This is a genomic window from Thermoflavimicrobium daqui, assembly GCF_003313465.1.
Classification (GTDB): domain Bacteria; phylum Bacillota; class Bacilli; order Thermoactinomycetales; family Thermoactinomycetaceae; genus Thermoflavimicrobium; species Thermoflavimicrobium daqui.
Map to the genome: position 1 here is coordinate 1 of NZ_KZ845672.1, position 110,573 is coordinate 110,573.

A 110,573-nucleotide genomic window follows, 5' to 3' on the forward strand; every position below is an offset into this window, starting at 1 on the left:
TCACCAACAAGCTAATGCGCCGCGGGCCCATCCCTAAGTGGTCGAAACCTTTTACGATTCGCTCATGCGAGCGAAAAGATTATCTGGTATTAGCCCCGGTTTCCCGGAGTTATCCCAGTCTTAGGGGCAAGTTGCCCACGTGTTACTCACCCGTTCGCCGCTAGGAGTTTTCCCGAAGGAAAACTCCCCGCTCGACTTGCATGTATTAGGCACGCCGCCAGCGTTCATCCTGAGCCAGGATCAAACTCTCAAAGAAGTTCTTAGCGATAGCTTAGTACTTCTTGTCCCGGAATCCATGATTCTGGGGCTACCGCTAGTAGTTTGATTGCTCATCAGAATTAACGAGTCATGTTCACTCTTTAGTTTTCAAGGAACACTTTCATTTATCGAGCTCATCTCTCGAGCAGCGACATCATCTATTATATCATAACTACTAAGAGGTGTCAACAATTTTTTTCTCAATCAAATTTTATGTTGTCTTAGCAACGAAATTCAATATACCATATCATTATATCAATGTCAACCTACTTTTATCAATTAACTAACATAGTAATTGTTTACGATTTAAATATACCCAAGGTTGCCTTCTAAATTAGCCAAGCATCGCTTCCCCGTCCACTCCTTTGGTCTTAAACTTCTTAGAAATTCTTGTCTCTAGAGCAGAAGAGTTAATCGTACAACAAAGTGTTTCGCTCCGAATCTAGGAATGATTTAACCATTTCTTACTTAACTCCTCTACTGATATCCCCCAAACATGATCTATTCCTTTTCTAGTTCGCCAATTGGTCGTCTTGATTTTTTCACTACTTTCACAGTCAAGCTTAGGAAACTTACCTAAAAAAGTGAAGAAACGTCTCATCTGCTTTTCTCCATACTCTTGTACCATAAAATCAAACAAATGATAGCATGACTGATAATAAAGATGTGCTTGATGCATCGGTAACTTCTCTAAACGTATCTTTTCTAGTCTGTCCAAACCAATCAATGGAGTTCTTATAATCTTCCCAGACATCGGCTTAGACAAAAGATTTTTTTCATAATAAGTTGCTGCTCCTTCTTGTAACCAATAAGATGCATTATCATTGGTTATTTCACTTACCATTTGATGAACTAACTCATGTATAAGCCCGAAAGCTAACTCTTTTTTATCCATACCTTCAGCGACAAACTTAATAGCTTGATCAGCTTCATGCCATCCAATAGCCCATTTAGGCAAAGAAGGTTTAACAGACTGGCGAAAGATCTCTGGATGATGATACAATTTCACTTCGATTCGCTTTGGTCTCCAATGATATTTACTACTCAATAAAAAAATAGCCTTTTTCAATGTATCTAATGCAAGCTTTCCTTGTTCTTTTAACTTCGAATCTGAGAAGCGTACAACAATTGAATCACTTTGGATCTGATGAAAAGCAAGATCAGCATCTTTAAAACCTAGGTGTGTTTTTACAAAACGAAGAGGATATTTGATTGTAAATAACTTTCCATTCCTTTTATATGATTGCTGAACCCATACATCAATTTGTTGATCGGATTGAGATATCACAGACAACAGATTGATCTGATAAGAACCTGGATCAATATATTGAATGGTATCAAAAAACCAACGCTTCTGTTCTTGGATATAATAGGGATGATCAGGGTGTAATATCGAAACATAACGGGACCAATCATGCTGATTTACAGCTTGTTCTTTCTGTTTAATCAGAGAGGATAGGATATTTACTGGCGAAGATGCCTCTACAGTTAAACCCATACTATTTAAATGAAGCAATATGACTAATAAACAAATTAGCAAACGAAAAATATACATAAATACCTCCTTTCAACACTAGTGTAAGAAAGATCATCAAATTTATACAAAAAGAGCCTTTCTTCAAAGAAAAGGCTCTTAATAATTCGTGCAAGATGGCTTTCACTTCTAGAGTACTTGTTCATATAGCTCCCAGATAAATAAATCGTAAAATAAAAGCGACACCTAATACATAGATAATCGGGTGTACACTTCTCCACTCACCCGAGAATAATTTCACAATGGGATATAATACAAATCCAACAGCAATCCCTGTTGCAATACTAAAAGAAAGTGGCATCATAATGATGGTTAGAAAGGCTGGAACTGCTTCAGAGAAGAAATCCCACTCAATCTCTTTCATACTCCCCGCCATTAATACTCCAACAATAATAAGTGCTGGTGAAGTAATTGCAGCAACAGAAGCAAACGTTTCAATCAATGGAAAGAAAAATAAAGAGAATGCGAAACAGATGGATGTTGTTACCGCAGTCATCCCCGTTCTCCCACCTGATGCAACACCGGCCGTTGACTCGACAAATGAGGTTACTGTTGACGTCCCGAGCAGTGCTCCACTCATCGTTGCTATGGAGTCTGTTGTTAATGCTTTGCCCGCGCGAGGTAATTGATTATCACGTAACAAACCTGCTTGATTGGCGACTGCAACCAATGTACCTGCATTGTCAAATAAGTCAACAAACAAGAAAGCAAAGACAATCGTCACTAGACCCATATCTAACGCACCCAAGATATCTAATTGAAACAAAGTAGGAGAAATACTGGGTGGTAATGCAAAGATCTTTGTGGGTACTTTCACTAATCCTGTTATCATCCCAACAATAGCCGTACTAATCATTCCTATAAAAATAGCACCTTTTACTTTACGAACCATCAAAATAACAGTGAAAATAAGTCCAAATAAAGTTAAAAGAATTTCAGGCTTATGCGTTAAATTAGGATTAAGCGTCACAAAAGTAGACTCTGATGAAATCACAATTTGTGAGTTTTTTAAACCGATAAATGCGATAAACAGACCAATTCCAGCTGATACAGCATACTTTAGCCCTCGTGGAATGGAATTAATAATCAATTCACGGACTTTGGTAATCGTTAAAATAAAGAAAATAACGCCTGAAATAAAGACAGCACCTAGAGCTTTAGGCCATGGAACTTTCATACCCAAGACGACGACATACGTAAAATAAGCGATTAAGCCTAGCCCTGGTGCTAAAGCAATCGGATAATTTGCAATGACTCCCATTAAGAAAGTTCCTAGGGCTGCAGCAATTGCTGTCGCCACAAATACAGCCCCAAAGTCCATTCCTGCTTGTTTTCCCAACATAAATGGACTGACAAGCAGGATATATGCCATGGTAAAAAAAGTGGTAACACCAGCTAAAAGCTCTGTTTTTAGGTTCGTTCCATATTTTTCGAAGCCAAAGTAGCTAGAAATTCCAGAACGTAACTTGTTCATCCAAAGCCACCTCGCTTATTCCCATTCAATCGTAGATGGCGGTTTGGATGTAATATCATAAACGACACGATTGACATCTGCAACTTCATTAACAATACGGGTAGAAATTCTCTCCAATAGATCATAGGGAATACGAGCCCAATCCGCTGTCATTCCATCAATAGAGGTAACTGCCCGAATTCCTACTGTATAGGCATAAGTTCGTACATCTCCCATAACTCCAACGCTACGGAAATCAGGTAAGGCGGTAAAGTATTGCCATATTTCGCGATCCAATCCTGCATTCTTAATCTCTTCACGTAAAATCGCATCCGATTCACGAACAATATCTAATTTATGTTCAGTCACTTCACCAATCACTCGAATCGCGAGTCCCGGCCCTGGGAATGGCTGACGCCAAACAATCTCATCTGGAAGTCCCAGTTCTTCCCCTACTTTTCGCACCTCATCTTTAAATAAGGTATTTAAGGGTTCAATTAGCTCCATTTTCATATCTTCAGGAAGTCCACCCACATTATGATGGGATTTGATCGTATGTGCTGTATCAGTCCCTGATTCAATAATATCTGTGTATAAAGTTCCTTGCCCTAAGAATCGATGATCACCAAATTTAGCTGATTCCTCTTCAAAAACACGGATAAATTCATTTCCGATAATTTTCCGTTTTTGCTCTGGATCAGATACACCCTTCAATTTTTGTAAAAAGCGATCACGAGCGTCAATTTTCACCAAGTTCATATGAAAATGCTCACCGAAGGTTTGGACGACTCCTTCTGCTTCCCCTTTACGTAAGAGCCCATGATCTACAAACATACAAGTCAACTGATCACCAATAGCTCGGTGGATCAATGCAGCAACCACTGAAGAATCAACGCCTCCACTTAAAGCACAAAGCACCTTTTCTTCACCGACACGCTGACGGATATCTTGGATGGCATCTTCAATAAATGTCTCCATACTCCAGTTGCCTTCGCACTGACAAATATCATAAAGAAAATGAGAAATCAGCTGATTTCCATTCACACTATGCCGGACTTCTGGATGAAACTGCACCGTATATATTTTTCTTTCTGGGTTACTCATGGATGCCACAGGAGCCGAATGAGTTTTTCCATCGATTTGAAATCCTTCAGGAGGTGCTACCACTACATCCGTATGGCTCATCCATACAGTCTGCTTCCGATCCATCTCTTTATAGAGAACAGAGTCAGAAATCACTTCCAGATCCGCTTTTCCATACTCCCTCTTTTCTGCTCGATCTACTTTCGCTCCAAAGTGAGCAGCAATTAACTGCATACCGTAGCAAATCCCGAGAATAGGTATATCCAGTTCAAAGATGCTTGGGTCACACTTGGGGGACTTTTCATCATATACACTATTGGGTCCTCCTGAGAATACAATCCCTTTCGGAGCCATCTTTTTAAGTTCTTCGGCAGTGATATTATGGGGTAATAATTCACTAAAAACACCTAAGTCACGAATTCGTCTAGCAATCAACTGATTATACTGCCCACCAAAATCAAGTACAACAACTCGTTCCATGGGTTTTTCCACTATCAATCCCTCATTTCTACTCCATTGGGGTATTACATATGATTGTTGTTTGAATGTTGTTTCATCCGCTTTTTTTCTAGATGTCCACCTAGAATCGTGCTTGATTGACAACAAACTCGCTTCTAAAAAAACCGGGTACTATATCGCAAATAAAGCGATATAGATCCCGGTCCCTTTTTCTTCATTTCGTCCATCCTTTTTACTATCTATGAAGAAAAACATGAGAACTCCAGAAAATCCATCGCTCGTAGTCTGACTATTTACGGTAGTCGGGTAGAAACGTTTAGGCCCTATTCCTAAACATATACGTGCTATAGATCTGTCGGAATTTATCATACCAAAGCCAGAAAGAGCAGGTCAAGCTGTATATATCCATACCCTAATCAGGGTACTTTTATTTATCAAAATGGGAAGTCGATATGATAATGATCTAATCATTCAATCATATCACCGTGACTTCACTTGCCTAAAAGTTTCCTTATGTAGTTGGTTTGTCATGAGTAGTTTCTAGACATACTTCAAATAATGAATAAATAACAACAAAAATCAAAATAGAACTCTATGCTATTTCTTTATACATCACACTTTGGTAAGATTATACAACGATTAAGTATTTAGCTGATCTCCCTATGATATAACTCGCTCTACTCCCTTCATTTTCGTTTTTTGCAATGAATCAATTGTCCAAAAAAGATCGATAAAAGAATGGAGGTACTGCGATGTGGAGACCAAACATTTTAGAAGAAGCATGTCGAAGATTTACTGGAAAAACCACCCCGCTCCAGTCTCTAAGTGGAATTTATAAAAATATGTATGAATATACACATAATGGACATCCTCATATTTTAAAACTGATTCCAATCGCTGCACGTGGTGCTGAACTTCTAGACACTGAGCTTCAGTGGGTCAATTATTTAAAGGAAAACGGGATCTCTACACCTCATTTTATTCAATCGAAAGAAATGCGTTATGTTGAAGTCATTCATAAGCTACCATTTCCTTGTTGTGTGATCTCTTTTAAAAAATTAAAGGGGAAACAGGTAAAACACCATCAAAATGAATGGAACGAGCAACTATTTCGTTCTTGGGGAAAAGCAATGGGAAAAATGCATATGCTATCCAAAAAAGACTGGTCGAAGCAACCGCTACATTTTTCCCAATGGAATGAAGGAGAGATCTATTATCGTGATCTTTCTTTTGCTGGTGAAAAAATCCTTAGAAAATGGGAAAAGTCGATCAAAACGATTTGTGACTTGAAACAAACCAAACAAAATTATGGACTCATTCACAACCATTTAACTCCAGAATCCTTCTTGGTCGCGAATGACGGTAAACCTTTGATCTTTGACTTTTCGCATTGTAAGTTTCATTTTTTCGCCTATGATATTTCTGTTGCATTATATGATGCATGTATGGTCATGAAGCCTGCTGAACGAGGCTTATTTAAAAATATTTTTCTCAACGCTTTTATAGATGGATATCAGTCCGAAAATGAACTAGATTCCAACTGGAAGGAATGGGTAGACTTTTTCATTGAATTCCGGTTTCTCTTTCTATACTTTTCGAGTTACCTTAATCCCACAGGACTATCCCCCACCCAAAAAGAAAAACTTTATCAAATGCGTCTCAAAATAGAACGCGGAACCCCTGCTTTTAGTGCATAAATTAAAACTCCTACGAGAATCGAGTTCCCGTAGGAGTGTTTATTAAAAAGAAATAGCATCCTATCTTTATATCCTTTGATAAACAAAGATTTTCTATTTATAAGAATATAAAATAGAAATGACAACTCAAAAATCTGCTTTTCAAAGGAAACTGCCAATAACATAAAACTCATGTCAATACAAATATTTTTTATATTTTAAGTGAAAAATGAAGTATGGTTCTTTATCAGTGAACTATTAACCTTTACCAAATGCAGATGTATTATATTAACATTTCTTTTATTTATTAAAACACACTACGCACTAATCCCCCATCTATTCGTAATGCGGAACCATTAATAGCCGAGGAAAGGGGACTACTTAAGAAGTTAACAAGATGTGCAATTTCTTCTGGTCGAATAAGCCTTTGAATAATAGAAGTTGGTCGATTCTCTTTCATAAATCGCTTTTCAGCTTCTTCCATTGTCAATTTTTCATTAGGATAAAGGCTATTTAACATCGTTTCTACTCCCTCTGTTAAAGTGGAACCTGGCATAACAGTATTGACAGTCACATTTGTTCCTTTAGTTAGCTCAGCTAAACTGCGGGAAAGCGAGAGCTGCATCGTTTTGGTCGCACTATAATGAGCCATTTCTTGAGATGGCATAATCGCTGCTTCGCTAGCGATAAAGATGACTCTGCCTTCTTTTTTCTGAATCATTTGTTTTAGATAATGGCGAGTAAGTCGAACACCACTCATGATGTTGGTCTCAAACAGCTTAAACCAATCTTCATCAGGGATATCAAAATATTCAACAGGCTCAAAAATTCCCAGGTTGTTAATAAGGATATCTACTTCAGGGTACTTCTCAATAACCTTTTGGCATCCTTGTTCTGTTCCTAAATCAGCTACTACTGACTGAAGGATAGCTTCAGGATACTTTGCTTTAATTTCTTTTATCGTTTGATTAACTTTTTCTTCACGACGTCCATTAATAAGTACAGTGGCACCTTCCGCCACTAATGACATGGCGATTGCTTTTCCAATTCCTGATGTAGACCCAGTAACTAGTGCCATTTTTCCTTTTAAATGCAATTGCATTCAGATCCCTCCCAGATTCATGTTTTAGATCATTAACCTATATAGAAATGAATATTTACGTTTAATAGTATGGATCACTCCTCTTACTTTAAACATCAGAAATAAGAGGAGCTACTCTTTACTCAAAGACCAAAAAATGCGACTATATCTTTCTGCGTCTTATTAAAAGTCAAAATTGTCCGGATCCGGTCCTACTCGATAATTCTGATTCAAGTCATCAATGATTTGCATTTCCTCTTTCGTCAATTCAAAATCAAACACATTCGCATTTTCAACAATTCGATGTTCTTTTGTTGATTTCGGAATTATAACAACCCCGTGTTGCAAGTGCCAACGCAAAATAATTTGGGCGACAGATTTATTATGCTTGTCCGCAATTTCCTGTAAAACTTCATTAGATAGCAATTGACCTTGCATTAATGGCGACCATGCTTCAAGTTGAATATCGTTGTTTTGACAAAATGATTGCAGCTCTTTTTGAGTTAGTCGAGGGTGGCGCTCTACTTGATTGACCATTGGTTTAATTTCAGCATCCTTCATTAATTCTTCCAAATGATGAATTTGAAAATTACTTACACCAATTGCTTTTACTCGCCCTTCTTTATAAAGAGTTTCCAATGCTCTCCAAGCATCTTTATATTTGCCTTCAACTGGCCAATGAATCAAATATAAATCTAAATACTCTAAGCCAAGTTTCTTTAAACTTGTTTCATATGCAGCAATTGTTGATTCATACCTTAAATCTGCGTTCCAAACCTTAGAAGTAACAAATAGCTCTTCTCTTGAAATACCCGCTTCTTCTAAGCCTTCTTGGATTCCTTTTCCAACACCTTCTTCATTCTCATAAATCGCTGCAGTATCTACGCTACGGTATCCATGTTTAATAGCTGCTTTTACTGCGTTTACTAATACAGGACCCTCTTCGACTTTAAAAACTCCAATTCCAAGCCAAGGCATTTTCACACCATTATGCAAAGTTGTTGTATCTTGTAATTTTTTTACCATCATCTTTAAAACCTCCAAAATTTTATATTTTACTTATTTGATATTTTCGTTCCAAAGCTCTACTAAATCCAGTTAAGACTGCAGCCACTAAAACCATAAGTGCTCCAATCCAAGACGTATGGATAAGTCCTATCGAGTCTGTAATAAGACCGCCTAAATAGGAGCCAATTGCAATCCCTGCATTGAATGCAGCAATATTTATTGCTGATGCCACATCAACCGCACTCGGAACAAAGCGTTCAGCCAGCATCACAACATATACTTGTAAGCCTGGCACATTCATAAATGCTAACAGCCCCATCAAAAGAATTGTTATTAATCCAGCAATTTTAAATGGTGCAGTAAACATCAAAATAAATAAGACAACAGCCTGTACAATAAACATATAGAACAATGCACGAATTGGATTTTGATTCGATAACTTACCTCCAATCATATTGCCAATCGCAATTGCGATTCCATAAGCTAATAAAATAACAGCTACAGTTTCTTCTTTAAACCCGGTAATATCTTGAAGCAATGGGGATAAGAAAGTGAAAACAACAAATGTTCCGCCATATCCTAATGCCGTAATGATGAATAAAAGCAATAATCGGCCATTTGTCACAAGCTTAAGCTGATCACGAAAAGAAGTTTTTACTCCTTTTCGTAAATTAGATGGAACCAAAATGCTATTTGCAATTAAGGCAATGACACCAATAATAACAATGGTAATAAAGGCCGTTCTCCAACCTAGTTGCTGCCCAATAAAGGTGCCAAATGGAACGCCAGTTACCGTAGCTACTGTAAGACCCGTAAACATAAATGAAATCGCACTGGCTCTGCGATTTTCTGGAACTAAATCGGCAGCTATTGTTGATCCTATTGACATGAAGACCCCATGTGAAAATGCTGAGATCACACGTGCTACTAGCAATAACCCAATTGTCGTAGAGATTGCAGCAAGAGTATTGCCAATAATAAAGACAAGCATAATCCAAAGTAACAATGTCTTACGTGACATTCTCGATGTCAATGATGTCAAAATAGGAGCTCCAAATGTTACCCCTAAGGCATATAAAGAAACCGTTAACCCAGCAGTGGTCACCGGAATACTTAAATCAGTTGCAATAAGAGGTAGCAATCCGACGCTGATAAATTCAGTCGTTCCGATTGCAAAAGCACTAACTGCTAAAGCGAGTAATGCTAACGTGCTTTGTTTTTTACTTAAAGCCATATTATCTCCTCCTTTCTTCTGTTATATAAATGGAAACTTTCTTTTCAGCGAATAATAAATTTCGAAAGAAAGTATAGTATGAATCGGCCTGCAAATGTTATTATGAGATATATCAATTATAAAAAAAAGTACGCACTTTAAAGTTATATAGTAACCTAAAAGTAATATAGGTACTTTTTAGTGCCTATAAGGAGGACAAGCATGCAAAAAAAGAAATACAATATTTCTGTTGAAGCGACATTAGAAGTCATCGGTGGAAAGTGGAAATGTGTGATTCTCTGCCATCTAACTCACGGAAAAAAAAGAACAAGCGAACTAAAGCGCCTCATGCCAAATATCACACAAAAAATGCTCACCCAACAGCTGCGCGAGCTAGAAAAGGATGGTGTCATCAATCGAATCGTGTACAATCAAGTTCCACCAAAAGTAGAATACGAACTCAGTGAATATGGACAAAGCTTAGAAGGTATCTTAAATTCACTATGTATATGGGGAGAAAAACATATTACCAAAGTATATGGTGATAAATTTGCTGTATTAGAGAATAGCGTTTTAAATGATAACTTGAAGTAACATTTTCATTGAATAGATTAGACTATCTAATACGAAAATATACAGGATTTTACTTATTGAGTACGTAAAAACCCAAAAATTCAACTCCAATGTAGTGGAGTTGAATTTTTTGTTAATTAACAAATTACACATTCTACGACTCTAAAGCCTATAATTCATCTAATATACTGCCTGTTTGTTTAAATTTATTTGCATATATTAAAATCTACAACATTACAAAAGGCATAAAAAAAGAAGCTTCCCAAAAGTTCAAAGAACTAATGGAAAGCCCCTTATGATCAAGGTTCATGCTACTTTAATATGACCCGAATGGGGCATTAAAGAACAGAGTCCTTATCTAGCAAGAGCTTGGGGGAATGATTACATCATGCCGCCCATTCCGCCCATGCCACCCATTCCTGCCATGTCTGGAGCTCCGCCACCTTTGTTTTCTTCAGGCTTATCAGCAACAACGGCTTCGGTGGTAAGGATCATACCAGCTACTGAAGCAGCATTTTGTAATGCAGAACGGGTTACTTTCGCTGGGTCAACAACACCTGCTTTGATCATATCGACCCATTCACCGGTTAGAGCGTTGAAACCAGTACCTAATTCTTCATTTTTCAAGCGCTCAACGATGACAGAACCTTCATAGCCAGCGTTTTGTGCGATTAAGCGAACTGGCTCTTCGAGTGCACGTTTAATAATGCTTACACCGGTTTTTTCGTCGCCTTCAGTGGTTTCTTCAAGAGCTTCTACCGCTTTAATTGCGTTAACGAGTGATGTACCACCACCAGCTACGATACCTTCTTCAACACCTGCACGAGTAGCGTTGAGGGCATCTTCGATACGCAATTTTTTCTCTTTTAATTCGGTTTCAGTAGCAGCACCTACTTTGATTACCGCTACACCACCAGCGAGTTTCGCTAAGCGCTCTTGTAATTTTTCTTTGTCAAACTCAGAAGTAGTTTCTTCGAGTTGTTGACGGATTTGTCCGATGCGGCTTTGGATATCAGCTGGCTCACCAAATCCATCGACTACAATCGTATTGTCTTTGCTTACACGTACTTGACGTGCACGACCAAGAGATTCGATTCCTGTGGATTTGAGTTCAAGACCTAACTTTTCAGTGATGAGCTGACCACCAGTAAGTGCAGCAATGTCTTGTAACATGGCTTCACGACGGTCACCAAAGCCAGGTGCTTTAACTGCTACAGCAGTAAAGGTACCACGTAATTTATTCACAACGAGAGTTGCAAGAGCTTCCCCTTCAACATCCTCAGCAATGATCAAGAGTTGTTTTCCTTGTTGAACTACTCTTTCTAAGACTGGAAGGATATCTTGGATGCTACCAATTTTCTTATCAGTGATTAAGATATATGGCTCATCAAGTACCGCTTCCATTTTGTCAGTATCGGTAACCATGTATGGGGAGATATAACCACGATCAAATTGCATACCTTCTACAACTTCAAGCTCGGTATTAAATCCTTTGGATTCTTCAACCGTGATCACACCATCTTTACCTACTTTTTCCATCGCTTCTGCAATCAAGCTTCCTACTTCATCGTCATTAGCAGAGATTGCAGCTACTTGAGCAATAGCTTCTTTACTTTCGATTGGTTTAGCAATGCTTTTAATTTCAGCTACAGCAGCATTTACTGCTTTTTCGATCCCTTTACGAAGGATCATTGGGTTTGCACCTGCTACAACGTTGGTCAAACCTTCTCGCACCATGACTTGTGCAAGAACAGTAGCGGTTGTGGTTCCATCTCCAGCTACATCATTGGTTTTGGTTGCAACTTCTTTAACCAATTGTGCACCCATGTTTTCAAATGGATCTTCTAATTCGATTTCTTTCGCAATGGAAACTCCGTCATTGGTAATGAGAGGAGAACCAAATTTTCTTTCTAATACAACGTTACGACCTTTTGGGCCAAGAGTTACTTTTACAGCATCAGCCAAAGCATCTACACCACGTAACATTGCACGACGTGCTTCTTCACTAAATTTAATCATTTTAGCCATGTTCGTGTATCCCCTTTCCTTATGTAGGGTCTTTCATTTTATCCTCAAAAATCCAAACTATTCAACGATCGCTAATACGTCGCTTTCGCGAAGGATTAAGTATTCTTTATTATCGTATTTAACTTCGGTACCTGCATATTTGGAGAAAATCACACGATCTCCAACTTTTACTTCTAAAGCTACACGGCTCCCTTTTTCATCAATACGTCCAGAGCCAACAGCTACCACACGTCCTTCTTGTGGTTTTTCTTTAGCGGTTTCAGGCAGTACGATACCGCTAGCAGTCTTTTCTTCCTTTTCAATTGCTTCTAATACAATGCGATCACCCAATGGTTTGATCATGATATGCCCTCCTTTATTAAGGTGGTCTTTTCTTTTTGTTAGCACTCGATCGGTTCGAGTGCTAACACCCAATTACTATGATATTCATCTAAGCACCTTTTTGCAAGTCCTTAAAAGAAGAAAATATCAAAACGAAAAAATAGCCATGAAGATCGCTTATTCCTCATCCGATGCGTTATATGTTAAACCGTATTTACTACGGTCATCATAAAGGCGAGTTACACTTTCTTCAATCATGGGATCTATTTTTCCATCCATTGCATTCGGTAATGAAGTGGCATTTTGTTTCTCGCTATTTTTATTCTTCCACTTATCCATTGACTGTTTAATACGCTTACTCCCACTTTTTATCCATTTACTATCTATTTTTCGAGTGAATAAAGCATATAACAGAAATAGAAGAGTAGCTATCGCGATTAGCCAACCTATTTTCTGTGATTTGGAAAACGGATAACTTTTTCTCATGACCATTCCTCCTAAGTACTTATGTCCTTATTATCCATTGTTTCCAAATCAATAGGGTCTATGTAGTAATCCAAGGTAGAAAAAAAAGAAGGCTTACTCGCCTTCTAATCCATCTTCTTCAAGTGGAATCTGTTGTTCTTCTCTTTCCATTCGTTTCGTTAGCCAATAGGAAAGCAAAATACTAATCTCATATAATAAAATGAGCGGAATCGTGACAATGACACAAGAGATCACATCGGGCGGTGTAATCACTGCTGATACAACCACTAACGCTAAATAGGCAAAACGTCTTATTTTCCCTAAAAATTGTGGTGTGATCAAACGGATTCGAGTCAAAAATAATGTGATCACAGGTAACTCAAAAAAGAATCCCAAAGGTAAAATAATATTTAACATAAAACTAAAATAGTCATAGACACCATATACTTCTGGAATTCCAAGCTGTTGATTTAATTCCTGCAAAAAGTGAATTAGATATGGAAATAAAACAAAGTATCCAAATAAAAGCCCACCTAAAAATAAAAGAATGGCTACGGGAATATAAACTAAAGCAGCTCGCTGTTCACTTTTTCTTAGTCCTGGACGTACAAACTGCCAAAGATGATATAAAATCACAGGCAAAGTTGTCACAATTGAACAGATGAATCCGATTTGCATCCAGACTCGAAGAGATTGACCAGGTGCGAAGGTATGAAGTTGTACACCTTTCATCGAATCTTGGCGAATCCACTCAAAAATATCCTTAGCATAAATCACGCTGACAATAAAAGTGATCAAGAAGAAAAGGACAATCCATAAAATACGATTACGTAGCTCACGTATATGTTCGGTCAGTGGTTGGACTTGCTCTTGATCGACATGCATAATCATACTCCTTATCGACTGTTTTCAAGCTTACTCTTCATTTATGTCTTCATCAGCAGGGAAGTTTTTTAAGAAGTAAATGAGTGTCTGAAGCTCTGAAGTTAAATCAATATGATGGATGCGCACATGTGTAGGTGTATTTAATCGAGCTGGAGTAAAGTTTAAAATACCACGAATACCCGAGTCAATGAGAAAATCTGTAGTAGCTTGAGCTACATTAACGGGTACAGTTAAAATAGCTACTTCAACATGATGTAACTCCGTTACTTCCTGAAAACGATCCATTGAATAAACAGGAATTCCATCAATATCTGTTCCTACTTTGGCAGGATCTTTATCAAAACCTGCTACAATTTTCGTACTATGACTCCGATAAAAATTATAACGTAAAAGTGCTGTTCCTAAATTCCCTACGCCTACCAAAACGACATTGGTTACTTCATCTTGCTTCAAAAAGTCACGTAAAAACTGCAATAAATACGTTACATTATATCCATATCCCTTTTTTCCTAATTCGCCCAAATAAGAAAAATCTCGTCGAATCGTTGCAGGGTCGATTTGCAATGCATCACTTAAATCCGCTGAAGAAACACGCTGTTTACCTATTGCATGTAACTTTTCTAAATATCTGTAATAAAGTGGTAATCGTTTGGCTGTCACCTGTGGGATTTTTTGTTCACCCATAATAAACCCCCATATGAATAGATTCAAGCTACCTTTAAATATATCACAAACTTAGGCTTCAATCCCGTTATTATGATTAAAATATACCATGTTCAAACTCTTCCCAAACGGTCAAACATTGAATATTTGTTGAGGAGTCACAATCAAATGCATCGGTTGATCATGACTTTCAGGATAAACGGTTGCAACTATTTGCTCAGGATACGCAACACCTACTCGAATACAGCTTGTATACTTACTAAAAAATCGATCATAATAACCGCCTCCATAACCTAAACGAAACCCTAACGGATCAAAGGCTACTCCAGGAACAATCACAAGCGGAATCGTGCCCGGATCTATTTCTTTGGTTGGATCACTCGGCGGCTCTACGATACCATAAGAGCCTAATTCCAATTCTGAAAATGAATCGATTCGATAACAATTCATGGTACGCTCTTTGGGATTTACTTTCGGTAAAGCAATTTGTTTCCCTAATTGCCATGCTGACTTCATCGCTGCTCGAAGATCGACTTCACTACGAATAGCCATATAAAATAAAATGACATCTGCATCTATAAAAAAAGATGATTGTACTAGTTTCTCACTAATTTGCTGTGAGGATTGTGTAATATATTGGGGAGATAACTGTTTTCTTACTAAAATCATTTCGGCTCTTAATTTCTTTTTTGTAATCATGTTTTTCCAGATCCTTTCTATTTGCTCAGTAGTGTTGATTATCCAAAAAGTGGATTTGAAGAGGATTATTTTTCGGCTAAGAGTCTTTTAGATGTCCTACTTAGCGGAAAAGGTCGGAATCAGATGTGCTTTTAGGGCAACCTCCTTCTTTGTGTTGCTTCCATTTCGGCTTTGCCCGTTACATCTGATAGAGATCTTTGGAGCGGACAGTTCAGCTTCGTTGTAGGACATCTGTAGAAACGTGACGAAAATATGACCTCTCCTATTTCCTCTATTTGGTAAATCAACACTACTACTATTTGCTAGGTTCTATATTCTTTTATAGACTTATAAGCAATGAGGTGAACATCATGTTAATCTTACAAACCAAAAATATTTATAAATCATATGGTAGCACAGAAGTCTTAAATCAAATTAACTTACAAGTTCGTGAGAATGAGCGGGTAGGTTTAGTTGGAGCAAATGGAGCTGGAAAAACAACTTTACTTAAAATTATAACAGGTGAAATACAACCCGACGACGGTGAGATCATCTTAAGTAAAAAGGCTCGTATAGGCTACTTAGCTCAAAATAGTAAACTCGACTCTAGTAAAACGATTTGGGATGAACTAAATCAAGTCTTTTCCGATTTAAAGCAGATGGAGGCTGATTTACGACAGCTGGAAAATAAAATGGGACAAGAACATATTTTTTCCAATGAAAAACTTTACCAGAAAACACTCGAAAAATATGCATCTCTTCAGGAAGCCTATGAAGAAAAAGGCGGTTATAGCTATGAAGCAAGAATTCGTGGTACTTTACATGGATTAGGAATAGGACATTTAGATCCGCACACCACGAGAATCCATGAGCTTAGCGGTGGACAAAAAACACGTGTTGCTTTGGCCAAAATGCTACTCGAAGAGCCTGGATTACTTATTTTGGACGAACCAACTAACTATCTGGATATCGCCGCTACTGAGTGGCTAGAACACACGCTAAGTAATTATAAAGGAGCTGTCTTACTTGTCTCTCATGATCGCTATTTTTTAGATCGACTTGTTTCAGTCATCTATGAGATCGAACAGCACCAAGCGACTCGTTATGTCGGTAATTATACAGACTATATGGTACAAAAAGAAGAGCGGATTCATGCGCAACTTAAAGCTTATGAAGAACAACAAGTTGAAATTAAAAAAATGGAAGACTTTATTCAAAAAAATATTGCTCGTGCTTCTACCACTAAACGTGCACAAAGCCGCCGAAAAACACTCGAAAAAATGGAACGTTTAGAAAAGCCTCTTATCCAAAATAAGCAAGCTGCTATTCGCTTTGATACTGCTGTTAGTAGCGGAAAACAGGTATTAGAGGTAAAAGATTTAAGTGTAGGTTATGAGAAGCCTCTTCTTAAAAATTTGTCCTTTCGTCTAGAGCGCGGTGAACACGTAGCGATTATCGGTCCCAATGGTATCGGAAAGTCTACCTTACTAAAAACCTTAGTTGGACACCTGCCTTCTCTTGATGGTGAGATGAAGTGGGGTGTACAAGTTCAAATGGATTATTATGATCAAGAGCAAAAAGAGCTAAACCCAGAAAAACAAGTGATTGATGAAATATGGGATTACCATCCACATCTAGATCAAACGACCATCCGCTCCTATTTGGGACAGTTTCTTTTTAGTGGCGAAGATGTGTTTAAGAAAGTATCTGATCTAAGTGGTGGGGAAAAAGCACGCCTTTCTTTACTGAAGCGACTCTTAAATCAAGCTAATTTTCTCTTAATGGATGAGCCGACTAACCATTTGGATATGTTTAGTAAAGAGCGTTTGGAGCAAGCACTTGAAAACTTTCCAGGTACATTATTGTTTATTTCCCATGACCGTTATTTTATCAATCGGCTTGCAAATCGCGTCTGGGAAATTTCTTCAGAAGGAATTAAGGATTATCCAGGTAGCTACGAGTGGTATCTGGAGAAAAAAGCCTTGGAAAAGCTAGAAGAAACAACTGGAGTCCCAGAGGAAGAAGCTACTCATTCATCAGCTCAAACCTATCGTCAGCAAGAAAAAGAATTAAGACGTCAACAAAAAAAGCAGCAGCAAAAAATCATGGAGCTGGAAAAAGACATTATCGAAATAGAAGAGCGGATCGCAGAAATTCATGAGCTGCTTTGTAATCCCAATCTATTTTCTGATCCCCTAAAAAGCTCTGAGCTAAAGCAAGAATTGGAACAACTCGAAAATAAACTCACCTTAAAAACAGATGAATGGGCAGAACTAGCAGATACGTAGACAAAGAGTGACTTTATCAGTGCGACAAAAATAGTCGCTCTTTTTTTATGCATAAATATGGATAGTCTTGTGCCACAATAAAAAGGAAAAATCTTGTAAGTCGACGAGGTGTAATCAAGTTGAGTTTTCTCAAATGGTTTAGTGGAATACTTGGTAAAGAAAATAAGAAGGAACCTGACCAAGCAAAGCCCATTTCAAAAAGGTTAACCCAAAACTTAAATACGCTAAAGGAGCACTTTTCATTAGCCCCTGATCTTACCGTCCGTCAATTTCAAATCCATGATGGGACGCAAGTTGCTCTAGCCTATCTAGAAGATTTAGTGGATAAAGTGGCGATCAATGATCAAGTATTGCGCCCGATCATGCTTGAATCGAAAACAATCCAAGATATTCTGAACTACCTCCTTCCCATCGGAAAGATGGAAACAGCTCAAAATTGGGAGGAGATCGATTCTTCCCTTTTAGCTGGAAAAAGTATTCTTTTTATCAACGGAAACGCTCATGTATTTATATTATATACACAAGGCTGGCCTCAACGCGCGATCGAAGAATCTCCTGTGGAGACGACCATTAAAGGAAGTCATCAAGGTTTTGTAGAGAAGGCATCGACAAATATTGCACTCATCCGGCGCTATATTCCAAACCGCGAGCTAAAAATCAAGAAGCTCTCTGTTGGTGAGCGTAGTAAAACGACTATTTTCTTATTGTATATGCAGGATATCGCAAAACCGGAGATTGTCTGGGAGTTAGAAAAGCGAATCAAAAAAGCTCGCATCGATGCCATTATAAACGCTGGGGAACTTGAGGAACTCATTGAGGATCATCCTTATAGCATCTTCCCACAATTCGAAACTTCAGAAAGACCTGATCATACTTCCATGCAACTTTTACAAGGGAGAATTGCCGTCCTTGTTGATCATTCACCTCGGGTAATCATAGCTCCTATGAATTTCACTTCTTATTTTCAAAGTGTTGATGATTTTAGTTTTCGATGGGCGATTGCTTCATTTACTCGTTTTTTACGACTCTCTGCTATTTTTATTGCCACAGTCTTTCCAGCTACCTATATTGCGATTATTTCTTTTCATTATGAAGTGATACCGATGGACTTAATGCTTTCCATTGCTAGTTCCCGTGCCAGAGTTCCCTTTCCTCCTATCATCGAAGCACTCTTGATGGAACTTGCGATTGAAATGCTAAGAGAAGCAGGACTTCGCCTACCCAAATCAATTGGACAAACGATCGGTGTCGTAGGAGGGATTGTGATCGGCGAGGCAGCAGTTCAGGCGGGTATTGTTAGTAACATTATGGTGATTGTTGTAGCGGTAACAGCTATTTCTTCTTATATCATTCCGAACTTCGATATGGCTTCATCTATCCGTTTATCTCGTTTTCCTATTATGATCCTAGCTTCGATTTTAGGCATGGTGGGAATTATCATTGGCGTCACCATTATTATCATTCATTTAACTTCGATGGAATCGCTAGGCGTTCCCTATACCAGTCCGCTTGCCCCCATGCGTTTTTCCGACTGGAAAGATACATGGATTCGTATTCCTTTGCGTAAAATGATTAATCGTCCTCTCTCTGTTCATCCTACCCAATTGAAGAGACAAGGACATAAGAAAGAGTGAAACCAAATGCCCAAAGAAAATCAAGTCACCCTTTCAACAACACAGTTTACTTTTACGATCTATAAAACACAAATCGGCATCGCTATCCTAACCATTCCACGTGAATTAGTGGAGATTAGTGGATGGGATGCCATTATTTCGATGACTTTTGGATGGTTGGTTGCACTTATAATTGGTTTCTTGGTTATCCATGTGATGAAAAATAATCCGAATGAAACTATATATGAAATCCTCCCCAAATACTTTGGGAAATGGATTGGAAAGAGTTTGTGCGTGATTTGGATCTTATACTCCTTTCTTATTGCTACAGTTATTCTTCTCACTACAGTGGATATTATTTGTCTCTGGATTTTACCTAACACTCCTACTTTCTTAATTATGCTCTCTTTTATCATCCCTATTTATATGCTGATACAACGAGGTCTCCAAGCCATTGGAAGATTTGCGGAAATTGCTTACCTCATCACCATCTGGATGCCCCTTATTCTTTTGGTGTCCTTAAAAAATGGTCAATGGCTGAACCTATTACCTGTAATCAAAGAGGGCTGGCTACCCATTTTTCAGTTTATTAAACTAACGGCTCCCGCTTTTTTGGGATTTGAAATCATTTTTGTTCTCTATCCCTTTTTAGAGAAGAAAAAAGAAGCTGCGAAAGGATTTTTCATCGCCAATACTTTAACACTTGTCATTTATCTATTTGCTCTACTTATTTGCTATATTCGTTTCAGTCAAGCTGAAATTCGAGCATTTATCTGGCCTACGTTAAACTTACTTAAACTGATTCAATTTCCTTTCTTAGAACGACTAGAGATTATCTTTCTATCTTTTTATATCATCATTCTATTAATGTCAGTTGTTCCCTATTTTTATATGAGCCTAATGGGAGTTAATCGCCTATTTCATAAAAAAAAGCATATCCCACTATTACCAATGGTTTGTTTCATTTGGCTAATTATCCCCTTTATTAAATCGCCGAGTTATTTTGATGTTATTGTCATTGGGAATGTAACAAGAACTATAACCAACATCGTGACTCTCTTGATGACCACGATTCTCTACTTATATAGCTACTTTTATCGTTGGCTAAAAAAGGAGCGAGTTCCATGAAGAAAGTCAGAGGCATCTTATTATCTTTGATGCTTGTTGGCTTATCGACAGGCTGTGGTGACCAGATTTACTTGGAAGAGGCTGAAGTGATCTTAGGGATTGGGATTGATCTAAATGAAAATGATCAACTGCAGATCACCAACTCTGTTCCTATTATCAGTGAGCAGACTGCTATTGCATCTCAAATGGTAACAACTTCATCAAGGAATTTACGACAGGCAAAAGATAAACTTGATTTGTCAGTGCCTGGGAAATCAGCACTCGGGAAAATCCAAAATATTTTAATTGGAAGGCGGCTTCTCGAAAAAAAGAATCTCCTTCCTTATCTCGATGTTTTTTTCCGCAATCCCAAAAGTGAGATTAATGCTAGAGTCATCGCTGTGAAAGGTACAATCCAAGAGGTGGATCATGCCGAATTTCAAGGACGGGTTCCGGGCATTTTTATAAAAGATTTAATCGATAAATCTTATGAAAGCCGTAATTCTGTACTAACCAATTTACAACAAGTTCATCGGCAATTGCTTAATCCAGAGTCAACACCCTATTTATCCGAAATTAGCGTGGTAAATAAAAAGGTATTGATTTCTGGAACGGCTTTACTAAATCGTAATGGATTATATACTACTTCTCTAAATAAAGAAGAAACTTCCACCTTTCTCGTTTTGCTAGAAGATACAGAAAGTCCTATTCCTCTTAATTTTCCATATCGCACTGGTGAAATGAGCATTTTAGTCGAGGAAGCAAAAAATGAGATCCAAACAAAGTATGAAAATGGTCGTTTTCAATTCGATATAAAGCCAAAATTAAAAGTAGTCATCATGGAGGCAATAGGCGAAATCGACTTCCCCAAACAAAGAGATGTCCTTGAGCAGTTTATCCAAAAGGTAATAAAGAAGCGCTATGAAGATTTAATCTGTAAATTTCAACAACACCAGATTGATCCAATTGGATATGGTTTATATGTTAAAGCTTTTCATTATTCTTATTGGAAAAAGATCAAGGATCATTGGTCTGAAGAGTTTGCCAAAGCTAAAGTAACAGTTACTCCCTCTATCGAAATATCTAATTTTGGAATCAAATTGTATTCCAATAAAAGTATGGCGGATATAGGCTACAGTCGATATTTTCACGCTCCTCTTCCGGTAAGTACAACATTAGCTTATGTAAAAAATAACAACTCTCCGGGAAATGATGTTCCAAAAAGCGTAATGATAAGCTATTGATAACCTTATTATCTTTATATTGGTGTACTACTTTAGAAACAAGCTGAGTAAATGCACTTACATCCCGAATAATTTGGTGGACAAATTTGACTTGGGCAGGAAATAAAGGTCTTGTAAACCGCATATAGCCAGCAAACTGTTTGTTTTTGAGCTGATAGTATCGGAATTTCAAAACCACTTTTCTCACTTGATCCATTAATTCTTCTTCAGTGCTATCCAATCCATGAATTAAAAGTAAGGCATGACCTTCTTGGTCAAATAACCATAAGTCGAGAAAACGCTCGAAAGGAAGTAGAGGAGGATTCTGACCATGTAGGTAATATTCAAGTAAGCGAAGATACTCTGCATTTTCATCCAAAGTACCATTAAAGTAAGTGGGAGGTAGGTTAAACTGAATTTGATTGTAAATCCGTAGATGTTGGATTCTACCTTCATAATGATAATATTTACATGCAATCGGATAAATCTGATTGGCCAGCAGAATCATTTCCGCTGAAGAAACTGGAGCATTCTTTGGGAGTTGTTTCAGATGTTTTCGCAACCAAGTAAACTGATCAATATATGCTTTTGCCATCTGTGTCCAATATTTTTCTTTGGGAGAAAGATAATCATAAACAAAATAAGCATGATCTCGTAAAATCCGTAACCAAAACTCATGTTCCTCCCACGGGGTGAATCTTCTATTCATCTTCTTTTCACTCCACTCTTTATTTTATTCTTTATTTCATATATATTCACCTCATTTTTTGATAACACAAACCACCTAAAAAGAATATTTTTTACAAAAACATCTATACAAAAAGGAGGATTTTCCGATTCGAAAAGCCTCCCATCCATTTCAACTTGAGACAAAATTTCTTTTTATGGCATTTTTCTTTTTATGTTTCTCTGGCGCTGGGTAAAAAGAGACAAAATCATTTAGTTAAAAAAGGTTAGACGAGTGATAAGGTTGTCTCCAAGTTTATCAGTATTCAATTTGTGCTGCACTAGCTTCCTCCACACCCAGTTGGGCTAAGCGCTCACAAACCTCATTTAACTTATGAACATCCTCCAAATAAGTGATGATCTCAACTACTTTCGTATTTTTTACATGAAGAGTATAGGTCCCTTGATTTGCATATTCCTTTCCATCGGATGTCATCGCTTGATCTTGCCAGCGAATGATTACTTTGCAGTCGTTTACGGGGCCATCAACTTCAATATCTTCAATCTTATATGTTAAATTAGGTAATAGTTTAAATAAACGGTTAAACCAGTCTTCCAAACCTTTTACACTATTCCTTGTTCCCCCCAAAGCATGCTGTCCGGGAAAGGTATGTACAACATTCGTCGCACACATTTTTAATAAAGGATGATAATCACCTCGATTTAAAGCATCAAAAGTTTTCTTCACCATATTTTTTATAATCATATTAAACATTTATGTACCTTCTTTCTAATGGATGTTATGAAATCCTTAGACTACCTACTGTCCTTATCTTTAGCATTTATTTATCAGTTCTAATAAAAGCATGAATGAACAATGATGTCAACGGATAGAATAAATATTTTAAATTTATAAACAAAACTGTGACGAATATCTGATGTATCACCGAATATTCCCTAAAATATGAATCAAACTCTTTATATTATTGAGCGAAAAATGATGAGAACTAAACTTTGTAACAATCGCCGAATTAAAAAAAGGATTTCTCTTTTCCGCTTATCACTACGCTTCCAGAGAAATCCATGTTTTTATCTTATAGCAACGATCAATTAATTAAAGATAAATTGGGATCTGCATTTAAGGATAAGTTTGCAAATTTTCCTTCATAAAATAGATAAGTTCCTGCTGCTGCAATCATTGCTGCATTATCTGTACATAGCTCTAATGGAGGAATTCTTAGATCTATTCTCTCTTGTTCACATCTGTTGGCTAACTGTACTCTCAATCCACTGTTTGCTGATACCCCTCCAGCTAGAAGTAACTGTTTCACACCTGCTTTTTTTACTGCCCGAATCGATTTTTCTACCAAAACATCCAGCACAGCTTGTTGGAAACTTGCAGCAAGATCCGCTTCATTTATCTTTTCATTACGCCCCTCAGCTTTTTGTATGAGTTGCATAACTGATGATTTAAGTCCGCTAAAACTAAAATCGAGTGAATCTGACTCTAACCAAGCACGAGGTAAATCATAGCTAGGAGAACCTTGTGTCGCTAATCGATCAATCTGTGGACCTCCAGGATAAGGAAGCCCCATTAACCGAGCTACTTTATCAAAAGCTTCACCGGCAGCATCATCTCTCGTTCTACCTAAATGCACAAAGTGATTATGCTTTTCCATATAAATTAATTCAGTGTGCCCACCAGAGACAACTAATGCAACCAATGGAAATTGAAGCGGTTTAACCAAATGATTAGCATAAATATGACCAGCTATATGATGTACGCCAATCAAAGGGATACTTGTCGCAAAGGATAGAGCTTTTGCAGCAGCTACACCAATCAATAATGCCCCTACTAAACCTGGTCCTTGTGTAACAGCAATCGCATCTAACTCAGACAGATCTACATTTGCTTTGGTTAGTGCTTCTTCAATAATCAACGTCATTCTTTCAACATGTCGCCGTGAAGCAACCTCTGGAACAACGCCACCGAACCGACGATGTACATCCATTTGCGAAGAGATTATATTGGATAAAACATCTGTTCCATTTAAGACAACTGCTGCAGAGGTTTCGTCACAACTTGTTTCAATCCCGAGTACTAGACTTTGCTTTTTTTTCATTAAATGTCACCCACATAATTAAGGCATCTTCTTGATTATCTGAATAATATTTTGGGCGTATGCCCGATGGGACAAAACCCATCTTTTTATATAACGATTGAGCAATATGATTGGAAACTCTTACTTCCAAAGTCATTTTGTTCGCCCCAAGCATTTTAGCCGTTTCCATTACATACATTAATGTAGCTTCTCCGAGTCCCTTCCCACGATAATTTGGGTGGATAGCAATATTGGTTATATGAGCTTCATCCAAAATAATCCAGAGTCCACAGTAACCAATCACTTTATCATTTATGGTTACTACTGTATAATGAGCAAATTGGTTTCGCACTAGCTCATTGTAAAAAGCTTGTTTAGGCCATGGGGCACTAAATGAATTGACCTCCACATCGAGAATAGAGGAGAGATCAGATACTTCCATCGGACGAAACGCGATTTTCTCATTTTGGTAGCTCATGCTCTCTCTCCATTTCTCTGCTTTTGTAACCACTTCGCTTCCGCTTCTGTCATTTGCAGATAATCTGGAGCAAACATTTGACCTTCTGGTTGCTCTCCACGCTTAAGCTTCTGATATGCGATCCAACCTAATTGACTTGGACGTGGGATATTTTCAGCCGGATTTCCAAAGATAGCCTGTTCACTTAGCTTTAGGATGATTGGCTCATGAAAACGCGCTACATCATCACCTAAAAATAAAACAGGTTCTGCTAGAGCCTTTATTTGGTCTAACCATCCATCTAGAGAAGCCACTTGTGGTTGTATCACTTCGATTAACTGTTCTCCCTTTCGTCGGTATACACCTGAATAAGCTCGTTGTCTTTTGGCATCAAATAACGGGACAATGAGCCCTTCAAAACGGTACCCATTCATGGCGAGTACAGTTAAACTCGATTCACTATATAGTGGGATTTTCCTCGCCCAAGCAATGGTCTTAGCAGTCGTTACTCCTATCCGTATTCCTGTATATGAACCGGGGCCATTAGTGACAGCAATCGCTTCAATCTCACTAAGTGGAATATCCAAATCTTGGAGCAGACGATCGATCGTTGGCATCAATCGAACGGAGTGATTTTTTAGCAGATTAGTTGTCACTTCACCTAGCACTTTTTCATTTTCAAGTACGGCTACTCCCATTACCAAGGTAGTCGTATCCATCGCTAGTATTTTCATATCAAAGCCCCCCCTTGCATAGCTGCTTCGCTCGTATATGTGTAGAGCGAATTTCAATCTTACGGGAGTCATCAGGTTGTACAGTGATAGAAAGATAAATCGTTTCCTCTGGTAGGATAGAGGCAATCCGAGAAGCCCACTCTACTAAACAGATCCCTTCGCCGTAAAAATATTCATCAAGTCCTAATTCTGCCTCGGCAGTTTCCAAGCGGTAGACATCCATGTGATAAAAGGGATATACACCCAAATATTCCTTAATAATCGTGAAGGTAGGGCTGTCTACATGTCTTGTAATACCTAATCCTTCTGCCAGACCTTTTGCAAAAGTGGTTTTACCAGCTCCAAGATCTCCTTCAAGAGCCAACACATCACCTGGTTTTAATTGCTTAGCAAGTCTTCGTGCTAAATCTTTCGTTTCTGCTTCAGAACGTGTAAAAAACTGACAAGTCATTCCTAATCACCTATCTGCAAAATGATTATATCCACCTTGTGGGAGAGTCATACAAGTTCCTCCCAAGTTGACTTTCACAGTTGGCTCTCCTGTTTCAATATGACCGATCCTCGTAAGACAAAATCCTAATTCTTTAGCCATTTGTTTTAATTTTACCCAGTTTTCTTGACTTACTGTACCTATAAGCTGATAATCTTCGCCACCAAACCAAACCCATTCATATGGATCTTTTTGCACTTTTTTAGCAAACTGTACCATTGAATGTGATAAAGGAATTTTATCCTTATCTAATACAATTGCTACCTGACTCGCTCTTGCAATTTCCCAAGCTTCTTGAGCCAGTCCATCACTAATATCATCACAAGTCAAACGAAACCCGGTTTCAACAAGCTTCCGACCTATTTCGATCTGTGGTTGAGGCCTACAATGTGCAGCTACGAGTTTAGGGAAATGCTCAGTTTTTGTTGGATGATTTAATAATAAATGAAGTCCTGCTGCTGAGTCTCCCAGAACTCCCGACACAAATACAATATCTCCGGGCTTAGCTGAGGAACGTAAAAGAGCTTGACCATGCTCGATTTCTCCAAGCAATGTAATTGTCAGTGTCAGATCACTTGGAGCTTTCACAGTATCCCCACCCATGATCGTAACCTGGTACTGGTTAGCCAAGGTATATATTCCATGATAAATCTCTTCAATTTCAGCTAACGCCCAAGAAGGAGGAACTGCAACTGAAACTAATGCATATGTAGGAACTCCTCCCATTGCCGCGATATCACTTAGATTGGAGGCAAGGAGCTTCCATCCAATATCAAAAGGCTGCATGGTTTCACGAAGAAAGTGAATTGTTTCTACCATAGTATCACAAGTCATTACCAATGAGCGATTTGGATGTGGTACGACTACAGCTGCATCATCCCCCACATCTACTTCAATACGATTAGTTTGTATTTGACGATGGGCAAGTAAGGAATGAATGAAAGAAAATTCACCATTCACTATGATTTCCTCTTTTCTTTTCTACAAGTGGTAAATAAAATAAAGAGCCGCAGCTAACGCCGCGACTCAAGTTTGTATGGAGCGGGTGAAGGGAATCGAACCCTCGCATTCGGCTTGGAAGGCCGATGTTCTACCACTGAACTACACCCGCATATTTAATTCATCAACACTTATTCGGGATGGTCGGGGTGACAGGATTTGAACCTGCGACCTCCTCGTCCCGAACGAGGCGCTCTACCAAGCTGAGCCACACCCCGTAATATTATTCATATGAAATATTACTCTTGGTAGTGCAAGCTGCCTTTATATGAATTGGTGCGGTCGGCGAGACTCGAACTCGCACGGTCATAGACCACTACCCCCTCAAGATAGCGTGTCTGCCGGTTCCACCACGACCGCAAACTATATGATTTTAAATTGGTGCGGGTGGAGGGACTTGAACCCCCACGCCATAGGCGCTAGAACCTAAATCTAGTGCGTCTGCCAATTCCGCCACACCCGCATATGGTGAGCCATGAAGGACTCGAACCTTCGACCCTCTGATTAAAAGTCAGATGCTCTACCAACTGAGCTAATGGCTCATAAATTTTTGGCTGGGAAGGTAGGGATCGAACCTACGCATCACGGAGTCAAAGTCCGTTGCCTTACCACTTGGCTACTTCCCAACTATAAAGTGGGGCGACTAGTGGGAATCGAACCCACGAATGCCGGAGCCACAATCCGGTGCGTTAACCACTTCGCCATAGCCGCCATAAGTGGCGGAGCTGACGGGATTCGAACCCGCGATCTCCTGCGTGACAGGCAGGCATGTTAGGCCTCTACACCACAGCTCCGCAAGTGGTGGACGGTGACGGGATCGAACCGCCGACCCCCTGCTTGTAAGGCAGGTGCTCTCCCAGCTGAGCTAACCGTCCATGGGGTAGGCTAGATATGTCTAACCTACTTTATAAAATGGTGACCCGTAGGGGATTCGAACCCCTGCATGCCAGCGTGAAAGGCTGGTGTGTTGACCGCTTCACCAACGGGCCAGAATGAATGGCGGAGAGAGAGGGATTCGAACCCTCGCGGGGCTAGTAGCCCCCTAACGGTTTAGCAAACCGTCCTCTTCGGCCTCTTGAGTATCTCTCCAAAATGGCTCCCCAGGCAGGACTCGAACCTGCAACCTACCGGTTAACAGCCGGGCGCTCTACCATTGAGCTACTGAGGAATGCTTTAAATTTATATCCGCTATCAACAGCGGCGAGATTAATTATAGCTCATTTTCCATTACTTTGCAAGAGGCTTTTTTATCTTTTTCGCTTTGCTTATTATCTCGAAGCGACTCTTATAATTTATCATGGCCTTTTAGTTTCGTCAAGGGTTTTTTATAAAAAACTATTATTTTATTTTTTATCCTCTTATAATCACTATTTATAGGATATAAGACACAAAAAGCCCCTGCTAAAAAGCAGGAGCTTTAAATCTCAATCAGTCATCACTACCTAAAATATAGATCAGATTTTTGAAAATCGCTAAAAAGTCAATATAGAGCATCAATGCACCAAAAATCGCAAATTTAGTCGCAGTCTCTTCGTCCATTGCCTGATCTCCGATCGCTTTGATCGATTGAATATCATAAGCGGTAATAAAGCAAAAGAGACCAACAATAATATAAGAAAGAATTAAGGTAAACATACTGCTTTTTAAGAAGAAGAGATTGATCAAAGTCGCAAGGATAATCCCAATGAGCGCCATGAATATAATACTACCGAACTTACTTAGATCTCGCTTCGTCACAAATCCAATCAATGCAGAAATTCCAAACATCCCTGCCGCAATAAAAAAGGCTGCACCAATCGTACCGATATTAAAGTAGGCTAAAATGACGGTGAAAGTAACCCCATTTAATGCAGCATAAAAAAAGAAAGCTAACGTCGCAAAAAAGGAAGAAATGCGATTAAGTAGAAACGATAGCCCTATTACAGTAATCAGCTCTAAAGCGATAATTCCATAAAACATAGCTTTATTCTGTACTAACATTTGAGGAACATTTGGATTCATACTTAAGGCAATCGCCACAATAGCTGTAAGTGATAATCCAACAAACATCCATGAAAAAACACGTTGCATTAGACGCTGTTGCGTTTTAGCTGAAGTGGAAGTATGCATTCTTGGAAAATTGGGTTCCATAAAAATTCTCCCCCTATTAATTCATTTCACTTACTAGTATAAAGTGAAGTATATAGAAGATCAAGCGATCCACGAACGAAGGTTCGATTATGCTAGATCCTCTTTTTATGTTTATCTATATGATCATTCCAGACTCTTTCATTCTTGTTTTTGTTTCTTCAGTTCCCAATCGATAAATCATTCGGTAAACCTCTTCCAATCGATCATCATAATTATGTTCTGCCTGTCTTTCTTTATTTTTATATGGTAAATGCGCTTGTATAAATGTATCTAAGTCTTCTTCAGCTATCTCAGAAAATAAATGCTCAAGCTCTTTAATTTCTTGAGGAGTTGCTTTGATTTCAAAATCATAAACGGCATCAAAATCATGTGCTTGTTCATGAATTTCACCAGCATTAGGACCTAAGTCAACTGCTATATAATAGGTTTTTTTCTCCATTTTTCTTAACTCCTTTAAGGTTAAAGTATCACCCAAATGCTCTTTATTCTAAAAAAATGATCTTATCTTTATCTCTTTCCTATCTTTTCTATATACATACCTAACAAAATTCTTTTCCCTTTGATGCGTTATCATGAGAAAATAATATAGAAGCTTTTCTCTAAGGGAGAGATCGATATGACCATCGACACGAAACGTTATTCTAGACAAATTTTATTTCCGCCCATAGGTAAAAACGGGCAAGAACGACTGATGCAAGCTAAGATTGCCATTGTAGGAATGGGAGCCCTCGGTACCGCTCTGGCTAATCATATGGCACGTGCTGGAATAGGGTATATACGTGTAATCGATCGTGACTTTGTCGAAGAAAGCAATTTACAACGACAAATGCTTTTTGATGAAAAAGATGCCCATGAGCAAATACCAAAAGCAATCGCAGCAAAGCAGAAACTCGAAATGATTAATTCACATATTCAGATTGAAGCTGAAGTGACAGACCTTAATTGGCGAAACGCTGAAACACTTTTATCAAATGTCGATTTAATTTTAGATGGAACTGATAATTTTTTAGTTCGCTACTTAGTAAATGATGTTAGTTTAAAGCACCATATTCCATGGATTTATGGGGGAGCAGTCAGTGCACGTGGAATGACTTTTACCATTCGCCCTGGAATCACTGCATGTTTACGTTGTCTTTTCCCCAGTCCACCTACACCGGGAAGTGCTGAGACTTGTGATACAGCAGGAGTAATTGGTCCTATTATCCATATGGTTACTTCATTCCAAGCTACGGAAGCGTTGAAATTATTGATAAACGATACGGAGTCACTCGATACGCGATTACGTCATATAGAGCTATGGAAAAATCATCATACTACCATGGATGTAAGGAAAAACCCTGAATGTCCAGCCTGTCAGAAACATCAATATGAATTTTTACAGCCACAACAGCATGAAGAACTTGCTGTGTCGCTTTGCGGACGACAAACGATCCAAATTTCCCCAACTCGTTCGACACAGTTGAATTTAAATCATCTTGCTTCACAATTACAATCTGTAGGGAAAACTGAGTTAAATCCTTTTCTACTTCGGGTAACCATAGATCCCTATCGATTAGTAGTATTTCCCGATGGGCGCGTTCTTGTACAAGGAACCGATGAAATTTCAATTGCAAAAACATTAGTCGCAAAGTATATTGGTATGTAATTAAAATAAAAATGTTTATTCTGATAAAAATGGGTTTCTCTAGAAATTTAGAGAAACCCATTTCAATTTACCTATAAAATCCTCTTATAGAATAGAGCATGTTGCATTATTTAATCAAAAACCTAAACGATTCCTAAACTTTGTAACGTAGCTATAGAGAAAATAGCGATTAGAATGGATCCTATTATTTTTCAGGTGTGATCTTAATCTGTGCTAGCTGTTCCATGACACGAATCAGAGCATGAGTCCCATCCTCATCTCCACCCATTGCCTGTACAGAACGTAATAGTTGTTGAACCATTGATGTACCAAGCATAGGAATTTCCATCCGCTCAGCCTCTTGTAAGGCAATACGGAGATCTTTTTGCTGGAAGCGAACCGAAAAGCCAGGATCTAAATCTCCCTTGACTACTCGTGGTCCTAGATTGGACAGAGCCCATGATCCACCAGCACCTTGGGTTGTAACCTCTAACATTTTTTCTAAATCTACTCCAGCTTTTTTAGCAAAAGTGAATGCTTCTACCATTGCTAATAAATGAACGCCACATAAAATTTGATTACAAGCTTTTACAGTTTGTCCTGCACCAATCGGTCCACAATGGACAATGGACTTGGCCATCGGTTCCAAGATCGGACGAGCTTTTTCTAGAACTTCTGCTTCTCCTCCCACCATAATCGATAAAGTTCCTTCTCTTGCCCCGATGTCACCACCACTTACAGGGGCATCAAGCATATAAACGTTTTTGGCAGCCGCATGTTTCGCTATTTCTCGTGTCGCATTGGGAGAAATCGTGCTCATATCGATCAAAATAGTCCCTGGGCGTGCTCCAGACAAAATCCCGTTCTCGCCTTCGACTACTTCACGCACATCGGGCGTATCACCCACCATGGTAATCACTATATCACTTACTTTTGCCACCTCTTTAGGAGAACCTGCAACCTTTGCCCCTAACTTCATGGCTTCCTCCATTTTTACAGGAGTTCGATTCCAAACTGTGACAGGGAAACCAGCTTGGTAAATATGTCGCCACATCGATTTCCCCATAATTCCTAAGCCGATAAATCCTACATGGATTGTTTGAGTCATTTTTATTGCTCCTTCCTTTAAAAAGTAGCTAATAGTTTTCCAATGATACTCGATTTTACAAAGTCCCAAATCGTAGTGTCATTAGAAATACGCTCCCGAAAAGTTTGAATCATCTCTTTTTGTTTTTCGGCAAAAGTAGGATCATCTTGAGGTGGAAGTGCTTTCCTCATTTCAGTGACCATCTGTTGTACTTCTGGCGCTCGAGGCCCCCATACAGCTCTTTCCTGTCCTTGCTCATCGATCAGAATAAAAATAGGGATCGAACGCGATGTTCCATTGGTTAGATATTGGTCCATTAGCTCTAAATTTTCATCTCGAATTAAAAACCGCATATCGATTTCAAGAACTTCCGTGATCCGCTTCATAATCGGAACACATAGCATAGCGTCACCACACCAGTCCGCTGTTAGGGAAATCATACGCCATCCTTTTTTCTGATTAGCCTCTAAAAGAGATTGTTCTTCTACTGTTAGTGCTACATTTTCATAAATATGAAGCATTTCTTGCTGATTTGTATTCATACCTTCTACATATGCTTGGAAAGTTTGTCCTTTGTCAAACCAGTCATTTAAATTCATCATGTTTCCCTCATTTACATATAAAATTTGTCTCAAACAAACACGAACAACTTTATTATCTCATAAACTGAAAAATAGAGTGATACAAAAAGGGGGCGTTTTTTTTGCCCAGATGGCTAATTAAACAACTGAAACAAGCATTTTACAACCGAGATCGCAGACAGATTCGTTTCCTAAATCAGTGTTGGTTCTCCTTTTATGAAAAAGAATACACCCGTAAGAAAAAACAGTCTGCTTCCTTCTGACCTAAAAGGGCAATGGGTATCCAAAGTTCTTATATTTGTAGTGCTGTTCATCATTCGATTAAAAGTTTGGATTAATCCTTATTAAAACCCATCTTAAAACAAAAACATGACATCAATCATTCATTGATATCATGTTTTTGTTTTATATGTAAATATTACTTTTTCTCCAACTCTTCATATGGAATCATACTTAAACCAACGCGCTCCCGTTCTTCATCTACTGTCATCACCCATACATCGACAATATCGCCAACGGTTACTATATCCATCGGGTTTTTTACAAATCGCTTGCTCAACTTGGAGATATGGACTAATCCATCATGTTTTAACCCGATATCAACAAAAGCACCAAAATCCACAACATTACGGACTGTTCCTGTTAGCTTCATTCCTATATGTAGGTCTTTGATTTCCAATACATCTGAGCGTAATAAAGGTGCAGGCAGTTCTTCACGAGGGTCTCGTCCCGGACGAAGTAAAGCTTCAATAATATCGCGTAAGGTAGGCACTCCACAGCCAAGTTGCGATGCGGTTGTTTCAATATCGAGTTCTCGCAATCGATCATTACAATCTATGCTGCCAATTTGCTCTGGATGGATTTCAATCAACCCGAGTAACTTTTCAACCACTGTATAGGACTCTGGGTGGATTGGAGTTTTATCAAGCGGATTTTCTCCATCCATAATTCGCAAGAACCCGACACACTGTTCGTATGTTTTAGCTCCTAAACGTGGGACCTCTTTTAGTTGATTGCGATGACTAAATCTACCTATCTCTTCTCGCTTCTTTACAATATTTTTGGCTACATTTGCGCTAATTCCTGAGACATACTGAAGTAGTGCTGATGAAGCTGTATTCACATTGACACCGACATAGTTTACAGCTGATTCTACAACGGTGGTTAGGCTCTCACTAAGCCTCTTTTGTGATACATCATGCTGATATTGTCCTACACCAATTGACTTTGGATCAATCTTGACAAGCTCAGCAAGAGGATCTTGTAAGCGACGGGCAATAGAGATGGCACTTCGCTGTGCTACATCTAAGTCAGGAAACTCTTCTTTTGCCAGTTTGGATGCAGAATACACACTTGCACCAGCTTCATTAACAATCACATAGTATACTGGACGACCTACCTCTTTAATAAGGCTTGCGACAAAGCTTTCTGTCTCACGGGAAGCTGTTCCATTTCCGATGGCAATGACATCAATTGGATATTTTTCTAATAATCCTTGTACGATTTCTTTTGCCTGATCCAGCTGATTATGTGGTGGAGTCGGGTAAATCACCCCTACTTCCCAGAGTTTTCCTGTATCATCCACCACTGCCCACTTACAGCCGGTACGATAAGCTGGATCAATACCAAGAACCGTTTTCCCTTGGATGGGTGGCTGTAAGAGCAGATGACGCAGATTTTCGGAAAAAATATGTATAGCTTGCTCCTCCGCTTTCTCTGTCATCATTGAATGTACTTCCCTTTCAATCGAAGGGGCGATGAGGCGTTTATAGCTATCCTGAATCACTTGTTCTAGATAACTATAGAGGGATTGCGGAAACCACTCTTTTAAACGAGTAAAGATCGCCTCTTCCTCTACCTCGATTTTTACCTTTAAAAACTCTTCTCTCTCCCCACGATTAACAGCAAGTACACGGTGTGAAGGAATGGTACGAACTGGCTCTTTATAATCATAATACATTTCATAAACTGAGCGCTTTTCGGTATCTTTTGCTTTCGAAACGAGCATTCCAGTTGTCCAAGTATACTCTCGTACCCATTTACGGATTTCTGCATCTTCAGAGAGTTCTTCTGCCAAAATATCCATGGCTCCCCTAATAGCATCTTCCACCGTCTCTATGCCTAACTCCGCATTAATGAATTCAACCGCTTTTGCATCAACACTAGCTTGATCATTGGCAACAAGCATCCCTTTCGCTAACGGCTCCAGTCCTTTCTCTTTCGCCATGGATGCACGTGTTTTTCGCTTAGGACGATAAGGCAAATAAAGGTCCTCTAATTCTTGTAGCTTGGTTGCCTTTTCGATTTTTACACGTAATTCATCCGTAAGCTTACCCTGCTCGTCAATCAAACGAAGGACTTCTTCACGACGCTGATTTAGCTGTGTAAGATAATGGAAGCGCTCCTCAATTGCTCGTAATTTCTCTTCATCCAACTCTCCTGTTTGTTCTTTTCGGTAGCGAGCAATGAAAGGAATTGTATTACCTTCTTGCATCAAATCGACACTTCGTTTTACTTGTTGAAATCGAATACCCAGCTCTTCGGAAATCATTTGATACATTTGTTCTAAGTTCAAATAGCTTCACCCCTATATCTCAATCAAAGGATCTATCTTAGTCAGATTAAAAAAAAGATCTATATCATTAAATTTCATTTTTTCCTATTTATTGTATCACTTTGTATCTGAAAAAGTTGTTTCTCTTTTTCTACAAAACTCATTTTTCGAGGATTGGATAAACCATCATAGAGTTCTACTTTTCTCAATTGCTATCCAATTTCTATACTATACAATTTATAATAAGTTTGTCCTTGATCTCAGCTATTCATCGCTTTTGTAATTTACATCATGATAAGATAAGGAGCCTCCATTCATGACTCAACCTGAAATGTCACGTCGAACGTTTTTGAAAAAAGCCGCTATAAAATGGTCTAGCCTTAGTATTCTAGGGTTTTCCGGAGTTTATGCCTTTGGAATAGAACCTCATTGGATAGACATTACCCATGAGACCATATCACTATCTACATTACCCAAGTCGTTTATAGGCACACGTATCGTACATATCAGTGACCTTCATCTAGGATTTTATATGGATACCGATGATTTAATCGAACTAGTCCTACAGATTCAACAACTTCAACCTGACCTATTGTGCTTTACAGGTGATCTTGTAGATCATGACCCAGCTATTAGTTTAGCAGCAATCCCTTATCTAAAAAAATTACAAGCTCCACTAGGAAAGTTTGCTGTACTAGGAAACCATGATTATCAAAGAAATGCAGCAGTAGTTACGCAATCCCTTACAAAAGGTGGCTTTCAAGTTTTAAATAACTCACATCGAATTCTACGAAAACATACAGATCAAATTGCCATCATTGGTGTTGAAGATCAATTAATGGGTCAGCCAAATCTGGCTAAGGCTTGCGAAGGACTCTCTAAAACTTGTTCTATCTTACTTTCTCACTGTCCAGATTTCGCTGAGGAGATCACATCATTTCCCATTGGACTACAACTATCGGGTCATAGCCACGGAGGACAGGTTCGTCTCCCGTTCGTTGGGCATCTAATGACTCCTACCTACGCAAAAAAGTATGTTGAGGGTCTATATCAAATGGAAGAAAATGAGCTTCAGGTATATGTAAATCGTGGTATAGGTACGACAATTTTACCTGTTCGCTTCTTCTGTCGTCCACAGATTAGTGTAATTGAACTAAAAAAAGCGAAGCCATGACTTGACCCTATTAAATAAACAACCAACGTCCCAAATCATTTAAAGAGGATGTTGGTCGTTTATTTTGCATTTAAGTTAAATATAGCATTGAATATTCTGTCACTTATATTGTAAAATACTAGATAATATTGAAAATTAAAGGAGGATCACTTTATGAAAGATCACGAATTGGAGGAAGCGATGCAATTACTGGAAGGATTTCGTACTGATCTTGATCCGCTACTCCCACATCAACCTAGTGAAAAACCCGAAAGCAAATTAAGAATCAATCATCATTCTCTCAAAAAAATAAGTGCAACTGTTCTAGTTACTTTCTTGCTTTCAGGTGGAGTTTTTGCTACAATAATGAATTCATCAACTTCGATTTTCTCCCGACTATTACCCAGCTCATTACAATTCGGTGGACAAGCTCCTATGGTTACCCAAACAAAACCATCTCAATCCAACGATAAGCCTATGAAAAATTTAGCAAAAAATCCATTTACACCAGATGATCAATCCGATCTTAAAGCACAAAAAGAGAAGCCATCCATTTCGATACATAAAGAAAAAGAAAAATCATCCTCCTATGAAGAGCAACAAGTATCTATCCCTCAAGCCAACTTATATCGTTCCAATCGATCCAATGCAAAATCTAAAAGAGAACCCAAACAGGAAAAGCACAAAGAACTAAATCGGTCCATTTACAAGAAAAACATAGATATGCCCAAGCTAAATCGTTCTTATCTAGACAAGAAATTTGAAACAAGGACTAACTATCTCAAGGATCAAAACCAATCATTGATTAAAGTAATCCATCATGGTACCCATCATAAGCTCCAACATTCGCAGTATCTAAAAAACGTTACTTTCTTAAAGCCACGCAAACACCAAGAATTTCCACAGGTTAATTTGACAGATAATAAAAACTTATCTAAGAGTTATAAAGATAAATCTCTTCCTTTTACTTTTTACCTAAACCAGCATTTAAAATGCACTTTAATGATTAGCAATTCTCACAAACATACATATCCATTTCAATTAATCATTGAAAGTAGGAAGAATGGGAAAAAAGAACAAATTAGGATGGAAGGCGAATTCCGCATTCGAAAAGCCAAAAAAAGAACGATCCCTACAAAACATTTATCTCCTAACCGTCATTCTGTATAAATAGTCACGTGCGAAAATATACTGCGGTAAAAACATTTTTATGCAAAAAAGTGTATCTAGCAACTAGTCTGCTAGATACACTTTTTCTATCCCATGATCTCGGCCAATTCCATCCGGATCGCTTGACGAAGCTTTTTTAATGCTCTGCGCTGTAAACGCGAAACATGCATTTGTGATATTCCTAATTGTTCTCCTACTTGTTTTTGACTTAAATGATCAAAAAAAGTCATCTGTAAAATTTCTCGCTCTCGTTCAGTCAAGACATGAAAAACTTTTTCAAGTAACAATTTTCGATCAATCTGATCATAACCCCTGTCTTCTGTTCCAACCAAGTCTAGCAAAGTCACTTGACTACCATCACTACTCGCTTCAATTGGGCTATCAATCGAAGCAGCCTGATAGCTACGACCCATCTCCATCGTTTCTAATACTTCTTCTTGTGTTACATCTAGATACTCTGCAATTTCCTTAATTTGTGGAGATCGCTGGAGTTTGGTAGTAAGTTCTTCTGCCGCACTTTTAATTCGCGGACCTAGCTCCTTGATCCGCCTTGGAACATGTACACTCCATGTTTTATCACGTATATGCCTTTTAATTTCTCCTACAATCGTTGGAACAGCAAACCCTTCGAAATTTCGTCCAAAGGAAGGATCGTATCTTCGAATCGAAGCAAGAAGTCCAATCATTCCTACCTGAATTAGATCTTCATATGGCTCAGAGCCACGTGCAAATTTATAAGCAAGCGTTTCTACCAAGTCTCGATAATATGATACAAGCCACTCTTGCGCTTCAACATCGCCATCCTTTTGGTACCGCCCAATCATCTCTAAAACCAGCTTTTCATCTGTAGGGGTAAGATGCGGGCGACTTGACATGCAGCTCCACCTCATTTTTTCGAAGATGCTTTGTTAACTTTACAATAACACCGTTATCTCCCTTAATTTCTACATCATCCATCAGTGTTTTCATTAGATAGATTCCGAGCCCTCTTTCACGTAGTGCATTCATTGAAGGCTCAAAACCAATCGGACCTGTACGTTGTTCTACTTCATTTACATCAAAGCTATGCCCACGATCAATGACATTAATCTCTAAGCGATCTCCAAAGAGATTACAATTCACTTCGATATCACCATCTCCACCACTATAAGCATGATCTACTGCATTTGTACATGCTTCAGAAACAGCTAATTTAAGGTCCTCAATGTCATCATAGGAGAAACCCATACGATTCGCAATACCAGAAACTAATAAGCGTACAATTCCCACAAAATCCGGCTTAGCAGGAATTGTTAAGTCTATAGAGTCTAAGGGCTGATCCTTCATACTTTTCCATCCTCCTGCTTCCGATCTTCAATCTCGATCACTTCATGCAATCCTGTAATGCGTAAAAGGCGATAGATACGAGCGTTAACTCCTTTTAACACGAGTCTTCCAGCAGTTGCACGTTGTGCTTTATATGCTCCGATTAGTACACCTAAACCTGTACTATCTATATAGTCCACTTTAGATAAGTCTACATACACAGTCTTTCCATTTTGACATAAAGGGAGCAGTTTTTCTCTTAATTGCGGAGCTGTGTAAACATCTACTTCACCTTCTACAAAAATGGTTACTCCATTTTTGTTATCTGTCTTTTCTTCTATTAACACATTCACCGTCTTTCGCCCTCCAACTTTTTCTTTCTACAAGTTGATGTACTAATGATTAGCGATTCGTTATTCTGGAAGTAATTCGAACTCGTTTTCCAATGAATAACGAATCGCTGCTCGAATAAAGTACTACAAACTTTTTAAGAAAGGGATTCAACTCTTTTTATAATCATGATGGTTTGGTCGTCTTTCATACTGTACTTAGTCATCTCGAATAGCCTTTGATAAATAGCTTCAACAGCTTGTTGAGCTGGCAACTCCAGATACTCACATATAATTTGTTTGAGCTGTTCTCTCTGTAGAAACTTTCCATCTACTTTACATTCTGTTACCCCATCGGAAAACAAAATAATCGCATCCCCTAAGGATAACTCAATCGTATACTCTGGATAATCTACATCTTTAGCTACTCCCAAGACCAAACCTTGCGTCTCTAAATCATGAAACTCACCATCACTTGCTTTATAAACCAGCCCTGGCTCATGACCTGCTGTAGCATAGCGAAAATGGTGATTCAACGAATCATATACCCCATATACCATGGTAATAAACATACTTGAATCGACATTTCTTTCCACAACTGTATTAAGTCCCCTTAAAACCTCTGAAGGCGAAAGAGGTTGATCATCGAATCGATCCATCGAATATTTAATCATAGACATACATAATGCAGCTGGAATTCCTTTACCAATAATATCCGAAATAGCAATCCCCAGTGAACCCTGACCATGGTCTACAAAGTTATAATAATCTCCACTCATCCGGTTCGCTGCTACACTTAGAACACCTATATCAACTCCTTCGAGTGGTGGAGGACTTTTAGGTAACAGAGTCTGTTGCATGCGAACTGCTACTTCAATTTCATCTTCTAATTCACGCTGCCGATTTACTAAATGATCACGATCTTGATAAGCCACTCCATAACCAATCATTACTTCAATCAAAAAATCAAATGAAATTTTCACTTCATTGGGTAAGTCTGGTAATAAATTCTTAATCGTAGCAATATGGATACTAACCACTTCTTCAGGTGGAACACGTTGTTGTAAAATCCATTTGCTTAGTTGCTGGGCACCATATAAATGATCTTCTCTTGTATCTTGAATATAGGAAGTTAGTAACTTCTCATATTGTTTTTGCAAATCAATGTTCATGTAAAAATCCCCTTGGATCCGATATCTTCGGTCAAACGCCAATGTTCAGCATCTTTCCATTACTCAGCTTCAATACAAAGACGACAATCACCAAGTATATTTCAAAGCGAGGTTGCCCTCTAAACCAGCCACTCATCGTTTTTTAGTTTACAATAGTCTTGATCCATCCATAGAACTTTTAACAGCAATGCTCTTAAAGGATACGATATATCGATCCTATAGCTTTAAGGTTAGATGAGATGATATATTGACTTTTGGCTGCTTAAAATAATATCGTTATATATCTTTATCGTTCGTATTTAAAATAACACAGAACGGACCATGATGAAATAAGGGAAGACAATTTGTAAATAAAAAAAGAGAGCGAATCGCTCCCATTCTCCAGTATCTGCCAATTTTTCAAAAATCAATTAAACCCAAGCTAATTTGCAGTGCTTCATTAACTCGACTCATCATTTCTTCATCTAAGTGGGTAATTTTATCAGTTAATCTTTGCTTATCAATGGTTCGGATTTGCTCTAATAAGATGACAGAATCACGATCAAATCCATAAGTTTTGGCATCGATCTCAACATGTGTAGGAAGTTTAGCCTTTTGGATTTGGGCAGTAATCGCGGCGACGATCACAGTGGGGCTAAATCGATTACCAATATCATTTTGAATTACAAGTACAGGCCGTACCCCACCCTGCTCGGATCCGACCACAGGGGAAAGATCTGCAAAATAGACATCGCCACGTTTAACAATCAAATTACTTACACCCCACTAACTAAGCGCTCTAAAGTATGATCTGCTTCTTCCTCTGCTTCAAACGCTTCTGAGGCAATATTTAAGTTTATTTTCGCCATTTCCATATAACCACGTTGCATCGCTTCACGAATTCGGCGTTTTTTACGCTCTTGTAAATATAATTTCATCGCTTGGCGAATAAATTCACTGCGATTGGAATTATCCTTTTGAACCATACCATCTACTTCTTGTAACAAATTTGTTGGCAGACTGATCATAATTCTCTTGGTACCTGACAAATTCGTGCACCCCCAACCAATCATCACCATTAGCGATTTTCCCTTATCAATACTACCATTATGATGAATTAAATGCAAAAATATACTTAAAATGAATTCCTACAAATAGATAAAATGACACATACTAAAATTTATTCGTGCCAACCTCTCAAATTCCTTCTAAAAAATTTAGCGATAAATATTGGAGAAGTTTCATTTACATTTCCAAAAAGCTTTTTTCCATTTACGTCCAAACCTAGCGCTCATCGCTTATCTACTCACTCCCGCTAAAGGGTTGACACAAAAGTCAATCCTATACAAAAACGATTCGCGACTTCCTCTAGGTACGATCCGGATTTTTAATCAAATTATGCAATATGCTGTAAGAGAACATGATGTAAATGCATCGTTCATCGATTCACTACTTATCTTTTTATAAAAATTCCTTTATTGGAAGAATATCACTTAAAACCAACTTATTAAACTGACAAACTTTCGAGTTTGCGTAATTCATTAATGATCGCTATCGGTTTACCATCTTGCAAATAAATACGCGGAATACGCCTAGAGAGCATCGAAGTCACTTCATAATTAATCGTGTCTAACTGCTTAGCCACTTCATCCACATGAATCTCCGCATCTTCTTGTTTACCATAAAGAACAACTTCATCCCCAATTTGAACAGGCATCGCCTTTGTTACATCTAACATAAGTTGATCCATACACACCCGTCCAACAATAGGGACTTTTATCCCTCGCACTAAAGCAAATCCACGATTTGATAAGTGGCGACTAAATCCATCTGCATACCCGATCGGAACAACAGCAATCCACTCATCACCTCTTGCAATGTAGGTTTTTCCATAGCTAATACCAGTACCTGGCGGAGATTGCTTTAAATGAATAACCTTAGACTTTAATGTAAGTGCTGGCTGTAAATGGATTTTCTGTCTATCCACTTCCGGTGAAGGATACAAGCCATAAAGGCTAATACCAATTCGTACCATGTCAAAAATGCGATTAGGAATTTCAATCGCTGCTGCACTATTGGCGCAGTGAATAATTGGCTTAGCTATTCCTGATCGTTTTATATCATGGATCGCTTCAAGAAAGCGATTATACTGATAGTTTAGATACATTTTATTTTTTTCATCCGCTGTTGCAAAATGCGTAAATACACCTTCTAATCGAACATGTGACATATTTAAGAGTACTTGTAAGAAGTCAGGAATCTCTTCTGGTAAGATTCCTAAGCGCCCCATCCCTGTATCAATTTTAAGATGCACATTGGCGGTAAGACCCAAATTTTTGGCATTCTCTTGGATTTGATACAAGTGATCTTCATTATAAACCGTGAACGACAGTCGATACTTAAGTGCCTCTTTGATAGCATAGGTAGGGGTAAAACCAAGTACAAGAATGGGAGCTTCGATACCAGCGTTACGTAACTCTATTCCTTCATCCACAAATGCAACACCTAAAGCATGAGCTCCTGCCTCTATTGCAGCTTGAGATACGTAAGTCGCTCCGTGTCCATAAGCATTTCCTTTGACAGCCACTAGAATTCGTGTATCTATAGGGAGATACTGTTTAAATTGCTGAACATTATAACGAATGGCATCCAAATCAACTTCAATTATCGTATCTCTTCCATAATTAATAAAATCTTTATGAGTTCCAGCCACGTTTTATCACTTCCAACTGTAAGTTTAGATGTTCTAAACATTCATCACTGACTAGTAAAGGAGTTCGTTTCCCACGAATCTGAAAGTAATAAGGTAGGTCTTGGCTATGCTTGATCTCTGAAATGGGAATCGAATCGGTTCGATTACCGATTTGGACGACAAGCCGATCATTATACAGAATATAACGCGGATGAAACATGAGCAAGTAAAGAAAAGGAATCACAAAGAGAATGAAGATTATTAAGATTACAAAACCTATAATAAAAGTCATACTACGCCATTCAAAAAATACAAGTAATAAAAACAAACCAAGCAGAATAAAACCATTTTCGATGATTTTCATCATTCGATTCTTTCTAGTAAGAAGAACACGATAAGATGTCTTCTCCTCATAAATGGGTTGCTGATTCATAACTGTCATCCTTAGCTGGTTTTATCTTCCCATCGTTTATTAACTTCCCATATCGTTTCTTGTAAAGGATATTATATCAAAGTTTCCTAGGAAAAGAATAAGGGGATTCTTGGCTAATTTTTACCTCTATTTTCTGTAGATTTGCTTGATTTTAGATGGGATCATAGATGGTCTTCAAAAATAAAAGCGATATCTCTGCATTTCAGTCTCTATCATGAGGTTATAGCCTTAATCGGTCCATAGAGTTTCTTAGAGCTTTGCTCTTGAGACACTCTTGTCCCTTTGGGGAAAAGTCGGTCCTATACAAAAACAATTCACTCTAGCTGATCTAGGTTTTGGGCTCGAATGATGCAACATGCTGTAACATAAGTGCTATCCGCCAAATAACTTAAAACGAATACAAAACTTTGTCAATATGAATCTCATATTTTTACTTTATACAAACATAACGATGAGGGTACTTTTACTTAGTACCCTCCGACTGCTCCTCATCTTATCTAACTATCATGAATGATTAAGCTGATTTTATTTCTCTACTTGATCAGCAAAGGAATTCGCAATCTTGATCATTTCCTCTTCGGATAATGCCCCCGTTAATTCAAATTCTCTCTGTCCATCTAACCATTTTAACTGTTTTTGCTTATCCTGGTTAAGTAAAACACCAAATCCTTGATAAAGCATCACGGGTTTAGCCTGTTCAGATAAAAAAGTTTCTATCTCTTGAGGCTTTTTCTGGGTAATTGTAAACGGCTTACTTCCTGTATATCTCATGATGACAGCTGGACCAGCAATGGTTTGAACTGTTTTTTCTCCATCCAATTGACTACCCATAGGGATATACATCGGAGCGAGGGAAGCCATTCCACGTTTATCCATTTTTTGTTTAAGACCAGCTAAAGTTTGTTTGGATTCCTCGGTCATCTGACTTAAATTTCGTTTCATATCGAATGCATCTTTATCAAAAGATGGATCTAATTGAAAGCGATCAAACACCATTTCTACCATAACTTCATCTTTATCATTAAAAACACTCACTTTTTTCGGATTAAGCTTTTGATCTAGCCACACTTTTTGTTTTTTCCAGTTTTGGTTAAGGGTAAATTTCGCAGCTACTTCAAAAAGATAGGTACCTTTCTCCCTCTGGAATTGACGCTTTTGATCATCAATAATACTACCTAAAATAGACTGATATAAATAAATTTGTCCACTTGACTCTGGCCAATCACTTTGAAACCGATAACTTTTTTTCAAACTAGGAGTTAATACATATACCCCCTCATCATTTCTAAGTAAAATCTGTGTAATATCTTTCTTTGGATTTTTTAGGGCTACTCGATAATAATGTGGTTTTTTATACCATACTTCTACATCAACAATTTGTGGTTCTTGTCCTGTTTGAATCGTTAACTTTCCATGACTGATATAAGACTCCATTTTCTCAGAGCGCTTCGATAAATCATTAACAAGGGTTTTGGCATCTTTTTCACCACAACCTGCTAAAAACAGCAATATCAAAAATAAAGGAACAATAATCCATTTATTCCGACACATTTATTTCCTCACCTCGACAATTTCCCAGGAAATGTGTCGGTTAGGATAGGGGTAATTGTTCGAATGCTTTACCAAGTGCTACGATTATATCCTGATAACATACCGCATGTTCCGAAACGGTTTGGCTCGCTATAACTCCTGCCTGCCCATGTAAATAAGTTGCCATCGGCACAGCTTGGTTGGCGGGAATTCGCTGTGCTAATAAAGAACCTAATAAGCCTGCTAGCAAATCACCTGATCCTGCTTTAGCTAAAGCAGGACTTCCTATTATATTTACTACCTGTTTTCCTGTTGGATAGGCAATAATTGTATATCTTCCTTTTAAGACCACAATCATCCCTGTATGATTTGCAACGGTCCTTGCAGCGGACAATCGAGAAGATTCAACTTCCGATATACTACAGTGAAGCAAGCGAGCCATTTCACCAGGATGAGGTGTTAATACAGTAGGGTACTCTGAGTCACGTAGTTTGATGAGTTCTGGATGATCTGCCAAAATATTCAATGCATCTGCATCTAGAACCAATGGAGCTTTTATTGTAGATAATAAATCACCTAACCATTTGTCTTCACCCATAAATCTTCCGAGACCTGGGCCAATCACTACTGCAGAATACCGGGAAGCGCGTTCCATAAATTGCTTTGCACTTTCTGCTGAGAATACAGACTTACCAGACCAAGACCAAATAAGCTCCTGTGTCACTTTCCCTGCCAAAGATACTTCTTGTCCTTCTGGAACAGTAAGGGTTACCATCCCTACCCCACTTCGATAAGCCACAGCACCTGCCATAGTGATTGCACCAAGCATTCCCTTTGCCCCACCAATTAAAAGAGCATGACCATATGTTCCTTTATGTGCCCATGGATTACGTGGCTGAATATAGCCCCTCCAAAGAGCAGGTTCATTTAGCTGTGCTTTGGGAGTAAGATCTGCAGGAAACTGGGTAGGTAGCCCGATATCAACAACATTTACTTCACCACAAACATCAGCACCAGGATATAAATAATGGCCCCATTTCGGATAGCCAAACGTGATCGTTTGTTGGGCGTGAACAACTTCAGAAGAGACCATTCCTGTGTCCGTATCCATTCCAGTAGGAATATCTACTGAAACAACCCATGCTTTTGGCTGTTGGTTGATAAGCGAAACAACCTCTCGTAATAAAGGGCGAAGCTCCCCTTTTACTCCTGTACCTAGTAGTGCATCTACAATAACCTGTGCCTCTTGTAAATGCTTCTTCATTAGCTTCTGCTTACTTTTATCATGATAAATATGGACAGAAGTTAGCTTTTGACAAACATGATAGAATATCTTGGCATCAGGAGTTAGCTTATCTTCATTTCCTACCAACCAAGCTTCTACGTTCCATCCAGCAAAAAGTAAATACCTTATAGCAACCCAGCCATCTCCCCCATTATTTCCTGTTCCACAAAGTACAACTGCATTCTTAGGCTCTGGAAATTTCCTTTGAATAGACTCAGCTACCGCCCTACCAGCATTCTCCATTAACACCACACCTGGAATTCCTAGTGTATCTATAGCAAAATGGTCTATGTTGCGCATTTCTTGAGCTGTAACTAGATACACCTTTATCCCTCCTAACCGTGTTATATATGTATGTCCAATTTGGACCAGTTATGCTTCGTTCACTTCGATCACTGCTATAGCAACGGCATACTTTTCACTATGTGAAATGGAAAGATGAACTTTCATAGACTTTCCAATAAAAAAATAAGCGGATACTTTTTCAGATATACTTACCTCAGGTGCCCCTTTGGTATTATTTAGGATCGTTAAATCTAAGAAACTGACGATCTCTCCAATTCCAGTTCCTAATGCTTTGGATATGGCTTCTTTAGCAGCAAATCGACCAGCTAGATATTCAACTTGACGGTGTAACTGGTCAGGCAGTTGTTCCTTTTCACTCGGTGTTAAAATTCGTTTCGTTAGCCGGTCAGTTCCTACTTTTTGTATACGTTCCAGCTCAATGATATCAGTTCCAATTCCAAAGATCATAATTCTGTTCTCCTTTTCAATCATTCATCCCTATCTATTTTACACTAAACAATTTTATCAACTAAAAAACCGATACCCTGATTTGGCAAGGAATCGGTCTTCGACATGCTTAGGAGAATATTTTTTTTACAATCCAAACGATGAACGCAATCACCAGAATAATTAGGATCAAATAAAGGATCAACATCCATTTGGCAATGGATAACAACCAGCCCAATAAGCCTTTCTTTTTAAGGAGCAACAAAAAAAACCATTTCATCGAAGTCCACCTCTAGCTTATTTCAACGCTTTGATCCTTTATTATTTCCTGTTAGAGATATTTCTATTTCTTTTTAGGTTCTTATTGATCTACCAAAAACGATACAGAAAAAGACAAATCCTATAGCTCCCAATATTAGAGAAACAGAAACAGCTTCATACCAAGCAAGCTCAAAAATATAAGTAAGGAAGAAATAGAAAAATGATACCCATTTACTCATTTTGCACACCTCCCGAAAAATGGAGATTGACAGGTGCTAAAGGTAGACTTCTTAAGTACTTTTGATAAAGCTCTAAAATATTTTCCTCGGTCTCCTTAAACTGAAGACTATCCAACCATACATGCCCCTTTCCAATTAATTGAAGCCCAAAGCGAATCACATCTACCTTTTCTGGAATGACTGTAGAAACTAGATATGGACTCCAAAGGCTTGTCCCAATCAACGGCTGACTTTGTATAAAATGAAGTGTATTTTTTTCTTGTTCTAACTCAAAAAATAAGGTTACTTGCTCAACATTCTGTGCCTGTAAAAAACCTGTTAAATGAATTCTTTTCCCTCGATATGGCTCGGCTTTGATCTGCTGGAAGAGTGAAATATAGCCGTTTGCTTGGTCATAACGGCTTTTTAAAAAAGCAGATGCTGTTCCCATATGAACCGTTTGATGATCAATCCCTACTTCATAATTGATCCAATCGCCATCTACATTCCAACCTTTTGGAACTGTTGATGTAGGAATCATACTTCTACTCCTCCTACGAATTTGTAGATAATGTTTTCGATACATTCCTGGTGGCATCTGAAACATCTTCTGAAAAGCACGCGTAAATGATTCTTGTGTAGAAAAACGATAGGTAACTGCAATATCTAATATTCGACAATCGGTATGAATTAGGTCAATAGCAGCTAAAGTTAGACGTCGCCTACGAATATATGCCGTCACACTCATTCCTATGACTGACTGAAAGAGTCGATGAAAATGATAGCTTGAGAAGCCCATATAATTTGCTACTTTGTCTAATGAAATATCATGTTGTATATACTTTTCTATATAAAAGATTGCTTGACGCTGAAACTGTAGAGAATCGACCTCTTTCACGCTATTCACCTCATCATCCTGACTTATTCATCGAAACTTAAGTTGATGGGTCGATCATAAATAATCGGCTTCCTTCCTGTAACAGGCACTGAAGCATCCACAACTTCTAATGACAAACGGTCTATCCAAATACATCCTTGTTGAGATAGGTAAGATCCTAGTTGAATCCATTCACTCTCCTTAGGTACATCGATAATAATTTCATATAAACCCCAATCCTTTGTACCTACAAGTGCACGTTCCCCCATATCATCCATTACACAAACTTCCTCATCACGGCCCCTCATTTCTATCCATAAACCAGCTTGTTTTACATTTTGGGCCTTAAGATAACCAGAAAAACGAATCCGCTTACCACGATATAAAGTAGCTTCAAAAGCTTGTGTTAATGTGGCAAAGGTTTGGTTAGTCCGTTTAGCACGTAGATAAGCAGGAGACTGATCGAAAGCTTTTTCTTTCTTCTCAAGTCCTGCTTCATAATCCAATAAATAGTGACTCATGAGTTTCCAAGCACAAGACAATTGAGATTCACCCATTTGTGCAAAAGAAAGCTGCGGATGTTGAGGCAATTTTTTTTCTGTGTCTGGAATCGAAGAGTCACAAACTTCAAGAGACAGCCCATCAATCCACATAGACCCTGCTCCAGCAAATAAAAAACCGATATGAATAAATAAACTTTCGTCTGGAACATCTAAAACAAGTTGAATATCTGTCCAATCTTTAATCCCTACCAATGGCGCATCTTGTATATCTGCACAACTTAATATTTGCTCATCTTGGTTATAGATTTGCATGTAGCATTCTGCTCTTACAGCCGCTTTGACTTTGATCCTAGCTACTAAGCGAATACGGTTACCCTGAAACTTCTTGGCTGAAATAATACGATGAAGTGTAGTATATCCGTGTGGTTTCTCTGATTTTGCTTGTATTTGAAGTGAATAGTTTCCTAAAACCATGTCATCTGAAGCCAATTTTATTCCATATTCATCATCATAGCTTTGCCATACACGCCAACCAGTAGGGGTTTTTGATTTATGATCCCAAAGAGAAAAATCAAAATTATAAGCATCCTCCTCCCCAGGCAAAATATTGCTGATTGGAACACTACTTTCAACGATCTCTAACTGCAAACCATCTATCCAAACACAACCTCTGGCACCTAAGATCATTCCAAAGCTGATAACATAGCCTTCGTCTGGAACATCAAGTGTAATTGAATACTTTTCCCAATCTTTCGTCCCTACTATATGCTGATCATACATGTTATAGAAAGAGAGCAATTCTCTTTCTTTCCCATCAATCCTCATCCACAATGCAGCATAACCCGCTTTTTCTGTTTTCACATACCCCGATAATTGAACCCTTTTTCCTCTATATTGATCAGCACGAATGTTTTGTCCAAGCGTAGCCCAACCTTCGACAGTCTGTTCTTGTTTGGCACGAATAAAAGCAGAAGTTGATCCTACTTTACACACAATGGTATCAATTCCTGTCTCGAAATACTTTTGATGGTCTTCTCCCGTAAAAAACCAACCTTCTGGAATTTGACTAATCATTCTCTCTCACCCTCATTCGCTGTCTTTATCCTTCTCTTCGTATCCTAACACTCCTCAATCTTTTACTTTTGACTTTTTTTGCGCCTTTTTTTAGAAATTACTTGCATTTAGTGTATGTAGTGTTATAATACACTTAAACAAAGTGTTTGATATGAGTCCATACACTCCATACTGTTAAGCTTCTAAAGGGGGAGGGACATGGAAACAAGAGTAGTCGGACCACTCACTTTTACAATTGATTTCTCCATACCGCTTTATGAACAGATTGTGGAACAAATTCGTCATGCAGTAGCGAGAGGAGAGATTGCATTGGGAAAAAAGCTACCTTCTGTTCGTGAAATGGCTCAAAATCTAAAAGTAAATCCAAGTACTGTCGTTCGGGCATATCTAGAGTTAGAACATGATGGGCTATGTGAAAAAAGAAGAGGACAAGGTACTTTTATCACTAACTCGGAGGAAAAAGTACAGAAGATTAAACGAGGTCTCGCAGAGGAAGCACTAAATAACTTTGTACACACAATGAAGTCTTTAGGAATTGATAAAAATACTGCCCAACAGTGGCTAAAGGAGATGGATTGGCAATGAGCATCGCTGTGGAATTTCATCATGTCTCATACCGTTATGGGCGAAAGTTTGCACTTCAAGATTTATCTCTTTCGATCCCAAAAGGGAAAGCGACTGGCTTACTTGGCGAAAATGGAGCAGGTAAATCCACCCTATTAAAACTGATCACAAGTATTGGAAAACCTACCTTAGGGGAAATCAAGGTTTTTGGACAAAAGCCAGGTTGGAAAGTAAACGAGCAGATTGCTTATCTCGGAGATCGTGCACAGTGGTATAAATTTCATAGCATCGAAAAAGCCATACAATACGCAGAAAAAATATTTCCGAACTTTCAAGTCCAACAAGCCAAAGAGTATCTCGACTTTATGAAGCTAGACAGCAAAGCAAAAGTTGGTGATCTCTCAAAAGGACAAATGATGCGATTACAACTGATACTCTGTCTTTCACGGAAAGTAGACCTCTTTTTATTAGATGAACCTTTATCCGGTATTGACCTGATATCACGCGAAAAAATTATTGATCTCTTAATACATCTTTTATCAGAACAAGAAGTAACTATAGTTATCAGTACACATGAAATTATGGAAACAGAGGGGCTATTTGAACATCTCATATTTTTGAAAGAAGGAAAAGTAGTCAAGTCGGGAAATGTCGAAACACTTCGTGCTCGGGAAGGCTCGATTCAACATATATATCGGGAGGTATTTCAATGAACGCTTTTTGGAGCATAGTCAAAAATGACTTTCGCATGGTTTTTCCCAAGAAATATATTTTTCCTCTTACTTCCATGTTAATAGGGGGGACGATTTTCGGGGTTCTCTGTTCTCTTTTAAATTTTACACAAATTAAACCTGAGATTCATTGGGTATATACTTGGATACTCTTTGCATTACCTGGTTTTACTACAGGTATCGTTATGGCAGAAGAGAGGGAAAAAACACTAGGATGGTGGTTGTCATTACCTTATCCCAGACATTGGCTTATTGCCGCTAAATGCATCGCTATGCTTCTCCGAGCGTTACAAATTATTTTGATTCTATTTTTATTTACCAATTTCATTCTCTACCTCTTTACTTGGATTAGACCTGAAGCTTATGAAAACATAGCTTGGGGAGAGCTGTTTTACTATCAGTTGATGATCATTGGTGAACGTCTGATCTATGTCCCACTCATTATCACCTTAGGACTATTAGCGGGATTACTTACCTTCTCTTCGATGAAACTATTAAATATCCCCATCTGGATATTCTTTGGTCTATTTGTTTCTTTCATTGTGTTACGCCATGTATCTAAAGTATCCCGTTTAGATTGGGACATTGTAAATATCCCTTTGATATGGATCGGACTGTTTAGTTTCCTCATTAGTTTACTCTTTTATTACTGGTCTATCTCCATTTTAAATCGAAAATTACAAATATAGACTATATCAAAAGCCCCATGTCATAAGGACACGGGGCTTTAGGGTAACACTTTATCATCAGCCTCTTCATATTTATTTTTCCAGCTTCGTCCATCTTAAGCTATAATCCGCACCGATGGGATGCGTGTAGTAGTCCTTCACATACGGCTTTTTCAACAACACACTATACCGATAATAAATTGGAGCGAGTACGGCTTGATCCTCTACTAACATTTTTTCTAATTGACTTAACATCTCCATTCGCTTTTTAACATCGGTCTCTTGACGAGCTTGCACCACTTGCTTGTTAAAGTCCTCGTTTTTAAAACCTGCCGAGTTTTTATTTTCATGGGTATTCCATAACTCAAGGTAAGCCATGGCATCGTTGTAGTCGGCTCCCCAAGCAGAGATGGTTAGATCGAAATCCCCTCTTTCACGACGATCATCTAACGCTTTTGGCGCAGGAGTTTCAATCTCAATGTTAAGACCTAAGTTAACACGTAGCTGCTCTTTAATAACGGACGCGATATCCTTGTAAGCATTTGAAGTGATTAGAGTCAATTTCTCGGGTGGTTTACTCATCCCCAGCTCCTGAAGTCCTTTTTGTAAATACTCCTTCGCTTTAGCCGCATCATAGGTCACTAATTCTTTCTTCGTCGCATCCCGGAATGACTGATTTTCTAATCCTGCAATCGCTGGATGAACTAATGCATATGCTGGTAAAGATCCATCTCGTAAAACTTTTTCAGCAATCACCGCTCGATCATACGCATGAGTAATCGCTTTACGAATATTACTATTTTGTGTAAAGCGATTGGATCTTACATTCATAGGCATATAAATCGATGTGGCTCGCTCAGCTTTCACCAAGTCTGGAGAACTTTTATATTTATTGATAAAAACATTATTAATTGGAGCAATATCTACTTGTCCTGAATTATAGAGATTCACACCAGTACTCACATCTTTTAATAAATTCAGATCAATTTGATCTAAATTTACATTTTTAGCATCCCAATACTTCTCATTTTTTGTTAAAACAATTTTCGTTTGACCGGCACTCTTAAGGATAAAGGGGCCACTATACACAATTTTGTCTGGATGTCCAAGTGCATCTTGTTTGAGTTTATCGATCATATCTTCACGCTGAGGAAGAAAAGCAGGCAAAATCGTATAGTCTAAGAAATTGATCATCGGTGCTTTTAATCGTACTTCTAAAGTTTGATCATTGATCGCTTTCACACCAACTTCATTCTCTTTTGCTTTACCGCGATAGAAATCTTCTGCCTTATCAATAGGAAAAAGAATATATGCATATTCAGATTTAGTCTCTGGTTTCATCATCCGTTTCCAACCAAACTCAAAATCTTTGGCAGTGATCGGTTTACCATCACTCCACTTCGCATCGCGTAAGATAAATGTATAAACTCGCTTATCTGAACTTACTTTCACGTCTTTAGCAATACCTGAAACTGGCTTTTTATCTTGATTTAACCTCATCAATCCTTCATAGACATGATTAGCTAAGATGAAAGAGCCACCATCTACTACTGTTGCGGGGTCGATACTTGTAAACTCTTCTGTTTCAGCAATTCGGAGCACTTTTTTCTGTTGGATAGCGCTTTCATTAGAGCCCTTGTTACCACAGGCCGTCAAAAGAAGGCTCGATATTGTCGTACATAATAGGAGTAATTTCCACCTTTTCAAATTAAACTTCCTCCTATTCGCTCATAAATTTAAGAACCATTCCAAATAAAGGGTTACATCATTATCATAACAAATTTCCATCTTATTTCATAATATTATTTATGATTATGAGTTATAATTTTATTTTATACAAAAAACTAAAAACCCCCTTGATGGGGGTTATATTCTCTATTTAAGAATGGTTACTACTTAAGTAAGTCCATTTTAGACTGTAATCGGCACCAATAGCATGATTATAAAAGTCCTGTACATAAGGCTTCTGTAAAAACGAACTGGTTCGATAAAAAAGAGGGACAATTACAGCTTGATCTTGAATCAGCTTTTTCTCGGCTATACTTAGGTGTTTAATCTTCTCTTCAGGAAGTACTGTCTTTTTAGACTTCTCTAGTAAATCATTAAACTCTTTATCCTTAAACCTAGCAATATTTAACCTTCTATCAGCACTCCACAACTCTAGATAGGCAATAGGATCATTATAATCGGCTCCCCAACTAGAAACTGCAATATCAAATTTACCTTGATTTTGGCATACTATTTTTTCCTTACTGGTCACTGAGTCAATTTGCACTTGCAGTCCTAAAATATCTTGCAGTTGTTTTTTCACTGCAATAGCTACCTCTCGCTTCTCATCATCATAACTAAGTAAATGAATTTCATCAGGTGGCTTGTCCATATTTAGTTCGCTTAGCCCTTTAGCTAGAAGTGCTTTCGCTTGCTGTGGTTGATATCTTACCCACTCCTTTTTAGTCATCTGACGAAATGATTTATTTCCTATACCCGAAATAGCTGGATGAATCAATGCCCCTGCTGGCTTAGAACCATCTCTTAAAATTTGATCAGTTAATTTTTGTCGATTAATACTTAAATTAATAGCACGACGAATGTTTGGATTAGCTAGAAATTTATTCTGCTGATTCATTACCAAATAGTAAGAAGTGGCTCGCTCCACTATTTTCAATTCAGATGAATCTTTGAAAGAACCGATATATTTCCGATTAACAGGTGCTATATCTACTTGGTTCGATTGATACAGTTGAACTGCGGTATCGATATTTTTAACAAGACGAAGTTCTACCTGTTGTAGACTGACATTATTTCGATCCCAATAACGGTCATTCTTTGTAAGTACTGTTTTCGCTCTATTAAATTCTTTGACAACGAAGGGACCACTATAAACCGTATTCTGACTGGTCGTCGCATACTTATCACCAAACTTCGTGACTAAATCTTGTCTCTGTGGTAAATATGCTGGCAATGTAGTTAAACTAAGGAAGTTTAACATGGGTTCTTTTAACTTTACAACTAATGTATGTGGGTCCAGTGATGTAATTCCTACCTCATTTTGATTTTTTATACCATCATGATATTCTTTGGCTCCTTGAATTGGAAAGAGGATAAAGGAATATGAAGATTTCGTCTTCGGATCCAAAACGCGTTTCCAGCCGAATTCAAAATCTTGTGCTGTGATCGGCTTCCCATCACTCCATTTTGCATCTTTCCTTAATGTAAAAGTATAAGTAAGTTGATCGGAACTTATATTTACATTTTCTGCAATCCCTTCTACAGGTTGTTTATTTTTTAGTCTCATTAATCCCTCTTGTACATTATTTAGCAAAATGAAGGAACCATTATCCACTACTTTAGCAGGATCCAAGCTCGAAGCTTCATTCATCTCTGCGATACGTAACACTTGATTTTTTGCTGACCCTATGGTTGATTCACCCTTCATTGAGTCAACTATCGAATTACAAGCAACTAACCAAATACTACAAATGAAGGAACCAATCAGTCCATATCGAAATTTTTTTCTCTTACCTTTATTCATCAAAAAACCCCTGCTACTAAATACATAAAATAATATCCCTATGTAAAAAGTTCTTGTTTCACCACATCTCGCTCGTTATGTGTAGATGTAAAGGATACAATTTTACTAGTAGCAGGCATTCACCTCCTTTTGAAGATACCCTTACTCTATTCCCAATATTACATTTATTCGTGCTACTTACTTTTCCTATTTACATTTACAAGTGTTATCAATCTATTTCCTATCTACCTATTTATTAGTCACTCATTTTAGTTTCACTGAACTATAATTAAGGAAAGATTTGTTTCTTTATTTGTTGTTCTATTTATCCTCTCAATTTCCTTTTATGAATCCAAACTTTTGGGAAAATTGGTGAAATCGTTTAATTAAAAAAAGAATAAGCATCCGTCTTATGAGAGACCACCCTCTCCTAAAAATGATCTTTATTGACCATAAATCCATAACAATTTGTCCATGGATTTTTTGTTTTACTAACATCTTCTCTATTCTAGGTTTTGTATAATAAAGATAAAAGGAGAAAGGAGTGATCCTACATCTTAGAGTCAATATTTTGGGTTTGCTTTCTGTTGGGAGTTGCTATGACCATCCTTAGCTTTATATTTAGTAATTTTCTGGATGGGATCTTAGATAGTTTATTTTCCTTTGATCTCCCTATCGTTTCCTCTGTGACCATATTTAGTGCGCTAACTGTCTTTGGAGGAAGTGGTCTGATTCTATCACGGTATACAGAGCAGCCTAATAGTATGGTTATCACCTTTTCTTTACTCCTTTCATTTGCTTCCTTTATACTCGTTTATTTTCTCCTAGTCCGACCGTCTCAAAAAGTAGAGTCTTCTGTGGGCTTTCGCCTTGCCGAGCTTAAAGGTAAAAAGGGTGTTGTGATCACCACCATCCCTCGTCAAGGCATGGGGGAAGTTATGATTACGACGAGTGGTGGAAATACAAATCAGATTGCCCAAAGTGCTACAGGTGATTCGATCTCTCAGGGAACCAAGATTATCGTGTCAGACGTTGCCGGTCATATCTTGCTGGTTAAACCTCTAGCTAATAAATAATGGAGTGATGTCAATGGAGGTCATCCAAGGTCCTATTCTGATTGTATTGACAGTGGTTGGAGTCCTGTTGATTTTAGCCATTGCTTTCTGGTCTCGTTATAAAACCGTAGGTGCTGAAGATGCTCTGATCGTAACAGGTAGTATGCTTGGTCGGAAAAATGTCATGACAGATGATTCAAAACGAAAAATTAAGATTATTCGTGGCGGAGGCGCATTTATTCTCCCTATTTTCCAGCGTGCCGAGCGAATTAGCTTACTCTCTCATAAGTTACAAGTTTCTACACCTGAAGTTTATACAGCACAAGGTGTTCCTATCCTCGTCGACGGAGTCGCAATTATCAAAATTGGTAGTTCCCTTGACGACCTAGCCACTGCAGCGGAACAATTTATGGGTAAAAGTAATGATCAACTAAATGATGAAGCGCGTGAGGTATTAGAAGGTCACTTACGTGCGATTTTAGGAACACTTACGGTTGAGGAAGTTTACCAAAATCGTGAACGGTTTGCTCAAGAAGTACAGACAGTAGCCGCTGTTGACTTAAAGAAAATGGGTTTACAAATCATTTCCTTTACCATCAAAGATGTTCGTGATAAAAATGGCTATTTAGAAGCTCTAGGCCGCCCTCGTATTGCAGCCGTAAAACGTGATGCAGATATTGCTGAAGCACAAGCCGTTCGTGATACAGAAATCCAAACAGCCAAAGCGCGTGAAGAAGGAACAAAAGCCTCTTTAATCGCGGAAACAAACATTGCTGAAGCAACCAAAAACAAAGAAATTCGTGTTTCAGAATTTAAAATCGAACAAGATATGAAAAAGGCGGAAGCTGACCAAGCTTATCATTTGCAAGCGAACCGTTATCAGCAACAAGTGACTGAAGAGCAAATGAAAATTGAATTAGTAAGAAAACAAAAGGAAATTGAACTTGAAGAAAAAGAGATTGTCCGGCGCGAGAAACAGTATGACGCAGAAGTACGCAAAAAAGCCGATGCTGATCGTTATGCCAAAGAACAATCTGCAGAAGCTGAGCGCTTCCAACAAGAAGCTCGTGCTAAAGCTGAAGCCGCTACCATCCGAGCAAAAGGGCTCGCTGATGCGGAAGCACAAAAAGCACGTGGAGCAGCCAAAGCTGAAGTTGAAAAAATGGAAGGGCTCGCAGAATCAGAAGTAATTCGAGCGAAAGGATTAGCAGAAGCAGAGGCTAAGCAAAAATTAGCAGAGGCATTTGAAAAATATGGACAAGCAGCTGTTTTAGACTTAATTGCCAAAATGTTACCAGAGCTTGCTAAACAGGTAGCTCAACCGCTCGGTAATATTGATAAAATCACTGTAATCGATTCCTCTGGAAGTGATGGTGGTGCGAGCAAAGTCAGTAACTATGTTACACAACTTATGGCACAAACTCCTGAAATGGTAAAACAGGTATCCGGCTTGGATATTAACCAGATGATTAAAAATCTTACTGACTCAAAAACAAATTCTTCTCCCGACTCCAAGGTTGACAACAAACAGGACTCTTAGTACCATTCAAAAAAGCGTGCTTCAACTTACTTGAAACACGCTTTTTTTTATTTAATCAACTCACGCAATGCATTTCTCGTAATGGTTTCAATATGCTTATTACGTCTACCCTGAACGGTATGATGAATCGGATCTAAAAACCAGTTCCAATAAAATGTTCCTACCGAGAAGCATTTTTTACCTGTTGGCTTTTGATACCATACGACATTGGCTAGCTTTCTTTTCCCATATAAATTAACGGGTGATTTCGCAATAACTTCTACTCCTGGTATAGGTCGAACATAGCTATCCACTTCTCCACCAATCACCCCAGGAATTTTATCTCCATTTCTTAGTCCTGTTCCGTCATAAAGCCAATGGTTAGCATCACTCACTACCATCGGTACAGTGGCTTTCGGAATACCTGTATACATCACTCCGAATATACTATCTTCAGGCATATTGATCACAGGATCACGCCACAGAGCGGTAGTAAGTTGTTTATTTGTAAGGCGATAGGGGTCCATTTTATGAGCAAACTGTTTATAAGAAACGAGTAGTCGATCTGGACGGCCAGTAGCATCTTCATGATAGCGAACCTGCCAATAGCAGACATTTGCACTAAAATTGGCCAAATTAAATTTAGTAGCGGATAGCTTTTCCACACTTTTCCGCATTTTCATCGTCCAGTACTCCGCATGTCCAGCGATGAGGAGGGCCTTAATATTTACATGTTCTAATATATCATTATGAATATCCCAGTCCGTAAAATAAGTTAATGAATAGCCTTCTTTTTCTAACCAACGTATAAGGTTATACTCAAATTGGAAAAATAAACCAGAACCATAATAGTTTCTAAATGGTCGATTAAAGGATACTTGATATGCTTGCTTTCCAAAACTACTATTATATCCATATAAACTTTTCCCACCCCAGTTATCATATGCATGATAAGAGTTGGTGGCGATTTGAATACCATAATCAGCAGAAGGGGAGGTTTCAACAACCACGAAAATGATATAGCTTTCCCGCCCCTCGGTATTTACCAATTTATTGAGATAAACACCTGTTGGCCAGTCAGAGGGAATACGTAAAACTTGGCTAGGCGCCCAGGAGACACCAAAGTTATTTGGATCGGGATTTAAGATTTGCTCAGTCGGATGAATTCCATCAATTACTTTCATCAGCCGCCCACCAGCACCACCATAATAACCCATTCGGTATATTTCCATGCGATATGGTTTCTTACTGTGAACGTAAAAAGTGATTGATCCATCGGGTTGCACTGAGAAATCAGACGCATAACCTTGTAATCGCGAACCTGCTGGTTTAGTGATTTTCCACTTATTTGTTCCAGGCTTTTTATTTTCTTCTCGAATATTTACATTTCCTAATGACTTTGTTGAGTTGGGATGAGCCGGTAATAGTTTGCCCGACTTTTGCTGGATCGTTTGTATTCCCATTGACTGAAGTAATTGTGGTGTGATTAGCATCGATCCCACTAAAAAACTAGCTGCTTGTGGGATGTATTTCAGTAATTCACGCCTACTTAATTTCGTTTCCCCAACGTTATGCACAGACTCTGTTAACCAATCTTTGTTTCCCTTTTCCAAGACTTATTTCTCCTTCTTACCGGAAATATAAATACATTTCCTCCAATTATCTCCACATATAAAATATATACATTTAATTATATATAGATTGCCTAATTGAGCAAAGGACAATTATGTTAACGAAAATAACTACTTTACATCTAATTCCAGCTTGCTTATAAAGCGATTCCTCTCCAAAAAATATCCCATCTTTTTTGTAACTTTTGGGCCACATGTTCTCGTCCATAGTAAAATCCATGTATTTCGGTTCCATCTAATAAAGAATAGTAAGCATAGAGTAAGTCCTCCATATTTTCAGGGCGAATCAACTTTTGCTTAATCCCTTCTGCAAAGACTTTGATAAGTATACGAGATAGTTGTTGTTCAACTTCTAAAAATTGAGCCCGAATTCGCTCCTTCAAAAAAGATGGTGGGAAGATGGTCGTACGTTTTAAGAACTCTAACTTTTCCTCATCATATCCTTCCAGTTCACAACTAAAAAAATATAAAATCCGATATAACTTTTCTTCAACAGAGTTTTGTTTCATTTCATCAACAATCTTTTCAATCCAGTGAACGTGTTCAACTAATACTTCTCTATATACAGTGAGAAATAAGTCTTCTTTACTGCGAAAATGTGCATAGATCGAAGGCTTTTTAATACCAACTTCACTCGCTATTTTCGAAAGTGATGCTCCTTCATAACCCGATTTACTAAACTGTTTTAAAGCAGCTTCCTTTATTTTCTGAGCAGTCATCATTACATCTCCTAACCTTTTTCATTGTCCACGTAGATTACATATCAAACAAGAAAAGTGTCCTTGACGGACACTATATATAAACCACTTCATTTTTCAGGCAGAGGTTTCTGTAAACTTAAGTCCAAGAATACCAGCCACAATCAGCAAGATAAAGAGAATCCGCATTACGTTGGTCGGCTCTTTTAAAAAGATCATTCCAAATAATACGGTTCCCACTGCTCCAATTCCTGTCCAGATAGCGTAGGCGGTTCCAATCGGTAATGTTTTTAAGGAATAAGATAAAAGTCCAAAACTAATCACCATACAAACCACAGTAAAAATAGATGGTACTAAGCGTGAAAACCCTTCCGTATATTTAAGCCCAATAGCCCATGCCGTTTCAAATAAACCTGCAATAACCAAAAATATCCAACTCATCTTTGCTCACTCCTCTATACCGCCATAAAACTACCTATCGTTCGTTAGTTTAAAAATAGCACTCACTGTTAATTTAGTCAATAATTATTTCAAATAACAAGATAAAATAAAAACAAAAGAAAGAAGATACTTTCATTTCTAATAACGTCTCGCACTGGAAATTGATCACTCGGTTCCTTTCAACTTATATTGCACAAATCAATAATCAAATAGATAATCCAATTTAATCCAAGCTTTATTTACTTTTAACACGAAATTTTCATCTATCTATACTGAAAAAAAGAGGGAGTTTATTTTTCTTATTGGATAATGTGGTGAAAGAGTCTCGTCTACTCTTGCCATCCATTTCTAAGAAAAATAACTCCCCTATTTTGTATACTATTCATTCGTTACCAACATAACTATTTACAAATTATTCACAGGTAGGGATAAATTTAATCGGTATTTCCCAGCAATCCGAACGAGTTGTTGTGTAAACTTCTCGCCAAGATCCGGTCGAACCATTCGAATATAGTTTACATAGCCTTTGATATATTCCCAAAAATGAGGATGATTACTACGATTTTCTTTTTCTAACCCATTCTTCTCTACATTATGGAGTAGTGCCCGAAAAGCTTTTAGCTCTTTACGACTCAAATTAGGCTTTTCATTTACCACAATCCCCGTAACTCGCTGTCTGCGTGAGGCCCGTAAAATTCGCGTTTTCGCTTCATTTATCATGAATCCTTCACTACTTACAATATCACGGATTTTTTTTAACAAGAGTCCAATTCGGCTCATAGAAGCTTCTTTACAGGAGAAAGTTAAATCATCCGCATATCTTGTATAATAAAACCCATGTGTATCAGCCAAACGACTCAGTCGCTGGTCCAGACGGCGACAAATAATATTGGTAAGTGCGGGACTGGTACAAGCTCCTTGAGGAAGTTGCCGTTTTCCCATAGCAACATAATAGTATCGACCGTCAAACTCCACTTCTGAGCGCGGTGGCTCTGTACAAAGCAAACCAAATAAAGTACTAATGGCTTCACTATAACCAAATGATTGAAATACTCCTCTTACCCGATAAAAATCGATGGTAGGGAAGAAGTCTTTTAGATCCATCTTGATCACTACAGCTTGTTGCAAATGTTGCTTGGCATTATCGACAGTGCTTCTTCCTTGTACAAAGCCATACGCTGCCGAATGAACCGGAATAGGATCCAAAAGATGCTCTTTTACCCATGCTTGAGCCTGACGCAACTCTTTCTTTGGTGCAGAAATTTCTCGTACCCCACCGCTTTTCTTAGGAATCGTAAAGCGGGCATAATGACACAGTGTCGCTGTATCCCGATGATACGTAAGCCATTTGAGACGGCTAAGAGGCATCTCCATCGCTTCAGCTAATTCCATTGCGCTCCGGATCAGAGGAAGCTGATGAGTGATTAATTTTTCCTCATCATAATGAATAGAGGTAAGACCAGCTGAATATCCTTCCCCAACATGTACAATATGTGTTGCCTGGTGCTCTTCCCATCTTTTTTTAGCCTCTTGGCGAGCAAGTTCGCGCTGTGCTTTTCGCTCTGCACGTTTTCTTTTACTCTCCTCAATCCTCTTCTTTCGCACTTCATTAATTTTCTCTTGAATATTGGGTAGCTTTTCACTTTCTTCTTTTAATCGTTGTAATTCTTTTTCAAGTTGCTGGCGTTCTCTATTTTCGATTGCGAGCTGTTCTTCTTCTTCAGGTGTTAAAGGCTCTTCGGACCAAAATCCCAATCGAATCATCTCTTTTTTAATGACCTCGGTCCGTCCTTCTTGTTGTAAGCGCTCTAACCACTCTTCCCGTGTGAGTGGATGATTTTGTTCTTCTGCCATGGCTTCCCCTCCCATCTAATCTATTGTCTATGAGTTCGATCGAATAACGTAATCAGTGATAAAATATGCTCACAAGGACCTTGGGTTAAGCGATTTCTACGGAAGAAGAAACAGTTACAGTTTGCATTTTTGATTCGCCGATCTTCATCCAGCTCCACAGAAGGTGTAATCTGAATGGATTGTCCGTGTACTTCACCAGACAATGAAATTCCTTTCTCTATCGACTCTATCTTTTGTACAATCACTTTTTCCGTTTCAATAAGCTCCTTCGCTTTTTCTTCACGTGGATTCGCATACATGAGCTGATCCATCGGTAATGGATCTTTTGTTAGCTCACGTAACCGATATTTTCCGATCTCCAAGTCAAACATGACTCGTCCAGCACTACATAGCTGTCTTAAAGCACCTTGTACCACTTCATCCGATAGCTTTGTCCACGACACTAACTCTCCTAGACTAGTTGTTTTCTTATGCTTAAGCTGATCAAAAACCTGTGTACTCTGTTCAGGAGTTACCTCTTTACTCTGTCCAACCATCAGGTCAAAGTTACCCGCTGCTGCCCAATCATTCCGTGTCCAACCAGAAAGCCCAAGTGTAAAGCTTAATGCTCCCATATCTACTATATAGAAGCTAGGTAACCCCGTTCCGAGTAAATGCACCGTAATTTTATTCGCTAGAGGTAACAAACGTTCAAGCAAGAAAAGTCTACGCCGACCCCATGTACGAATTTCTCTAGCTTCTGTTCCTTGATATATCGAGCCACTTAATACCAACTCTTCGCTCCATGGCTCCATTACCACTTTGACAGACTCACCTGGTTTCAGAATAAAACGAAGCGAACGTGGACCTTGCTTTTCTCGATGCTGCCTCAAAAATAGACATAAATTATACAGATGAATTGGCTTCATCTCAAATGATACGGTTGGTAAATTCATGGCTGATTGTACCTGTAAGAAGCCACGTACCCAACTTTCAGGAACATCAATTTTCTGCTCTTTATATACCTCATGCCCTGCTGTTGCTACTTCAAATCCTGAGGGATCAATTTGAAATTCAGTAGGGCGATAGGTGCGGATGCGTTTAAGTGCCCCTAATAAGGAATCAGAAAAATCAATATTGGTTGTACCATATTGGAATTCTTTTACATCACTAAATAAACGATCATGAACGGCTAGGCGACCATAAGAAGATTCATCCAACGAAAACGCTTCAAAAAAGACTTGATCAGGTGCAACAGTTATCACAGGATCTAGTACATACCACCCAGGCTTATCATTTTCCCACAACCAATTAAAATAACGGCTACGGGCTTTAAAAAAGTCCGCATTTCGTATGTCTCTTAACCTATCAAGCTCCCTGATACGTAACACAATTTCTTTCATCCGATCAGCAACTTGCTGATGAGCTTCTAATACATCGGCTATATCCAATAAGTATTGTTCTTGAACCCATGCTTGATAAGCGCTATGATCTCGAGGTTTATAGTTTAGATCAGAAACAACCACATCCCTGAGCGCAATCATTGCATCTCGATAGCGAATTGGATCAGCGATTTTCCCTCGAAAAAACGTAGGCTCACGACTGATATCTGGAGCAAAGTCCACCAAGGTTTGCCCTTGTATATGCTTGATACCGCTTGGCTTTGCATAAGTTTGTTGAAAAAGCATCGCTTTCTTCCCTCCAATTAAAGCTAATGAATTCGAATCTTGGTGCTGATCTGTGGATAACGTAATTGAATCTGAGCCATTATGCGTAACACCTGCTCAAAGTCTTTTTGACCATTCGTATGTAGTACATCACCTAGAATGGATAACACAATTTCTGCCATCTCTTCTGACTGTAGCCCCAGATCAAATAACAATAATATAGCTGCTTTCTTTAATCTGCGACCTTTCCCTACATAAAACAGAACCGTTCGGAAAAAGTGAGCCATCTTTTGTAATTGCTCTTTCTCTTGTAATTGCGTTTCTGCTAGTTGTAGAGCAAATGCTTGCACTTCTAGATAAGGGCTTTCGCTTGCGCGTATCATCATTTCAGGTAAGTCCAATTGCTTTTGATAAATCTGAACCATTTCCATCGCAAACATCTGTACATCCGTCCGTGAGCTATCCAATAAGCCCATGATCAGATTTGGTGTTACTTCATCATCGGATAGCGTTTTTAAATAGCCAAATCCCCACTGACGGGTATCATCAAAATCCGTTTCAACTAAAACGAGAAGATGATCTACATCAGCTTCATTCATGCGACGAATCATCACATCCCGTGCCTGTTTTCGTATCAAAGCAATCCGATGCCTTGCTAACTGAACGAGTTGATCGATCGATAATCGATTTAACTCTGATTGGTTACTTTCTAGTAGCTTAAAACCCAGTTCATGAAGTTCTGTTAAATCACTATGTAATAAATCAAGAATATCTTCGATGGAAACACCTACGCGTATTTCTTCCCAAAGGATTTCTCCCAGTATATCTTTCGCTAGGAACTGTCGAAGCTCGTCTGAGATTTCTCGACTGGTCATGTATTTCCAACAATTGCTAATTAGATTTGGTAGCATAGGAACTAACCAAAGCTTTCGATCCTGTAAAAGCTGTATCGCAAAATTTTGCTCATCTTTCACTTCCGTTAATATAAGCGACGTCAAAAATGACTGATCTAACTGTAAATATTCAAAGTCACGTAATAATATAGCTTGTGCTTTTTCTCGAATTCCCAAATTTTGATGGTGCAAATAGGGAAGGAGATCATTGATGTCATAGGGATTACGTGTATGATCAATATAGTCCAATACCATTTTGATAATTTCCTCATCTGCGTATGAGTAGTAGTAACGCTGACTTTGCTTTTGCAATGGTTTTATCCACTCTAATGAAGCATATTCAATCAACACTTCTTCCCAACATCTAAACAAATCCCTATATTCATTAAAATACCAATAGTATTGCTTACTTAGATAAGATAATAACTTGGGAATTAACTGAGCAATTTTTTCTTTTGGTAACTGATCCGTATACTCGGTAACAAAACTAAAGGCTCTTTTTCTAACTTCCCAATGTTCATGCAATAAGAGGATAGCTAAAATATCAATATCTACCTGCTTCATATCTAAGCGCTTGATTAATTCTTCTGTCACAAATATAATTCGTGCTGCTGGGGTTCGATAATTTATCTCTTCTAACAATGTCGCAAAAATCTGGGCTGATATGTTTTGTAAATAATTTGGATTTCCCTGTTGCAAAGCACGAATGGCAAACTGGATCACGGGTTCTGATTGTGCTTCTCTAATTAATCGCCACAACTGATCGGGTTGTTGATCCCACAGCTCAGGAAAAGCTTCTGCCCTTTCATTAAGGCTATAAGCTAGTTGATCCGGTTTTACCTTCCATTTCCCATCTCGATAAACCAATATGGAACTATGACGATAAAGGATATGTTTAAGTAAATGTTGATACCGCATAGGAACTGGATGATTAAGATAGGAACCGGTTTTTGGATCTCGATAGTGTACATAACTAAACTCCCCACTCCGATAGCATAGGAGAAGTTCGGTGGCCATCTTCACATAGTCAGCAGACTTTTGCTCTCCTAGCTGCCTGAGTGTCCGCCAAGCTCGTCGTTGTAAATATTTCTTGGTTTGTGGCTGAAGAACGATCTGTTCATAATTATCAAAGCGATGATCCCAAAGATAAGCCAATCGCCCCCATACAGGAGCATCTTTCCTCCTATCGGCTAACTTAAAAATTCCTTTTATATAGCGATAAAATTTATCAGAAAGCGGAATTAAAGTATATGCATTTGAACTATAACGAAACTTCTCATTCAAAGGAGCAACACTTGACTCTAAATCCCATTTGCCATAAGTGGTTAAAAGTTTCAATAATCCTTCACGTGCTTGCGGGCGTGAATCTAGATACAATGCCCAAATCCAATCCCCTGATCGTTTCTGCTCGCTTGGCTGATCGGAAAAATCAAATGCGTATTTCATTAACTGTTCTACAAATTCAGGATCACCTTGATCCAAAGATTGTTGTAATGAAGCTGGAAGAGGTGTAAAGGCTTCTTCTTTTTCCCACCATGCCACATAACTTCTTGATTTTCCTGACCGATTTGGCTCAGTTTGATCATGATAGACCATTTTTATCCCTCCTTACTTAAAAGGCCCGACCCTTCAGGAGGATCGGGCTCTTTGTAGAACTTGTCTACTAACACTCTCTAGAGTTGGTTTTGTTACTGTTAAGCGTCAAGCCATGTTCCGAATATGAGACACAATCACATACATGGTGTTACACCAGGCTAATAACTAGACAAGTCACCCTTTATTTAACACTGCCATAAGTATATATGTTCGCATATTGTTCGTCAATAGGAAGATTTTATTTTTTCTAAATAAAATTGTATAAACTGAGTATGTAATTTTTACTAAAATAAATTAAAAGTATATAGATAACAAAAAGCCTGATCTTAATAAAAGATCAGGCTTTTGCACAACTTGTCTACTAACACTCTTCGAACTTGGTTTCGCCACTGAACAGGACCCTATATGGGGTACTAGTTGATAGGAGCGGCTACGCCTCCTTAGGCGACCTATCAAACTAGTACCCCATATAGGAGGCCTGCCTAAGTAGCGCGGAGCCGAGTGACGAATGTGAGACATTATTGCATACATGGTGTAACACCATGCTAATGGCTAGACAAGTCACTCTTTGCTGAACACATTTACAAGTATATATGTTCGCATTCCATTCGTCAATAGGTAAATTTAATTTTTTTAAAAAATACCTCTTATACTTATTTATTAGCAAATTGATATTGAACAAAGTATCATTTATTATACTGCTTATAGAAACAGAGGACTTCCTACGTAGATATGATAAAAGGGTCCTTTTTCTGCTATTCGCTTGGTTTGGAAGATCGGCTACTTTAAATTTTACTTTTATCAATTAGACACTCCAAAAAAACCTGTCCGCTCCGACTTAAATCGGTTTGCATCGGTAAAACATAAGATAAAGTTCGAACAATCGGCTGCTCAAATACAGAGAGCATCACCATTTCCCCTCGATCTACTTCTTTTTGTACAACCCAACGAGAAATACAAGTAACACCAATCCCACGTGAAACTAACTCCTTTACTCCCTGATTACTGCTGATCATCAATATATCTTTTAATTGCAGACCCCACTTTCGAATCAAATGATCCATATATTCTCTCGTACCTGAACCTTTTTCACGTGCGATCCATACTTGATTTTGTAAAGATTCTAGTGATACATTCGGCTTTTGTTGAGCAAGTGGATGAGAAGCTCCCACGACAAATACCATTTCATCTTCCATAAAGGGGGATACTTTCACTTCTCTCTCTTGTGTATGACCTTCAATTAAGCCTAAATCTAACTGATGAGATCGAACCTGTTGAACTACTTCTTGTGTATTTCCTACGACCACTTCTAATTGAACATAAGGATACTGCTCGTGATAGGAAGTAAGGATCATTGGTAAAATATATTCACCTATCGTTAAGCTAGCTCCTATTTTTAAAAAACCTCGCAATGTATGAAGATAATCACCCATTTCTTCTTTTGTTTTCTCCCAAAGTTGAATGATTTGTTTAGCACGTTGATATAAAATCTGACCAGTAGGTGTGATTTGTACATGCTTGGGTGATCGCGATAATAAATGGGTTTGTAATTCTACTTCCAACTGTTTGATATGTAAACTAACGGTTGGTTGAGATAAAATTAGCTTTTCTGCTGCTTTCGTAAAATTCCTTTCTTCGACAACGGTGACAAAAGTTCGGAGAGCATCATAATTCATTCGCTTCCACTCTTTCTGTTTAATCATTAAAAAAACTAATCTTAACGATAGTATATATTTATTTTACTTATGATTCTTCGTGCTTTATCCTTAAAGCAGGAGGAAGAAAACCATGGAACAAAAAAAGAATAGTTTTGGTTTTATTATAGGATTAATTATTTCTGCAGGAATGGGTCTGCTCGCTAAAGCTCTTTCATCACTTCCTTTTTTATCCATTATGGGACAATTAGTTATCGCTATTCTCATTGGAATGATCTGGAGAGCGATTTGGGGCATTCAAACAACATGGCAAGGTGGAATTGCTTTTTCAAGCAAAAATCTATTGAGATTTGGAATTATTTTATTAGGAGTTCGTCTTAATCTCGCTGATATTTGGAATGCAGGACCTAAGCTCTTGCTGCTAGCGGTTCTTAATTTAACTTTTGCGTTTATCATTGTCATCATATTATCCAAATTATTCAAAATAGACAAAAACACAAGCCTGCTTACAGCGAGTGGAACTGCGATCTGTGGTGCAGCGGCCATTTCAGCTATTAGCTCACAAATCCAAGCTAAAAATCAAGAAACAGCCATTAGTATAACCACGATAGCCCTCCTTGGGACATTATTCACCTTGGGTTATACTTATCTTGCTCCTTGGCTTGGGTTAAGCCCAGCTAACTATGGGCTCTTTGCAGGAAGTACTTTGCATGAGATTGCTCATGTTGTTGCAGCAGCTGCTCCTTTTGGTAAGGAAGCCATGAACTTAGCTGTGACTGTTAAATTAACTCGTGTGGCTCTACTTGTTCCTGTAGCGATTTTGATTAGTTTATTTACCCATTCAACCAATCAAGGACAAAGTCGCAACTGGAAATCGATACAAATCCCTTGGTTTATTTTCGGCTTTTTATTCATGAGTGGTCTTCATACCTTCCACATCATTCCTGAGACATGGGTTGATCCGATCCTTCTCGTTTCTTACTTTTTCATGGCCACAGCGATGGCAAGCCTCGGACTGAATGTGGATATCAAAGAGATTCGTCGTGTTGGTAAAAAGACCATGCTTGTCGGATTGATTGGTTCTATCTTCTTATCCATTTTTGGTTATTATTTCATTGTATTATTATCGTAATCATATTCTTTTTTATTTAAACTAAGGGACATCAGCTCTTCACGTAACTAATGTCCCTTATGTTTCAAGCTATCTCTTTTATCTCTTCAGAGGTTTTACCATGGTACACGTTTCAGTGATAAAACCTGACTTTTCATAAAAAGAATAAGCTCGTTGGTTTTCAGCAAATACATTTAATGCAAGGAGTTTACATCCTTTCTTTCTCGCCCACTCCTCAGCAAAATGGAGTAGAGCTCTCCCGACTCCTTTTCCTTCTACATGCTCATCAACAGCAATGGAATAAATAAATCCTTTTGGTTCTTTTGTAAAAAAATCGGGAACCACTCCCATAAGTAAATAGCCTAATAAGTTTTTATCCTGATCTTCAGCGACAAATAGCTCAGATCCTTCTGGTTTTCCGCTGATGGCTTCTTCTGCTAGCCGAATTTGTGCTGCAAGCATTTTTTCTGAATCACGCCAATCCAGCTGCTTAAATTTTAGAAATCGAGTAGCTAATCCTAAAATAAAAGAATGATCTTCATTGTTTACTGGACGGATATTGATCATATCTAACACCTTTTTCACTCGATTTTACGGTGGCAGTTTGCCACTGTCTAAGTAATCTTTTATTCATTATGTTTTTCAAATGATTGACGAATGAGTGTCATCACATAGGGGATTTCCTCAATTGAAGAAACTTTAATTTCAATATCACCATTTCCACGATGTCCGATCTTGGATACATCACGGCAAATCCCTTTGGGATCATGTACCTCACCGATACCCATATTTAAAAATAGCTTTAAACTATATTTCATTGGAGCTATATCCACAAAGTTGGTTGACATTTTATAAGCGATATAATGCTTTTTCACTTCTTCTTTAATCGTACTGTCTAAGTCTAGGATTTGTGCTCTGAGTCGTTCAAAGAGTTCCTTTAAACTCCCCATCAGTTGAAATTGTGTGATCGAGTAGCTTTCACTACGATTTGCTTTCTCATCTTTTTTATATTTTTTTAAGATCTCTTCAGATACATGAGGTAACTTCCAAATTTCCACTGCTCTTTCTGCTAAAGTCTTAGCTCGTCTCAAAATCTCCTCTTCATCCCACTTCTCCAGTTTAGCTAAGCTACGATTTAGCCAGAGTGGACTATACTTAAATCCACCTTCTATCGTTTGCTTCTCGTAAAAAGGTCTATCACTTAACTCTGAATTATATCCAGTTAGGGTTAGATTACCGATCGTATGTAAATAAGTTTTTTGGATACTTTCCCAGTTTTCACCTAACATTTCCTGCCACTCTTTAGATAAACGGCTATTCTGAGGAAGTACATGCTCAATCGTATAATTTTGTACGGAGATTAACTCTTTCCTTTGATAATTCTCCAATTTTCTTAATAGGTAATTTCTATTCCGGAAATGATAGATATCCTTAATTTGCAATTCTCTTTTAAACTCATAATCCATAGGGAAGCGATGATTTGATGTTTTTAATAGGAAAATAGCATTCAAACTCTCTAAATATTCATCTTTATTGATCTCCCGAGCTAGTCTGGCAAACGTTTTATTAAGTGAATTAGGTGGGATTCCACAAATAGCTCGGCGAAATACATAACTCTCTACCAATCGTAGGATATGGATAAATTCCCTCTTGTCGATTAATTTTTGATCATAATCATGATAGACCTCCATGAGGAATGGATAGGCTACATCTACTTTCAATGTACGAATATCTTGCATGACCAACTCTAGGTCTAAGTCATTTGACTTTAAAGCCAAATTTAAATAGTAGAGGCCATACTGATAAATATCTTGAATAATCTCTTCAACAGTCCACGCTTTGTTTTTATCCATGTATTGCTTAAAGCTTTCATAAACGGAATTGATATTTGGAATCTGACCCGTTTTTATTGTTAAATAGTCTCTGATAAATCGGTCAAAATAATTATGATCTGTTAACTCATCAAACTTTTGCTCCAGTTTATGCCAATAATCATGATATAGCTGCTCTTGTTGCTTAGGCTCTAGTCCCATCAAGAAATAATTTCGAATTAAATCGGCTTGTGATAAATCTAAACCTGTCGAATTTAAACTTTCAAAAATAAGCTGAGGGTTATCCTTGTCACGATCCAAAGCAATATCTACTAATATTAATTTAGTTAGACCTGTGTATATTTGATCTAGCGTAAGTTGGCTCTTTCTTAATTTGTCTAGAAAAAATTGATAGTTTCGTACGATTTTGATAGAAGCATCTTCAGCTAGTTCTTTTTCTTCGATGATTTGTATAAAAGTATCTCGATCTTTTCGTGTGAGATACATTTTATATTTCATCTCATCTTCTTCATCTGCGTTAAATAGATAATAATTTCGAACCTTCTTGGCCGAAATCATTGTACATTCTTTTTCGCCAGCTTCTAATATATGAGCGAAAGCAGTCAGAAATAAACTAATCGTCGTTAATCGTTGTTGCCCGTCAATAACTAGCAGCTGTGGAATAGATGTAACTTGATATAATCCTTTTTCAACATAAACGACAGACCCCAGGAAGTGAGCATTCAGAGATTCATCCTGTGCTACTCGCTCGATATCATTCCATAATTGTTGACACTGCTTTTCATTCCAACTATAGGTTCGTTGATAGATTGGAATTTGAAATTGCTTGATTCCTCTCATAAACTCAAGGAAATTGGTTTCAGTTGCCTTCATGCTAAGTTTCCCTTCCCTATAGATTTAACTCCTACTTACGTAGAAATTACATTTAAACTAAGTATACTGTAATCACTCTACCCTTTGTTTATTGGATGATAGATTTACACTTATTTCGCTATCGCTCTAATAACTCCCGATAAATATCATCTTCAATCATAGGTAACTGTTGTTTTCACAGATTTGTAGAAGATCTTCCCGGCGCCCCGCTGACATAAGCACACTCGTAGGATTGTGAAAACATGGAATGGAGTATAAAATCGCTTGCTTTCGTTGCTTCTTTTGCTTCGAAATTGTATCGATTATCCATCGGTAAGCCGACTAGATCTATTCCTGCTGATTGAAATACATGTAGAGAATAGAGATAGGAAGGTTGTTCCAAAAATACAGCAGACCCTCGTGGTAAAATCCCTATGGATATTAGTTGCAAAGCTTGATAAAGTTCTGACACTGCTTACTACTATCGGCGGAATCATTACTCTATTGGGTGTTTTTCTAACCAATATAAAACAACTTACAAAGTAAACATAGTCAACTTAAGTAAATAAATCTTATTTAACTGAAAAGCTGCTAACCTCTATCTGGTTAGCAGCTCGATATTCTTCTCTAAATAAGCCCAATTTTGAGGAAAGGCAAAGCCCAGTTGCCAATACGTCACACCTAGTAAGTTATATATTTCTACTAACCTATATTTCGCTACCAAACTACGTATATCCTCAAACCAAACACGATGCCACACATCTTCTTGTTGGTACTGGTACCAAGGAGACTCTAGATCCCAATCATATTGAATCGACACACGATTACGTATAGCTAGGTTTTGAGCACGGTTCGCTGACAGTGTATCTGCCACAGTGTTAGGAGTATAAGGAAGCCGCCAATCGTATCCATATAGAGGAATGCCGATCATTAGTTTTCTTCGATTTACTTGGCTAATAGCATAGTTTATGACTTGCTCTACCCACCACGTTGGAGCGATGGGATCAGGCGGTCCCTTGGAAAAACCATAATCAATCGTCATTACCGCCATTATATCGACAACCCGACCAATCGCTCTATAATCTAAAAAGCCTACTAATCGATTGGTCGGATTATCAGCGGTTTTGGCATGTGCATTGATATGAAGAATTCGCTCTCCCATCGCCTCTTTTAGCTCTCGTAAAAAGTTTGTAAATTCATTCCGACGATTGGGTGGCACAAATTCGAAGTCAATACTTACGCCTGCATATCCTTTTTCTCCAAGTGTTCTAACCACATTTTGAATCAACGTGCGACGGACATTTTCATTGACGATCACTTGCTCCGCTAGTTCTGGTACAAATGTAGCTCCTACTAAATTACTTAAGACCATAAGCGGTTTAACACCATACCGCCTACTTTCTGATATTAAGCGCGCATCATCCACAGGAATCAGCGTCCCATCTGATCGAAAGGAATAAGTAAAGATCGCCAAATAAGTTAAATGTGGGGCAATCTGATCGATCATACGTAGAAAAGAAGTAGGTGAAAATGCATCGACAAAGCCTAGTGTATCCATCCGAAATTTATTCGGAGTTAGAATACGAAGACGCTCGCCACCTCTTAATCGGTTCGGCTGAATCTGTGGATTAGCCTGGATCAGCGTTTCAACACGGGTATTAAAACGCTGAGCAATCGTCCAAAATGTGTCTCCTGATCGCACTTGATAAAATCGTTCTGGCAGTCCCTGGTCTGGAATATATAGACCTAGACCAGGAACAAGTGCTTCTGATACCAATCCATTAACCCTTCGGATCGTTTGTATTGAAACACCTGTTTTTTGGGAGATACTCCAAAGAGTATCACCTGATTTTACTGAATAGATCGCCATCCGCATCATCCTTTCTCATATCATAGGTATGAGAAAGAAAGTTGAATTGTACCTATTCTTAATAAGAAATCACCTTTAAATATGATCAAGCATTTCGTTTGGCCATCAAGTACATAAAATAAGGTGCACCAATCACTGTTACAATCACGCCAGCTGGAATTCCGCTAGGATCCAAAATCGCTCGTCCAATAGTATCTGCAACCAACAGCAGAATAGCACCTAACATTGCCGCTAAAGGAAGTAGCAGCTGATGGCGAGGTCCTACGAGAGACCTTGCAATATGTGGTGACATCAATCCAACAAAGGCGATCCCTCCGGTTACTGACACTGAAGCTGAAGCTAGGGCAACGGCAATAAAAAGAAGTTTGATTCTTTCCCTTTCCACAGGAACTCCTAACCCAATGGATACACTTTCATGTAAGTATAATGTATTTAATACATGTGACTTTAGAAAAGCAATAGGAACAAGCAACAGAATCCAAGGCAGCAAAGCAAGAACAAATATCCAATCGTTCCCCCATATTTTTCCTGCTATCCACTCAGCAATAAAAGTATATTGATTCTTGTCAAGACGTATCGTTAGAGTCAAAATTACACCGGATATAGCCATCGCCATACCTACGCCAACTAATACGAGCCGAGTTGAGTCGATACCCTCACCTTTTTTGTAAGACATGAGGTAGATAACAGTGGCTGTCAATATTCCTCCTATGAGTGCAAAAAGAGGGAGTATATATAAAAAACTTGTCGATTCTACCGTAAAAAAGGTAATATAGAGGACTACCATCAATCCTGCACCTGCATTAATTCCTAAAATACCTGAATCCGCCAGAGGATTTCGGGTAATGCTTTGCAAGATAGCCCCAGAAACAGCTAGTCCCATACCAGCAAGGATCGTAATCATGATTTTTGGAAGTCTAAAATCAAACAAAACTAAATACTCCTTGCTCGAACCTTTTCCAATCATAGTACGTCCTAATTGAGCAGGTGATAAAGAAATGTACCCTGTTGCTACGCTGATTACAAAAACAGCTAACAATAATAAAATAGCGATAAATATGGTTAGTCGAACTCTCTTAAGCTGTACTAAATCCATCATTAAAGCCTTCCTCCCTTCTTTCTAGCAAGGTATAGAAAGAAAGGGAGACCCATCAGGGATACGATTGCCCCTATCGGAGTCTCAAAAGGAGCATTTACCTTACGTGCAACTGTATCAGCAAGAACCATAAATAAACTCCCAAACACTACTGAACAGGGGATAATCCAACGATAATCTGTCCCCACTAAGGAACGGACAATGTGGGGAACCATCAGTCCTACAAAAGCAATGGGCCCAACCAGTGAAACAGCTGAACCGGCCAAGATTAGAACAACAATCATTAGCACGGTTTTTGTTAAAAGTGTCCGCTGTCCTAACCCTTTTGCCATATCTTCACCAAAGCTAAGAACGGTTAGCCCTTTTGAAAATATAATTGAGATAATAATTCCAATCACCACAACAGGGGTAACCATCTTAAGTTGAAGCCAATTTGCCCCAGATACACCACCAGCTATCCAAAAAGCAAGATCTTGGGATAACTTAAAATAAAAGGCCATACCTTCTCCCAAAGCAGATAATAAGGCTGAAACGGCTGCTCCTGCCAAGGTGATTCGAACAGGAGACAATCCTCCTCGAGTCAAAGAGCCTAAACCGAATACCATCCCAGCACCAATTCCAGCTCCTATAAAGGAAAACATCATAACGATGATATAATCAGCATTTGAATAGAAAGCATATACACAGGCAAGGGAGAAGCTTGCTCCCGCATTCAAACCAAGTAATCCAGAGTCAGCCAATGGATTCCTTGTCATCCCTTGCATAATCGCCCCACTTACAGCCAAAGCCGCACCTACAACAGCTGCTCCTAATTCCCTTGGTAATCGGATATCCACAATAATTCGGTCTGCTTCTCGGGTTGGATTATACTGGAATATCGATTTCCATACAGTCAGAAAATCAATATGAGCTGACCCAACTGAAGTAGCCAGTACGATACTACTTACCAGACCTAAGATACCAACCATTAAAATGGTTGTACCTATTGCAGGGCGTGAGAAGACCTTCTTTTCATTGAATGGTTCCATTTTTGTACGAATCATAAATGACGACCCTTTTAATATAAATTGAATTAGTTGCGTTTTGTTAATTCTTTAACAATGATCTCCATTTGTTTTTCTACGGATATTGGATCATTAAACCAGAATGACTTTGAATCAAATCGAATCACTCGATTTTTTTGCACCGCTGGGATTCCTTTCCACACATCTGTTTTCATGAAAGAATTCTCAGCGTTATTTGCTCCTTCACCAACAAATATGTAATCACCAGCATACTCTGGAATCACCTCAGCTGAAATCGCTTTATATCCCGGACCGACAACATCTTGTTGTACTTTTTTAGGAAGTTTTAGACCTAGTGCTTGATAGATGACCTCTGTCCCACGTCCCCAGTTTGTTCCATAAATGTACATATCTTTTCCGAACTTTTCCATAACCATAGCAGTGGCTTCTTTGCCAATCACTTTTTTAACCTTTTCACTTTCGATTTTTGACTTCTCTTTCCACTGATCCACCCAAGCTCTTGCTTCCTTTTCTTTCCCAACTAATTTTCCTATTTCAATATGCTGCTCAAGATAATTATATTTTTCGTATGTAAAAACAACTGTTGGAGCAATCTCAGATAATTTCTTGATATTTTTATCATTCGAGAAAGTAACGATTAAATCGGGATCTAATTTTAGAAGTTTTTCTAAAGAATCAGAGGTTACTACTTCTGCTTTATCCAACTTACCCTCATAGAACTGATTATTTTTCGGATATTCATCGACAGCAATAGGTGTAATTCCGAGTTTCAGGAAATTACCTGCATAGGATGCTGCTAACACAGCTACTCTTTTTGGATTAGCAGGTACTTTCATATCTCCGTTTTCCGAATGATAAATTCTGGTTTTCGATGAAGAATCCGATTGAGTGCTAGTTGCTTCACTTCGGCATGCTGTTATTACACCTATTACAAATAGAGCGGTAAAGGTTAGTAAAGAAAGTTTCTTCCATTTTTTCATGGCTTCCATCTCCAATTTACCTTTGATAGCTAACAGAATAAGACCCAAATATCAATCAATGAATCCTCATATTATATGAAGTGATTTTTGTTAACTAAGTGATAAGAGAGGCACACCGGTTTTTTTGTTCTTGGATCCATTCCAATCTCAGCATCAATGTTGAAGACCTCTCTTAAAACCTGAGCAGTCATAACTTCTGTAACATCTCCTTCCTTAATAATCTCCCCCTCTTTCATCGCAACCATATAATGAGCAAAGCGTGCTGCATGATTTAAATCATGGATGACCATGACAATGGTACGATTTTCTTCTTTATTTAAATGATTCAGCAACTCTAAAACTTCGAGTTGATGTGATAAATCAAGGTATGTAGTAGGTTCATCAAGAAGAATAATTTCTGTTTCTTGGGCTAATGCCATAGCAATCCAGACACGCTGTCTCTGTCCCCCTGAAAGGGCATCAACTGATCTATTTCTAAATGGGGCTATACCTGTGACCTCCATGGCCCATTCAATAATCTCCTTATCCTTATCCTTTAATCTTCCAAGTCTACTCAGATAGGGAAACCTTCCATAGGAAACCAGTTCTACAACCGTTAATCCCTCAGGAACATCAGGGGATTGTGGTAAGATTGCCATTTTCCGAGCGATCTTTTTTGTTAATTCTTTCATAATTTCTTTTCCATCCAGATAAACTGCTCCTGCTCTTGCTTGAAGTATTCGTGATAATGTCTTCAAAACAGTTGATTTACCACAACCATTTGGTCCGATAATGGTAGTTATTTTCCCATCAGGAATCTCTATATTTAAATTTCGGACAATATCATAATCTCCATAGGCAATCCTTAAATTTTTGGTAAACAGCCTAGACATCTTCTCCTCCTAAACAACAATGATAATCATTATCAATTAATAAAAAAACTCCTCCCTCCTACTTTTGATTGTAATAAGGTATTTTTGCTTTCTTCACCCATTCATGTAATGGTCTTCTTTCTTTTACTTTTGGTTTGTTTTCTTGACTAAAATAGCCAACTTGCAAAGCTCCGACAATTTTATTATTTTCGGGCACTCCAATTTCTTGCGCAAATATCGGATCGAAAATAAATGGATTTGAACGCCATACTACACCAATTCCTTCATTCCAAGCCAACAATTGGAAGTTTTGAATAAAGGCACATGTGGCAGCAAGGGCTTCAAAACTTTGCTTTTGATCATCAAATTGATTTGCACTAACTATTAACGTCACAGCAGGAGTAATTATAGCCTGCTTATAGCCTTCTTTTATTTTCTCTAACTTACTTTCGGAAATACCTTTAAGGACATCATTTCGTTTATAACTTTGAAATACTTTATCCAAAAAAAACATTTTTGTTTCCATATCATTGGCAATAATCACATGCCAAGGTTCAACTTTATTATGATATGGTGCGTAGGCTGCCTTGGCTAGTAAATCATATAGTAGTGTTTCTTCAATCGGAGTATCTTGAAAGTGGCGAATCGTTCTTCTCTCTACTATCGTATTTTTAATGGTTGAATGCATGTTTTACACTCCTTACACATTGAAAATAAAATGAATCAATCAGATAATGGTTTATTTTTTAAACTTTATAGATGGTAACTCCCTCAAACAAGACCCTTTTTCCTTTTGGATTCAAATATGAATTCGCTACAAAATCACTCCCATCATTTTAAATACACATTTTCATTGTTGATATTGATAATCATTATTAATTATAGTATATCCCACAACGCAAAGCAAATATTTTGGCCCATTTTGTTAAATAAAACATCCATTCAACAACCATTTTTTCTAAGCTTGTTGTACTCACTCATACTTCAAAAAAAATAGATAAATGGCTAATTTTTTTCTGCATGTCTGAGTGTTTAGCCTGTAAGATCAGTTGTAACTTTCTTTTCGATTGTTTCCTCTTCTTTTAAAAAAAAAAACACACGCTATGGTATCCATACGTGTGTGTTTTAATATATATCGATATTCATATTAGATAATCGCCCGCCCAATAGCCTAAATCATTTCTAGACGCAAGCCTCGAATCGCTTTTGAAACGAGCAGCTTTCCCCCGTGGACAGAGCTACTATGAGCAAAGCTTAGGAAATTCTATAGCCTAATAAGGCTGGGAGAAGCAATCAATGCTGTTTAGAGTACAGCCTCATGTTAGTCAGAATCCCCCAAGTTCTAGCTTAACTCAGAAAGGTTCATCGATTTCTTCTGCCAAAGAACGGTAATGATTAATGTAATGATTAATATAGCAAGACCTAATACGAAAGGGTATAAGCTTTGAAAATCGTAGAGAACTCCGGCAATCGTTGGACCTAATATATTTCCGATACTCATATAAGCATTATTTAAGCCCATCGCAAACCCTTGTTCATTTCCAGCCATCTTCGAAATCAAGGTATTTAAAACAGGGCGTAAGATCGATGTTGCTAAAAAAATCAAGAGGGTAATTCCAAAAAATAAAAAGTAGCTTTTTGCCAAAAGTGATAGGAAAAAACCAATTGAAGCTACCCCTAAAAACACATTTAAAACCATACCTTCACCATACTTACTGACAACTCTGTCAACCACAAACAGTTGAACAATCACACTGATGATTCCAGTAGCTGTAATCATCCAAGCAATTTCTTGAGGTGTCGCTCCAAATTGTTTATCTACAAAGAGCCCCAGTACAGACTCATAGGCCATAAGTCCAAAGCTCATCACAAGGGTAATCACCAGTGGAATAAAATACGGCATTTTCACAGATAAAATCAATTTTTTAATCATCGACTCTTCACTGGGTACTTCCTTTATAGGTGAAACTTTTTCACTTTCTTCTAAGACAACGACCGAGAAAATAACGGCAAGCAGTGACACAATTGCTGAGATAAGAAAAGGCATTTTCAGTCCAAAATCAGCTAAGAATCCTCCAACTCCAGGTCCTATGACCACACCTAAAGACATGGCTGCAGAGATATAGCTATTACCTTTAGCCCGTTGTTCCAGTGTAGTAATATCTGCTATATAAGCAAAGATTGCAGGTACTAACAGTGCAGCTCCAATTCCTCCAATAACCCGAGAAAAATACAACCACCAAATCGAATCAAAGGCATAAAAGATAAACATGGAAAGAGTAAAAACGGCTAAACCATAAACAATCATTTTTTTACGACCATACTGATCAGCCCATCTCCCCGCGATAGGCGAAAAAATAAGTTGAGCTCCAGCAAAAATGGCAATCATTAATCCTGCGGCTGTACCTCCTTGATTAATTGACTCTAGGTATGCTGGTAAAATAGGAATAATGATCCCAAAACTTCCTATCGCAATAAACATATTAATCATTAAGATGATCATTTTTCTTCGTTGTGCTGCTGACATATATGCATCCTCCCCACAATACAGAATTATTATTCCCTTAATATTTAGAGTAAATAAAATCAAAAAACCTACTAACCATTTTCTGGATAGTAGGTTTCATAACAACAAAAAGACAATATACTCCCTATAACAGGAGCAAAAATCGATTTGTTTATATAAATGCCTATACTAATCCTACCCAGAAAAATGTTTACATTTTATTTGCAAATGTTTTTTAAGGATAGAATTAGTAAATCATGGCTTATTGGTCACCCTTCCGTTTTTTATACCGTACTATAATATCTTATTACATCAAATAAATCAATCATTATTTTATTTCTATTTCTTCAAAGCTATTCAAATCACTCTCCATATATACCTATTCTGGAGTGGCAATGTTCTAACTTTGAAAAAGCACTAAAAGTAAATATATTTTATTAACAAACGAGAGTATTCTTAATGGAATATAATCCCATTAAGAATACTCCTTAATAAATATGGACAAAATATTCAATATTATCTAAATTTAATTATCCCATTCATTCATTCTAACTGAATTACTAGTTCTACATTATCTTTTATTTTGATCTGCATAGACGACCATAGCATCACGCATGAATTTCGCTAAACCTTTACCATGTTGGTCGATACTTTTGGTGAAGCGCTCATCATCAACATACAATTGACCTAATCCTTTAAATGCTTCAAGCGAGTAATTACCCAACTCATTTAAAAGATGATACCATTCTTTTATAGCTGCTTGCGCCTCTTTTGAGTCAGGTGACTCATGGCGAAGTTCCGCAAGTTTGGTACAGATTGTATTCCATCTTTCCGAAAAAGAGGCTTGTTCTTCTTTAGACATATTAAACACTTTGGCATTCCCCTGATCGACAACTTTATCTCCCCAACGTTCACGTGCTTCTTGTTCATATGGGTTATGACTAAAGTCGAATCCTTCAAACTTCTCTTTGTTTGTCATTTGAATTTCCCCTTTCATATATTGGATCGTTTTATCAATCATCTGGATCATTTTATCGATACGACTGCGTTTCTCAAGCAACATTTTCCGTTGAAGTCTTAACGCCTCATATCGATCAAACGAAGGACTATTGATAATTTGTTTGATTTTCTTCAAAGGGAAGCCAAGCTCTTTAAAAAAGAGGATTTGCTGTAACATTTCCAGATTATCATTGGAGTAAAGTCGATACCCCGATTCTGTGGTCTCATCTGGAGTTAATAGCCCAATTTCATCGTAATGATGTAAGGTACGTACACTAATTCCAACCAAATCAGCAACCTCTTTGACTCTCATTGACATTGCTTTTACCTCCCTTCAATGATTACTATATGGTATAACGTAACGTGAGAGTCAATCAAAAAATGATTCAATATAGAGGTGTAATAAATATTTGGATTATTATAAATTCCGCCTGTTAGAAATAGGCATCTTCATTTAAAAGTGAATCCAAATCCTTGCAGAAACAAATCCGACGCTTTGATCATTCAAGAGCTGCATTCATCTATTGATCCATTCTTTTTCTGCTTGAGCATTTCAATAACATCTTCAGTAGTCAGCTCAAGCTTTTCTGCTTCATTGAGCAGGTTTAGCACCATTTCATTGTAAAACCTCTCCCTCCTTTTACTCATAATGATTTTCCGTGCATCCACAGCAACAAACATACCTAACCCTCTCTTCTTGTATAAAATCCCTTCATTCACAAGCAAAGCGATTCCCTTCACTACAGTTGCTGGATTGATTTGAAAGGTACGTGCAAATTGAGCTACAGAGATAATCCTTTCCCCTTCTTTATAGGTTCCATTTAGGATATCATCCTCAATCATTTCAGCAATTTGTTGGAAAATCGGCTGCCTGTCATCAAAGCTAGCCTTCATGAAATCACCCTATTTGTATGTTAGTCATGCAACATACTATAATAGTACCCGAATCAACTGTCAACACTACATCTCGATAAAATATTGCTTACCTTCACTAGAAAATATTACATAAAATTACCGAAAACATACGATCAAGTGAATGAATCAATCAAAAATAAAACGCCATTCTTTTCTTAATTACAAAAGAATAGCGCCATTTTCATGGGAATATACTATAACCCCTTATATCGTTTCTTTATCTTTTATATTTCAGAATTAGCCTTGTATAAAAGAGGCTTAATATCCTTAAAACTGACAAAAGTTTTATTTTTTTCATCCCATAATCGGAAACGAAGGGATTTTATACTTGAACTAAGTGTAATGGTTGTTGCATCTTGTAAAACCGGGACTGATTGATGTACTTTTTCAAGATTATAGTTTGGTACCTTCGGACTAAGATGATGAACATGATGAAAGCCAATATTTCCTGTTATCCACTGAAGCACTTTTGGAAGTTTATAATAAGAGCTTCCATCTACAGCTGCCTTAACATAATCCCAATTTTCTTCATCTTCAAAGTAAGAGTCTTCAAACTGATGTTGTACATAAAACAGCCAAATCCCTAATACTCCAGATACAAAGAGGATAGGTCCTTGAACCAGTAGGAAGGCTTTCCAACCTATCGCCCAACACATAAGAGCATATAATCCAATGATTGAAACATTGGTAATATACGTATTAATCCGCTCTTTCCATCGTGCACCTTTATTATTCATACGATTGGAAATTAAAAAGAGGTAGAGGGGACCTAAACCAAACATAATCACGGGATTACGATAAAGCCGATAAGCCACTCTTCTCCAAAAAGGTAAAGAAATATATTCATCAACCGTAAGAATCCATATATCTCCCGTTCCTCGTTTATTTAAATTACTACTTGTTGCATGATGGATTGAATGATCACGTTTCCACTTTTCATACGGAAAAAGGGTAATAATTCCGCCTACTGTTCCAAAGAAATCATTTAATAAACGGCTTTTGAAAAAAGATTGGTGGCAACAATCATGGAATATAATAAAAATTCGCACGAGGAATCCTGAAGCAATGATATCTAATACTAGAGTTAACCAAACAGAAATAGATAGGCTCTGATAAGCAGCAAACCAAAGTATAAAAAAAGGTAGAAATGTATTTAGCAGCTGCCTTATACTTGATTTTGTATTTGACTTTTCAAATGGGGCAATCATTTTCCTTAAAAAAACTTGATCTTGTGTACTCATACTTCCTCCTCAAATATTATTAAAATGAACTATCCGCTAGAATAATAATAGCAAAAATACTCTATATGAAATAGCTTTTATTTCATTGTGGTTAAATATGTATATCTCATGATCTAGCGTTTTTGACTATATTTTCTTTTCAATACGAATATGAGCAACAAAATAGGAACGGCAATTAAAAAAATATAAAGAGAGACATCCTTTACCATGTTCTCTGCCATCCGTCCATAAATATAAAACAAGATCCCTACAACATAAAACTTAACAGCCCGCCCAATTGCAGCGTATCCAATCAGTTTCCATAAGGGAAAGCTCAAACATCCTGATAAAATGGTAAATGCTTTAAACGGGATCGGTGTAAACGAACCAATCAAAATAGCTGTTTCGCCATTTTTCTGAAACATCTTAGTTACAGAATCAATCCATTCTCTTTTGAGAATTTTATATAGTACAGAGCTACCTAATAATTTACCGATAAAATATCCTATCGGAGTTCCCAGAAGACAAGCCATATAGCCGAAGGTAGCATACCATAAGGCTGATGAAGGTTTGATCAGACTTAAGGAAACCTGAGTAAAGAAGGCCGGAATTGGAAATATGACTGCATCGGCAAACGCATGAATCATTAACCCCCAAATGCCATACTCCATTAGAAAATCCAATATCTTCTGAGTCATTTTTATTCTCCTTGTTAATAATAATCTATCGAAAGATCCTACTAATTCCACATATTCTGGTAAGAAGCCCTCACTTCTAAGGTTGCAACTTTGTTTAGTATCCACCACGTGGATATTCTTACAATCATTTTACTTATAGGTTGATCAAAATCGCTATATATGTATGTTAGTCATGTAACATACTATAAGACTATTATACTTATTTGTCAACATCTATTCATCAGCTATAGTTACAAACCTTTAGTTTTGGGATTAAAAATACGATTTCTTTGGACTAAATCTAGTAACTGAGCTTAAAAAGTTACATCACAACTATTATATTCATTAATGATTTAACCCTAACAGGAGATAAAGAAACTGATAAATCTAGTTCCTTCTCTAGTTAAACCGCTTCCGTTAGTCATTAGATACATCCTCCTCTATTTTCCGATTTTATTAGCAAAAAACCCTCTCCGATACAAAGGAGAGGGTTTTTATCTTAAAAGTTTCGGGATTTACTCTTTTGAGGTAATATTTTATGTTCTAACCTTTCATAAAAGGTAAGTAAACCTTTAACAAAAGAGAGTTTTGGAGCCAACCAATTTACAAAGACTGCAGAAAAAATACCTAATAGAGCTCCTGTAGCGATATCAATCGGATAGTGAACCCCTACCCAAATTCGAGAAATTCCTACACAGAATGCAAGTAAAAGCCAGAGCCATCCTCCTTTTTTACGAACAAGCCAGAATGAAACGCAAATAGAAAAAAACAAGATCGTATGGTCACTCGGAAATGAATTATCCACTTCATGTTCAACAAGCTTATTTACATTGGAAAGTACCGCAAAGGGTTGATAATGAGAATGAAGAGTACCCAGTACTTTCCCTAGAATTTCCGCAAGAATAAAGGAAATCCCTGCATGTATCACCATCATTCTATTTTGGTTGATACGAGTAAACCAGTATACAGCTATACCCAAACCTAAAAAATATAATGTATATTCGGCTACAAAAACAGCGAAGGGATTTAGAAATGAGTATTGTTTACCTAAATCGTTAATCAGTCGAAAAAGGTCAATATTTAGTTCGGAAAGGGGCATTATCAACACTCCTGATATGAATATTTAAAATAATCGGTATATTTTATAGGCATCTTCTCCAAGTTACGTAATAACAATTACAGATTGAAGAAGAATAAAGGAAATATTAATTAGACGAGAAAGTATGAATTGAGTCATCTCCTATCAACGAATATCTACTTTTTTAAAATAAACTAATGTAGCCACCAAGCCCAACATGGATGTTAAAAAAATAGAGATATAAGAATATACTGGTGGAAACTCTGGAAAATAACTATGAGCTGCTATAACACGTACTGCTGACCAAGGAAATAGGGCACTATATTCACTACCATAAGACAACAAGTTTAACATCGTAATTACAATGGTAAATACAATGATGGTTACATAGTTATTAAATATAAGTGTGATTAATATAATGGGGGTTGTTAGAAGGAAAAGCAAAATACCTCCGATCATATACTCTTTTAACGCTTTCATTACTTCTGAATTACTTAGCCCCTCAAACGGACCTACTATTCCAAAAATCATGGTCAACACCCAAGCAACTACGGTCAAGGTCATAATCCAAAAGAATAGTAGCACCCATTTACTTACAATCAAACTTATTCTTGATATAGGGATAGTTAATAAATTTTTTAACGCTCCCTCTACATATTCTCTATTAAATAGATAAGCAGTAATGATCCCAAATAGAAAGACTGCTATTAGCATAAAAATATACAAATGGGATTCTGAAACAAATTCCTTAAATGGAAGAGGGATATCTGGTCGTTTGGCTTTCTTGGTTAAAGAAGCCATAAAGCATAGAAATGGGGCTGATGCCATTCCAATGATACTCAGTAACATCATCTTCGAACGCTTCAGCTTTAGGAGTTCAGTGTATAACAAATTAACCAATCGTCCCACCTCCTATTAAGTTGACGAAATAGTCTTCAAGATTATCTTCGCTCATCGTAATTTTAAACACTTCAATATCATTTTCCACGAATACTTTGTTAATCTTTCCTTGTTGTCCTAAATGCGAATAGATACGAATGGTTCCTTTTTCATGAACTTCGTAATCATGAATATGAAAGAGTTGTTCCATGAGTAAAGCTGCTTTATTTTCATTCGATACTTGAAACTCAAGATATTTACGGTTTCTTTTTCTGAGCTCTTCCATCGTAATTTCTTCTAATAACTTACCTTTATGAATCACTCCCATCATATCTGCCAATTGTTCAATTTCGCTAAGAATATGACTTGAAATCACAATGGTCACATGCTTTTCTTCACATAAATTGACGAGAAAATTTCGCATCTCATGGATTCCGATTGGGTCAAGTCCATTGGTAGGTTCATCTAAGATTAATAATTCGGGTTCATGCATAATCGCTGCCGCAATTCCCAAACGTTGTTTCATTCCCAAGGAATACTGAGATACGATTTTATGTGGTTCTTTATCAAGTCCTACTCTTGCCAGAGCATATTGAACTACATCTGGGCGATGAATTCCACGTAGTCGAGCTAATATGGCCAGATTTTCACTACCCGTTAGATTTTGATAAAATCCTGGTGTTTCAATTAATGATCCAACACGGGAGTATATCTGCTTTGCATCTTGCTGAATGTTCCTACCAAAGATTTTAATTTCTCCTGAAGTAGGTCGAATTAACCCCATGATCATTCGTAAGGTGGTTGTTTTGCCTGCACCATTTCGTCCCAATAGGCCATAAATGCGACCTTTGGGAACATGGATGTTGATCGAATCTACCGCTATCTGTCTATCATATTTCCGGGTCAATGATCTGGTTTCTAACACCCAATTTTGCATTGACAACGCTCCTTGTCCATTTACATAAAATCGAAAATGATAGAGTTCATCTTTCATCACCTAAAGACAAGTAAACCATTTCTTCTTCCAAAAGATCGATCTGGTAATATAGGAACCCTCTGTCCTAAACAACCTTTATTCTACCTTGTATTTCTAACATGGAGCTTACGTAATTCTTACTTTTTCTTACTTTTGGGTATTGAAACTCTAACGGCGGTTTTCATATCAGGAATACTTTCCATTAGAATCGTTCCATTCATCTTCTGTACAAGTTCTTTTGCAATGGTTAATCCCAGCCCATGTCCTTTCGTCGACCTTGAAGAATCGCTCTTATAAAGACGTTCAAATACTCTCTCAATCTCTTTAGGTGAAAGTCCTGGTCCCTTATCCCACACCTCAAAGCAAACAGAATGTTCATCAGCCCATGCAGATACTCCAATAAAATGTTTGCTTCCACCATAACGCAAAGCATTTTGAAGCAAATTATTAAAAATACGTGTCAATGCACGTTGATCCCCAATAATAAAACATTCTTCATCTGGAATTTGAATCTCTAGGGTTATTTTTTCTTTCTGTAATCTCGGAATCCAACCGATCAACTCACTTCGTAGCAGTTCAAACAAATCAATCGGTTTAAAAACCATCTGTATTTCGTTAGCATCAATTTGGGCAATCGTAAATAGATCATCAATATACTCTTTGAGTGCATAAGCTTTATTTTTGGCAATATGTAAATATTGATCTGCTTCCTTCCCAGCCATTCCATCACATAGTGCATCTAAATATCCTAGAACAGATGCCAATGGCGTACGTACATCATGTGATAGATTGGATAGCATCTGCTTCCTTGCTTGTTCCGCTCTAAGTGCGTAAATTTTATCATTTTGATAAGAGTCTACTAATTGATTAATTTTAAATATCAAAGGTGCCATTGGCTCTTTAGCTCCAACATGAATTCGGTGGTTTTCATTACCTGTCATAATATCTTCCAAGGTGCGCAAAGTCTCCTGTATACGAGAGCGATACTGCCATTCACGATAGATGAAAAAAGCAGAAATTGCGATGATTATGATGATAAACCATAGATTTTCAGTACTCATTGTCTACATCTCCATTAAATTTATAACCCATACCCCAAACAGTTAATATATATACAGGATTTCTAGGTTCTGGCTCAATTTTCTTACGTAACCTTCTGATATGCACCATAATATTATTGTCATCATAAGCATACTCGTCTTGCCATACATTTTGATATATTTGCTTCTTCGTAAAAATTTGTCCAGGATTGGATGCCAAAAAGTACAGTAAATCATACTCTTTTCCAGTCAAGCCCAGATCTTGGTCATTGTAAGTTGCACGCATATGGGCTGGGTCAATAACCAGCGAACCAAAGGTAAGGCAGTGTGGCTTTTGGGAAGCTGCTCCTAATATCACATATCGCCGAATTAATGATTGCACTCGGGCAGTTAATTCAGACAAGCTAAAGGGTTTAGTTAAATAATCATCTGCACCTAATTTCAGCCCCAAAACCTTGTCCATTTCATCACCTTTAGCAGTAAGCATTAACACAGGTGTGTTTTTGGTTTTTCGAATGTGAGTTAATGTAGAAATTCCATCCATCTCTGGCATCATAATATCTAAAATAATTAAGTGATAGTCTTGTTTGTTTATTAATTTCAAACCTTCGATTCCAGTATGGGCAACATCTGCCTTATATCCTTCCGTTTCCATGCATTTTTTAAGTAATCTACATAGTTCTATATCATCATCAATAATTAAAATATTTCTTTGCATAATACATTCTCCCATCTATCAAAAGTACCTCTTTAGACATTTTTATCTAAAGAGGTATCATAGAGCAACTTTATTTTTATGGTATGGATAGTTAATTATCAAATTGTAGCTCTAGCTTATTCTTACTAACTACTTTCAGTACACATGGATAAAGCAAGAAATATACTAAAATAGTTTATAAGGAAGAGTTTATTGTTTAACATTTAAAATCCTCATTCCTCTCCTCAGATTACTAGATACACATCGAACAATGCAACATTCATCCAAGGAGTTAAAATTATTAGAAGCTTTTTCTTATAAACTATTCTATAGTAATATAAATATATACCAAATAATAGAAAGGGGATTAATTTGACAACCATTGGAATTGATTTAGGGACTACGAATAGCCTTGTAGCCCATTGGACGGATAAAGGACCTGTGATTATCCCCAATGTGCTTGGTAAACACTTTACCCCATCCGTCGTTAGTGTGGATGAGAATGGTGAAATTTTGGTAGGGCAAATTGCCTGGGAGCGGCTGATCACCCATCCACAAGTAACAGCCTCCACATTTAAACGGTTTATGGGAACTGAGAAAAAATATAATCTCGGTCAATACTCCTTCTCCCCCGAAGAGCTATCCTCCTTTGTCATCCGATCTTTAAAAGCAGATGCAGAAGCTTATTTAGAAGAACCTGTCACTGAAGCGGTCATCAGTGTACCTGCTTATTTCAATGATACCCAGCGGAAAGCAACAAAACGGGCTGCTGAAATCGCTGGTTTAAAAGTAGAACGTCTTATTAGCGAACCAACAGCTGCTGCCATTGCTTATGGTCTACATCAAGAGAAATCGGAGACAAAGTTTCTCGTATTCGACTTGGGAGGAGGCACCTTTGATGTTTCAATCCTTGAGTTTTTTGAAGGAATTATGGATGTCAAATCTATCGCTGGCGATAATTTTCTAGGTGGTGAAGACTTTACCGAGCTTCTCGTATCTTACTTTATCAATTCGTATGAAATCGATGTAGAATCACTAGACTCTAAAACTCGTTCTACCATATATAAACAAGCAGAGCTTTGCAAACAGGCTTTGGGACAAGAAACTGTCGGAATAATGAATGTGGTGATCAATGGTGAGTCTTACGGTCTTCGTCTTGATCGTGCCGATTTTGAGAAATTAGCTTATTCCCTTACACTGCGAATGCGTCAGCCCATTGAGCGTGCGCTACGGGATGCTTCTTTATCTCCAAAAGATCTTGATGCTGTGATTCTAATTGGAGGCGCCACACGAATGCCACTTATAAAATCAGTCATTGCCAAAATGTTCGGTAAAATACCTTATACAAAGATCAACCCTGATGAAGCAGTGGCTATGGGTACTGCCATCCAAGTAGCATTAAAAGAACGAAATCAAGCATTGGAAGAAATCATATTAACCGATGTTTGTCCCTATTCTCTAGGCACAGATGTAGCGAAACATCTAGGGCATGGTAAGACAGAAGACGGATATTTTTACCCGATTATTGAACGGAATACCCCTATTCCAGTCAGCCGGATTGAAAGATTTCATACCATGATGGACAATCAAAAAACAATTCATATCGGCATCTACCAAGGGGAGAGCCGCCGAGTAGAGAACAATATCAAGCTGGGAGAATTGAATATCAATGTACCGCCAGCCCCTGCGGGAGCACAGACTGTCGATGTCCGATATACATACGATATCAATGGTATTCTTGAAGTAGAAGTTATGATTACATCAACAGGGGAGAAGAAGAGGATCATTATTGAGAAAAATGAAGGGAGCCTGACTAAGGAAGAAATTGAAGCTCGTCTTCTAGAACTAAAGAATATTAAGATCCATCCTAGGGACAGAACGGAAAATAGGCTACTTTTAGCAAGAGGGGAGCGCCTTTATGAAGAATCACTTGGTGATACTCGGCAACAAATTATGTACCTTCTCCAGCAATTCGAAAGCATTCTCATCACACAAAACGATCAGGAAGTTAAAAAGGCAGCAAAAATACTGAAACAACGATTTGACCGAATCGAAAGGGGAATCGATTTTTGATAATGATTTGGGATATTTTGGGGATTGAACCGACGAATGATATTTCAGTTATTAAGAAAGCATATGCTAAAAAACTACGAATCTATCATCCAGAAGATGATCCAGAGGGATACCAAAAGCTTCGAGAAGCCTTTGATCAAGCACTTAATCAAGCAAAAAACTCGCAAGTTAGACCGGTTTCATCTGAGGAAGCAGACGACAACAATACGACCACTGAAATACCTCGTCGAGTTGATCTCCTTCATACACAGGACTTTGTAGCTCATTCAAGCCATCCATTAGATGTATTTATGCAAGAGGTCAAAGAACTATACATCGATTTCTTTGCCCGTATCCAACTGGAAAACTGGCAAAGGTTATTAGACTCAGATGTGGTATGGGATATGGAACAAAGCGAAACACTTCAAAGCCGACTGATATTCTTTTTGGAAAATCATCGTTTTTTGCCTCGTTCCATCTGGCAATTATTTGATAGCTTATTTCATTGGAGTAAACAGAAAGAGCAGTTACAAAGACGCTATAATGAAGCGTTTATTGAATATATGTTTTGCCAAATTACTGGCACAAGAGAAATGCGGTATGACTTTTTTAAACCAGTCGATGGTCTTGATTATGATTATTTTCTAGAACTACGGGAAAAGGCCCAAAACGCACTGCTTAAAAATGATCAGGAAGCAGCCAAGCTATATCTGGATATTGCCTATGAACTCTATCCAGATGATCCTGATCTATTACGCATGCAGGGAGAACTTTATTTACGCATAGAGAAGATCGACCATGCATTAAGATCCTTTAACCATATTCTCCACATTCATCCAGCTGATCTTGACGCACTTTTATATCGAGCCCGTATTCGCTATCGATTCGAACAATTCGTTGAGGCGATCCAAGACTGTGAGCAGATCTTGATCCATTCACCACAACATACAGATGCACAATCCCTCATGGGAAAGTGTTATGTCAAACTGGGTAACTTGGATAATGCCAAACAACAATTTTCTCAGGTATTACAAAAAGATTTATTGCACAGTGAAGCCATGTCATATATGAGTCACGTTACGAATCCTACTATTAGTGGAGTGAAACGGCCTCAACAATACGGCTCTATCAAACAACTATGGTTTAACCTATTATTTTTCCTTCTTATCTTTGTCAGAAGATCGTGGGTTTATTTTCTTTTTTATTTTATCGTGGAATTATTTACTTCATTTCCTTTTACTATTACGGGCTTCCTGCTGATTCCCACCATATGGGAGGTTTGGAGAACTTTTCGAGTATTCATCCGTATCATCTAAGAAACGAGGTAGCCTAAATGAACAAGACTTACACATGGAAGCAACGAAAAACACTTGAATCCTACTTTCGCTGCCTATCGTCCGTCTGTATAGAAAGCAATACTCTTCCTTTCTACTTTACGAATTATGAGTTTACGATGATTAGAGATCGCTTTATTGGAAAACGCTTCTTTAAGAAGGTGCGCAAGAAATGGAATATACAAAATGCCCAAGATCTAAAAAACCAAATTTACTGGTTCCTTAATGAGGGTGTACGGCAGGAATTTGACAAGTACAGGCATCATCTGTCTGCTTTATCCGAAGCGACACGTACAGAGTACCTTGCGTCTTTATCGGAGGAACATCCCGATTATGCAAAATTATATCTAGCAAACCAAGGTATCCATACACTTCCACCAGCAGGCATCATGGCATTCGACCTAGCATGGTGTATTTACTTATGCAGGATTGGTCGATTATTTCATGATCTAACCAAGGAAGAAGCATGGAACTTGATGATGTATGCTGCTAAGCTTGCACAACAGTCTTATGGTAATTGGAATGAATATATGAATGCCTTTTTATTAGGAAGACGCTTTGAAGAATCTAAGATTACGATCTCCTCTCGAACCAGAGATGCTCGGTCTTACATCGTCACTCTATTCTCTGAACCCAAAAGTCCTTTGTTGAAATTAGAATGGAATCACCCATTGTTTGCGAGTATAGACATCGTCAACCATAACCAAAGGCTGCCACATTAATCTTCTGGCAGCCTATTCAATCGATTCATTCCTTCATACCGATTATATTTTATCCACATTTAATTATCCTGCTATTTGTTGTTTAAGATTTTCCAATCCAAAACGATGAATAAATTTAAAGAATGGTTCTCGCTTTTTGCCATGTTCCGCATAAATATCGATGACTTTCTCAATCACTTCATAAAGTTTCTCAGGAATGAGCTGCTCCATCAGTAAAGTACCCACTTGGGCATCCATCCCTTTTGCTTTTCCACCCACATATAAATTATATCCATCTCTTACTTTCATAACTCCAATATCATTGACGAGAGGTTCACCACATCCAATTGGACATCCCGTATAGGCTGGGCGTAGTGTAAAAGGGGTTGGTTTTCCAGCTATTCGCTTATTTAGTTCGATGGCAACCGGCATCCCTTCCTCTGTTGACCCTTTACAAAAATTACAGGTTCTTAAGCTTTTTACGAAATTCCCTACTGGATAGCAGGACAAGCCTACTTCCTCAAATTTTTCTTTTACTTTTTCCACTTTGCTTTCGGGCACCTCGATATAAAGTTGTTGGAATGTAGTCAACTCCAATTCATCATTATCATTCATGTACTTAGTGATCATAGCTAGTTGGTTGGCATTTAATTTCGCACCGAATGATATCCCACCGTTAACGGCTAGTTTCACCATTTTTTCTTTTTGAATCATTCCATTTCACATCCTTATCATTTTTTTATTTGTTTATAATCAATCTCATTAACAATCTCCTATATCAAACGCTCTACCTATATTTAAGAGGATTATTCATCAAATGGGTTATCTACAACTTTGATTCCTTTAGCTTAAAAATACTATACCCTAGTAATGTATATAAATAGTCAATAAAAAAGCTAAACAATACTATATATTTTAGAAATCCGCCATGTAGCAGCCACATGGCTTCATCCTATTTTCCCAACATGGACTCAATAGTAATTTATATTTTATCATAGGGCATTTGGGGAGCAACTTCGCTTTTTCCTTTTACACCATGGTCTGAGTATCATCATGACTCTAGTGACTAATTAATACTTTTCCCTCTGATCGTTCAATACATGACTAGTTTGTTCGCCCATTTTTGGATTCATGCTTGCATAAACACTGTAGCCTCCGATAACAACCCCAAGATACACGATAGCCGAAATCACCCAAATCATTATACTTTTTTTCAATATAGGTATCCTCCTTTCCAAATTTATGCCTTTAACTTAATTCTTTGTAGTCTTAATGCGTTGAGAACGACCGATACAGAACTAAACGCCATCGCTGCACCAGCTAACCATGGAGCTAAGAAGCCTGCTGCTGCAATTGGAATACCGATACAATTATAGGCAAGAGCCCAGAAAAGATTTTGCTTAATATTGGTGATCGTTTTTTTGCTCATGAAAATGGCATCTGCAATACTCATTAAATCACCGCGAATAAGGGTAATATCAGCAGCTTCCATCGCTACATCGGTTCCTGTCCCAATCGCCATTCCAATATCGGCTGTTGCTAGTGCCGGAGCATCATTGATTCCATCCCCTACCATAGCCACTTTTTTACCAACTTGTTGAAGCTTTTTCACTTCTTCCGCCTTACCTTCAGGCAAAACTTCTGCAATCACATGCTTAATGCCAACTTGATCTGCAATGGCTTTGGCTGTTTGGGTGTTATCCCCTGTAATCATCACTACCTCTAAGCCCATGTTTTGTAAGCGAGCTATCGCTTCTTTTGATGTTTCCTTAATGGTATCGGCTACAGCTACAATTCCCGCATAGTGCCCGTCGATGGCTACTAACATGGCAGTCTTCCCTTGTTTCTCTAAAGTTTCCATTTTTGATAGCTCGTCCCCGACATCAATATGATGTTTCGCCATCAGTCTACGTGTACCAATGAATAGTTGTTTACCGTTAACGGTCGATCGTATTCCGAAACCAGGAATCGCTTCAAATAAATCTGATGATCCTAGTTCAATTCCTTTTTCTTTAATCCCCTCTACGATTGCTTCGGCCAGTGGATGTTCTGAGTTTCGCTCAGCCGTCCCCACAAGCTTAAGAAATTCTGTTTCATCCATACCTTCTGTTAAAAGAACATCCGTTAAAGATGGTTTACCATTGGTGACTGTGCCTGTTTTATCCAGAATAATCGTATCGAGACGATGCGTCATTTCTAAGTGCTCTCCACCCTTAAATAAAATCCCAAATTCAGCTGCACGACCTGAACCAGCCATAATGGATGTGGGTGTAGCCAGACCCAGTGCACAAGGACAAGCAATAACGAGTACAGCAATGAACTTTTCAAGAGCCTCAGCGAACTCTCCGGGACTTAGAAAGAAATACCAGACTAAGAAGGTCACAATCGCAATTCCGACGACAATCGGTACAAATATCCCTGAAATCACGTCAGCCAAACGTTGGATCGGCGCTTTGGAGCCTTGTGCTTCTTCTACCACCTTAATAATCTGCGCTAATGCTGTATCTTTTCCAACCTTGGTAGCTTTAATTTTGAGGAAACCATTTTTGTTAATCGTTGATCCAATGACAGTATCTCCTACCGTTTTATCAATGGGAATACTTTCACCCGTTAACATCGATTCATCAAGAGCAGACCGTCCTTCCATAATTTCACCATCTACAGGTACTTTTTCACCTGGTTTTACATAAACGATATCTCCAACCAGAACTTCTTCAATCGGAATATTCATTTCCTGTCCGTCTCTCATAACTGTAGCTGTTTTTGCTTGCAGCCCCATTAGCTTTTTAATCGCCTCAGATGATCGTCCTTTAGCCTTAGCTTCAAACAATTTACCAAGTATAATGAGGGTAATAAGAACAGCACTTGTTTCATAATAAAGCTCGACCATATGGGCTCCCGAACCAATAGACTTGATACTTAAATACAAACTGTAGAAATAAGCAGCCGATGTGCCTAATGCAACGAGGACATCCATATTTGCACTCTTATTTCGCAGTGCTTTATACGCTCCAACATAAAACTGTCCACCAACGATAAATTGAACAGGGGTCGCCAAAGCGAGTTGTACCCATGGATTCATAAACATATCAGGTAGCCAGATAAAACGCGTAAATTCAAAGTGACTAACCATTGCCCACAGTAACGGAAATGACAAGATAAGCGAAAAAAGAAACTTCCCTTGTTGTTTTTCAATTTCTTTTTGCCGATGGTCAACTTGTTCTCCTGATTTTTCTTGCTTTTGCTCAAGAGTATAACCCAGCTTTTTAATCGTCTCTTTCATATCTGAAACAGAGACTTGATTAGGGCTATATTCCACAAGAACCGATTCTAAAGCAAAGTTAACCGTTGCTTTTTCTATTCCATCTAATTTATTTAAACGTTTTTCAATTTTATTGGCACAAGCTGCACACGTCATCCCGGTGATATCAAACTCCACTTTATCGCTTACAACGTTATATCCTAAGGATTGGACTTTTTCTTTAAATTTCGCTATGTCTGCTTTCTCAGGGTCATATTTAATATTTGTTTTCTCAAGCGCAAAATTTACTGTTGCATCTTCTACACCTTCAATCTTTTTCAACCCTTTTTCAATTCTAGTTGCACAAGCTGCACATGTCATTCCGGATATTTGCAGTGTTGCTTCCTTTTGACTCATGTTTCTCACTCCTTCTTATATACTATGGAGGGGTATATGTTTTTCTAAAAGAGATCGCGCTGAAAACAGCACGATCTCTTTTGAGTTTTCCTTTTTAGCGATTACTTTACTTGTGTAGGTTGCTCTACATCATACCCCTGATCCTCAATCACATCGATAATTTCATTTAAGCTCACAACATTTGCATCAAATGAAACATCAACTTTACCTTCATTTAGATGAACCTTGACAGAATGAACACCTTTTAATTCACCTACATTTCCTTCAATTGAATTAACGCAATGTGAGCAAGACATTCCTTGTACATGAAGTGTTATGTTTGGCATAGCTAATTCCTCCTTTGTCTTTTCGATTTCATTATACAATACCCCCGTTGGGTAGTAAATAAAAGTTTTAAAAAAATTATTTTGTTATTTTGGAAATCGTCTTTAAAAACTCCTCCACAATGTCGGGATCATCTTGTTTTAAGCGTTCAATCACACACGTATTAATATGACTTTCTAATAATACACGGGATACAGAATCTAATGCAGCTTGAGCTGCTGAAATTTGGTGTAATATCATCACAATAAGTTTTTCTTATGATCATATTTTTTATTCCTTTAATTTGGCCTTCGATTCTATTCATTCTTTTTATGAGTTGATCTTGTAGATCACTTGAATAGTTCCCACTTTCTTTTTCTTGATTACTACAGCATGTTTCATTAGAAGTCTTAACCGAGTTCCCCATTTAAAAACTTCTCCTTTATATAACTTAAAATGAATCATATGATCTAAGCATATCAGCTGTTAAATTCATACTACTATACCCCCCTAATGTATGTCAAATAAATTGCCAATATCAAATAACTTGGTTTTGAGGTTTATGGCTTTTCAAAGCCATTTAAAGTAGTATCCCTTATTCCCATTTTTTATTGTGTGTGTATGGCTGAAGAGAGATGGACAATAGGTAAACAGTCTATAAATACCTTATTAGTTATATTAGCAATCAAAATAAAAGGCCAGCATATGATATCTGGCATTAACATTTAACACTTTGAAAAACGTTCAAAGACCTCCATTAATTCTTGAATCGCTTCGTCTCCATCACCATTCTTTATAGCGTCTGATACACAATGATGCGTATGCCTTTCTAATAAATTAAGACTCACTTTCTTTAACGCAGCATTGATGGCTGAGATTTGAACAAGGATATCTACACAATAGCGATCATTTTCAATCATATTTTGAATGCCACGAACTTGTCCTTCAATTCGTTTGAGTCGGTTGATTAATTGATCTTTTTCTTTTGTTGGTCGATGTGTCACTTTTGTTTCTTCTGATTTGTTTGTCATTTCTATCCCCTTCTTTCTTCTGAAATCATTCTTCTTATACTTTACTAGGGTATATGATACAAGTATACCACAAAAGAAGGGATATCATATGTATTTGGATGCCTGAATTTTCTTCTATGTTAAGATCGGATTGAATCATTATTCTCAAAGTAAAGTATAGGAAAAGGCTATATTATGATTAACTCATAGTAACAGCCTTAATAAAGGTCTTTATTTCAAACCAACGCTAAATCTTAAGTTATATCAATCCTTACTAAAGCATGTTGCATAATTTGATTAAAAATCTAGGACATACTGAGAGGATGTCGCGAATCGTTTTTGTGAAGGATTGACTTTTCCGCCAAACCTTTAATGGGAGTAAGTCGGGAAGCGATGAGTGTCTGATTAATAGGGCAACCTCTAATTACTTATAATGAGAAAAATAGCAAAGCTTACAATATAAATCATAAACAAGCCCATGGTCCATTTAGATGATTTACGTTTCGTACTTAAACTATCTTTAAGGCCATAATTAAGAATATTCGCTATAAAAATTGCATTCCATGTAAATCCGCCTTTTCATTAGAATTTTTGGTATGGTAGCTTCCTTAATTTAACCGAGCTTTTTGGGAGTAGTGATATAATCCAAATAAAGAAATAAGAATGTAACCAGTAAAGATGATGCATCCCCATAGCATAAGATTTTGGCTTTCATAACCCATCGAAGCGTCAAAAAACTGAATACTAAATCGATAAATGAAAGAAAGAGGAAAAACAATCGAAACATTCGCCCCTAATAGTATGGTTGTGACAAAAATAGAAGCCACACCAGCATTTCTAGAAAAGTAATAGTTATATTATGTTCTTCTAGAATTTTCTCCACTTCTTTTTGAGCAAGCGGAGAGACAAAATCAATCCGATAATCGGTTTAATCGATCACCTGTCCCTGAAGTTTAACTATTAAAGATTCATCTAGCTTATATGGCGTTCCCAGCTTATACAACATCATCCGTTCCCCTATATTCGCCGTTTGAAAGATGATTTTTCCATTGTTCATAAAGATCAACTCATCAGCCATTAAATCGATCTCATGAAGTAAATGGCTAGATATAATAACCGTTTTATGTTCTGCTCCATCTAAGTAAGATTGAGTGGTAAAATAAGTATCTCTTTCCTATTTCGTCATAAATTCAATTGTCTTATCTATATCCCATTTCGTATTTGATTCTTTAGTTTTTCCAATAGATATCATCAGCTCCCCTTTATTACTTAGCCACATGATTGATGAATGTGGATACTCACCTGCTTTGCTTTTCAGTTTTGATTTTGTTAAAGCATCTGGTAAGCCTTTCAAAGAACTTACAAAATCCGTCCAATCCTAGAAGCATAATATCAAGCATAACAATATCCACTCGATCCAAATATAGTTCAATTTGATTACCTGACTCCAGCCATGTTATTTCATATCCATGTTCATGTAAATTTTCCTTTTACTGGATATATAGCCTTAAAATAAAGTTTGATCAAAAATATCTTACAAACCCCTATTTTACGACAAATAAAGAGAATCCATTTTGAAAAAAGATTGATCAATATGGATTCCTTACCAATATATTTAAGTTTGGTTTTTATAAAAAAATCGCTCCCGATTGCTTAAGAACGATGCTATTTGTAAAAGTTTGTCATTCAGTAAAGATAGCGAGATTCTCCAGTGTAGACCTTAAACCTGTGTCGTGATCCTCCTTTCGTATTCCTTCAGGTACGTTCTCACAAACGATAGTAACCTTTGTGCCTTCTGAAACGTCTTCCAATAGCCATTTCTGTATCATCTCACCCGAGAACGCCGGATCCTTGGAATCGAATTTTACTGATTGCACAATTCTCTTGCCTGGATCTAACTCTAAAAACTTCACTAGGGCTACGTCAGTGTTTTCCGAAGTCTTGCCAGAGGGTGAGTGATCCATTTCGTACGTGAGGGTCACTCTATAAGTTTCGCCTTCGCGGGGATCAAACATATCAATATGACACGACATTCCTTTTGGTGGAAGCCACGAAGCCAATGCTTCCGGGGTCAAGAATGCCTGATAGATGGTTTGCGGTGATGCCATAATCACTCTTGAAGCAGAATCTGTTCTCCTGTTACTTGGTGCATTTGCCATGATAAAATCCTCCTTATTGACTTTCTGTTAATTTTTTTAAGTTTATTACATATAAATACTACAAACTTCTTCCCGATTGCTCAAAACTCTTCTTTTATTTATCAAATCTGGCCATTTAATAGAACATCCTATGTTATTGGTTAAAAAGCCCCTTTAGAAGGTTTCTTCAAGTGGCAGGGGGGATACTGCTCACGAATATCTACTATATAATCGTAATATTCAGATAAATAAAAGTAGTTTCGTTCCAAATCTGATAAAAACTCATATTGCCTCTGTATCGTGATTCCTTTTAGACGAAATAAAAAAAGGCCTCTTAAAGACATAATATCCCAAGAGACCATTCTTATCAAACTTTATTTTAAATCTACAAACAGATCCCCCCAGTAAATCGAACTACTCTACCGTTACGCTTTTCGCTAGATTCCGTGGCTTATCCACATCATATCCACGTTCAACACACGCATAGTAAGCAAACAGCTGTAGTGGGATCACAGTGAGGACTGGGGCTAAGAGATCAAGCGTTTTAGGAATGTGAATAACCTCATCCACCGACTTATTCAGTTCGGTATCTCCTGTTATCGTTACTCCTAAAACATAAGCTCCCCGTGCTTTGACTTCTTGAATATTACTCACTGTTTTTTCATATAATGCTTTTTGTGTAGCAATTGCCAGTACCGGAATATTTTCTTCGATCAAAGCGAGTGTTCCGTGTTTGAGCTCACCAGCCGCATAAGCTTCAGAGTGAATATAGGAAATCTCCTTCAACTTGAGTGATCCTTCCAAGGCGACGGCATAATCAAGTCCTCGACCGATAAAAAATAAATTTTGGTGCTTAGCAATTTCACGAGCAAAGTTGGCTACAATACTTACCTGTTCAGGTTGTAATAAAAGCTCTGCTTTTTCAGATAGCTTTTGTAACTGAGCAACAACTTCTTTGAGTTCGCCAACGTTTTTCGCCTCTAACTGTTGGGCAAAATAAATACCAAGGAGATAAATGGCAATCAGTTGCGAAGTATATGCCTTTGTCGAAGCCACAGCGATTTCTGGCCCAGCCCATGTAATAATGACATCGTCAGCCTCACGAGCAACACTACTACCTACAACGTTGGTAATAGCTAATACTTTCGCTCCACGTTGTTTGGCTTCTCTAAGTGCTGCTAAGGTATCAGCCGTTTCCCCTGATTGACTAACCGCTATAAACAACGTACGCTCATTAATAATCGGCTCACGATATCGATACTCTGAGGCTACATCTACTTCAACTGGAATACGGGTTAATTTTTCGAAGACATATTTTCCTACTAATCCTGCGTGATAAGCCGTACCACAGGCAACAAAATGAATCCGCTCGATCTGTTGTACGTCTTCTTTACTCAAAGAGATCTCGTTGGAAAGGTCCACTTTATCTTCTTTAATTCGACCAGCTAAGGTATCCTGAATCGCTTTGGGTTGCTCATAAATCTCCTTTAGCATAAAGTGGTCAAATCCACCTTTTTCCGCAGTCTCAATATCCCAATGTACTTTCATCACATTACGTTCAATGGGGGTACCATCTAACCGCATGAGCTCAACATCAGTCGCAGTTAAAACAGCTAATTCACCGTCTTCCAAGATATATACATCTCTCGTATACTTTAAGATAGCTGGGATATCTGAAGCAATAAAATTCTCATTTTCTCCGATCCCTACGACAAGTGGGCTTGCTAAACGAACCGCGACCAGTTTATCTGGCTCATACTCACTAATCACACCTAGCGCATAAGCTCCGTTTAGACGTTGGACTACTTTTCTGACAGTAGAAACCAAGTCACCATCCCATATATCTGCAAGTAGCTTGGCTACAACTTCTGTATCGGTCTCTGAAGTAAATTGGTACCCTTTAGCGATCAACTCTTCTTTAAGCTCGATGTAGTTTTCGATGATCCCATTATGAACCACTGCGAATAAACCTTGCTCGTCAACATGCGGATGGGCATTCTCATCGGATGGTTTTCCATGTGTAGCCCAACGAGTATGTCCAATTCCTAAAGAACCTGGTAAAAATCGGACTTGTAGCTTTTCCTCCAACTCAGCTAAACGGCCTTTGGATTTTCTAACTCCAATGGTTTCTCCATTATATACAGCTAGTCCAGCTGAATCATAGCCACGATATTCGAGCTTCCCAAGCCCTTCCAGCATGATATCTTGTGCCTCTTTTGAGCCGATATATCCAACAATTCCGCACATATTGATTCTTACCTCCAAATATAATGATTTATTCAATTATCAAGGTACTATTTTTAACCGAATCACTATACGTCACATCACAGCCTTTGGACAGCAAGTCACCTCGCTGGTTTGTGCTGTGATTCCTCGGTGTTGACGTGACACCGGGAGGCATCCGCCGACCGTTCGATGCTCCTCCTCCTCGTCAACTGTAAGTATTCTCTTACAGTCCTGGCGCTTTACGACAAAAAAAGAAAAAATCCTTATCCGTCTTCTATTATCTACCTCCCTCTAAAAGTAAATATCCATTTTATTATATAACAAAAACAACAAATACGACACAAGAAATAAAATATTTATATATAATTAGATATAGATGTTTACAGAAAAAACTTTCTTGTGTCACGTCTCTTCTTTTTCTATTTCATTGGAAACAAATAATCTATTTCATATATCCAATTTTATATAGATTAAATTCAAATCAGTTTTTTCTTAGTAAAATTAAAAATACGGAGTGCAACATCTCTATCAAAAGACGCTACACCCCAAATACTTCTAATTATCCTAATTGTTGACGAACAACTTCTGCGATTTCCTCTACATATTCCTTCAATTGTTCTTCTTCAGGTCCTTCTGCCATTACACGAATGAGAGGTTCTGTACCCGATGGTCGAACTAACACGCGACCATCATTTCCTAATCTTTCTTCAATTTCTTTAATCTTATTCTGTATAGCTTCATTTTGCTGCCAGCCATCTTTACTCTTTACTTTTACATTTACTAAAAGCTGAGGATATTTAGTCATTTGCTTACTTAAATCGCTTAAAGTTTGTCCCTTTTCTTTCATAACACGTAGTAATTGGACGGCTGTGAGCATACCATCTCCTGTTGTATTATGATCCAAGAAGATAATATGACCCGACTGCTCTCCACCTAAGTTATAACCACCTTCCCTCATCTTTTCCATAACATAACGATCGCCTACTTTGGTTCTTTCAGTATGAATCTCGAACGATTCCATCGCTTTGAAAAAGCCAATATTGCTCATAACTGTTGTGACAACCGTCTCTCCTTTTAACTCGTTCGTTTGTTTCAGATATTCCGCACAAATACACATAATCTGGTCGCCATCGACCACATTGCCCTTCTCATCTACTGCAATCAATCGATCTGCATCTCCATCAAAAGCGAGCCCTAAATCTGCACCTTTTTGCAAGACCTCTTTCTGAAGGCGTTCAGGATGAGTTGATCCACATTCTACATTAATGTTCACACCATCTGGATTCACACTGATCGCAGTAACATCCGCTCCTAATTCTCGAAGTAATACAGGTGCAGCTTTAAAAGCAGCACCATTGGCACCATCCACGACTATATGTATGCCACAAAGATCCGTATCAATTGTTGATTTTACGTGTTCAAGATAGTCGTTGATAGCATCAGGTTGATTCGTAACTCGACCTATTTGATCTCCAACGGGTCTAGGTAGTTCATCCTCTTCTTGAACCAGTAGCTTTTCAATTTCTGTTTCTGTTTCATCAGATAGTTTAAATCCATCTGCGCCAAAAAATTTAATACCATTATCTGGGAATGGATTGTGTGAAGCGGAGATCATAACACCTGCATCTGCTTTTAAATGACGTGTTAGAAAAGCCACTCCTGGTGTACTAATAACTCCTAGACGAATTACATCTGCACCAATCGATAACATTCCCGCTATTAAAGCTGATTCTAACATCTCTCCAGATAACCGGGTATCTCTTCCCACCAGAATTTTGGGACGTTCCTTATGACTTGTAAGTACATATGCTCCAAATCGACCTAAGCGAAACGCTAATTCAGGAGTTAATTCTCTATTTGCTGTCCCTCTTACTCCATCTGTGCCAAAATATTTGCCCATTTATTCTCTGTTGTCTTTTTGGGGGCTTTAGACAACAGATCTTCACCTCGCTTTTGCCATAATCAAACTCCATATTCCAAGCTGTTTCAATAAGCCCCCATATTTTTTCCTTATACAGCTTGGACTGTTTTTATATCGAATTTTCTACAGTTTATAAATGTTTATTTCTCGATTAGTTCAATATTCGCCTTCTGTGTGCCTAGGTTCTCCACTTTTAGATAAGGTGGTAAATTAAATTGAATCGGGATCTCATGTTTTCCCTTAGTTAGATTTGTTAGATCACAGTATGCTTTGACATCGCCATCATTCATTTTATCGATTATCGATGGTGCACCTGATAAGGTTATAGAAATCTTTCCATCTTGGGGTTGAACAAACTTCGCGTTTAGTCCATCTCCAACTCCGGCAATTTGAATAGGGATATGATCAATTGTTCTCGTTTTAGATGGAACCATTTTAACATAGATATCGATCTCTTTGGGTTCCACTTTTATGATCGGATTTTGAATGGAAATCGGCATACGTATCTTCTGATCTTTCGTCACATTTGACAGATCTAGCTTAATTCCAGAGTAGAAGTCGAGTTCATCAAGATAGGTTGGTGGGCCATATACGGTAATATCCTTTTCTTTCCATGATAAGCTTTCAACTGCATAACCAGATGGTGGGTCTTTACCAACTTCCACCTTTAACGGAACTTTTTTATTTGGAGTACTAATCGGTATCTCCACATGAACCACTTCCGGTGTAACTGAAATCTGATTTAAGCTTAAAGGCCCTTGCTCTCCATAAGGTTGGAGGCGTATATCTTTTTTATAGGTCTTATTTAAATTATCTACTTGTACCACAGCGCGTATTGATTTTACTTCATCAAGCTCGGCTTTCGTTCCACTAATTAATACTTTTTCTGGATTAACGATTGCTGTACTTGCATTAAAACCATCTTTCCCATTACCAATGATATCTACTTGAACTGGCATTTCTTTTTTAAGTTTTGGTTCCATCACCACGGTAACACTATCAGGGCTTAACTTTTTGTCAATTCCTAATGGAATCCCTTGGATTTGCAAAGGGATATTATGGTGTTTTCCTGACCCCAAATTTCTTAGATCAACAAACACACGATAATCTAAAGATAACCGTTCTAATAAATATTTGTCACCTGTTAATGTTAGCTGTACCTTACTTGGAACAATCTTAACAATCTCAAACCTGCTTTGATCATACTTTGCCTCGATGGGTACTTCAACGCGTGTTTGTGACGAAGCAAAATTATGGTCTTGTCCAAGTGAAAAAGAACCTTCTCCTACTGATAGCCAAAGAACGACAGCAAGGCCAATGGAAAGGAAGCGTAAAACCATATCGTTATCCATCCATTTATTCATCTGCTGTACCCTCCTTTTCTCTTATCCAGAAGGTACTCCATCTACTTTTTTTCTTCGGTGATTTCAACTCTTCCAGAAGGCGTAAGTTCAACTGTTCTTCATTAAAACCTCTATCCAGTTTACCATGAGTTACAACTGAAATGACGCCAGTTTCTTCGGAAACAATTACTATCACCGCATCAGAAATTTCACTTAAACCAAGACCAGCTCGATGTCGAGTACCTAGCTCTTTACTGATAAACGGGTTTTCAGAAAGTGGTAAATAACAACCAGCTGCCATGATCTGACCATCGCGAATGATTACAGCTCCATCGTGGAGGGGTGTATTGGGAAGAAAGATGTTTTTTAGAAGTTCAGCACTCAGTCTAGCTTCTAGTAAAATTCCCGTCTCAATATAATCAGATAGCCCAGTTTTTCTTTCGATAATAATTAAAGCACCAATCTGACGCTTTGATAAATGCGCAGCTGCTTTACTAATCTCTGTGGTAATTTTTGAAACTAACTTATGTTGGAACTGTTTTTTTCGATTAAAAAACATACCTCCACGGCCTAATTGCTCTAATGCTTTGCGTATTTCCGGTTGAAAAATAATAATAACTGCCAATAGACCAACAGATGACAAATTTTGAATTAACCAACGAACTGTTGTTAAGTGTAAAAATCGACTAGCTACCCAAAAGATAATTAAGACAATAATTCCTTGAACGAGTTGTATGGCTCGAGTACCTCGAAGCAGAACAAGCAGACGATAAATGATATAACTAACAATGGATATATCTATTAAGTCACCTATATATCGTGTCATAATTTCCCATGGACTCATCAAATGCCTCCATTAATTTCATTCACATTTACTAGTATGCTACCAAACAGCCTATCCTAAAAACCTTTCATACTTTCAAGTATTCATTATGCGACAATTATTGTAAAAAAGAAATGCCTTTAAACAAGAAAGGAAGGTAAGATGAAAAATAAAAAACCAGTACTTGTAAAGACTGGTTAAACATCCATGTTTAATAAATATAAAGAACAATTATATCTAACAATGATTTGAACAATAGATATCCTTAAATAATTGAAAATTGCTTTTTTCATCCAGCATAACAGATGATCCTCTAAGTGTAAAGAAAGAGAAATCTGTCACTTTCTCCATTTGCATAAAATAAAGGTTTTAAAACTAACTAACCTTATGTAGGATCGACTTTTCTCAAACCTTTAGGGAGAGTGAGTTCAAAAACGATAAGCGACTGGATAAGAGGGCAACCTCGTAAGATTATATAATTAAATAAAACAATTGATTATATATAACAATTTATATCATAAATAATTTATCTTGTATAAAATAAATTACATTCTTGTGAAATAAACTTGTCACAAAAATATTGGATAAAAAAAGCACGATCCAATAAAAAGATCGCGCTTTCACTATCGTTATAAAATCTTTTTTCCAAAGAGTGATCCAATCAAAGCAACAGCAACTTTTGCTGTTTGGTTTGATTGGTCTAAGATTGGATTGACTTCGACGAATTCAGCTGATGTAATTTTATTCGCCTCAGCTAGCATTTCCATAGCTAGATGGCTTTCACGATAACTAATGCCACCTGGTACTGGGGTACCTACTCCTGGACAGTCTTTGGGATCTAATCCATCAAGGTCTAAACTAAGATGAACACCATCAGTATTTTTCGAAACGATATGAATAGCTTCATCCATTACTCTAGCCATACCTAATCGATCAATCTCATGCATAGTAAACACACGAATTCCTAACTCGCGAATTAACTCTTTTTCTCCTTGATCTAATTCACGAATTCCAACAAGTACTACATTTTCAGGGCGTACTTTTGGAGCATACCCTCCACATCTCACTAAGGCTGGATGCCCAATTCCCAGACTTGCAGCTAAAGACATCCCATGAATATTTCCTGATGGAGAAGTTTCTCCTGTATTTAGGTCACCATGAGCATCATACCAAATAACTCCTAAATTTTCATAGTGTTTCGCAACACCAGCGATAGTCCCAATCGCTATACTATGGTCTCCCCCAAAAACAAGTGGAAAGCGATCACGTTCTACAACTTTTGAGATTGAATCAGCTAGTTGTTCACATGCTAGGGAAACTTCTTTTAAATATTTTAAGTTTTGATGTTCAATAACAGAAGACTCTGGACTCGATGTCAGTATATCACCTAAATCTTCAACTTCATACCCGAGTTTAATTAATTCATCTTGAGCTGTCGCATAACGTATCGCACTTGGCCCCATATCTACACCACGGCGCCCTTGGCCTAGATCTAGTGGCATGCCAATAATTGAAATCGGTTTCTTTTTCATGATGCAATAAACCCTTTCTAATCATTATTTATTTAAGTCTAGCATAGCAAATAAAATTTTACAAATCTTGTAATATTTATTCAAAAAAAGGTATAAAAAAACACCCAAAATGAATATTCCTATTAGGTTTTCCTTTTCCAACTGGACGATTTTCGCTTCTTTGAATCAAGAAGTAAAAAGCGAAAGGAAAAATACTATTCAAGAGAATCCTTGGAGTACAAACTGGATAGTAAAGCTACAGAAATATTGTTACCAAAAGCGAATAAGAAAATCGAAGTAAAAACCATTAATAAATATTTTAATACCTTTATATAAACAATTTATACATTTTAGATCCTGTTATATCATACGGTTAAAGTCCTAGACCATTTCTAGACGTAAGAATTGATTGCTTTTGTGTTGGACCAATTTCTTCCTTAAAAGAACGAAAGGACTTAATGGCAAAACTTAAGAGTTTTTATGGACTAATAGGGATGGAAGTGGAAGTATATAGGGAATTATAAGAGCCTAATTCAGAAGGCAATCTGATCTTAAAATAGAAGTAGCCCTCTTAATCATCTGCTCATCACTTCCTCACTCACTTCTGCTAAAGGTTTAGCGCAAAAGTCGATCCTACACAAAAACGATTCACTCCAACTCTAGATATGATCTGGCTTTCCAATCGAATGATGCAGTATGCTGAAAATAAATATATATAGATATATAAATACAACTTTAAAACATATATTTGAATTTGCGTTTAAAGCATTGACTTATTTTAATTCGAAATATTATTATAAACAGAGATTAACTTAGTTGTAGAGGGAACTATCTTTTTCTTATCTCTTTAAAAAGGATAAAGAGAAAGTTCACTTTATCTAGTTATAGGGATAAGATAAGATCTAATTTTGTTTGTGTAATTGCTTCAAGACTGCCTATTGTTTTGAAAACCATGTTTTTAATCAGGGCCTTTAGATCCATACATGCATTTTAAAAATAAAAAATGGATGATTTTTCTAATTACGGGTTCCCTCCAGTCTCCACAATTGTAAATCCATTCATGCTCTCTGATGTTTTACAACGAAACTTCAAAAACAAAAGCCCTGGCGAATACCTGTCGGTTTTTCCAAGGGCTTTTGTACTGTACTAAGCTATATCATATTTATTTTTTTCAAAAGAAAAAACCATCAATTTTACATTGATGGTTTTTTGCTTAATTGGAGCGGAAGACGGGATTCGAACCCGCGACCCTCGCCTTGGCAAGGCGATGCTCTACCCCTGAGCCACTTCCGCAAAATGGTGAGCCATGAAGGACTCGAACCTTCGACCCTCTGATTAAAAGTCAGATGCTCTACCAACTGAGCTAATGGCTCTTATTTTGGCTGGGAAGGTAGGGATCGAACCTACGCATCACGGAGTCAAAGTCCGTTGCCTTACCACTTGGCTACTTCCCAAAAAATGGTGGAGGGAGTAGGATTCGAACCTACGAAGGCAAAGCCAGCGGATTTACAGTCCGCCCCAGTTGGCCACTTTGGTATCCCTCCATAATGGTGGACGGTGACGGGATCGAACCGCCGACCCCCTGCTTGTAAGGCAGGTGCTCTCCCAGCTGAGCTAACCGTCCATATAATAGACTAGATTTCTCTAGTCTTTTTGGTGACCCGTAGGGGATTCGAACCCCTGTATGCCAGCGTGAAAGGCTGGTGTGTTAACCGCTTCACCAACGGGCCAGATGGAGCTTCCAACCAGGCTCGAACTGGTGACCTCTTCCTTACCATGGAAGCGCTCTACCGACTGAGCTATGGAAGCATGGCTCCCCAGGCAGGACTCGAACCTGCAACCTACCGGTTAACAGCCGGGCGCTCTACCATTGAGCTACTGAGGAATAATTTTAACGAGAACGTATTCTATTCTAACATAACTTTCTCTTATTATCAAGTTCTTTTTTTATTTTTTTTGACCGTAATTGCTTTCATAATTCAGCAGCGACATCAATAACTCTATCAGATATATTAGATCATGTCAATAGTTTTTTATAATCTATTTCTTTTTTCAAGGTAAGGCCTTTAATGGTTCTCTAAGATACTTTTTAGGAACCCCAATAAACCTATCCCACTTTTGCTATGGCTTTGAAGTGGGCATTTCCTACCATCAGAGATAAGAAGCTCCCACATATAGAAGTGTTTGCTTTCTGTATTCGATCCAATTGGTCAGAAAGCTCTCTTAGATTTCTAAGTAAACAACAGGTACCAAAGTTGCGTGCCTGCCGGGAATAAACCATCTACTCCTTTTCACCTAGGAGAACCATAGATACGTTTGTTTCATGGAAACATCGAGATGATTAATTTCCCCATAGAGCAATTTGACTATCCCATTGTATCTCTTACTGTCTCGCAAATAACTATTAGCTTTTTACTTTGACCTACGAACACGTTAAAAAGGAGCTAACGCATAAGATTATGCGTTAGCTCCTTTTTAGATTGCCTGGCAATGACCTACTCTCCCAGGGGTCTGCACCCCAAGTACCATCGGCGCTGAAGGGCTTAACTGTCGTGTTCGGGATGGGAACGAGTGGAACCCCTTCGCTATAATCACCAGACGTTTCCCAGAATCTGTGATTCTGGGACAATATTTAGATGTGTGAATCACACACCTTGAAAATTAGAAAGGAAATGAAGTCAGAGTGAGAGTAAGTAGGTTAAGCCCTCGACCGATTCGTATCCGTCAGCTAAACACATTGC

General features: G+C 37.9%; 96 protein-coding genes, 20 tRNA genes, 2 rRNA genes, 3 pseudogenes and 1 riboswitch. Of the genes and pseudogenes, 19 read left to right on the forward strand and 102 right to left on the reverse strand.

The genetic code is table 11. The features are described 5' to 3' along the window. From DL897_RS14450 to guaA, 4 genes are all read right to left on the reverse strand, one after another. A 16S ribosomal RNA gene (locus tag DL897_RS14450) occupies positions 1-256 on the reverse strand; the annotation flags it as partial. 444 nt (positions 257-700) lie between these two features. Further along, the gene (locus tag DL897_RS14455) at positions 701-1,813 is read right to left on the reverse strand and encodes a peptidase MA family metallohydrolase (protein WP_113659855.1); all 1,113 of its coding nucleotides are present in this window, start codon (positions 1,811-1,813) and stop codon (positions 701-703) included. A gap of 121 nt (positions 1,814-1,934) precedes the next feature. Then, positions 1,935-3,266 carry an NCS2 family permease gene (locus DL897_RS14460; RefSeq protein WP_113659856.1) on the reverse strand — a complete coding sequence of 444 codons (1,332 nt, stop codon included), beginning with the start codon at positions 3,264-3,266 and terminating at the stop codon, positions 1,935-1,937. A gap of 15 nt (positions 3,267-3,281) precedes the next feature. Beyond that, positions 3,282-4,820 (reverse strand): glutamine-hydrolyzing GMP synthase, encoded by a 1,539-nt coding sequence (gene guaA, locus DL897_RS14465; RefSeq protein WP_113659857.1) that lies wholly within the window; start codon positions 4,818-4,820, stop codon positions 3,282-3,284. A gap of 228 nt (positions 4,821-5,048) precedes the next feature. Continuing rightward, positions 5,049-5,150: riboswitch (purine riboswitch) on the reverse strand. Between the two features lie 389 nt (positions 5,151-5,539). Here guaA and DL897_RS14470 point away from each other — a divergent pair. Further along, a complete protein-coding gene (locus DL897_RS14470) occupies positions 5,540-6,484 on the forward strand; it encodes a phosphotransferase enzyme family protein (RefSeq protein ID WP_113659858.1) in 945 nt (314 codons plus the stop codon). Between the two features lie 286 nt (positions 6,485-6,770). On the opposite strand, the gene DL897_RS14475 is transcribed toward DL897_RS14470, so the two are convergent. The 3 genes from DL897_RS14475 to DL897_RS14485 all read right to left on the reverse strand — a co-directional run bounded on the left by DL897_RS14475 (position 6,771) and on the right by DL897_RS14485 (position 9,786). Beyond that, complete coding sequence (locus DL897_RS14475; protein ID WP_113659859.1) at positions 6,771-7,565, reverse strand: SDR family NAD(P)-dependent oxidoreductase; 795 nt, start codon at positions 7,563-7,565, stop codon at positions 6,771-6,773. Positions 7,566-7,727: 162 nt separating this feature from the next. Further along, positions 7,728-8,570 carry an aldo/keto reductase gene (locus tag DL897_RS14480; RefSeq protein WP_113659943.1) on the reverse strand — a complete coding sequence of 281 codons (843 nt, stop codon included), beginning with the start codon at positions 8,568-8,570 and terminating at the stop codon, positions 7,728-7,730. Between the two features lie 22 nt (positions 8,571-8,592). After that, the gene (locus DL897_RS14485; RefSeq protein WP_113659860.1) at positions 8,593-9,786 is read right to left on the reverse strand and encodes an MFS transporter; all 1,194 of its coding nucleotides are present in this window, start codon (positions 9,784-9,786) and stop codon (positions 8,593-8,595) included. 201 nt (positions 9,787-9,987) lie between these two features. Here DL897_RS14485 and DL897_RS14490 point away from each other — a divergent pair, with 201 nt between their 5' ends. Then, positions 9,988-10,359, forward strand: coding sequence for a winged helix-turn-helix transcriptional regulator (locus DL897_RS14490; protein WP_113659861.1), 372 nt, complete (start codon positions 9,988-9,990; stop codon positions 10,357-10,359). 360 nt (positions 10,360-10,719) lie between these two features. Here the strand turns inward: DL897_RS14490 and groL are convergent, their stop codons facing one another. From groL to DL897_RS14520, 6 genes are all read right to left on the reverse strand, one after another. After that, positions 10,720-12,366, reverse strand: a complete 1,647-nt coding sequence (gene groL / locus DL897_RS14495) for a chaperonin GroEL (protein WP_113659862.1) — start codon at positions 12,364-12,366, stop codon at positions 10,720-10,722. A 57-nt stretch (positions 12,367-12,423) separates the two neighbouring features. After that, entirely contained in the window at positions 12,424-12,708 is a 285-nt protein-coding gene (gene groES, locus DL897_RS14500) for a co-chaperone GroES (RefSeq protein WP_113659863.1), read from the reverse strand. Positions 12,709-12,864: 156 nt separating this feature from the next. Then, positions 12,865-13,173: a hypothetical protein gene (locus DL897_RS14505; protein WP_113659864.1), complete on the reverse strand. Its 309-nt coding sequence runs from the start codon at positions 13,171-13,173 to the stop codon at positions 12,865-12,867. Positions 13,174-13,266: 93 nt separating this feature from the next. Then, the gene (tatC, locus tag DL897_RS14510) at positions 13,267-14,037 is read right to left on the reverse strand and encodes a twin-arginine translocase subunit TatC (protein WP_168188805.1); all 771 of its coding nucleotides are present in this window, start codon (positions 14,035-14,037) and stop codon (positions 13,267-13,269) included. Between the two features lie 30 nt (positions 14,038-14,067). Next, entirely contained in the window at positions 14,068-14,721 is a 654-nt protein-coding gene (locus DL897_RS14515) for a redox-sensing transcriptional repressor Rex (protein WP_168188806.1), read from the reverse strand. A 111-nt stretch (positions 14,722-14,832) separates the two neighbouring features. After that, positions 14,833-15,399, reverse strand: a complete 567-nt coding sequence (locus tag DL897_RS14520; RefSeq protein WP_113659866.1) for a 5-formyltetrahydrofolate cyclo-ligase — start codon at positions 15,397-15,399, stop codon at positions 14,833-14,835. 350 nt (positions 15,400-15,749) lie between these two features. Here DL897_RS14520 and DL897_RS14525 point away from each other — a divergent pair, with 350 nt between their 5' ends. The 4 genes and pseudogenes from DL897_RS14525 to DL897_RS18695 all read left to right on the forward strand — a co-directional run. Continuing rightward, positions 15,750-17,666, forward strand: a complete 1,917-nt coding sequence (locus tag DL897_RS14525) for an ABC-F family ATP-binding cassette domain-containing protein (RefSeq protein ID WP_113659867.1) — start codon at positions 15,750-15,752, stop codon at positions 17,664-17,666. A 119-nt stretch (positions 17,667-17,785) separates the two neighbouring features. Continuing rightward, entirely contained in the window at positions 17,786-19,300 is a 1,515-nt protein-coding gene (locus DL897_RS14530) for a spore germination protein (protein WP_113659868.1), read from the forward strand. 6 nt (positions 19,301-19,306) lie between these two features. After that, positions 19,307-20,407 carry a GerAB/ArcD/ProY family transporter gene (locus tag DL897_RS14535; protein ID WP_113659869.1) on the forward strand — a complete coding sequence of 367 codons (1,101 nt, stop codon included), beginning with the start codon at positions 19,307-19,309 and terminating at the stop codon, positions 20,405-20,407. Then, positions 20,404-21,471, forward strand: a pseudogene (locus DL897_RS18695) (Ger(x)C family spore germination protein); the annotation flags it as partial. The gene DL897_RS14535 and the pseudogene DL897_RS18695, both read left to right, overlap by 4 nt. Positions 21,472-21,481: 10 nt before the next feature. Here DL897_RS18695 and DL897_RS14545 read toward each other — a convergent pair. The 21 genes from DL897_RS14545 to DL897_RS14645 form a co-directional block, all read right to left on the reverse strand. After that, positions 21,482-22,318: a DUF2935 domain-containing protein gene (locus DL897_RS14545; RefSeq protein WP_113659871.1), complete on the reverse strand. Its 837-nt coding sequence runs from the start codon at positions 22,316-22,318 to the stop codon at positions 21,482-21,484. Positions 22,319-22,594: 276 nt separating this feature from the next. Next, positions 22,595-23,050, reverse strand: coding sequence for a nuclear transport factor 2 family protein (locus tag DL897_RS14550; protein WP_113659872.1), 456 nt, complete (start codon positions 23,048-23,050; stop codon positions 22,595-22,597). A 331-nt stretch (positions 23,051-23,381) separates the two neighbouring features. After that, positions 23,382-24,398, reverse strand: a complete 1,017-nt coding sequence (tsaD, locus tag DL897_RS14555; RefSeq protein ID WP_113659873.1) for a tRNA (adenosine(37)-N6)-threonylcarbamoyltransferase complex transferase subunit TsaD — start codon at positions 24,396-24,398, stop codon at positions 23,382-23,384. Continuing rightward, on the reverse strand, positions 24,364-24,855 hold the full coding sequence (rimI, locus tag DL897_RS14560; protein ID WP_113659874.1) for a ribosomal protein S18-alanine N-acetyltransferase: 492 nt from the start codon (positions 24,853-24,855) through the stop codon (positions 24,364-24,366). The genes tsaD and rimI overlap by 35 nt, the downstream gene beginning before the upstream one ends. Continuing rightward, a complete protein-coding gene (gene tsaB, locus DL897_RS14565; protein WP_168188807.1) occupies positions 24,852-25,568 on the reverse strand; it encodes a tRNA (adenosine(37)-N6)-threonylcarbamoyltransferase complex dimerization subunit type 1 TsaB in 717 nt (238 codons plus the stop codon). Before tsaB ends, rimI begins: the two co-directional genes overlap by 4 nt. A 1-nt stretch (position 25,569) precedes the next feature. Then, positions 25,570-26,019 (reverse strand): tRNA (adenosine(37)-N6)-threonylcarbamoyltransferase complex ATPase subunit type 1 TsaE, encoded by a 450-nt coding sequence (tsaE, locus tag DL897_RS14570; RefSeq protein ID WP_113659876.1) that lies wholly within the window; start codon positions 26,017-26,019, stop codon positions 25,570-25,572. Between the two features lie 6 nt (positions 26,020-26,025). Further along, positions 26,026-27,018, reverse strand: a complete 993-nt coding sequence (gene thiL, locus DL897_RS14575; RefSeq protein ID WP_168188808.1) for a thiamine-phosphate kinase — start codon at positions 27,016-27,018, stop codon at positions 26,026-26,028. Between the two features lie 77 nt (positions 27,019-27,095). After that, positions 27,096-27,169: transfer RNA gene (locus DL897_RS14580), tRNA-Gly, on the reverse strand. Between the two features lie 29 nt (positions 27,170-27,198). After that, positions 27,199-27,275: transfer RNA gene (locus DL897_RS14585), tRNA-Pro, on the reverse strand. A 56-nt stretch (positions 27,276-27,331) separates the two neighbouring features. After that, a tRNA-Leu gene (locus tag DL897_RS14590) sits at positions 27,332-27,417 on the reverse strand. A 19-nt stretch (positions 27,418-27,436) separates the two neighbouring features. Then, positions 27,437-27,520, reverse strand: a tRNA-Leu gene (locus tag DL897_RS14595). Between the two features lie 3 nt (positions 27,521-27,523). Then, positions 27,524-27,599: transfer RNA gene (locus tag DL897_RS14600), tRNA-Lys, on the reverse strand. A gap of 9 nt (positions 27,600-27,608) precedes the next feature. Further along, positions 27,609-27,683 (reverse strand) — tRNA-Gln (locus tag DL897_RS14605). 9 nt (positions 27,684-27,692) lie between these two features. Then, positions 27,693-27,768 (reverse strand) — tRNA-His (locus DL897_RS14610). 6 nt (positions 27,769-27,774) lie between these two features. Then, positions 27,775-27,851 (reverse strand) — tRNA-Asp (locus DL897_RS14615). A gap of 5 nt (positions 27,852-27,856) precedes the next feature. Continuing rightward, positions 27,857-27,932, reverse strand: a tRNA-Val gene (locus DL897_RS14620). Positions 27,933-27,970: 38 nt separating this feature from the next. Next, a tRNA-Glu gene (locus DL897_RS14625) sits at positions 27,971-28,046 on the reverse strand. Between the two features lie 8 nt (positions 28,047-28,054). Further along, positions 28,055-28,146, reverse strand: a tRNA-Ser gene (locus DL897_RS14630). A 4-nt stretch (positions 28,147-28,150) separates the two neighbouring features. Next, positions 28,151-28,225, reverse strand: a tRNA-Asn gene (locus DL897_RS14635). A 260-nt stretch (positions 28,226-28,485) separates the two neighbouring features. Continuing rightward, the gene (locus DL897_RS14640) at positions 28,486-29,187 is read right to left on the reverse strand and encodes a Bax inhibitor-1/YccA family protein (protein WP_113659878.1); all 702 of its coding nucleotides are present in this window, start codon (positions 29,185-29,187) and stop codon (positions 28,486-28,488) included. A gap of 115 nt (positions 29,188-29,302) precedes the next feature. Further along, complete coding sequence (locus tag DL897_RS14645) at positions 29,303-29,626, reverse strand: hypothetical protein (RefSeq protein WP_113659879.1); 324 nt, start codon at positions 29,624-29,626, stop codon at positions 29,303-29,305. A gap of 183 nt (positions 29,627-29,809) precedes the next feature. Between DL897_RS14645 and DL897_RS14650 the strand changes: the two genes are divergently transcribed. Continuing rightward, positions 29,810-30,832, forward strand: a complete 1,023-nt coding sequence (locus DL897_RS14650; protein ID WP_113659945.1) for a ThiF family adenylyltransferase — start codon at positions 29,810-29,812, stop codon at positions 30,830-30,832. Between the two features lie 184 nt (positions 30,833-31,016). Here DL897_RS14650 and DL897_RS14655 read toward each other — a convergent pair whose 3' ends face one another. Both DL897_RS14655 and DL897_RS14660 read right to left on the reverse strand, forming a co-directional pair. Next, positions 31,017-31,919, reverse strand: a complete 903-nt coding sequence (locus DL897_RS14655; RefSeq protein ID WP_113659880.1) for an NAD(P)-dependent oxidoreductase — start codon at positions 31,917-31,919, stop codon at positions 31,017-31,019. 17 nt (positions 31,920-31,936) lie between these two features. Beyond that, positions 31,937-32,497, reverse strand: a complete 561-nt coding sequence (locus DL897_RS14660) for a thioredoxin family protein (RefSeq protein ID WP_113659881.1) — start codon at positions 32,495-32,497, stop codon at positions 31,937-31,939. Positions 32,498-32,601: 104 nt separating this feature from the next. Here DL897_RS14660 and cmpA point away from each other — a divergent pair, with 104 nt between their 5' ends. Next, complete coding sequence (gene cmpA, locus DL897_RS14665) at positions 32,602-32,742, forward strand: cortex morphogenetic protein CmpA (RefSeq protein ID WP_113659882.1); 141 nt, start codon at positions 32,602-32,604, stop codon at positions 32,740-32,742. A gap of 155 nt (positions 32,743-32,897) precedes the next feature. Here the strand turns inward: cmpA and DL897_RS14670 are convergent, their stop codons facing one another. Continuing rightward, positions 32,898-35,054, reverse strand: a complete 2,157-nt coding sequence (locus DL897_RS14670) for a Tex family protein (RefSeq protein ID WP_113659883.1) — start codon at positions 35,052-35,054, stop codon at positions 32,898-32,900. Positions 35,055-35,349: 295 nt separating this feature from the next. Here DL897_RS14670 and DL897_RS14675 point away from each other — a divergent pair, with 295 nt between their 5' ends. Together DL897_RS14675 and DL897_RS14680 are read left to right on the forward strand one after the other, a co-directional pair. Beyond that, positions 35,350-36,207, forward strand: coding sequence for a metallophosphoesterase (locus DL897_RS14675; protein ID WP_240627463.1), 858 nt, complete (start codon positions 35,350-35,352; stop codon positions 36,205-36,207). Positions 36,208-36,360: 153 nt separating this feature from the next. Next, a complete protein-coding gene (locus tag DL897_RS14680) occupies positions 36,361-37,356 on the forward strand; it encodes a hypothetical protein (protein WP_113659884.1) in 996 nt (331 codons plus the stop codon). An 86-nt stretch (positions 37,357-37,442) separates the two neighbouring features. On the opposite strand, the gene sigB is transcribed toward DL897_RS14680, so the two are convergent. The 15 genes from sigB to DL897_RS14745 form a co-directional block, all read right to left on the reverse strand. Next, complete coding sequence (gene sigB, locus DL897_RS14685; RefSeq protein ID WP_113659885.1) at positions 37,443-38,231, reverse strand: RNA polymerase sigma factor SigB; 789 nt, start codon at positions 38,229-38,231, stop codon at positions 37,443-37,445. After that, positions 38,197-38,682: an anti-sigma B factor RsbW gene (gene rsbW / locus DL897_RS14690; protein ID WP_113659886.1), complete on the reverse strand. Its 486-nt coding sequence runs from the start codon at positions 38,680-38,682 to the stop codon at positions 38,197-38,199. The genes sigB and rsbW overlap by 35 nt, the downstream gene beginning before the upstream one ends. Further along, positions 38,679-39,014, reverse strand: a complete 336-nt coding sequence (locus DL897_RS14695; protein ID WP_168188809.1) for an STAS domain-containing protein — start codon at positions 39,012-39,014, stop codon at positions 38,679-38,681. The genes rsbW and DL897_RS14695 overlap by 4 nt, the downstream gene beginning before the upstream one ends. Positions 39,015-39,148: 134 nt before the next feature. Then, a complete protein-coding gene (locus DL897_RS14700) occupies positions 39,149-40,162 on the reverse strand; it encodes a PP2C family protein-serine/threonine phosphatase (RefSeq protein ID WP_113659887.1) in 1,014 nt (337 codons plus the stop codon). A 399-nt stretch (positions 40,163-40,561) separates the two neighbouring features. Further along, positions 40,562-40,912: a type II toxin-antitoxin system endoribonuclease NdoA gene (gene ndoA / locus DL897_RS14705; protein WP_113659888.1), complete on the reverse strand. Its 351-nt coding sequence runs from the start codon at positions 40,910-40,912 to the stop codon at positions 40,562-40,564. Between the two features lie 5 nt (positions 40,913-40,917). Beyond that, positions 40,918-41,214 carry a CopG family ribbon-helix-helix protein gene (locus tag DL897_RS14710; protein ID WP_113659948.1) on the reverse strand — a complete coding sequence of 99 codons (297 nt, stop codon included), beginning with the start codon at positions 41,212-41,214 and terminating at the stop codon, positions 40,918-40,920. A 434-nt stretch (positions 41,215-41,648) separates the two neighbouring features. Next, positions 41,649-42,854 carry an alanine racemase gene (alr, locus tag DL897_RS14715; protein WP_113659889.1) on the reverse strand — a complete coding sequence of 402 codons (1,206 nt, stop codon included), beginning with the start codon at positions 42,852-42,854 and terminating at the stop codon, positions 41,649-41,651. Then, positions 42,838-43,266: a hypothetical protein gene (locus tag DL897_RS14720; protein WP_113659890.1), complete on the reverse strand. Its 429-nt coding sequence runs from the start codon at positions 43,264-43,266 to the stop codon at positions 42,838-42,840. Before DL897_RS14720 ends, alr begins: the two co-directional genes overlap by 17 nt. A gap of 525 nt (positions 43,267-43,791) precedes the next feature. Then, positions 43,792-44,817 (reverse strand): outer membrane lipoprotein-sorting protein, encoded by a 1,026-nt coding sequence (locus tag DL897_RS14725; RefSeq protein ID WP_113659891.1) that lies wholly within the window; start codon positions 44,815-44,817, stop codon positions 43,792-43,794. A gap of 40 nt (positions 44,818-44,857) precedes the next feature. Beyond that, positions 44,858-46,405 carry an NAD(P)H-hydrate dehydratase gene (locus DL897_RS14730; protein ID WP_113659892.1) on the reverse strand — a complete coding sequence of 516 codons (1,548 nt, stop codon included), beginning with the start codon at positions 46,403-46,405 and terminating at the stop codon, positions 44,858-44,860. A 48-nt stretch (positions 46,406-46,453) separates the two neighbouring features. Next, complete coding sequence (acpS, locus tag DL897_RS14735; protein WP_113659893.1) at positions 46,454-46,834, reverse strand: holo-ACP synthase; 381 nt, start codon at positions 46,832-46,834, stop codon at positions 46,454-46,456. Positions 46,835-46,943: 109 nt separating this feature from the next. Beyond that, positions 46,944-47,093, reverse strand: a complete 150-nt coding sequence (locus tag DL897_RS18305) for a hypothetical protein (RefSeq protein ID WP_168188810.1) — start codon at positions 47,091-47,093, stop codon at positions 46,944-46,946. Between the two features lie 73 nt (positions 47,094-47,166). Next, positions 47,167-47,313: a hypothetical protein gene (locus DL897_RS18310; protein ID WP_168188811.1), complete on the reverse strand. Its 147-nt coding sequence runs from the start codon at positions 47,311-47,313 to the stop codon at positions 47,167-47,169. Further along, positions 47,306-48,199 carry a helix-turn-helix domain-containing protein gene (locus tag DL897_RS14740; RefSeq protein ID WP_145962228.1) on the reverse strand — a complete coding sequence of 298 codons (894 nt, stop codon included), beginning with the start codon at positions 48,197-48,199 and terminating at the stop codon, positions 47,306-47,308. Before DL897_RS14740 ends, DL897_RS18310 begins: the two co-directional genes overlap by 8 nt. A gap of 14 nt (positions 48,200-48,213) precedes the next feature. After that, positions 48,214-49,746, reverse strand: coding sequence for a hypothetical protein (locus DL897_RS14745; RefSeq protein ID WP_113659895.1), 1,533 nt, complete (start codon positions 49,744-49,746; stop codon positions 48,214-48,216). A gap of 198 nt (positions 49,747-49,944) precedes the next feature. Between DL897_RS14745 and DL897_RS14750 the strand changes: the two genes are divergently transcribed. From DL897_RS14750 to DL897_RS14760, 3 genes are read left to right on the forward strand one after another with little or no spacing between them, the layout of a single operon-like run. Continuing rightward, the gene (locus tag DL897_RS14750) at positions 49,945-50,331 is read left to right on the forward strand and encodes a GntR family transcriptional regulator (protein ID WP_113659896.1); all 387 of its coding nucleotides are present in this window, start codon (positions 49,945-49,947) and stop codon (positions 50,329-50,331) included. Next, positions 50,328-51,023: an ABC transporter ATP-binding protein gene (locus DL897_RS14755; protein WP_113659897.1), complete on the forward strand. Its 696-nt coding sequence runs from the start codon at positions 50,328-50,330 to the stop codon at positions 51,021-51,023. Before DL897_RS14750 ends, DL897_RS14755 begins: the two co-directional genes overlap by 4 nt. Beyond that, on the forward strand, positions 51,020-51,730 hold the full coding sequence (locus DL897_RS14760) for a hypothetical protein (protein ID WP_113659898.1): 711 nt from the start codon (positions 51,020-51,022) through the stop codon (positions 51,728-51,730). The genes DL897_RS14755 and DL897_RS14760 overlap by 4 nt, the downstream gene beginning before the upstream one ends. Before the next feature lie 72 nt (positions 51,731-51,802). On the opposite strand, the gene DL897_RS14765 is transcribed toward DL897_RS14760, so the two are convergent. Further along, positions 51,803-53,416 (reverse strand): peptide ABC transporter substrate-binding protein, encoded by a 1,614-nt coding sequence (locus DL897_RS14765; RefSeq protein WP_113659899.1) that lies wholly within the window; start codon positions 53,414-53,416, stop codon positions 51,803-51,805. A 172-nt stretch (positions 53,417-53,588) separates the two neighbouring features. After that, on the reverse strand, positions 53,589-55,241 hold the full coding sequence (locus DL897_RS14770) for a peptide ABC transporter substrate-binding protein (RefSeq protein WP_113659900.1): 1,653 nt from the start codon (positions 55,239-55,241) through the stop codon (positions 53,589-53,591). 545 nt (positions 55,242-55,786) lie between these two features. Here DL897_RS14770 and DL897_RS14775 point away from each other — a divergent pair. Then, positions 55,787-56,296, forward strand: coding sequence for an NfeD family protein (locus DL897_RS14775; protein ID WP_476718222.1), 510 nt, complete (start codon positions 55,787-55,789; stop codon positions 56,294-56,296). Positions 56,297-56,309: 13 nt separating this feature from the next. Further along, positions 56,310-57,815 (forward strand): flotillin family protein, encoded by a 1,506-nt coding sequence (locus DL897_RS14780; protein ID WP_113659902.1) that lies wholly within the window; start codon positions 56,310-56,312, stop codon positions 57,813-57,815. 47 nt (positions 57,816-57,862) lie between these two features. On the opposite strand, the gene DL897_RS14785 is transcribed toward DL897_RS14780, so the two are convergent. The 7 genes from DL897_RS14785 to DL897_RS14815 all read right to left on the reverse strand — a co-directional run bounded on the left by DL897_RS14785 (position 57,863) and on the right by DL897_RS14815 (position 68,229). Then, entirely contained in the window at positions 57,863-59,407 is a 1,545-nt protein-coding gene (locus DL897_RS14785; protein WP_113659903.1) for a N,N-dimethylformamidase beta subunit family domain-containing protein, read from the reverse strand. A 155-nt stretch (positions 59,408-59,562) separates the two neighbouring features. Further along, on the reverse strand, positions 59,563-60,144 hold the full coding sequence (locus DL897_RS14790) for a TetR/AcrR family transcriptional regulator (protein ID WP_168188812.1): 582 nt from the start codon (positions 60,142-60,144) through the stop codon (positions 59,563-59,565). Between the two features lie 96 nt (positions 60,145-60,240). Next, a complete protein-coding gene (gene sugE / locus DL897_RS14795; protein WP_113659905.1) occupies positions 60,241-60,564 on the reverse strand; it encodes a quaternary ammonium compound efflux SMR transporter SugE in 324 nt (107 codons plus the stop codon). 405 nt (positions 60,565-60,969) lie between these two features. Next, positions 60,970-62,418, reverse strand: a complete 1,449-nt coding sequence (locus tag DL897_RS14800; protein WP_168188813.1) for a reverse transcriptase family protein — start codon at positions 62,416-62,418, stop codon at positions 60,970-60,972. Positions 62,419-62,438: 20 nt separating this feature from the next. Further along, positions 62,439-64,085, reverse strand: a complete 1,647-nt coding sequence (locus tag DL897_RS14805; RefSeq protein WP_113659907.1) for an SWIM zinc finger family protein — start codon at positions 64,083-64,085, stop codon at positions 62,439-62,441. 23 nt (positions 64,086-64,108) lie between these two features. Then, positions 64,109-66,553 carry a hypothetical protein gene (locus tag DL897_RS14810; RefSeq protein ID WP_113659908.1) on the reverse strand — a complete coding sequence of 815 codons (2,445 nt, stop codon included), beginning with the start codon at positions 66,551-66,553 and terminating at the stop codon, positions 64,109-64,111. Positions 66,554-67,338: 785 nt separating this feature from the next. Continuing rightward, on the reverse strand, positions 67,339-68,229 hold the full coding sequence (locus tag DL897_RS14815) for a selenium metabolism-associated LysR family transcriptional regulator (RefSeq protein WP_113659909.1): 891 nt from the start codon (positions 68,227-68,229) through the stop codon (positions 67,339-67,341). A gap of 112 nt (positions 68,230-68,341) precedes the next feature. Between DL897_RS14815 and DL897_RS14820 the strand changes: the two genes are divergently transcribed. Next, a complete protein-coding gene (locus DL897_RS14820) occupies positions 68,342-69,340 on the forward strand; it encodes a YeiH family protein (protein WP_113659910.1) in 999 nt (332 codons plus the stop codon). A gap of 78 nt (positions 69,341-69,418) precedes the next feature. On the opposite strand, the gene DL897_RS14825 is transcribed toward DL897_RS14820, so the two are convergent. The 19 genes and pseudogenes from DL897_RS14825 to DL897_RS14915 all read right to left on the reverse strand — a co-directional run bounded on the left by DL897_RS14825 (position 69,419) and on the right by DL897_RS14915 (position 88,833). Then, complete coding sequence (locus tag DL897_RS14825; protein ID WP_113659911.1) at positions 69,419-69,886, reverse strand: GNAT family N-acetyltransferase; 468 nt, start codon at positions 69,884-69,886, stop codon at positions 69,419-69,421. 59 nt (positions 69,887-69,945) lie between these two features. Beyond that, on the reverse strand, positions 69,946-72,024 hold the full coding sequence (locus DL897_RS14830) for a DUF262 and DUF1524 domain-containing protein (RefSeq protein ID WP_113659912.1): 2,079 nt from the start codon (positions 72,022-72,024) through the stop codon (positions 69,946-69,948). 130 nt (positions 72,025-72,154) lie between these two features. Further along, positions 72,155-72,475: pseudogene (locus DL897_RS18025) on the reverse strand (aminotransferase class I/II-fold pyridoxal phosphate-dependent enzyme); the annotation flags it as partial. Positions 72,476-72,601: 126 nt separating this feature from the next. After that, positions 72,602-73,873, reverse strand: a complete 1,272-nt coding sequence (locus DL897_RS14840) for a LysM peptidoglycan-binding domain-containing protein (RefSeq protein WP_168188814.1) — start codon at positions 73,871-73,873, stop codon at positions 72,602-72,604. A gap of 85 nt (positions 73,874-73,958) precedes the next feature. Next, on the reverse strand, positions 73,959-74,972 hold the full coding sequence (locus tag DL897_RS14845; RefSeq protein WP_420824142.1) for a FecCD family ABC transporter permease: 1,014 nt from the start codon (positions 74,970-74,972) through the stop codon (positions 73,959-73,961). Then, positions 74,972-76,012 (reverse strand): FecCD family ABC transporter permease, encoded by a 1,041-nt coding sequence (locus tag DL897_RS14850; RefSeq protein WP_113659915.1) that lies wholly within the window; start codon positions 76,010-76,012, stop codon positions 74,972-74,974. The genes DL897_RS14845 and DL897_RS14850 overlap by 1 nt, the downstream gene beginning before the upstream one ends. Positions 76,013-76,041: 29 nt before the next feature. Continuing rightward, positions 76,042-76,974, reverse strand: a complete 933-nt coding sequence (locus DL897_RS14855; RefSeq protein ID WP_113659916.1) for an iron-hydroxamate ABC transporter substrate-binding protein — start codon at positions 76,972-76,974, stop codon at positions 76,042-76,044. Between the two features lie 71 nt (positions 76,975-77,045). Continuing rightward, complete coding sequence (locus tag DL897_RS14860; protein WP_113659917.1) at positions 77,046-77,846, reverse strand: ABC transporter ATP-binding protein; 801 nt, start codon at positions 77,844-77,846, stop codon at positions 77,046-77,048. 58 nt (positions 77,847-77,904) lie between these two features. Beyond that, positions 77,905-78,513 (reverse strand): nitroreductase family protein, encoded by a 609-nt coding sequence (locus DL897_RS14865; protein ID WP_113659918.1) that lies wholly within the window; start codon positions 78,511-78,513, stop codon positions 77,905-77,907. 654 nt (positions 78,514-79,167) lie between these two features. Continuing rightward, positions 79,168-80,352, reverse strand: coding sequence for an MFS transporter (locus tag DL897_RS14870; RefSeq protein ID WP_113659919.1), 1,185 nt, complete (start codon positions 80,350-80,352; stop codon positions 79,168-79,170). Positions 80,353-80,902: 550 nt separating this feature from the next. Next, positions 80,903-81,649 carry a MerR family transcriptional regulator gene (locus DL897_RS14875; protein WP_113659920.1) on the reverse strand — a complete coding sequence of 249 codons (747 nt, stop codon included), beginning with the start codon at positions 81,647-81,649 and terminating at the stop codon, positions 80,903-80,905. Between the two features lie 185 nt (positions 81,650-81,834). Further along, a complete protein-coding gene (locus DL897_RS14880; RefSeq protein ID WP_113659921.1) occupies positions 81,835-82,224 on the reverse strand; it encodes a GntR family transcriptional regulator in 390 nt (129 codons plus the stop codon). Positions 82,225-82,469: 245 nt separating this feature from the next. Beyond that, positions 82,470-83,486, reverse strand: a complete 1,017-nt coding sequence (gene desA / locus DL897_RS14885) for a Delta(5) desaturase DesA (RefSeq protein ID WP_113659922.1) — start codon at positions 83,484-83,486, stop codon at positions 82,470-82,472. Between the two features lie 113 nt (positions 83,487-83,599). After that, positions 83,600-84,163, reverse strand: coding sequence for a YqaA family protein (locus tag DL897_RS14890; RefSeq protein ID WP_113659923.1), 564 nt, complete (start codon positions 84,161-84,163; stop codon positions 83,600-83,602). Positions 84,164-84,641: 478 nt separating this feature from the next. Further along, complete coding sequence (locus DL897_RS14895; protein ID WP_113659924.1) at positions 84,642-85,241, reverse strand: undecaprenyl-diphosphatase; 600 nt, start codon at positions 85,239-85,241, stop codon at positions 84,642-84,644. 144 nt (positions 85,242-85,385) lie between these two features. Then, positions 85,386-86,120, reverse strand: coding sequence for an ABC transporter permease (locus DL897_RS14900; protein WP_113659925.1), 735 nt, complete (start codon positions 86,118-86,120; stop codon positions 85,386-85,388). Next, positions 86,113-87,036, reverse strand: coding sequence for an ABC transporter ATP-binding protein (locus tag DL897_RS14905; protein WP_145962230.1), 924 nt, complete (start codon positions 87,034-87,036; stop codon positions 86,113-86,115). Before DL897_RS14905 ends, DL897_RS14900 begins: the two co-directional genes overlap by 8 nt. Before the next feature lie 176 nt (positions 87,037-87,212). Further along, positions 87,213-88,136 (reverse strand): sensor histidine kinase, encoded by a 924-nt coding sequence (locus tag DL897_RS14910; RefSeq protein ID WP_113659926.1) that lies wholly within the window; start codon positions 88,134-88,136, stop codon positions 87,213-87,215. Continuing rightward, positions 88,126-88,833 carry a response regulator transcription factor gene (locus tag DL897_RS14915; protein ID WP_113659927.1) on the reverse strand — a complete coding sequence of 236 codons (708 nt, stop codon included), beginning with the start codon at positions 88,831-88,833 and terminating at the stop codon, positions 88,126-88,128. Before DL897_RS14915 ends, DL897_RS14910 begins: the two co-directional genes overlap by 11 nt. Positions 88,834-89,184: 351 nt before the next feature. Between DL897_RS14915 and DL897_RS14920 the strand changes: the two genes are divergently transcribed. Genes DL897_RS14920 through DL897_RS14930 form a run of 3 tightly spaced genes read left to right on the forward strand, consistent with a single transcriptional unit; the run spans position 89,185 to position 92,920 of the window. Next, positions 89,185-90,885, forward strand: coding sequence for a molecular chaperone HscC (locus DL897_RS14920; RefSeq protein WP_113659928.1), 1,701 nt, complete (start codon positions 89,185-89,187; stop codon positions 90,883-90,885). Between the two features lie 2 nt (positions 90,886-90,887). Then, positions 90,888-92,180, forward strand: coding sequence for a J domain-containing protein (locus tag DL897_RS14925; protein WP_240627465.1), 1,293 nt, complete (start codon positions 90,888-90,890; stop codon positions 92,178-92,180). A gap of 17 nt (positions 92,181-92,197) precedes the next feature. Continuing rightward, the gene (locus DL897_RS14930) at positions 92,198-92,920 is read left to right on the forward strand and encodes a DUF1266 domain-containing protein (protein WP_113659930.1); all 723 of its coding nucleotides are present in this window, start codon (positions 92,198-92,200) and stop codon (positions 92,918-92,920) included. A 63-nt stretch (positions 92,921-92,983) separates the two neighbouring features. Here DL897_RS14930 and DL897_RS14935 read toward each other — a convergent pair whose 3' ends face one another. The 22 genes and pseudogenes from DL897_RS14935 to rrf form a co-directional block, all read right to left on the reverse strand. Next, the gene (locus DL897_RS14935) at positions 92,984-93,613 is read right to left on the reverse strand and encodes an NAD(P)/FAD-dependent oxidoreductase (protein ID WP_113659931.1); all 630 of its coding nucleotides are present in this window, start codon (positions 93,611-93,613) and stop codon (positions 92,984-92,986) included. Between the two features lie 526 nt (positions 93,614-94,139). Next, positions 94,140-96,557: a heavy metal translocating P-type ATPase gene (locus DL897_RS14940; protein WP_113659932.1), complete on the reverse strand. Its 2,418-nt coding sequence runs from the start codon at positions 96,555-96,557 to the stop codon at positions 94,140-94,142. 101 nt (positions 96,558-96,658) lie between these two features. Further along, positions 96,659-96,883 carry a copper chaperone CopZ gene (gene copZ / locus DL897_RS14945; RefSeq protein WP_113659933.1) on the reverse strand — a complete coding sequence of 75 codons (225 nt, stop codon included), beginning with the start codon at positions 96,881-96,883 and terminating at the stop codon, positions 96,659-96,661. A gap of 76 nt (positions 96,884-96,959) precedes the next feature. After that, positions 96,960-97,287: pseudogene (locus DL897_RS18960) on the reverse strand (metal-sensitive transcriptional regulator). A 298-nt stretch (positions 97,288-97,585) separates the two neighbouring features. Beyond that, positions 97,586-97,891, reverse strand: a complete 306-nt coding sequence (locus DL897_RS14955; RefSeq protein ID WP_113659934.1) for a metal-sensing transcriptional repressor — start codon at positions 97,889-97,891, stop codon at positions 97,586-97,588. Positions 97,892-98,798: 907 nt separating this feature from the next. Next, positions 98,799-98,948, reverse strand: a complete 150-nt coding sequence (locus DL897_RS18315; RefSeq protein WP_168188815.1) for a hypothetical protein — start codon at positions 98,946-98,948, stop codon at positions 98,799-98,801. 604 nt (positions 98,949-99,552) lie between these two features. Further along, the gene (locus DL897_RS14975) at positions 99,553-100,029 is read right to left on the reverse strand and encodes an SRPBCC family protein (RefSeq protein WP_113659937.1); all 477 of its coding nucleotides are present in this window, start codon (positions 100,027-100,029) and stop codon (positions 99,553-99,555) included. A 393-nt stretch (positions 100,030-100,422) separates the two neighbouring features. Continuing rightward, complete coding sequence (gene glmS / locus DL897_RS14980; RefSeq protein WP_113659938.1) at positions 100,423-102,255, reverse strand: glutamine--fructose-6-phosphate transaminase (isomerizing); 1,833 nt, start codon at positions 102,253-102,255, stop codon at positions 100,423-100,425. Positions 102,256-102,793: 538 nt separating this feature from the next. After that, the gene (gene glmM, locus DL897_RS14985; protein WP_113659939.1) at positions 102,794-104,134 is read right to left on the reverse strand and encodes a phosphoglucosamine mutase; all 1,341 of its coding nucleotides are present in this window, start codon (positions 104,132-104,134) and stop codon (positions 102,794-102,796) included. A gap of 161 nt (positions 104,135-104,295) precedes the next feature. Further along, positions 104,296-105,519 carry a CdaR family protein gene (locus DL897_RS14990; RefSeq protein ID WP_113659940.1) on the reverse strand — a complete coding sequence of 408 codons (1,224 nt, stop codon included), beginning with the start codon at positions 105,517-105,519 and terminating at the stop codon, positions 104,296-104,298. Then, positions 105,512-106,342 carry a diadenylate cyclase CdaA gene (gene cdaA / locus DL897_RS14995; protein WP_113659941.1) on the reverse strand — a complete coding sequence of 277 codons (831 nt, stop codon included), beginning with the start codon at positions 106,340-106,342 and terminating at the stop codon, positions 105,512-105,514. Before cdaA ends, DL897_RS14990 begins: the two co-directional genes overlap by 8 nt. A 608-nt stretch (positions 106,343-106,950) precedes the next feature. Then, a complete protein-coding gene (gene rocF, locus DL897_RS15000) occupies positions 106,951-107,853 on the reverse strand; it encodes an arginase (RefSeq protein ID WP_113659942.1) in 903 nt (300 codons plus the stop codon). A gap of 1,197 nt (positions 107,854-109,050) precedes the next feature. After that, positions 109,051-109,125, reverse strand: a tRNA-Gly gene (locus DL897_RS15005). Positions 109,126-109,129: 4 nt separating this feature from the next. Beyond that, positions 109,130-109,205: transfer RNA gene (locus DL897_RS15010), tRNA-Lys, on the reverse strand. Positions 109,206-109,211: 6 nt separating this feature from the next. Beyond that, positions 109,212-109,286: transfer RNA gene (locus tag DL897_RS15015), tRNA-Gln, on the reverse strand. Between the two features lie 5 nt (positions 109,287-109,291). Next, a tRNA-Tyr gene (locus DL897_RS15020) sits at positions 109,292-109,376 on the reverse strand. A 4-nt stretch (positions 109,377-109,380) separates the two neighbouring features. Beyond that, positions 109,381-109,456, reverse strand: a tRNA-Val gene (locus tag DL897_RS15025). Between the two features lie 30 nt (positions 109,457-109,486). After that, positions 109,487-109,562, reverse strand: a tRNA-Glu gene (locus DL897_RS15030). Positions 109,563-109,565: 3 nt separating this feature from the next. Beyond that, positions 109,566-109,641: transfer RNA gene (locus DL897_RS15035), tRNA-Thr, on the reverse strand. Position 109,642: 1 nt separating this feature from the next. Beyond that, a tRNA-Asn gene (locus DL897_RS15040) sits at positions 109,643-109,717 on the reverse strand. Between the two features lie 222 nt (positions 109,718-109,939). Continuing rightward, positions 109,940-110,113, reverse strand: coding sequence for a hypothetical protein (locus DL897_RS18320; RefSeq protein WP_168188816.1), 174 nt, complete (start codon positions 110,111-110,113; stop codon positions 109,940-109,942). A gap of 201 nt (positions 110,114-110,314) precedes the next feature. After that, positions 110,315-110,431, reverse strand: a 5S ribosomal RNA gene (gene rrf / locus DL897_RS15045). Between the last annotated feature and the right edge of the window lie 142 nt (positions 110,432-110,573).

Coding starts and splice junctions, on each gene's coding strand:
- DL897_RS14815 (WP_113659909.1), bottom strand. CDS start 68,229: ATGAATTATGATGCTCTCCGAACTTTTGTCACCGTTGTCGAAGAAAGG.
- DL897_RS14925 (WP_240627465.1), top strand. CDS start 90,888: ATGATTTGGGATATTTTGGGGATTGAACCGACGAATGATATTTCAGTT.
- DL897_RS14485 (WP_113659860.1), bottom strand. CDS start 9,786: ATGGCTTTAAGTAAAAAACAAAGCACGTTAGCATTACTCGCTTTAGCA.
- DL897_RS14935 (WP_113659931.1), bottom strand. CDS start 93,613: ATGATTCAAAAAGAAAAAATGGTGAAACTAGCCGTTAACGGTGGGATA.
- DL897_RS14905 (WP_145962230.1), bottom strand. CDS start 87,036: ATGCAAAATTGGGTGTTAGAAACCAGATCATTGACCCGGAAATATGAT.
- DL897_RS14865 (WP_113659918.1), bottom strand. CDS start 78,513: ATGCATTCAACCATTAAAAATACGATAGTAGAGAGAAGAACGATTCGC.
- DL897_RS14860 (WP_113659917.1), bottom strand. CDS start 77,846: ATGTCTAGGCTGTTTACCAAAAATTTAAGGATTGCCTATGGAGATTAT.
- DL897_RS14750 (WP_113659896.1), top strand. CDS start 49,945: ATGGAAACAAGAGTAGTCGGACCACTCACTTTTACAATTGATTTCTCC.
- sigB (WP_113659885.1), bottom strand. CDS start 38,231: ATGTCAAGTCGCCCGCATCTTACCCCTACAGATGAAAAGCTGGTTTTA.
- DL897_RS14870 (WP_113659919.1), bottom strand. CDS start 80,352: ATGTCAGCAGCACAACGAAGAAAAATGATCATCTTAATGATTAATATG.
- DL897_RS14475 (WP_113659859.1), bottom strand. CDS start 7,565: ATGCAATTGCATTTAAAAGGAAAAATGGCACTAGTTACTGGGTCTACA.
- cdaA (WP_113659941.1), bottom strand. CDS start 106,342: ATGAGTCCATGGGAAATTATGACACGATATATAGGTGACTTAATAGAT.
- rocF (WP_113659942.1), bottom strand. CDS start 107,853: ATGAAAAAGAAACCGATTTCAATTATTGGCATGCCACTAGATCTAGGC.
- DL897_RS14880 (WP_113659921.1), bottom strand. CDS start 82,224: ATGAAGGCTAGCTTTGATGACAGGCAGCCGATTTTCCAACAAATTGCT.
- DL897_RS14680 (WP_113659884.1), top strand. CDS start 36,361: ATGAAAGATCACGAATTGGAGGAAGCGATGCAATTACTGGAAGGATTT.
- DL897_RS14535 (WP_113659869.1), top strand. CDS start 19,307: ATGCCCAAAGAAAATCAAGTCACCCTTTCAACAACACAGTTTACTTTT.
- DL897_RS14710 (WP_113659948.1), bottom strand. CDS start 41,214: ATGATTGGTTGGGGGTGCACGAATTTGTCAGGTACCAAGAGAATTATG.
- DL897_RS14930 (WP_113659930.1), top strand. CDS start 92,198: ATGAACAAGACTTACACATGGAAGCAACGAAAAACACTTGAATCCTAC.
- DL897_RS14460 (WP_113659856.1), bottom strand. CDS start 3,266: ATGAACAAGTTACGTTCTGGAATTTCTAGCTACTTTGGCTTCGAAAAA.
- DL897_RS18310 (WP_168188811.1), bottom strand. CDS start 47,313: ATGAGTAAATGGGTATCATTTTTCTATTTCTTCCTTACTTATATTTTT.
- DL897_RS14525 (WP_113659867.1), top strand. CDS start 15,750: ATGTTAATCTTACAAACCAAAAATATTTATAAATCATATGGTAGCACA.
- glmM (WP_113659939.1), bottom strand. CDS start 104,134: ATGGGCAAATATTTTGGCACAGATGGAGTAAGAGGGACAGCAAATAGA.
- copZ (WP_113659933.1), bottom strand. CDS start 96,883: ATGCCAAACATAACACTTCATGTACAAGGAATGTCTTGCTCACATTGC.
- DL897_RS14820 (WP_113659910.1), top strand. CDS start 68,342: ATGGAACAAAAAAAGAATAGTTTTGGTTTTATTATAGGATTAATTATT.
- tsaB (WP_168188807.1), bottom strand. CDS start 25,568: ATGAAAATACTAGCGATGGATACGACTACCTTGGTAATGGGAGTAGCC.
- DL897_RS14655 (WP_113659880.1), bottom strand. CDS start 31,919: ATGACTCAAACAATCCATGTAGGATTTATCGGCTTAGGAATTATGGGG.
- DL897_RS14490 (WP_113659861.1), top strand. CDS start 9,988: ATGCAAAAAAAGAAATACAATATTTCTGTTGAAGCGACATTAGAAGTC.
- DL897_RS18315 (WP_168188815.1), bottom strand. CDS start 98,948: ATGGCTGATGAGTTGATCTTTATGAACAATGGAAAAATCATCTTTCAA.
- acpS (WP_113659893.1), bottom strand. CDS start 46,834: ATGATCTTTGGAATTGGAACTGATATCATTGAGCTGGAACGTATACAA.
- DL897_RS14875 (WP_113659920.1), bottom strand. CDS start 81,649: ATGTCAATGAGAGTCAAAGAGGTTGCTGATTTGGTTGGAATTAGTGTA.
- tsaD (WP_113659873.1), bottom strand. CDS start 24,398: ATGAAAAAAAAGCAAAGTCTAGTACTCGGGATTGAAACAAGTTGTGAC.
- rimI (WP_113659874.1), bottom strand. CDS start 24,855: ATGAGCTACCAAAATGAGAAAATCGCGTTTCGTCCGATGGAAGTATCT.
- desA (WP_113659922.1), bottom strand. CDS start 83,486: ATGAGTACACAAGATCAAGTTTTTTTAAGGAAAATGATTGCCCCATTT.
- DL897_RS14515 (WP_168188806.1), bottom strand. CDS start 14,721: ATGGGTGAACAAAAAATCCCACAGGTGACAGCCAAACGATTACCACTT.
- DL897_RS14520 (WP_113659866.1), bottom strand. CDS start 15,399: ATGATTACAAAAAAGAAATTAAGAGCCGAAATGATTTTAGTAAGAAAA.
- DL897_RS14780 (WP_113659902.1), top strand. CDS start 56,310: ATGGAGGTCATCCAAGGTCCTATTCTGATTGTATTGACAGTGGTTGGA.
- DL897_RS14770 (WP_113659900.1), bottom strand. CDS start 55,241: ATGAATAAAGGTAAGAGAAAAAAATTTCGATATGGACTGATTGGTTCC.
- DL897_RS14840 (WP_168188814.1), bottom strand. CDS start 73,873: ATGGCGATCTATTCAGTAAAATCAGGTGATACTCTTTGGAGTATCTCC.
- DL897_RS14830 (WP_113659912.1), bottom strand. CDS start 72,024: ATGAAGGCAACTGAAACCAATTTCCTTGAGTTTATGAGAGGAATCAAG.
- DL897_RS14545 (WP_113659871.1), bottom strand. CDS start 22,318: ATGAATAGAAGATTCACCCCGTGGGAGGAACATGAGTTTTGGTTACGG.
- DL897_RS14755 (WP_113659897.1), top strand. CDS start 50,328: ATGAGCATCGCTGTGGAATTTCATCATGTCTCATACCGTTATGGGCGA.
- sugE (WP_113659905.1), bottom strand. CDS start 60,564: ATGAGTTGGATATTTTTGGTTATTGCAGGTTTATTTGAAACGGCATGG.
- DL897_RS14895 (WP_113659924.1), bottom strand. CDS start 85,241: ATGCCCCTTTCCGAACTAAATATTGACCTTTTTCGACTGATTAACGAT.
- DL897_RS14940 (WP_113659932.1), bottom strand. CDS start 96,557: ATGAGTCAAAAGGAAGCAACACTGCAAATATCCGGAATGACATGTGCA.
- DL897_RS14700 (WP_113659887.1), bottom strand. CDS start 40,162: ATGAACATTGATTTGCAAAAACAATATGAGAAGTTACTAACTTCCTAT.
- DL897_RS14890 (WP_113659923.1), bottom strand. CDS start 84,163: ATGACTCAGAAGATATTGGATTTTCTAATGGAGTATGGCATTTGGGGG.
- DL897_RS14675 (WP_240627463.1), top strand. CDS start 35,350: ATGACTCAACCTGAAATGTCACGTCGAACGTTTTTGAAAAAAGCCGCT.
- DL897_RS14790 (WP_168188812.1), bottom strand. CDS start 60,144: ATGACTGCTCAGAAAATAAAGGAAGCTGCTTTAAAACAGTTTAGTAAA.
- glmS (WP_113659938.1), bottom strand. CDS start 102,255: ATGTGCGGAATTGTTGGATATATCGGCTCAAAAGAGGCACAAGATATC.
- DL897_RS14720 (WP_113659890.1), bottom strand. CDS start 43,266: ATGAATCAGCAACCCATTTATGAGGAGAAGACATCTTATCGTGTTCTT.
- DL897_RS14910 (WP_113659926.1), bottom strand. CDS start 88,136: ATGAGTACTGAAAATCTATGGTTTATCATCATAATCATCGCAATTTCT.
- DL897_RS14760 (WP_113659898.1), top strand. CDS start 51,020: ATGAACGCTTTTTGGAGCATAGTCAAAAATGACTTTCGCATGGTTTTT.
- tsaE (WP_113659876.1), bottom strand. CDS start 26,019: ATGACTTGTCAGTTTTTTACACGTTCTGAAGCAGAAACGAAAGATTTA.
- DL897_RS14810 (WP_113659908.1), bottom strand. CDS start 66,553: ATGGTCTATCATGATCAAACTGAGCCAAATCGGTCAGGAAAATCAAGA.
- groL (WP_113659862.1), bottom strand. CDS start 12,366: ATGGCTAAAATGATTAAATTTAGTGAAGAAGCACGTCGTGCAATGTTA.
- DL897_RS14915 (WP_113659927.1), bottom strand. CDS start 88,833: ATGCAAAGAAATATTTTAATTATTGATGATGATATAGAACTATGTAGA.
- DL897_RS14825 (WP_113659911.1), bottom strand. CDS start 69,886: ATGATCAATATCCGTCCAGTAAACAATGAAGATCATTCTTTTATTTTA.
- DL897_RS14480 (WP_113659943.1), bottom strand. CDS start 8,570: ATGGTAAAAAAATTACAAGATACAACAACTTTGCATAATGGTGTGAAA.
- DL897_RS18305 (WP_168188810.1), bottom strand. CDS start 47,093: ATGAAATGGTTTTTTTTGTTGCTCCTTAAAAAGAAAGGCTTATTGGGC.
- DL897_RS14550 (WP_113659872.1), bottom strand. CDS start 23,050: ATGTTTAATATGATTATAAAAAATATGGTGAAGAAAACTTTTGATGCT.
- DL897_RS14470 (WP_113659858.1), top strand. CDS start 5,540: ATGTGGAGACCAAACATTTTAGAAGAAGCATGTCGAAGATTTACTGGA.
- groES (WP_113659863.1), bottom strand. CDS start 12,708: ATGATCAAACCATTGGGTGATCGCATTGTATTAGAAGCAATTGAAAAG.
- DL897_RS14660 (WP_113659881.1), bottom strand. CDS start 32,497: ATGAATTTAAATGACTGGTTTGACAAAGGACAAACTTTCCAAGCATAT.
- DL897_RS14455 (WP_113659855.1), bottom strand. CDS start 1,813: ATGTATATTTTTCGTTTGCTAATTTGTTTATTAGTCATATTGCTTCAT.
- DL897_RS14845 (WP_420824142.1), bottom strand. CDS start 74,972: ATGATGGATTTAGTACAGCTTAAGAGAGTTCGACTAACCATATTTATC.
- DL897_RS14805 (WP_113659907.1), bottom strand. CDS start 64,085: ATGCTTTTTCAACAAACTTATGCAAAGCCAAGCGGTATCAAGCATATA.
- rsbW (WP_113659886.1), bottom strand. CDS start 38,682: ATGAAGGATCAGCCCTTAGACTCTATAGACTTAACAATTCCTGCTAAG.
- DL897_RS14640 (WP_113659878.1), bottom strand. CDS start 29,187: ATGGAACCCAATTTTCCAAGAATGCATACTTCCACTTCAGCTAAAACG.
- DL897_RS14990 (WP_113659940.1), bottom strand. CDS start 105,519: ATGAATAAATGGATGGATAACGATATGGTTTTACGCTTCCTTTCCATT.
- DL897_RS18320 (WP_168188816.1), bottom strand. CDS start 110,113: ATGGTTTATTCCCGGCAGGCACGCAACTTTGGTACCTGTTGTTTACTT.
- DL897_RS14800 (WP_168188813.1), bottom strand. CDS start 62,418: ATGGCAGAAGAACAAAATCATCCACTCACACGGGAAGAGTGGTTAGAG.
- DL897_RS14975 (WP_113659937.1), bottom strand. CDS start 100,029: ATGGCAAATGCACCAAGTAACAGGAGAACAGATTCTGCTTCAAGAGTG.
- DL897_RS14855 (WP_113659916.1), bottom strand. CDS start 76,974: ATGAAAAAATGGAAGAAACTTTCTTTACTAACCTTTACCGCTCTATTT.
- DL897_RS14850 (WP_113659915.1), bottom strand. CDS start 76,012: ATGATTCGTACAAAAATGGAACCATTCAATGAAAAGAAGGTCTTCTCA.
- tatC (WP_168188805.1), bottom strand. CDS start 14,037: ATGCATGTCGATCAAGAGCAAGTCCAACCACTGACCGAACATATACGT.
- DL897_RS14725 (WP_113659891.1), bottom strand. CDS start 44,817: ATGTGTCGGAATAAATGGATTATTGTTCCTTTATTTTTGATATTGCTG.
- DL897_RS14645 (WP_113659879.1), bottom strand. CDS start 29,626: ATGGAGAAAAAAACCTATTATATAGCAGTTGACTTAGGTCCTAATGCT.
- DL897_RS14505 (WP_113659864.1), bottom strand. CDS start 13,173: ATGAGAAAAAGTTATCCGTTTTCCAAATCACAGAAAATAGGTTGGCTA.
- DL897_RS14955 (WP_113659934.1), bottom strand. CDS start 97,891: ATGACAAACAAATCAGAAGAAACAAAAGTGACACATCGACCAACAAAA.
- DL897_RS14745 (WP_113659895.1), bottom strand. CDS start 49,746: ATGATTAGTCAAATTCCAGAAGGTTGGTTTTTTACGGGAGAAGACCAT.